The 109,643-nt window shown below is 58.7% G+C and carries 117 protein-coding genes and 1 riboswitch (2 of these 118 cut by a window edge); of the genes, 76 read left to right on the top strand and 41 right to left on the bottom strand.

The window, feature by feature from the left end:
- A protein-coding gene (locus PVA19_RS19455) for a diguanylate cyclase domain-containing protein (protein ID WP_113179310.1) crosses the window boundary here: on the top strand, positions 1-1,443 show its 3' portion. 45 nt of this gene lie to the left of the window's left edge; 1,443 of the gene's 1,488 nt are visible here — the last part of the coding sequence; its start codon lies off the left edge, out of view; its stop codon occupies positions 1,441-1,443.
- A 36-nt stretch (positions 1,444-1,479) separates the two neighbouring features.
- Here the strand turns inward: PVA19_RS19455 and PVA19_RS19450 are convergent, their stop codons facing one another.
- The gene (locus tag PVA19_RS19450; RefSeq protein ID WP_062425830.1) at positions 1,480-1,986 is read right to left on the bottom strand and encodes a MarR family winged helix-turn-helix transcriptional regulator; all 507 of its coding nucleotides are present in this window, start codon (positions 1,984-1,986) and stop codon (positions 1,480-1,482) included.
- Positions 1,987-2,096: 110 nt separating this feature from the next.
- On the opposite strand from PVA19_RS19450, the gene PVA19_RS19445 reads away from it, so the two are divergent.
- A complete protein-coding gene (locus tag PVA19_RS19445) occupies positions 2,097-3,617 on the top strand; it encodes an MDR family MFS transporter (protein WP_113179311.1) in 1,521 nt (506 codons plus the stop codon).
- Here PVA19_RS19445 and PVA19_RS19440 read toward each other — a convergent pair.
- On the bottom strand, positions 3,586-4,416 hold the full coding sequence (locus tag PVA19_RS19440; RefSeq protein ID WP_113179312.1) for a GGDEF domain-containing protein: 831 nt from the start codon (positions 4,414-4,416) through the stop codon (positions 3,586-3,588). The two genes, PVA19_RS19445 and PVA19_RS19440, sit on opposite strands and share 32 nt — an antisense overlap.
- A 139-nt stretch (positions 4,417-4,555) precedes the next feature.
- Between PVA19_RS19440 and PVA19_RS19435 the strand changes: the two genes are divergently transcribed.
- The 5 genes from PVA19_RS19435 (at position 4,556) to PVA19_RS19415 (ending at position 10,144) form a co-directional block, all read left to right on the top strand.
- The gene (locus tag PVA19_RS19435; protein WP_062599502.1) at positions 4,556-5,566 is read left to right on the top strand and encodes a ligase-associated DNA damage response exonuclease; all 1,011 of its coding nucleotides are present in this window, start codon (positions 4,556-4,558) and stop codon (positions 5,564-5,566) included.
- 2 nt (positions 5,567-5,568) lie between these two features.
- Entirely contained in the window at positions 5,569-7,194 is a 1,626-nt protein-coding gene (locus PVA19_RS19430; RefSeq protein WP_113179772.1) for a cisplatin damage response ATP-dependent DNA ligase, read from the top strand.
- Positions 7,195-7,286: 92 nt separating this feature from the next.
- The gene (locus PVA19_RS19425) at positions 7,287-8,225 is read left to right on the top strand and encodes an alpha/beta hydrolase family protein (RefSeq protein WP_062425826.1); all 939 of its coding nucleotides are present in this window, start codon (positions 7,287-7,289) and stop codon (positions 8,223-8,225) included.
- A 102-nt stretch (positions 8,226-8,327) separates the two neighbouring features.
- Complete coding sequence (locus tag PVA19_RS19420) at positions 8,328-9,212, top strand: L,D-transpeptidase (protein WP_113179313.1); 885 nt, start codon at positions 8,328-8,330, stop codon at positions 9,210-9,212.
- Between the two features lie 194 nt (positions 9,213-9,406).
- Positions 9,407-10,144: a L,D-transpeptidase gene (locus PVA19_RS19415; RefSeq protein WP_111847614.1), complete on the top strand. Its 738-nt coding sequence runs from the start codon at positions 9,407-9,409 to the stop codon at positions 10,142-10,144.
- A 144-nt stretch (positions 10,145-10,288) separates the two neighbouring features.
- Here PVA19_RS19415 and PVA19_RS19410 read toward each other — a convergent pair whose 3' ends face one another.
- Positions 10,289-10,735, bottom strand: a complete 447-nt coding sequence (locus tag PVA19_RS19410; RefSeq protein ID WP_062425824.1) for a MarR family winged helix-turn-helix transcriptional regulator — start codon at positions 10,733-10,735, stop codon at positions 10,289-10,291.
- Positions 10,736-11,085: 350 nt separating this feature from the next.
- Between PVA19_RS19410 and PVA19_RS19405 the strand changes: the two genes are divergently transcribed.
- The 3 genes from PVA19_RS19405 to PVA19_RS19395 all read left to right on the top strand — a co-directional run bounded on the left by PVA19_RS19405 (position 11,086) and on the right by PVA19_RS19395 (position 12,736).
- Complete coding sequence (locus PVA19_RS19405; RefSeq protein ID WP_062425823.1) at positions 11,086-11,511, top strand: organic hydroperoxide resistance protein; 426 nt, start codon at positions 11,086-11,088, stop codon at positions 11,509-11,511.
- 120 nt (positions 11,512-11,631) lie between these two features.
- A complete protein-coding gene (locus tag PVA19_RS19400; RefSeq protein ID WP_113176293.1) occupies positions 11,632-12,012 on the top strand; it encodes an MbcA/ParS/Xre antitoxin family protein in 381 nt (126 codons plus the stop codon).
- The gene (locus tag PVA19_RS19395) at positions 11,972-12,736 is read left to right on the top strand and encodes an RES family NAD+ phosphorylase (RefSeq protein ID WP_274103889.1); all 765 of its coding nucleotides are present in this window, start codon (positions 11,972-11,974) and stop codon (positions 12,734-12,736) included. The genes PVA19_RS19400 and PVA19_RS19395 overlap by 41 nt, the downstream gene beginning before the upstream one ends.
- Before the next feature lie 22 nt (positions 12,737-12,758).
- On the opposite strand, the gene PVA19_RS19390 is transcribed toward PVA19_RS19395, so the two are convergent.
- Both PVA19_RS19390 and PVA19_RS19385 read right to left on the bottom strand, forming a co-directional pair.
- A complete protein-coding gene (locus tag PVA19_RS19390; protein WP_274103888.1) occupies positions 12,759-13,325 on the bottom strand; it encodes a GNAT family N-acetyltransferase in 567 nt (188 codons plus the stop codon).
- Positions 13,326-13,535: 210 nt separating this feature from the next.
- Positions 13,536-15,101, bottom strand: a complete 1,566-nt coding sequence (locus PVA19_RS19385; protein ID WP_274103887.1) for a helicase HerA-like C-terminal domain-containing protein — start codon at positions 15,099-15,101, stop codon at positions 13,536-13,538.
- Positions 15,102-15,314: 213 nt separating this feature from the next.
- On the opposite strand from PVA19_RS19385, the gene PVA19_RS19380 reads away from it, so the two are divergent.
- Entirely contained in the window at positions 15,315-15,707 is a 393-nt protein-coding gene (locus tag PVA19_RS19380; protein WP_062425818.1) for a DUF937 domain-containing protein, read from the top strand.
- A gap of 56 nt (positions 15,708-15,763) precedes the next feature.
- Here PVA19_RS19380 and PVA19_RS19375 read toward each other — a convergent pair whose 3' ends face one another.
- The gene (locus PVA19_RS19375) at positions 15,764-16,189 is read right to left on the bottom strand and encodes a winged helix-turn-helix transcriptional regulator (protein ID WP_062425817.1); all 426 of its coding nucleotides are present in this window, start codon (positions 16,187-16,189) and stop codon (positions 15,764-15,766) included.
- A 103-nt stretch (positions 16,190-16,292) separates the two neighbouring features.
- On the opposite strand from PVA19_RS19375, the gene PVA19_RS19370 reads away from it, so the two are divergent.
- The 3 genes from PVA19_RS19370 (at position 16,293) to PVA19_RS19360 (ending at position 18,589) form a co-directional block, all read left to right on the top strand.
- Positions 16,293-17,051: an SDR family oxidoreductase gene (locus PVA19_RS19370; protein ID WP_062425816.1), complete on the top strand. Its 759-nt coding sequence runs from the start codon at positions 16,293-16,295 to the stop codon at positions 17,049-17,051.
- A 49-nt stretch (positions 17,052-17,100) separates the two neighbouring features.
- Positions 17,101-17,901, top strand: a complete 801-nt coding sequence (locus tag PVA19_RS19365) for an AraC family transcriptional regulator (RefSeq protein WP_274103886.1) — start codon at positions 17,101-17,103, stop codon at positions 17,899-17,901.
- Positions 17,902-17,977: 76 nt separating this feature from the next.
- Positions 17,978-18,589: a LysE family translocator gene (locus PVA19_RS19360; protein ID WP_274103885.1), complete on the top strand. Its 612-nt coding sequence runs from the start codon at positions 17,978-17,980 to the stop codon at positions 18,587-18,589.
- Between the two features lie 101 nt (positions 18,590-18,690).
- Here PVA19_RS19360 and PVA19_RS19355 read toward each other — a convergent pair whose 3' ends face one another.
- The gene (locus PVA19_RS19355; RefSeq protein ID WP_113179320.1) at positions 18,691-19,518 is read right to left on the bottom strand and encodes an aldo/keto reductase; all 828 of its coding nucleotides are present in this window, start codon (positions 19,516-19,518) and stop codon (positions 18,691-18,693) included.
- Positions 19,519-19,604: 86 nt separating this feature from the next.
- Positions 19,605-20,786 (bottom strand): MFS transporter, encoded by a 1,182-nt coding sequence (locus PVA19_RS19350; RefSeq protein ID WP_112952228.1) that lies wholly within the window; start codon positions 20,784-20,786, stop codon positions 19,605-19,607.
- 136 nt (positions 20,787-20,922) lie between these two features.
- On the opposite strand from PVA19_RS19350, the gene PVA19_RS19345 reads away from it, so the two are divergent.
- Entirely contained in the window at positions 20,923-21,822 is a 900-nt protein-coding gene (locus tag PVA19_RS19345) for a LysR family transcriptional regulator (RefSeq protein ID WP_062599515.1), read from the top strand.
- Here PVA19_RS19345 and PVA19_RS19340 read toward each other — a convergent pair whose 3' ends face one another.
- Positions 21,823-23,103 carry a TadE/TadG family type IV pilus assembly protein gene (locus tag PVA19_RS19340; protein ID WP_062599516.1) on the bottom strand — a complete coding sequence of 427 codons (1,281 nt, stop codon included), beginning with the start codon at positions 23,101-23,103 and terminating at the stop codon, positions 21,823-21,825.
- Between the two features lie 163 nt (positions 23,104-23,266).
- Between PVA19_RS19340 and PVA19_RS19335 the strand changes: the two genes are divergently transcribed.
- Together PVA19_RS19335 and PVA19_RS19330 are read left to right on the top strand one after the other, a co-directional pair.
- Positions 23,267-23,971, top strand: coding sequence for a helix-turn-helix transcriptional regulator (locus tag PVA19_RS19335; protein WP_274103884.1), 705 nt, complete (start codon positions 23,267-23,269; stop codon positions 23,969-23,971).
- A gap of 45 nt (positions 23,972-24,016) precedes the next feature.
- A complete protein-coding gene (locus PVA19_RS19330; RefSeq protein ID WP_274103883.1) occupies positions 24,017-24,385 on the top strand; it encodes a VOC family protein in 369 nt (122 codons plus the stop codon).
- 52 nt (positions 24,386-24,437) lie between these two features.
- Here PVA19_RS19330 and tam read toward each other — a convergent pair whose 3' ends face one another.
- Positions 24,438-25,208 (bottom strand): trans-aconitate 2-methyltransferase, encoded by a 771-nt coding sequence (tam, locus tag PVA19_RS19325; protein ID WP_274103882.1) that lies wholly within the window; start codon positions 25,206-25,208, stop codon positions 24,438-24,440.
- 235 nt (positions 25,209-25,443) lie between these two features.
- Here tam and PVA19_RS19320 point away from each other — a divergent pair, with 235 nt between their 5' ends.
- On the top strand, positions 25,444-26,328 hold the full coding sequence (locus tag PVA19_RS19320) for a branched-chain amino acid aminotransferase (protein WP_274103881.1): 885 nt from the start codon (positions 25,444-25,446) through the stop codon (positions 26,326-26,328).
- A 57-nt stretch (positions 26,329-26,385) separates the two neighbouring features.
- Here PVA19_RS19320 and PVA19_RS19315 read toward each other — a convergent pair whose 3' ends face one another.
- Positions 26,386-27,294 carry a LysR family transcriptional regulator ArgP gene (locus tag PVA19_RS19315; protein ID WP_274103880.1) on the bottom strand — a complete coding sequence of 303 codons (909 nt, stop codon included), beginning with the start codon at positions 27,292-27,294 and terminating at the stop codon, positions 26,386-26,388.
- Between the two features lie 91 nt (positions 27,295-27,385).
- Here PVA19_RS19315 and PVA19_RS19310 point away from each other — a divergent pair, with 91 nt between their 5' ends.
- Positions 27,386-27,994 carry a LysE/ArgO family amino acid transporter gene (locus PVA19_RS19310; protein ID WP_274103879.1) on the top strand — a complete coding sequence of 203 codons (609 nt, stop codon included), beginning with the start codon at positions 27,386-27,388 and terminating at the stop codon, positions 27,992-27,994.
- On the opposite strand, the gene PVA19_RS19305 is transcribed toward PVA19_RS19310, so the two are convergent.
- Entirely contained in the window at positions 27,981-28,853 is an 873-nt protein-coding gene (locus PVA19_RS19305; protein WP_274103878.1) for a LysR family transcriptional regulator, read from the bottom strand. The two genes, PVA19_RS19310 and PVA19_RS19305, sit on opposite strands and share 14 nt — an antisense overlap.
- 103 nt (positions 28,854-28,956) lie before the next feature.
- Here PVA19_RS19305 and PVA19_RS19300 point away from each other — a divergent pair, with 103 nt between their 5' ends.
- Positions 28,957-29,505, top strand: coding sequence for a GNAT family N-acetyltransferase (locus PVA19_RS19300; protein WP_274103877.1), 549 nt, complete (start codon positions 28,957-28,959; stop codon positions 29,503-29,505).
- 105 nt (positions 29,506-29,610) lie between these two features.
- Here PVA19_RS19300 and PVA19_RS19295 read toward each other — a convergent pair whose 3' ends face one another.
- Positions 29,611-29,916: a hypothetical protein gene (locus PVA19_RS19295; RefSeq protein WP_274103876.1), complete on the bottom strand. Its 306-nt coding sequence runs from the start codon at positions 29,914-29,916 to the stop codon at positions 29,611-29,613.
- Positions 29,917-30,168: 252 nt separating this feature from the next.
- Here PVA19_RS19295 and PVA19_RS19290 point away from each other — a divergent pair, with 252 nt between their 5' ends.
- From PVA19_RS19290 to PVA19_RS19255, 8 genes are all read left to right on the top strand, one after another.
- Positions 30,169-30,771 carry a superoxide dismutase gene (locus tag PVA19_RS19290; RefSeq protein ID WP_062425801.1) on the top strand — a complete coding sequence of 201 codons (603 nt, stop codon included), beginning with the start codon at positions 30,169-30,171 and terminating at the stop codon, positions 30,769-30,771.
- A gap of 126 nt (positions 30,772-30,897) precedes the next feature.
- Positions 30,898-31,746: a metallophosphoesterase gene (locus PVA19_RS19285; protein WP_274103875.1), complete on the top strand. Its 849-nt coding sequence runs from the start codon at positions 30,898-30,900 to the stop codon at positions 31,744-31,746.
- A gap of 12 nt (positions 31,747-31,758) precedes the next feature.
- Positions 31,759-31,890 carry a hypothetical protein gene (locus PVA19_RS19280; RefSeq protein ID WP_274103874.1) on the top strand — a complete coding sequence of 44 codons (132 nt, stop codon included), beginning with the start codon at positions 31,759-31,761 and terminating at the stop codon, positions 31,888-31,890.
- 144 nt (positions 31,891-32,034) lie between these two features.
- Positions 32,035-32,466, top strand: coding sequence for a c-type cytochrome (locus PVA19_RS19275; protein ID WP_062438183.1), 432 nt, complete (start codon positions 32,035-32,037; stop codon positions 32,464-32,466).
- Positions 32,467-32,542: 76 nt separating this feature from the next.
- Positions 32,543-33,460: a cytochrome c gene (locus PVA19_RS19270; protein ID WP_274103873.1), complete on the top strand. Its 918-nt coding sequence runs from the start codon at positions 32,543-32,545 to the stop codon at positions 33,458-33,460.
- Between the two features lie 56 nt (positions 33,461-33,516).
- Positions 33,517-33,724, top strand: a riboswitch (cobalamin riboswitch).
- A 144-nt stretch (positions 33,725-33,868) separates the two neighbouring features.
- Positions 33,869-34,051 (top strand): CbtB domain-containing protein, encoded by a 183-nt coding sequence (locus PVA19_RS19265; protein ID WP_082447245.1) that lies wholly within the window; start codon positions 33,869-33,871, stop codon positions 34,049-34,051.
- Positions 34,052-34,062: 11 nt separating this feature from the next.
- Positions 34,063-34,770, top strand: coding sequence for a CbtA family protein (locus PVA19_RS19260; protein ID WP_274103872.1), 708 nt, complete (start codon positions 34,063-34,065; stop codon positions 34,768-34,770).
- A gap of 4 nt (positions 34,771-34,774) precedes the next feature.
- Positions 34,775-35,092, top strand: coding sequence for a hypothetical protein (locus PVA19_RS19255; RefSeq protein ID WP_274103871.1), 318 nt, complete (start codon positions 34,775-34,777; stop codon positions 35,090-35,092).
- Here PVA19_RS19255 and PVA19_RS19250 read toward each other — a convergent pair.
- A complete protein-coding gene (locus PVA19_RS19250; protein ID WP_274103870.1) occupies positions 35,089-35,661 on the bottom strand; it encodes a type 1 glutamine amidotransferase family protein in 573 nt (190 codons plus the stop codon). The two genes, PVA19_RS19255 and PVA19_RS19250, sit on opposite strands and share 4 nt — an antisense overlap.
- Positions 35,662-35,685: 24 nt before the next feature.
- Entirely contained in the window at positions 35,686-36,174 is a 489-nt protein-coding gene (locus tag PVA19_RS19245; protein ID WP_062425795.1) for a GNAT family N-acetyltransferase, read from the bottom strand.
- Positions 36,175-36,516: 342 nt separating this feature from the next.
- On the opposite strand from PVA19_RS19245, the gene PVA19_RS19240 reads away from it, so the two are divergent.
- Together PVA19_RS19240 and PVA19_RS19235 are read left to right on the top strand one after the other, a co-directional pair.
- Positions 36,517-37,332: a helix-turn-helix transcriptional regulator gene (locus tag PVA19_RS19240; RefSeq protein WP_130977758.1), complete on the top strand. Its 816-nt coding sequence runs from the start codon at positions 36,517-36,519 to the stop codon at positions 37,330-37,332.
- Positions 37,333-37,430: 98 nt separating this feature from the next.
- Complete coding sequence (locus PVA19_RS19235; protein ID WP_113272277.1) at positions 37,431-37,979, top strand: YbhB/YbcL family Raf kinase inhibitor-like protein; 549 nt, start codon at positions 37,431-37,433, stop codon at positions 37,977-37,979.
- Between the two features lie 57 nt (positions 37,980-38,036).
- Here the strand turns inward: PVA19_RS19235 and PVA19_RS19230 are convergent, their stop codons facing one another.
- Positions 38,037-38,450, bottom strand: a complete 414-nt coding sequence (locus PVA19_RS19230) for a MerR family transcriptional regulator (protein WP_062425793.1) — start codon at positions 38,448-38,450, stop codon at positions 38,037-38,039.
- 167 nt (positions 38,451-38,617) lie between these two features.
- On the opposite strand from PVA19_RS19230, the gene PVA19_RS19225 reads away from it, so the two are divergent.
- From PVA19_RS19225 to dmeF, 3 genes are all read left to right on the top strand, one after another.
- Positions 38,618-39,382 carry a sulfite exporter TauE/SafE family protein gene (locus PVA19_RS19225; RefSeq protein WP_274103869.1) on the top strand — a complete coding sequence of 255 codons (765 nt, stop codon included), beginning with the start codon at positions 38,618-38,620 and terminating at the stop codon, positions 39,380-39,382.
- A 105-nt stretch (positions 39,383-39,487) separates the two neighbouring features.
- A complete protein-coding gene (gene dmeR, locus PVA19_RS19220; RefSeq protein ID WP_113272125.1) occupies positions 39,488-39,760 on the top strand; it encodes a Ni(II)/Co(II)-sensing transcriptional repressor DmeR in 273 nt (90 codons plus the stop codon).
- Between the two features lie 7 nt (positions 39,761-39,767).
- Complete coding sequence (dmeF, locus tag PVA19_RS19215; RefSeq protein ID WP_274103868.1) at positions 39,768-40,808, top strand: CDF family Co(II)/Ni(II) efflux transporter DmeF; 1,041 nt, start codon at positions 39,768-39,770, stop codon at positions 40,806-40,808.
- Between the two features lie 94 nt (positions 40,809-40,902).
- Here the strand turns inward: dmeF and PVA19_RS19210 are convergent, their stop codons facing one another.
- A complete protein-coding gene (locus tag PVA19_RS19210) occupies positions 40,903-41,187 on the bottom strand; it encodes a hypothetical protein (RefSeq protein WP_111847686.1) in 285 nt (94 codons plus the stop codon).
- 282 nt (positions 41,188-41,469) lie between these two features.
- Complete coding sequence (locus PVA19_RS19205) at positions 41,470-43,569, bottom strand: S9 family peptidase (RefSeq protein ID WP_274103867.1); 2,100 nt, start codon at positions 43,567-43,569, stop codon at positions 41,470-41,472.
- 233 nt (positions 43,570-43,802) lie between these two features.
- Here PVA19_RS19205 and PVA19_RS19200 point away from each other — a divergent pair, with 233 nt between their 5' ends.
- Positions 43,803-44,204, top strand: a complete 402-nt coding sequence (locus tag PVA19_RS19200; protein ID WP_274103866.1) for a DUF930 domain-containing protein — start codon at positions 43,803-43,805, stop codon at positions 44,202-44,204.
- 33 nt (positions 44,205-44,237) lie between these two features.
- Here the strand turns inward: PVA19_RS19200 and PVA19_RS19195 are convergent, their stop codons facing one another.
- Positions 44,238-44,654 (bottom strand): SufE family protein, encoded by a 417-nt coding sequence (locus PVA19_RS19195; protein WP_062425787.1) that lies wholly within the window; start codon positions 44,652-44,654, stop codon positions 44,238-44,240.
- A gap of 211 nt (positions 44,655-44,865) precedes the next feature.
- Positions 44,866-45,276 carry a DUF5330 domain-containing protein gene (locus PVA19_RS19190; protein WP_274103865.1) on the bottom strand — a complete coding sequence of 137 codons (411 nt, stop codon included), beginning with the start codon at positions 45,274-45,276 and terminating at the stop codon, positions 44,866-44,868.
- 487 nt (positions 45,277-45,763) lie between these two features.
- On the opposite strand from PVA19_RS19190, the gene PVA19_RS19185 reads away from it, so the two are divergent.
- The 3 genes from PVA19_RS19185 to PVA19_RS19175 all read left to right on the top strand — a co-directional run bounded on the left by PVA19_RS19185 (position 45,764) and on the right by PVA19_RS19175 (position 48,756).
- On the top strand, positions 45,764-47,284 hold the full coding sequence (locus PVA19_RS19185; RefSeq protein WP_111847979.1) for a sensor histidine kinase: 1,521 nt from the start codon (positions 45,764-45,766) through the stop codon (positions 47,282-47,284).
- Complete coding sequence (locus PVA19_RS19180) at positions 47,256-48,215, top strand: peptidoglycan-binding domain-containing protein (protein WP_274103864.1); 960 nt, start codon at positions 47,256-47,258, stop codon at positions 48,213-48,215. Before PVA19_RS19185 ends, PVA19_RS19180 begins: the two co-directional genes overlap by 29 nt.
- Positions 48,216-48,414: 199 nt before the next feature.
- Positions 48,415-48,756, top strand: coding sequence for a DUF1491 family protein (locus tag PVA19_RS19175; protein ID WP_112359472.1), 342 nt, complete (start codon positions 48,415-48,417; stop codon positions 48,754-48,756).
- 36 nt (positions 48,757-48,792) lie between these two features.
- On the opposite strand, the gene PVA19_RS19170 is transcribed toward PVA19_RS19175, so the two are convergent.
- Positions 48,793-49,710 (bottom strand): DUF2336 domain-containing protein, encoded by a 918-nt coding sequence (locus PVA19_RS19170; RefSeq protein ID WP_274103929.1) that lies wholly within the window; start codon positions 49,708-49,710, stop codon positions 48,793-48,795.
- 637 nt (positions 49,711-50,347) lie between these two features.
- Here PVA19_RS19170 and PVA19_RS19165 point away from each other — a divergent pair.
- Positions 50,348-50,548 carry a hypothetical protein gene (locus PVA19_RS19165; protein WP_130977749.1) on the top strand — a complete coding sequence of 67 codons (201 nt, stop codon included), beginning with the start codon at positions 50,348-50,350 and terminating at the stop codon, positions 50,546-50,548.
- Between the two features lie 30 nt (positions 50,549-50,578).
- On the opposite strand, the gene PVA19_RS19160 is transcribed toward PVA19_RS19165, so the two are convergent.
- The 3 genes from PVA19_RS19160 to PVA19_RS19150 form a co-directional block, all read right to left on the bottom strand.
- Positions 50,579-51,130 carry a DUF1254 domain-containing protein gene (locus PVA19_RS19160; RefSeq protein WP_130977748.1) on the bottom strand — a complete coding sequence of 184 codons (552 nt, stop codon included), beginning with the start codon at positions 51,128-51,130 and terminating at the stop codon, positions 50,579-50,581.
- Entirely contained in the window at positions 51,123-51,710 is a 588-nt protein-coding gene (locus PVA19_RS19155) for a DUF1214 domain-containing protein (protein WP_062438163.1), read from the bottom strand. The genes PVA19_RS19160 and PVA19_RS19155 overlap by 8 nt, the downstream gene beginning before the upstream one ends.
- 399 nt (positions 51,711-52,109) lie before the next feature.
- A complete protein-coding gene (locus PVA19_RS19150) occupies positions 52,110-52,445 on the bottom strand; it encodes a hypothetical protein (protein ID WP_144621057.1) in 336 nt (111 codons plus the stop codon).
- Between the two features lie 243 nt (positions 52,446-52,688).
- Between PVA19_RS19150 and PVA19_RS19145 the strand changes: the two genes are divergently transcribed.
- Positions 52,689-53,138 carry a DUF1801 domain-containing protein gene (locus tag PVA19_RS19145; protein ID WP_112952245.1) on the top strand — a complete coding sequence of 150 codons (450 nt, stop codon included), beginning with the start codon at positions 52,689-52,691 and terminating at the stop codon, positions 53,136-53,138.
- Positions 53,139-53,191: 53 nt separating this feature from the next.
- Here PVA19_RS19145 and PVA19_RS19140 read toward each other — a convergent pair whose 3' ends face one another.
- On the bottom strand, positions 53,192-54,685 hold the full coding sequence (locus PVA19_RS19140) for a PQQ-dependent sugar dehydrogenase (protein WP_274103863.1): 1,494 nt from the start codon (positions 54,683-54,685) through the stop codon (positions 53,192-53,194).
- Between the two features lie 2 nt (positions 54,686-54,687).
- Positions 54,688-55,119, bottom strand: a complete 432-nt coding sequence (locus PVA19_RS19135; RefSeq protein WP_111847695.1) for a DUF2231 domain-containing protein — start codon at positions 55,117-55,119, stop codon at positions 54,688-54,690.
- A 248-nt stretch (positions 55,120-55,367) separates the two neighbouring features.
- On the opposite strand from PVA19_RS19135, the gene PVA19_RS19130 reads away from it, so the two are divergent.
- Complete coding sequence (locus tag PVA19_RS19130) at positions 55,368-55,862, top strand: DUF805 domain-containing protein (protein ID WP_274103862.1); 495 nt, start codon at positions 55,368-55,370, stop codon at positions 55,860-55,862.
- Between the two features lie 228 nt (positions 55,863-56,090).
- Here PVA19_RS19130 and PVA19_RS19125 read toward each other — a convergent pair whose 3' ends face one another.
- On the bottom strand, positions 56,091-58,256 hold the full coding sequence (locus PVA19_RS19125) for a transglycosylase domain-containing protein (RefSeq protein WP_274103861.1): 2,166 nt from the start codon (positions 58,254-58,256) through the stop codon (positions 56,091-56,093).
- A 183-nt stretch (positions 58,257-58,439) separates the two neighbouring features.
- Between PVA19_RS19125 and PVA19_RS19120 the strand changes: the two genes are divergently transcribed.
- From PVA19_RS19120 to PVA19_RS19095, 6 genes are all read left to right on the top strand, one after another.
- Complete coding sequence (locus PVA19_RS19120) at positions 58,440-58,919, top strand: YcgN family cysteine cluster protein (protein ID WP_274103860.1); 480 nt, start codon at positions 58,440-58,442, stop codon at positions 58,917-58,919.
- A 243-nt stretch (positions 58,920-59,162) separates the two neighbouring features.
- Positions 59,163-59,978, top strand: coding sequence for a class D beta-lactamase (gene blaOXA, locus PVA19_RS19115; protein WP_443111650.1), 816 nt, complete (start codon positions 59,163-59,165; stop codon positions 59,976-59,978).
- 8 nt (positions 59,979-59,986) lie between these two features.
- A complete protein-coding gene (locus PVA19_RS19110; RefSeq protein ID WP_274103858.1) occupies positions 59,987-60,598 on the top strand; it encodes a class I SAM-dependent methyltransferase in 612 nt (203 codons plus the stop codon).
- A 184-nt stretch (positions 60,599-60,782) separates the two neighbouring features.
- Complete coding sequence (locus PVA19_RS19105) at positions 60,783-63,311, top strand: heavy metal translocating P-type ATPase (RefSeq protein ID WP_274103857.1); 2,529 nt, start codon at positions 60,783-60,785, stop codon at positions 63,309-63,311.
- Entirely contained in the window at positions 63,308-63,697 is a 390-nt protein-coding gene (gene cueR, locus PVA19_RS19100) for a Cu(I)-responsive transcriptional regulator (protein ID WP_274103856.1), read from the top strand. The genes PVA19_RS19105 and cueR overlap by 4 nt, the downstream gene beginning before the upstream one ends.
- 32 nt (positions 63,698-63,729) lie before the next feature.
- A complete protein-coding gene (locus PVA19_RS19095) occupies positions 63,730-63,930 on the top strand; it encodes a heavy-metal-associated domain-containing protein (RefSeq protein ID WP_274103855.1) in 201 nt (66 codons plus the stop codon).
- Positions 63,931-63,972: 42 nt separating this feature from the next.
- On the opposite strand, the gene PVA19_RS19090 is transcribed toward PVA19_RS19095, so the two are convergent.
- From PVA19_RS19090 to PVA19_RS19080, 3 genes are all read right to left on the bottom strand, one after another.
- On the bottom strand, positions 63,973-64,221 hold the full coding sequence (locus PVA19_RS19090) for a hypothetical protein (protein ID WP_062599547.1): 249 nt from the start codon (positions 64,219-64,221) through the stop codon (positions 63,973-63,975).
- A gap of 29 nt (positions 64,222-64,250) precedes the next feature.
- Positions 64,251-64,421, bottom strand: coding sequence for a hypothetical protein (locus PVA19_RS19085; protein ID WP_165456988.1), 171 nt, complete (start codon positions 64,419-64,421; stop codon positions 64,251-64,253).
- 65 nt (positions 64,422-64,486) lie between these two features.
- Positions 64,487-66,202, bottom strand: coding sequence for a GH32 C-terminal domain-containing protein (locus PVA19_RS19080; protein ID WP_274103854.1), 1,716 nt, complete (start codon positions 66,200-66,202; stop codon positions 64,487-64,489).
- A 212-nt stretch (positions 66,203-66,414) separates the two neighbouring features.
- Between PVA19_RS19080 and PVA19_RS19075 the strand changes: the two genes are divergently transcribed.
- The 3 genes from PVA19_RS19075 to PVA19_RS19065 all read left to right on the top strand — a co-directional run bounded on the left by PVA19_RS19075 (position 66,415) and on the right by PVA19_RS19065 (position 69,712).
- Positions 66,415-67,875 (top strand): protein adenylyltransferase SelO, encoded by a 1,461-nt coding sequence (locus tag PVA19_RS19075; RefSeq protein ID WP_274103927.1) that lies wholly within the window; start codon positions 66,415-66,417, stop codon positions 67,873-67,875.
- A gap of 121 nt (positions 67,876-67,996) precedes the next feature.
- Entirely contained in the window at positions 67,997-68,917 is a 921-nt protein-coding gene (locus PVA19_RS19070) for a dihydrodipicolinate synthase family protein (RefSeq protein ID WP_274103853.1), read from the top strand.
- Positions 68,918-68,974: 57 nt separating this feature from the next.
- Positions 68,975-69,712, top strand: coding sequence for a polysaccharide deacetylase family protein (locus PVA19_RS19065; protein WP_274103852.1), 738 nt, complete (start codon positions 68,975-68,977; stop codon positions 69,710-69,712).
- Positions 69,713-69,730: 18 nt separating this feature from the next.
- On the opposite strand, the gene PVA19_RS19060 is transcribed toward PVA19_RS19065, so the two are convergent.
- Together PVA19_RS19060 and PVA19_RS19055 are read right to left on the bottom strand one after the other, a co-directional pair.
- Positions 69,731-70,900 (bottom strand): AI-2E family transporter, encoded by a 1,170-nt coding sequence (locus PVA19_RS19060; protein ID WP_062425762.1) that lies wholly within the window; start codon positions 70,898-70,900, stop codon positions 69,731-69,733.
- A 151-nt stretch (positions 70,901-71,051) separates the two neighbouring features.
- Positions 71,052-71,912 (bottom strand): VOC family protein, encoded by an 861-nt coding sequence (locus PVA19_RS19055; RefSeq protein WP_274103851.1) that lies wholly within the window; start codon positions 71,910-71,912, stop codon positions 71,052-71,054.
- 220 nt (positions 71,913-72,132) lie between these two features.
- Here PVA19_RS19055 and PVA19_RS19050 point away from each other — a divergent pair, with 220 nt between their 5' ends.
- The 3 genes from PVA19_RS19050 to PVA19_RS19040 all read left to right on the top strand — a co-directional run bounded on the left by PVA19_RS19050 (position 72,133) and on the right by PVA19_RS19040 (position 73,929).
- On the top strand, positions 72,133-72,543 hold the full coding sequence (locus PVA19_RS19050) for a universal stress protein (RefSeq protein WP_062438135.1): 411 nt from the start codon (positions 72,133-72,135) through the stop codon (positions 72,541-72,543).
- 116 nt (positions 72,544-72,659) lie between these two features.
- On the top strand, positions 72,660-73,331 hold the full coding sequence (gene trhA / locus PVA19_RS19045; RefSeq protein WP_062438134.1) for a PAQR family membrane homeostasis protein TrhA: 672 nt from the start codon (positions 72,660-72,662) through the stop codon (positions 73,329-73,331).
- 97 nt (positions 73,332-73,428) lie between these two features.
- Positions 73,429-73,929, top strand: coding sequence for a GNAT family N-acetyltransferase (locus PVA19_RS19040; protein ID WP_274103850.1), 501 nt, complete (start codon positions 73,429-73,431; stop codon positions 73,927-73,929).
- A 58-nt stretch (positions 73,930-73,987) separates the two neighbouring features.
- On the opposite strand, the gene ftrA is transcribed toward PVA19_RS19040, so the two are convergent.
- Positions 73,988-75,016 (bottom strand): transcriptional regulator FtrA, encoded by a 1,029-nt coding sequence (gene ftrA, locus PVA19_RS19035; protein WP_274103849.1) that lies wholly within the window; start codon positions 75,014-75,016, stop codon positions 73,988-73,990.
- A gap of 90 nt (positions 75,017-75,106) precedes the next feature.
- Here ftrA and PVA19_RS19030 point away from each other — a divergent pair, with 90 nt between their 5' ends.
- Positions 75,107-75,502: a rhodanese-like domain-containing protein gene (locus PVA19_RS19030; RefSeq protein WP_274103848.1), complete on the top strand. Its 396-nt coding sequence runs from the start codon at positions 75,107-75,109 to the stop codon at positions 75,500-75,502.
- 44 nt (positions 75,503-75,546) lie between these two features.
- On the opposite strand, the gene bioB is transcribed toward PVA19_RS19030, so the two are convergent.
- From bioB to msrB, 3 genes are all read right to left on the bottom strand, one after another.
- Positions 75,547-76,542 (bottom strand): biotin synthase BioB, encoded by a 996-nt coding sequence (gene bioB / locus PVA19_RS19025; protein WP_274103847.1) that lies wholly within the window; start codon positions 76,540-76,542, stop codon positions 75,547-75,549.
- Positions 76,535-77,110, bottom strand: coding sequence for a biotin transporter BioY (locus tag PVA19_RS19020; RefSeq protein WP_113179354.1), 576 nt, complete (start codon positions 77,108-77,110; stop codon positions 76,535-76,537). The genes bioB and PVA19_RS19020 overlap by 8 nt, the downstream gene beginning before the upstream one ends.
- A 428-nt stretch (positions 77,111-77,538) precedes the next feature.
- Positions 77,539-77,949 carry a peptide-methionine (R)-S-oxide reductase MsrB gene (gene msrB / locus PVA19_RS19015; RefSeq protein WP_062425754.1) on the bottom strand — a complete coding sequence of 137 codons (411 nt, stop codon included), beginning with the start codon at positions 77,947-77,949 and terminating at the stop codon, positions 77,539-77,541.
- A 176-nt stretch (positions 77,950-78,125) separates the two neighbouring features.
- Between msrB and PVA19_RS19010 the strand changes: the two genes are divergently transcribed.
- The 8 genes from PVA19_RS19010 (at position 78,126) to PVA19_RS18975 (ending at position 84,954) form a co-directional block, all read left to right on the top strand.
- A complete protein-coding gene (locus PVA19_RS19010) occupies positions 78,126-80,510 on the top strand; it encodes a putative monovalent cation/H+ antiporter subunit A (protein WP_274103846.1) in 2,385 nt (794 codons plus the stop codon).
- The gene (locus PVA19_RS19005; RefSeq protein ID WP_062425752.1) at positions 80,507-80,926 is read left to right on the top strand and encodes a Na(+)/H(+) antiporter subunit B; all 420 of its coding nucleotides are present in this window, start codon (positions 80,507-80,509) and stop codon (positions 80,924-80,926) included. Before PVA19_RS19010 ends, PVA19_RS19005 begins: the two co-directional genes overlap by 4 nt.
- Positions 80,926-81,303: a Na+/H+ antiporter subunit C gene (locus PVA19_RS19000; protein WP_112359495.1), complete on the top strand. Its 378-nt coding sequence runs from the start codon at positions 80,926-80,928 to the stop codon at positions 81,301-81,303. The genes PVA19_RS19005 and PVA19_RS19000 overlap by 1 nt, the downstream gene beginning before the upstream one ends.
- Positions 81,304-82,887 (top strand): Na+/H+ antiporter subunit D, encoded by a 1,584-nt coding sequence (locus PVA19_RS18995; RefSeq protein ID WP_274103845.1) that lies wholly within the window; start codon positions 81,304-81,306, stop codon positions 82,885-82,887. It begins immediately after the preceding gene.
- On the top strand, positions 82,884-83,363 hold the full coding sequence (locus tag PVA19_RS18990; RefSeq protein WP_274103844.1) for a Na+/H+ antiporter subunit E: 480 nt from the start codon (positions 82,884-82,886) through the stop codon (positions 83,361-83,363). The genes PVA19_RS18995 and PVA19_RS18990 overlap by 4 nt, the downstream gene beginning before the upstream one ends.
- Positions 83,360-83,776, top strand: coding sequence for a cation:proton antiporter (locus PVA19_RS18985; protein WP_274103843.1), 417 nt, complete (start codon positions 83,360-83,362; stop codon positions 83,774-83,776). Before PVA19_RS18990 ends, PVA19_RS18985 begins: the two co-directional genes overlap by 4 nt.
- Positions 83,773-84,114 (top strand): monovalent cation/H(+) antiporter subunit G, encoded by a 342-nt coding sequence (gene mnhG, locus PVA19_RS18980; RefSeq protein ID WP_112952269.1) that lies wholly within the window; start codon positions 83,773-83,775, stop codon positions 84,112-84,114. Before PVA19_RS18985 ends, mnhG begins: the two co-directional genes overlap by 4 nt.
- 411 nt (positions 84,115-84,525) lie before the next feature.
- Positions 84,526-84,954 carry a MucR family transcriptional regulator gene (locus tag PVA19_RS18975; RefSeq protein WP_062425746.1) on the top strand — a complete coding sequence of 143 codons (429 nt, stop codon included), beginning with the start codon at positions 84,526-84,528 and terminating at the stop codon, positions 84,952-84,954.
- A gap of 179 nt (positions 84,955-85,133) precedes the next feature.
- Here PVA19_RS18975 and PVA19_RS18970 read toward each other — a convergent pair whose 3' ends face one another.
- Positions 85,134-86,234 (bottom strand): saccharopine dehydrogenase family protein, encoded by a 1,101-nt coding sequence (locus tag PVA19_RS18970; RefSeq protein ID WP_274103842.1) that lies wholly within the window; start codon positions 86,232-86,234, stop codon positions 85,134-85,136.
- A gap of 122 nt (positions 86,235-86,356) precedes the next feature.
- Between PVA19_RS18970 and PVA19_RS18965 the strand changes: the two genes are divergently transcribed.
- The gene (locus PVA19_RS18965; RefSeq protein WP_062425744.1) at positions 86,357-86,788 is read left to right on the top strand and encodes an Lrp/AsnC family transcriptional regulator; all 432 of its coding nucleotides are present in this window, start codon (positions 86,357-86,359) and stop codon (positions 86,786-86,788) included.
- A gap of 42 nt (positions 86,789-86,830) precedes the next feature.
- Here the strand turns inward: PVA19_RS18965 and PVA19_RS18960 are convergent, their stop codons facing one another.
- A complete protein-coding gene (locus tag PVA19_RS18960; protein WP_274103841.1) occupies positions 86,831-88,492 on the bottom strand; it encodes an alpha/beta hydrolase in 1,662 nt (553 codons plus the stop codon).
- Between the two features lie 747 nt (positions 88,493-89,239).
- Between PVA19_RS18960 and PVA19_RS18955 the strand changes: the two genes are divergently transcribed.
- The 14 genes from PVA19_RS18955 to PVA19_RS18890 all read left to right on the top strand — a co-directional run bounded on the left by PVA19_RS18955 (position 89,240) and on the right by PVA19_RS18890 (position 105,723).
- Complete coding sequence (locus PVA19_RS18955; RefSeq protein ID WP_062598356.1) at positions 89,240-89,548, top strand: Dabb family protein; 309 nt, start codon at positions 89,240-89,242, stop codon at positions 89,546-89,548.
- A 418-nt stretch (positions 89,549-89,966) separates the two neighbouring features.
- Positions 89,967-90,236: a hypothetical protein gene (locus tag PVA19_RS18950; protein WP_062438111.1), complete on the top strand. Its 270-nt coding sequence runs from the start codon at positions 89,967-89,969 to the stop codon at positions 90,234-90,236.
- A gap of 89 nt (positions 90,237-90,325) precedes the next feature.
- Positions 90,326-90,997 carry a response regulator transcription factor gene (locus PVA19_RS18945; protein WP_062425741.1) on the top strand — a complete coding sequence of 224 codons (672 nt, stop codon included), beginning with the start codon at positions 90,326-90,328 and terminating at the stop codon, positions 90,995-90,997.
- Positions 90,987-92,387: an ATP-binding protein gene (locus tag PVA19_RS18940; protein WP_274103840.1), complete on the top strand. Its 1,401-nt coding sequence runs from the start codon at positions 90,987-90,989 to the stop codon at positions 92,385-92,387. Before PVA19_RS18945 ends, PVA19_RS18940 begins: the two co-directional genes overlap by 11 nt.
- 123 nt (positions 92,388-92,510) lie before the next feature.
- The gene (locus PVA19_RS18935) at positions 92,511-92,975 is read left to right on the top strand and encodes a hypothetical protein (protein WP_440598471.1); all 465 of its coding nucleotides are present in this window, start codon (positions 92,511-92,513) and stop codon (positions 92,973-92,975) included.
- A gap of 238 nt (positions 92,976-93,213) precedes the next feature.
- Positions 93,214-94,359, top strand: coding sequence for a c-type cytochrome biogenesis protein CcmI (ccmI, locus tag PVA19_RS18930; protein ID WP_274103839.1), 1,146 nt, complete (start codon positions 93,214-93,216; stop codon positions 94,357-94,359).
- Positions 94,356-94,823, top strand: a complete 468-nt coding sequence (gene ccmE, locus PVA19_RS18925) for a cytochrome c maturation protein CcmE (protein ID WP_062425737.1) — start codon at positions 94,356-94,358, stop codon at positions 94,821-94,823. Before ccmI ends, ccmE begins: the two co-directional genes overlap by 4 nt.
- Entirely contained in the window at positions 94,820-96,811 is a 1,992-nt protein-coding gene (locus PVA19_RS18920; protein ID WP_274103838.1) for a heme lyase CcmF/NrfE family subunit, read from the top strand. Before ccmE ends, PVA19_RS18920 begins: the two co-directional genes overlap by 4 nt.
- Positions 96,808-97,272, top strand: a complete 465-nt coding sequence (locus PVA19_RS18915; protein WP_274103837.1) for a cytochrome c-type biogenesis protein — start codon at positions 96,808-96,810, stop codon at positions 97,270-97,272. The genes PVA19_RS18920 and PVA19_RS18915 overlap by 4 nt, the downstream gene beginning before the upstream one ends.
- A gap of 156 nt (positions 97,273-97,428) precedes the next feature.
- Positions 97,429-98,979, top strand: a complete 1,551-nt coding sequence (locus PVA19_RS18910) for a Do family serine endopeptidase (RefSeq protein WP_274103836.1) — start codon at positions 97,429-97,431, stop codon at positions 98,977-98,979.
- Between the two features lie 205 nt (positions 98,980-99,184).
- On the top strand, positions 99,185-99,967 hold the full coding sequence (locus tag PVA19_RS18905) for a response regulator transcription factor (protein ID WP_274103835.1): 783 nt from the start codon (positions 99,185-99,187) through the stop codon (positions 99,965-99,967).
- A gap of 3 nt (positions 99,968-99,970) precedes the next feature.
- Positions 99,971-101,383: a sensor histidine kinase gene (locus PVA19_RS18900; protein WP_113225312.1), complete on the top strand. Its 1,413-nt coding sequence runs from the start codon at positions 99,971-99,973 to the stop codon at positions 101,381-101,383.
- Positions 101,384-101,476: 93 nt separating this feature from the next.
- Positions 101,477-104,452: a bifunctional [glutamine synthetase] adenylyltransferase/[glutamine synthetase]-adenylyl-L-tyrosine phosphorylase gene (locus PVA19_RS18895; protein ID WP_274103834.1), complete on the top strand. Its 2,976-nt coding sequence runs from the start codon at positions 101,477-101,479 to the stop codon at positions 104,450-104,452.
- 155 nt (positions 104,453-104,607) lie between these two features.
- The gene (locus PVA19_RS18890; protein WP_274103925.1) at positions 104,608-105,723 is read left to right on the top strand and encodes a metallophosphoesterase; all 1,116 of its coding nucleotides are present in this window, start codon (positions 104,608-104,610) and stop codon (positions 105,721-105,723) included.
- Between the two features lie 45 nt (positions 105,724-105,768).
- Here PVA19_RS18890 and PVA19_RS18885 read toward each other — a convergent pair whose 3' ends face one another.
- The 3 genes from PVA19_RS18885 to pepN form a co-directional block, all read right to left on the bottom strand.
- Positions 105,769-108,165, bottom strand: coding sequence for a PAS domain-containing sensor histidine kinase (locus tag PVA19_RS18885; protein ID WP_274103833.1), 2,397 nt, complete (start codon positions 108,163-108,165; stop codon positions 105,769-105,771).
- 175 nt (positions 108,166-108,340) lie between these two features.
- Complete coding sequence (locus PVA19_RS18880; RefSeq protein ID WP_062425731.1) at positions 108,341-108,649, bottom strand: carboxymuconolactone decarboxylase family protein; 309 nt, start codon at positions 108,647-108,649, stop codon at positions 108,341-108,343.
- 120 nt (positions 108,650-108,769) lie between these two features.
- Positions 108,770-109,643, bottom strand: the end of a protein-coding gene (gene pepN / locus PVA19_RS18875; protein ID WP_274103832.1) for an aminopeptidase N. It continues 1,775 nt past the right edge of the window; 874 of the gene's 2,649 nt are visible here — the last part of the coding sequence; the start codon falls outside the window, past its right edge; it ends in the stop codon at positions 108,770-108,772.

Here is a 109,643-nt window from a genome sequence, read left to right as displayed (position 1 = left end):
ACATCATCGGCGCCATCTCTCCAAATCCCGATGTCTTACATCCACCGGCACGGTCTGACTTTCTTGCTCGATAACGTACCCGAAATGGTTTTCATCAAGGATTGCGAAGGCCGGTACGAGTATATGAACGCTGCCGCCCTTGCCTCGCTGGGCCACGAGCGGGATTACCTGGACGGGCGCACATTGACGATCTTCGACCTCGCGCCGAAGCAAGTCGCTGATTGTATCGATCGCCTGGATCGCCGCATCCTTTCCAACAATACCAATGTCTACGATGCCGAAGAGCCGATCGCCGCAGACGACGGAACAACACGCTGGTACTCCGGCACACGCATCATTCTACGCAATGAAGAGGGTACGCCGGTAGGGCTTGCCGGCGTTTCACGCGAGATCACCCTGACCAAGCGTCAAGAAACCATGCGCAAAAGCCATGCTGCTCTCCTGGAAATGATCGTCAAGGGAAAGCCTCTCAAGGATATCCTCGCCGCCGTGGTGCGCGAGGTCGAAAGCCTGCTGGACCATGTCTGCGGTTCCGTCCTGTTGCTGGACGAGAAGACCGCCCTGCTGCACAATGGCGCGGCACCGTCGCTACCGAAAGAATATGTGTCGAAAGTGGATGGTGTTCCCGTCGGGCCGACCAACGGCTCCTGTGGCACGGCCGCCTTCCGCAGAGAGCCTGTCTATGTCAGCGACACGCTGGAAAATCCGCTCTGGGCCAATTATGTCGAAGCGGTCAAACCCCATGGCCTTCGCTCCTGCTGGTCCACGCCTGTCATAGGCAACAACAACGTTCTGCTCGGAACATTCGCGCTCTACTCCAAAGCGGTTCGCATGCCGACTGAGACGGAAAAAGAAATCATCGACATGGCAACCAATATTGCCGGGATCGCGATCGACCGCCGCCGCGCCGAAGAATGTGTGCATTACATGGCCCACCACGATCCGCTGACCGGTCTGTCGAACCGCAATCTCTTCTGGGGCCAGTTCCGCCGAGCTCTTCACGAGGCGAAGCGGGAGGGTCGTCTGGTGGCAATCACCTATCTCGATGTCGATAAGTTCAAGCAGATCAACGATCTTCACGGACACGCAGCAGGGGACGATGTTCTTCGTGCCATCGCCGAACGTATCACCAAAAACGTTCGTGCTTCGGATATTGCGGTGCGCCTTGGTGGTGACGAGTTCGCCATCATCTTCAGCAATCCCAAACGAGATGAAGCCGGGGTGATGACGCGGCTTGAAGCCATTCGCCAAGCGGTGCAGGAGCCGATCGCAATTTCAACAGGCGCGATTACGGTGACCTGCTCGATGGGAACGGCGTTCTATCCGACCGATGGAACGACGCCGGAGAACCTTTTGGCCCGCGCTGATACCGCCATGTACGAGGCGAAGAGGGCTGGTCGAGACGCTGCGAAAGCCGGGCCAGAGGTTGGAAACGCCGCATAACGCGAAAGACGTATCAGGCCTTGGACGGCCAGCGCTCTAGGGGCGCGCATCCGGAGCAAGGCGCGTCTCGAAGCGTCCGATGAAGCGGTCGAAAAGTGCGGCGAAAGCGGCCACATCCTCCTGCGGCCAGTCACTGACCACATCTTGGATGATTGCGATCTTGGCGTCGCGCATATCTTCGAGAATACTGCGGCCCAGTGCCGTGACAACAATCACGCTGCGCCTGCCGTCTTCCTGCGACACATCCCGTTGCAGCAATCCCCTGCCAACCATATCTGCGACCAGACGGCTTCCACGTGATGGATCAAGCCGCATGCCTTCGGCAATCGACCCGACTGTCGCGTCACCTTGTGTCCGATGCACCACATCCAGAACATCAAGATGCGAAAGATCGAGCCCTGGTGCTAACTTCGCAATCGCCGTACGACCGATGACACGCCGGCCGATCATGATGCGCATGCGTGTCATCGTGTGGCTGATAGCCAGCACGTCGTCTTGAACGGACACGCTCCTATCGGCGCGCTTGAGGATCTGATTGTTCATGTGATGCCCTCGCTCCTAACCGAATACAACATACAATAATCCTTCGAAAGATGCCATTGACATATATATGCCATAAGCACATAAATTGACGCCTAACGCGAGGCCTTTCCATGGATATGTCGGTGAACTCTGCGGCTCCACTCGTGACGGAGCCCCGTCGCAGACTTGTTGTCTTTCTATTCCTGATGCTGGCTATGTTCATGGCGACGCTGGATAACCAGATCGTCTCCACCGCCTTGCCGACCATCGTGGGCGAGTTCGGCGCGCTTGAACGCTTCGGTTGGGTCGGTTCCGCTTATCTCCTGGCCACCAGCGCCGTCATGCCGGTTTATGGCAAGCTCGGCGACCTCTTTGGCCGCAAATATGTGATGATCTTTGCCGTCGTCCTCTTTACCATCGGTTCGCTTGCCTGCGGCCTGGCCTGGTCGATGGATTCGCTGATCGCTGCCCGTGTTCTTCAGGGCCTTGGCGGCGGCGGTATCATGGTGTCGATCTTCTCCGTCAATGCCGATCTGTTTGCCCCGCGTGAACGCGCCCGCTACCAGAGCTATTCGAGCCTCGTGATCATGGCATCCGGCAGTGTCGGACCGATCCTGGGCGGCACGATGAGCGATCTCTTCGGCTGGCGCTCCATCTTTCTCATCAACCTGCCCATCGGCATTGTCGTGCTGCTGGGTCTTGCCTTTCTCCTGCCGTATCGTCGACCCGACCGTCAGCCGAAAATCGATTACATCGGTGCGGTTCTTCTCGCCGCCGCAATTTCGAGCGTAGTGCTTTGGGCTGACAGTGCTGAACTCTTCGGCTCGCTGATTGCCTGGCAGAGCCTTGCGATCATTGCCTTCGCCATTGTCTGCGCCACTCTTTGGGTACAGGTGGAGAAGCGCGCGCCTGAGCCGATCGTGCCGCTGCGCTTGTTCAAGGATTCGACCTTTCCATTGCTAATGATCATTTCGATCGTCAGCGGTGGTCTCGGCATCGGCATGGTCAATTACTACGCCCTCTTCCTGCAGACGACGACCGGGCTTTCGCCTTCTGAAGCCGGACTCTTCTTCATCGCCGTCACTGGTGGCATCGTCATGGGATCGCTGACGGCAGGCCGGCTGATTTCGAAGACGGGAAGCTACAAGCCGTTTTCGATCATCAGCCTGTCGATTGCCGTGGTTGCGATGCTGTCGCTCTCGCAGGTCCACGTTGGTACACCCCTGGCGATCATCGCTGCACTGTTGTTGCTGCAGGGACTTGGTGTCGGCCTCGGCCAGCAGGCGCCGATCATCGGCGTGCAGAATTCCGCGGCCAAAGCCGATATCGGTGCGGCAAGCGGGGCCGTTACCCTGACGCGCATGGGCGGTGCGGCACTTGCCATCTCCATCTACGGTGCGGTCATATCCTCAAGTCTCAAGGGGACCAGCGCCGATATTCAAGGGGTTGGCAACATTCAGGAACTGACACCCAAAATGCTGGCGCAATTGCCTGCCGCCTCGCAGCACGCCGTGGCCGATCTTTATGCCGCCGCTTTCACCCCGCTTTTCCTCGTCGCGGCTGCAACGGCGGTGATCGGTCTGGTCGCTGCGGTAATGCTGAAGAATGTCCGGCTGCCGATCAGCATGGAACAGAAGGTGCCGCAAGACTGAAATCTGGCGGCATCGGTATCGATATGTCCCGACCTATGACGGCCCGGTTGCGACCGTCTCGTTTGGCCTCATACATGCGCAAGTCGGCCTCCTTGAGGAGGACCTCCGCATCGCAAAGCGCGGAAAAACTCGCTGTCCCAATGCTGATGCTGAGCTCTACGATCGCGCCGGACTCCGTCAGAAGTGGTGTCGAGGACACCGATTTCAGGAACACGGTGGCCATGCGGTCAATCTCCGCCGGCGAAGTGACGCCATCGAGGAAGATGACGAATTCCTCGCCGCCGATCCGACCCAGAAAGTCTTCTGGTCTCAGACCTTTTCGCAGCGCCTTGGCAATCGTCTGCAAGGCTTGATCCCCGGTCCGATGGCCGAAACGGTCGTTGATGGACTTGAAGTGGTCCGCGTCAATGAAGAGCACGGTGCCTTCGGTGCTAGCACATTCGCTCATGCGCTGCATGAAGCCGATACGATTATAGGCCCCGGTCATGGGATCGCGCAGGGACGCCTCTATGGCGGCAGCATGGGCGGCAACCAGATCGCGATGCAGACTATCGAGTTCCAGATGAGAGCGGGTGAGGGCGGCGCGGGCCTGTTTCAAACGCTCCAGCTGATAGAACTGAACGCCGCTGGCTGGTCCGGCAATGGCGATCGGGCAGATGACTGCCATCAAGAGACCGACACCTTCCACGGTGCCACCCATCTGCGGAACGAGGACTGAAACGATCACTAGGGACGCCGCCAGAGATCCGACAGCTGCGAGCGTGGCGCGAAAGATGATGCGTGACCAGAATCCCTTCATTGCGCCGATACCCCTTTTGTCGGCAAAACCGCTTCCCCCGCCAAACCGTTTCGCACAGAATGAACCTTATTCCGCACGGTTCGTTTTGTCTTGCGCAAGAAGTTTTGAAGCATCGTAAATTTCGGTCGATCCCGACGCCATGAAACCAGAAAAACTGCTCAGCCCGACACCGAAGGGGCTTTATTGCCCGGTGGGTGACTTTTACATCGACCCGGTGAAGCCGGTGCCGAAGGCGTTGATCACCCATGGTCACTCGGATCACGCGCGGGCGGGGCACGAGAAGGTGCTGGCGACGCGCCAGACGCTCGACATCATGCGCTTGCGGTATGGCGAGGATTTTACCGTCAGCGAACAGGCCATCGACTTCGGAGAGACCGCGCAAGTCAATGGCGTGACCGTCGGGTTCCATCCGGCCGGACACGTACTCGGCTCCGCCCAGATCTCCATCGAATATGACGGTCTGCGCATCGTCGCGTCGGGGGACTACAAGCGCGGCGTTGATCCCACCTGTGCACCCTTCGAGCCGGTTCCCTGCGACGTCTTCATCACAGAGGCCACCTTCGCGCTCCCGGTGTTTCATCACCCGGCGCCAGCCCGCGAGATTGCCAAGCTTCTGACGTCTATTCGCCAGTTCCCGGAGCGTACGCATCTCGTCGGCGCCTATTCGCTCGGCAAGGCGCAGCGCGTGCTGCGACTGCTACGCGACAACGGCTATTCCGGGCCGGTTTATATTCACGGCGCGCTGGCAAAGCTCTGCGACTACTACGTCTCCCAAGGCATCGATCTAGGCGACATCCGCCCTGCCACATTGGAGAAGAGCAACCCGGCGCAGTTCAAGGGTGCGATCGTCGTCGGACCGCCCTCGGCGTTCCAGGAACGTTGGGCGCGTCGTTTCAACGAACCGCTCATTGCCTTTGCCTCGGGTTGGATGATGGTGCGCCAGCGCGCCAAACAGGGCGGTGTCGAATTGCCGCTGGTCATTTCCGATCACTGCGACTGGCCCGAACTCTTGGAAACTATCAAGGAAGTCGCGCCATCGGAAGTGTGGGTCACGCATGGCCGTGAGGAAGCACTTGTGCGCTGGTGCGAACTTCAGGGCATTCCGGCCCGTCCGCTGCATCTCGTCGGCTATGAAGATGAGGGGGATTGAGCGTGAAAGCTTTTGCGACCCTTCTCGACCGTCTTGTCCTCACACCATCCAGAAACGGCAAACTGACGCTTTTGACGGATTACTTCCGTGATACGCCCGATCCTGATCGCGGATACGGGCTCGCAGCGATTGCAGGCACCCTCGACCTGAAAAGCGTCAAACCGGCCTTGCTTCGCGAACTGGTTCTGGAGCGCATGGACGAGGTGCTGTTCCGCTACTCCTACGACTATGTCGGCGATCTGGCCGAAACGATCTCGCTCGTCTGGGATACCAGTCAGAACGCCGATCTGCCCCAGGCAAACGATCCGAGCCTCGGCGAAGTCGTGCGCAAGATCAACGCGCTCGGCAAGACGGAAGTGCGCGGCGCAGTGCGAGAGCTTCTGGATCGGCTGGATACATCCTCGCGCTTCGCCTTCCTGAAGCTCGTCACCGGCGGTTTGCGCATCGGGGTGTCCGCGCGTCTTGCCCGGCAGGCTCTTGCGGACTTCGCCGGCAAGGACATTACCGAGATCGAAACGCTCTGGCATGGTCTGGAGCCGCCTTATGAACCGCTCTTCGCCTGGCTTGAGGGAAAGACCGGCAGGCCACTTCTGGCAACGCCTGCCATCTTTCATTCCGTCATGCTGTCCACACCGGTCGGCGATAATGATCTTGCCAATCTCCATCCGCAGGATTTCGCGGCGGAGTGGAAATGGGATGGGATCCGCGTCCAACTCTCCCGTGCTGGCGACACCCGCAAGCTCTACTCGCGATCCGGCGACGACATTTCAGGCGCCTTCCCGGATATTCTCGAAGCTGCGAATTTTGACGGCGTGATCGACGGCGAACTTCTGATCGGTGGAACGGCGCGCTCCAACAGCGCCACGCGAACCTTCTCAGACCTTCAGCAGCGGCTGAACCGCAAGACGGTGACCGGCCGGATGATGGAGGAGTATCCCGCCTTCATCCGCGCCTATGATCTGCTGTTCAAAGGCGAGGAGGACATTCGCGGCGAGACCTATCTCGACCGACGCCAGCACCTGACCGATCTCATCGAAACCGCCCCTCACGACCGCTTCGATCTCTCACCATTGGTACCCTTCACCAACTGGCAGGAACTTGACGATCTGCGCAAAGCGCCACCCGATCTGGTGATCGAAGGCGTGATGATCAAGCGAAAGGACAGCGTCTATCAGGCGGGACGCGCCAAGGGTCCGTGGTTCAAATGGAAGCGTGACCCCTTCAATATCGATGCGGTGATGATGTATGCGCAGCGCGGCCACGGAAAGCGCTCAAGCTACTATTCCGATTTCACCTTCGGCGTCTGGGCAGATGGTGAAGATGGCGAACAACTCGTGCCGGTCGGCAAAGCCTATTTCGGCTTCACCGATGCGGAGCTTGAGATTCTCGACAAGTTCGTCCGCGACAACACCGTCGAACGCTTTGGTCCGGTACGCGCCGTGCGCGCCACGCCATCCTTCGGTTTCGTGCTGGAAGTTGCGTTTGAGGGCATCAATCGCTCGGCTCGCCATAAATCCGGCGTGGCGATGCGCTTTCCACGAATCGCACGGTTACGTGCAGACAAACTTCCCTCCGAAGCCGATCGGTTGGTCACTCTGATGGCGATGGTCGATGAACGGGAGGCTTGAATGCAGATGACGGTATTAAAGAGAAACATTAAGTAGACAATTGGACATTCCGGTGCTGAAATTGTGCTGTGCAACGCTGATCGGATTCCCACATGACAGACAAGCGCATGGATAAGATTTTTCCTTTTTCCCCCACACGCCGCGCCCTGCTGGCGGGTACATTCGGGTTGGGTGCAGCGGCTCTGATGCCGAAAGGCGCGCATTCTGAAGTGGATCTGCCGCCAGTTCTGCCACTGGAAAATGAGGACTACGCCAGGGCGCGCGAAAGATTTCAAACGCATCTCCTGCGTAAGATGTCTGCACCTGAAAAATCCGAGCCGCTCGGCACACCACCCGGTGCACGGCGCGTCACCTATCCCGGTGGCCCGAACGGCTCCATCGAGCTTGTTGCCTGGTTGTCCGAATATGTTCCGGAGAAGAAGCTCAAGCCCGCCGTTCTTTTCCTCCATGGAGGCAACGCGACTGGCGATGGTCACTGGGCATTGATGAAGCCCTATTGGGAGGCAGGCTTTGTGGTGATGCTCCCATCCTTCCGCGGCGAAAACGGCCAGAAGGGATATTACTCCGGCTTCTATGACGAGACCTCAGATGCGCTATCCGCTGCCGAGTTTCTCGAGAACCTGCCTGGCATCGACAAGGATCGCTTCTTCTTGGCCGGTCACTCCAATGGCGGCACGCTCTCCTTGCTCGCGGCGATGACGCGGAAATTCCGCGCAGCCGTACCGGTCTCGGCGGGTGTCAACTCCTGGCGCTACTTCAACCGCTATACGGATGAACTGTGTTTCGACGAGAGCAATCAGCAGGAGTTCATCATGCGCTCCTCGGTCTGTTTCGGTCATAGCCTCAAATGCCCGACCCTGTTGCTGCGCGGCACAGAGGAGCGACCGTTCGACGCTGATCATAAGCTTCTCGTTGAACGCGCAACGGCCGTGGGTGCCAAAATCAGCCACAGGCTGCTGCCCGGCACGCATAATGGCGTCGTGCCGCATGCGGTGGACGAAAGCATCCGCTTCTTCAACAACTTCGTCTGAAGTCCTGCGCGGTTAGCGCGACGCCGTCATCACCCATCTATCCAGCCTCGCGCCAGCCGCGCGAGTCATTGTGCCGCCAGTGATCTATCTTGAAGCGGTTCGATGATTGTATTTGCCCTGAAGACCCTCCGCCGATTTGCCTGCGCGTTGATGACAGCGCCGCTCCTGAGCGGCTGCTTGTTCATCACCGACACCAGCCGCATGAACGCCGATGTCTTCGTGAAGGAGACGGCACCCGTCTTCAATTACAACAATGTCGGTTCGATCCCGCGCGAGCCGCTGCCGCAGACGCCAGGCTCGATCAACAGCCGACCGCCGGATCTCTTCCGATCCCAGTTCCAGCAGCTTTATGGCCCGCCAACGACGGCACGGCCTGGACCGGCGCTGTCGCCTGCCTATCGCGACAGGACGATGGGGTACGGCCTGCCGGTCTCCAATCCGCTTCACCGCGCCATGTACGACGTGCTGTCGGATGACGGCCATACACTGCCCGCCATTCCCTATAGTCGCATCGACCCGCGGTTTCTGCGTCAGGAGGTCAGCTACCAGACGGCGGAAGCGCCGGGCACCATCGTCGTCGATACGAGACAGCATTTCCTGTATCTGGTGCAGCCGGGCGGCAAGGCGGTTCGCTACGGTGTCGGGCTTGGGCGATCGGGCTATGCCTGGTCAGGGCGAGGTGCCATCCAGTGGAAGGCCAAGTGGCCGCGCTGGACGCCACCCGATGAAATGGTACAGCGACAACCGGAGCTCGCGTCGATCTCGGCGGCGCGCGGCGGCATGGTTCCTGGTCTGAACAACCCGCTCGGTGCGCGGGCTCTTTACATTTTCAAGGACGGCAAGGACACGCTTTACCGTGTGCATGGAACGCCGGACTGGCAATCGGTCGGCAAGGCGACCTCGTCCGGTTGCGTCAGAATGCTCAATCAGGATGTGATCGATCTTTACGATCGCGTGCCGCAGGGCGCACCGATTGTGGTGATGTGAACACGACCACCGGTAAAAGCATCCCGCCGGTGCGAATGTTGCAAGGCTGCAACTGGTTTTCAGTATGTCTTAACCACTATAGCAATAGCTGATGTATCGTGGAACAAACGACGTACGGCGAGATTGAAACGCAGGCTCTGCACGCTTCGGTACAGTGCCTCCCTCTTCGCCTCCGATGTGAGAAAACCGGACTTATGATGAGCACCGACAGAGATCTTTCAAGACGGACTTTCCTTTCCCTTCTGGGCCTTTCTTCCGCGTCGCTGTTGGCGGGTTGTGCATCATCCGGTGTCGGCCCCTATGACAGCACGCAGCCGCTCGGTTTCGCCGGTGGCGTTGCCAATGATTTCCGCCAAATGTTCTCCTCCGGTATTTCGGACGCTGAGCTGGCGGTGATGTATGGCACGGTTGAGGATGGCGGTTTCGTTATCCCGGCAGTGCCGTATCAGAAAATCGATCGCCGCTATTACCGCCAGCGGGTCGTGGACCCGACAGGCGAGCGTCCGGGAACGGTCGTCGTCGATACGCGCTCGCGCTTCCTCTATGTGGTGGAGCCAGGCGGGACGGCGATGCGTTATGGCGTCGGCATCGGTCGCGAAGGCTTTGCCTGGTCGGGCGAGGGCGTCATTCAGTGGCGTCAGAAATGGCCGAAGTGGACGCCGCCGGATGAGATGGTGGCGCGACAGCCGGAACTGGTGAAATATTCCGCAAGGAATGGCGGCATGGAGCCTGGCCTGAAAAACCCACTCGGTGCGCGTGCGCTCTACATCTTCCAGAACGGCAAGGACACGCTCTATCGTCTGCATGGCTCGCCGGAGTGGAACTCCATTGGTAAGGCCGTGTCGTCTGGCTGCGTTCGCCTGATGAACCAGGACATTATCGACCTTTATGACCGCGTTCCAAACAAGGCGCGTGTGGTCGTCTGGCAGTAAGCAGACTCGTTTCGATCATCCACCACCCTCATGCTTCGGCTTTGAGGGTGGTGCATACATTTCCTGCAACAGCACAGGCCTGTTCCCGTCTTCGCCAGCTTGAATGGCGAAAAGGTGCTGCGACGAAGGGCGACGCGATCGATATTAGGCTCGCGCCAGATTGTCCTTCAGAGAATTCAACCGGTCCCGAATTTGCCCGAGCTCTTCCAGGCTGCATCCTGTCGCTTCGCCGATGGAGCGCATGACGTGCACTGCCTTCTTCTTCATGTCGGCGCCCTCCGGCGTCAGGCTGATCACGACCTGGCGCTCGTCCTGCTTGCCACGCTTGCGGGTGATGAGACCTGCCTGCTCCAGCCTTTTCAGGAGAGGGGAGAGGGTGCCTGAATCGAGGCCGAGCATTTCGCCAAGTGCCTTCACCGTGGCGTTGTCTTCCTCCCACAGCGCCATCATCACCAGATATTGCGGGTATGTGAGGCCAAGCGGCTCCAGCAATGGCTTGTAAGCCCGCGTAAACGCATGGGCTGCGCCGTAAAGCGCGAAACATATCTGCACGTCCAGCCTTAAAAGGCCTTCCATTGTCCCGTCGTCCATTCGTGTGAGCTCCAAAATGCGCTGTTGAAGCGCTCTCTTGCTGCTCGGACAGCTTTCATCGGAAAGAGTTTCACCAGAATAGAAGCATCTTGGCGTCCATCTCTTGGAGATCGACTGCCCATGTTTTTCCATTCTGCGAAATTCCGTTCCGGCGAGGCAATTCCGCGCGGCAGGGAAGCGCTCTAGGGAACATTTTATCCCGTCACTCGGTTCCTGCTGCATGCGAAGGCCGAGCAATCTTATTAACCTTATCGCAGAGACAAGAAAATTTTTCAATGCGCAAAATTGTATTGCGCGCAATTGAATAACGCGCTACAAGATACCCAACGCAAACCAAGGGAGTACATGACATGCCAATTCTTTACACAACCAAGGCGACCGCAACCGGTGGCGGACGCGAAGGCAATTCCAAGACCGAAGACGGTGTTCTGGACGTAACCTTGACGGTTCCAAAGGAACTCGGTGGTAACGGTGCTCACGGCACGAACCCAGAGCAGCTTTTCGCAACCGGTTACTCTGCCTGCTTCCTCGGCGCTCTGCGCGTTGTCGCTGGCAAGGAAAAGGTAAAGCTGCCCGATGATACGGCCGTGACGGCAAGCGTTGGCGTCGGCCCACGCGAAGATGGTGGCGGTTTCGGCATCGACGTGTCGCTCAAGGTCAACATCCCAGGCCTCGACAAGGCAACCGCGGAAGATCTCGTGAAGAAGGCACACATCGTCTGCCCATATTCGCACGCTCTGCGCACCTCCACGGAAGTGCCGGTTTCGGTTGAATAAAGGTTTTGACTGCCACCGTTCAGCTGGTGGTGTCTACTCGAGCGGCCGGTTGCCCCCAACCGCCCGTTCTTGTTTTCTGAAAGAGATCCGTTATATTCTTTCTCAGGAAAGGATTTTGCGATGAACATTCAGCTCAAGCCGACGGCGGCCTCCCAAGAGGGAAGGGTCATCACGAAAGCCGCTCTTGCGGCGTCGGAGCGACTTGGCCTGACCGCAGCACGCCTTTCCGATATTCTCGGCATTTCCGCGCCCACTGTATCGAGGATGAAGAGGCAGGATTTTTGTTTGGAGCCTGGCAGCAAGCCGTTCGAACTTGCCGTGCTTCTGATCCGTGTTTTCCGCTCGCTCGATGCCATCGTCGGCGGGGATGACATAGTCTCGCGTGCCTGGCTTCAAAACCACAATGACGCGCTCGCGGGTGTGCCTGCCGAAAAACTCACCTCGATCACCGGATTGCTCGATGTCCTCTCCTACCTGGACGCCAGACGCGCTCCTCTCTGAAAGCCGCCCGTCATCAGGACGCTGGTGGCGCCTCGTCGAGGCGCAGCACCGTGTTTCCACTATGAAGCTCGTCGATACCGTCGATGAGCAATCTCTGCTTGAAGATATTCTGGAAAGCAGCAAGCGGCGCTTTCCGCCGGAATGCGCAGGTCTCGATTATCTGCTGGCGACACCCTTCCGCTATGATTCTGCCTATCCCTACGGCTCCCGCTTCCGTCGAGCTGGCTTTACCAAAGGCGTCTTTTACGCCGCCAAGAGAATAGAGACAGCGCTGGCCGAAATGGCTTTCTACCGCTTGCTGTTCTATTTTGAGTCACCTGCAACGCCCATGCCCGTCAATGCGGCGGAGTATACCGCCTTTGCCGCCGACATTCAGACAGATGCGGCAATCGATTTGACCAGGCCTGCGCTATCGCGCGATGCTTCTCTCTGGACCGACCTCAACGATTACGCACCATGCCAGGCTTTGGCAGATGCGGCGCGCGAGGCGGACCTTCAGGCAATCCTCTATCGCTCGGTGCGCGATCCTGGAAAAGGCAAGAACATCGCTCTGTTAACGCCACTCGGCTTCAACTCGAAGCGTCCAGTGGCTCGCTCCAGCTGGCGCATTCGCCTGTCGAAAATGGGCATACAGGCGCTGTGCGAGCAGCCGGTCCAGCGTATCGGCTTTTCCTTGAACGATTTCTCCGCCGATCCGCGAATTGCTAGACTTCTGAAGGTCTGACCCGCAACGAGGACCGCTTCAATCATCTCGACGCAAGCCCATTCCATTCCGATTTGAGAATGGCGTAGATGAACTCGTCGCCCCACGCCCCGTTGAAGCGGTCATTCTGAATGAGGTGGGCCTCTTTGCGCATCTTCAACCGCTCGACAATGCCGATTGAGCCTTGGTTCTGTGCATCCAGTCTCGCGAAAATCCGGTGATAGCCGAGGTCCGCAAAGCCGAGGTCGATCATGGCACGCACCGCTTCCGTCGCGTAACCTTTGCCCGCATAAGCCGGGTTGAAGATATAGCCGACCTCTGCCTGCAACGCCTCCGTGCTGGCGATCTTCAGAAGAACTTCACCGAGGAGCGCGCCATCGTCGCGGCGCGTCACAGCCAGCCGCAGAACATCGCCGTCCTTACCGAACGGGGCCGAGAGGACGGTATCGAATTGCGTCCTTAGCGCATCGCCGCTTGGCGCGTCTGCATAGAGAAACCGATAGACCTCAGAACGGCTGTGATAATCGGCATAGGCGCTGAAATCGGCAGGTATGAAACGGCGAAGAACAAGGCGCTCGGTTTCCATTGGAAGCAAGATGGACGTGATCATGCGTCTCCCTGGAGCATGGTCCGCGCAAACCGTGCGCCGGTTTTGCGATAAGGACATGCGACAAAAACAAACTGAAGTGTAAGGCGCGAATCTGAAAGATCGCGACCCGCTTGGAAGCAATAAAGGCCTTGGCCTATCTGGTGGCCGGGGCGAGCTTAGACAAGCGGACCCCGGCGTTTCCTCACATGTCGGTGGAAGGGAAGCGCGAAATCAGCGGCGCAGGCTTCCCAGAATGCCGCGAACCAAGGCGCGTCCGACGGATGTCGCGACGGAGCGAGCGGCACTCTTCATCGCGGCCTCGATCACCGTTTCGCGCTGGTAACCGCTGGTGCGTCTGCTGCCGCCGGTCGTCGATGCCTGCTTCGGCTCCTCGTCGCCAAAGCCCGGCAGTTTCCAGCGTCCCGCGGCACTGTCGGGCTGCCCGCTTGCCTGCTCTTCTGCCGCACGCTTGGCAGCTTCCGCCTCGGCGGCTTTGCGGGCGCGTTCGCCCAGAATTTCGAAAGCGGATTCGCGGTCGATATCCTGGTCGTAAAGACCGGCCACCGGGCTGGAGGCCATGAGGCTACGGCGCTCATCGTCGGTCACGGGGCCGACTCGACCGGATGGCGGACGCACCAGCGTGCGTTCCACGATAGAGGGTGCACCCTTATCCTGAAGGGTGGAGACCAGCGCCTCGCCGGTACCGAGTGTGGTGATCGCTTCAGCAGTGCTGAAGGCCGGATTCTGGCGGAATGTGTCGGCGGCTGTCTTTACTGCCTTCTGCTCACGCGGCGTGTAAGCGCGAAGCGCATGCTGTACGCGGTTGCCGAGCTGTGCGAGAACCGTTTCCGGCACATCGAGCGGGTTCTGCGTCACGAAATAGACGCCAACGCCCTTGGAGCGGATAAGGCGGACCACCTGTTCAACACGCTCGATCAGCACGCGCGGCGCATCGTTGAAGAGAAGATGCGCCTCATCGAAGAAGAAGACGAGCTTCGGCTTGGCGGGATCGCCCACTTCCGGCAGCTCTTCGAAGAGTTCGGAAAGCATCCACAACAGGAAGGTGCCGTAGAGGCGCGGGTTCATCATCAATTTATCGGCGGCGAGAACCGAAATCACCCCACGCCCGTCGCTAGTGGTGCGCATGATGTCGGCAATTTTCAGCGCCGGCTCTCCGAAGAAGTGTTCTGCGCCTTGCTGTTCGAGCACCAGCAGACCGCGCTGCAGAGAACCGACGGAGGACTTTGAAATCAGACCGAACTGGCTCGAGAGCTCGCTTGCGTGCTCGCCCATGTAATTCAGCAGCGATTGCAAATCCTTTAGATCGAGCAGCGGCAAGCCGCCCTGGTCGGCGATCTTGAAGGCGATGTTGAGAACGCCTTCCTGCGCTTCCGAGGCATCCATCAACCGGGCAAGAAGGAGAGGGCCCATCTCGGCGATGGTGGCGCGGACACGGTGGCCCTTTTCGCCATAGAGATCCCAGAAGATGACGGGAAACTGCTCGAAGGAGAGGTCGGAAAAGCCGATCTGTTCAGCCCGTTTCGTCACCCAGTCCTTGGCTTCGCCGGGCTTGGCAATGCCGGAAAGATCGCCCTTGATATCGGCGCAGAAAACCGGAACGCCGGCTTTGGCGAAACCTTCCGCCAGCACCTGCAGGGAAACGGTCTTGCCCGTGCCCGTGGCGCCCGTGATCAGCCCATGGCGATTGCCGAAGCGGAGGTCGAGATACTCGCCCTTGTTGAGGCTGTCGTCCGGGTTGCGGCTTGTGCCGATATAAAGCTTTCCGTCCTGCAGCATATGGCGATCCTTCCCAACGATCCGGGCAGCGGCGCCCTGTTTTTAATTTCCGCACTATACTTATAGGAACTGTTTTGGCCCTCAACAACTGTTTGATAAGGTTGAAAAGAGCGGATCGAAAAACCTTTGTTGCAAGGGGCTGCGCGGTCTTGAGTCTGTGTTTCAATTATTTTACGTTGACGTGAACGTAATTTCGCATTCAGGAGGAAGTTTATGAGCGAAATCGTAACCCAGGTTGCAGATAGAGTGGGCATTGCGCCGGATAAGGCGGAAAAGGCTCTCGGCATGATGCTGGGTTTCCTCCAGCGCGAAGCCGATGACGCGGCCGTTGCCAAGATGATCGAATCGATCCCCGGCGGGCCGGATCTCGTCGCTCGCTTCAATGGCGAAGGCCAGGGCGGCGGTGGCCTGCTCGGCGGCCTGATGAGCGCCATTGGTGGCGGTGGCATCATGGGTCTTGGCCAGCAGCTTATGAGCCAGGGCCTCGGCATGGGTGAAATCTCGGCACTTGCCAAGACCACCATTTCGATTGCGCGCCAGCATGCCGGCGACGAGGTCGTGGACAAGGTGATCGCGTCCGTACCGGGCCTCAGCCAGTTCGCCTGATCGGCCAGACAATTTGAAGCGCTCCCATGGGAAGCGCTTCCATTATTTCAGGCCCATTATTTGAGGCGTGGGGATTGCTCTTCAAAGGCTTTCCGCGCCTTTTCTATTTCCGCGTGATGCGTCTCGGCCCATATCCACACGCCGCAAAAGGCGCTGCCCAGCGTCTTGCCAAGATGCGTCAGGCCGTAATCCACATGTGGCGGGATGACCGGGTGCACGGTGCGTTTCACCAGCCCATCGCACTCCATCTGCCTCAGCGTCTTGGTCAACATCTTCTGACTGATATCGCCGACGACCTTGCCGATTTGCGTAAAGCGCATCGTCCCGTGCTCCTCCAGAGCCTCAAGGATCAACATCGTCCACTTGTCCGCCACCTTGGCGATGATGTCCTGAACCAGCGCCTCAATGACGGGATCGGTCTCTTCCGGCGGCGGGTGAACGCGCTTCTCTTCGATGACGGGATCTGCCAGATGCCTTTTCATTCCGACACTCTCCTTTGGGTAAGTATAAATCTTTCGGGTGCCTACTTTCGATTGGAGAGTATCGTAGTTAACTTGGTTTCATCCAACAAGAGAGGATAACCAGATGAAGATGACAGGAAACACAGTACTCATCACCGGTGGTGGTTCCGGTATCGGCCGCGCGCTTGCCGAAGCCTTCCATGCACTTGGCAACAAGGTCATCATTTCCGGTAGACGCCAGTCCGCGCTGGACGAAGTGACCAGCGCCAACCCCGGCATGGTATCGGCCGTGCTCGATGCGACAAAGGCGGAGAACATTCGGACCTTTGCCGAAACGCTGACGCGCGATTATCCGGATCTCAATGTCGTCATCAACAACGCCGGCATCATGAAGAACGAGGACATCACCGCGGCCCCGGACTATCTGGAGATCGCGGAGGAAACGATTGCCACCAATCTGCTTGCCCCGATCCGATTGACCGCGGCCCTGCTTCCGCATTTTCTCAAAAAAGAAAATGCTGCCGTCCTCACCGTGTCATCCGGCCTTGCTTTCGTGCCCATGGTAGCAACGCCGACCTACAGCGCTACCAAGTCCGCCATTCACGCCTATTCGATGGCGCTGCGCGAGCAGTTGAAGGACACCTCTGTCGAGGTGATCGAGATTGCGCCGCCCTATGTGCAGACAACGCTTCAGGGTGAAAAGCAGGCGAAGGACGAGCGCGCCATGCCACTGGATGCCTTCATCACGGAAGTCATGGATATCCTGACCAACAGACCCGATGCAACGGAAGTGATCGTGGAGCGCTGCAAGCCATTGCGATTTGCCGCCGAGAACGGCAATTTCGATCAGGTCTTCGGCATGGTGAACAGCCTGCATTCCTGAACCGGATCGACCGTGATAGGCTTGCGCTCCTGATAGGGGCGCAGGGTCTATGGGCAAACACCAGTTCACGATGCCGAAAACGACGATGCCGGGCGTGGCTGCGGTGATTGCTGACAGCGACCGCAGCTTTCCCCGTCACATGCATGATCAATTCGGCATTGGCGTTATCGAACGTGGCGCGCAGAAATCGGCGAGCGGACGTGGCATCGTGGAGGCCGGGGCAGGGCGCGTCATCACCGTTAATCCGGGTGAGGCGCATGACGGTATAGCGCTTGGCGAAAGCGGGCGGGCCTGGACGATGCTCTATTTCGATCCCGAAGTCGTGCATGCCGCATTGTCGGATATTCGCGAACGCGATAGCCGCGATTTCGAGTTCGTCTATCCCGTCGATCCGAGACCGCTCGCCGATCGCTTTCGCGCACTCTTTCAAGCCATCACATCGCAACGGGCGGCTTTGCCGGGGGAGGAAGCCCTTCTTCTGCTGTTGTCGCAAACGCTGGAGCGCCCCCGCGCTGTGCGTCATCAGGCCGCATCCACCGCTGGTCTGTATCGCGTCAGGCAGATGATGGACGAGGCACCACAGACGCCCCTCGGTCTCGCCGAACTCTCGGCAGAAGCGGGAATGAGCCGCTTCCGCTTTCTGCGTGCTTTCTCCTCGGTTACGGGGCTGACGCCGCACAGCTATCTGATGCAGCGCCGCCTGCATCTGGCGCGGCAAGCATTGGCAAAAGGCATTCCCGCCGCCGAAGCGGCCTACGCGTCTGGCTTTTGCGATCAAAGCCACTTAAACCGTGTGTTTGTAAGGCACTTCGGCACGACACCCGCCCTCTACAGCCGCGCGCTCTCCTGATCGAAACGTGCAATTTCGTCCAAGACCGATCCGTCCAATCGCAGCAGAGTGACGCCTTCTTTCAAGGAAGGCCCTCATGACACTCGAATTTCTCCTCACATCGGCCATCGTCGTGGCATCTCCTGGCACAGGCGTGGTCTACACGCTGGCAGCCGGTCTGACGCAGGGCGCGCGCGCAAGCTTGATCGCCGCCTTTGGCTGCACACTCGGCATCGTCCCGCATCTGCTGGCAGCGATCACAGGGCTTGCTGCAATCCTTCATGCGAGTGCGACGGCATTCACCCTCATCAAATATGCCGGGGTGGCCTATCTGCTGTACATGGCTTGGAACACACTGAAAGAAAATGGCGCTCTGCGCGTCGACGAGACGCAGCCTGCAAGAACGGCTGGCCGCATTGTGATCGAGGCTGTCCTCATCAACCTGTTGAATCCAAAGCTGTCGATCTTCTTCTTTGCCTTCCTGCCGCAGTTCGTTGCGGCAGACTCCTCATCATCGACCCGCGAAATGACCGCTCTCGGTCTCGTCTTCATGGCGATGACATTTGTAGTTTTTGCGGTCTATGGCTGCTTTGCCGCTTCTGTCAGGCGCGAGATCGTGTCGCGGCCTTCCGTACTTGTCTGGCTGCGGCGCAGTTTTGCCGCAGCCTTTGTTGCACTTGGCCTGAAACTGGCCTTCGTGCAGCGCTGAGTGGCTTGCAGCATCGGCCCAAAAACCGGACTCGATTTTCAGCCGATGCGTCGATTCAGAAAGGGTGCGTCCCTTGTGCGTCCACTAGGACGCCCGGCGCTTTAATCATCCCATTCCGGCGCCAGATGGCCGGGATTGACGATGCGTCCATCCTTCTTTGCCAACGCGAAGATCGCCTTCATCTCCTCGTCGGACAGGTCGAAGTCGAAGATATCGAAGTTCTCGGGAAGGCGGCTCTCCGTCGCCGTCTTGGACAAGGCGATCACGTCCGGCTGCTGCACGGCCCAGCGAAGCGCGACCTGGGCAGCGGTCTTGCCGTGCTTGGCGCCGATATCACGAAGCACCTCATCCTTCGGCACTTTGCCATCTGCCATCAGATAGTAGGCGGTGATCGAAATGCCGTGCTTGCGGGCAGCCTCGATCACCTTCGTCTGGTCGAGATAGGGGTGGTACTCGATCTGGTTGTTGGCAATCGGAGCGTCGGAGAGTCGGACCGATTCATCCATCAGCGCCACGTTGAAGTTGGAGATGCCGATGTTGCGCACCTTGCCCGCCTTGTGCAGTTCGTTCAGCGCGCCAATCCGCTCCGCCAGCGGCACATCGCTTTTCGGCCAGTGCAGAAGAAGCAGATCGACATAGTCCGTCTTCAGCTTCGTCAGGCTCTCATCCACGGAGCGGATGAAGTCATCATGCTTGTACTGATCGACCCACACCTTGGTGGTGAGAAAGATGTCGCCGCGCGAGACGCCGGACTTTGCGATAGCATCGCCGACTGCCGCCTCGTTCTTATAGACCTGCGCCGTGTCCACATGGCGGAACCCCAGCTTCAGCGCCTGCGGCAGGATGCGGTGGACGTCCTCTTCCGGCATGCGGAATGTGCCGAAGCCGAGAGCAGGAATGTTTGCGCCATTGGCGTTGACTGTTTGCATCGTGTTTGTCTCCATTGCGGATGATAGCCCCGCAAGTCCGCGGGGCAGAACGGTCCTCACCCTAAGTGCTGAGGACGTGATTTGGTTCACACGGTCTGGGCAAGATCTGCCTGGCGGCGGTCGAGACTGCTGCTGACCAGCGTCAGAACCAGTGCTCCCGAAACCAGCAGCGCCCCGACCCATGGTGTTGCACCAAGACCGAGCGGCGAGGCGACGACCAGACCGCCAATCCAGGCGCCGACGGCGATGCCAAGATTGAAGGCGGCAATGTTGAGCGCCGAGGCGACATCGATCGCGTTTGGCCTGAAGCGCTTTGCAAGCTGCACCACGTAAAGCTGGAGGCCCGGTACATTGGCGAAGGACAGAAAGCCGAGTGCAACGAGCGTTACCAGAGCAGCCGGGGCGGACGGAGCGGTGAAGGTGAAGATCACCAGAACGAGCGCCTGGAGCCCGAAAAGCCAACCGAGAGCCTTCGCTGGATTGCGGTCGGCAATCCGTCCTCCGGCGAGGTTGCCGGCAGCGATCGCCAGACCATAGAGGACCAGAACAAGGCTGACGGTGCTTTCAGCAAAGCCGGTCAGATCCTGCAGGATCGAGGCGAGAAAGGTGAAGGTCACGAAGGTGCCACCATAACCGAGCGCCGTCATGCCAAAGGCCAGCAGAAGACGGCCGGAGCCGAGAACACGAACCTGCTCCATGAGACCGGCGGCCGGCGCCTTTTGAAGCGTCGCTGGCAGCAGTGCTGCAATGCCGATGAAGGCAATGACCCCGAGTGCGGCGACAGCGAAGAAGGTGGCGCGCCAGCCGAAAATCTGACCGATGAGCGTGCCGAGCGGAACGCCGGTGACGATAGCAACCGTCAGTCCCATGAACATCATGGCAATGGCCGAAGCTCTGCGATCCTCTGCCACCAGACCCGCGGCAATGGTTGCGCCGACTGAGAAGAACACGCCGTGGGCAAAGGCGGAAATAACCCGCGCGACCAGCAGCATCTCGTAACCGGGGCTGAGCGCTGCGGCGCTATTGCCAAGGATGAAGAGACCCATCAGGCCGAGCATGAGCGGCTTGCGCTCGATGCGGCCCGTCAGTGCGGTAAGGATGGGCGCACCGAAGGTAACGCCGAGTGCGTAGACGGACACGATGAGGCCGGCAAGCGGCAGCGTGATGTGAAGATCGTTGGCGACGGTGGGCAAAAGACCCACGATGACGAATTCCGTGGTGCCGATTGCATAGGCTGCAATCGTCAAGGCAAAGAGAGCAAGGGGCATGGTTGTGCCTTTCCGGCCACTCTAATGGCCGTCCCGAAGGTGTTGATGTTTCGAGCCTGAATATCGGCACCTGGCACTTGTTTGATAATCCCGATTAATCGATAATCATCTTTGAATTGAAGTCATAGGTGACGTTATGAACAATCGCGCCGGCGAAATGGAAGTCTTCGTTCTGGCCGCCGAGTTGAAAAGCTTTTCCGCGGCAGGACGACGCTTGAAGCTGTCGCCCTCCGCTGTCAGCAAGCTTGTCTCGAGAGTGGAGGAGAGGCTTGGTACGCGGCTGCTGGTGCGCTCGACGCGAACACTGGAACTCACGCCCGAAGGTGACATCTATCTTCGTCGCGCCCGCCGTATTCTCAAAGAGATCGACGAGACGGAAGAACTGGTCGCCGGCGGCCGGGAGGAGGCAAGGGGGTTGCTTCGTGTCAACTCCTCGGTCGGCTTTGGCGAGCGGTGCATCCTGCCGCTGCTGGGGGAGTTCGCCGAACGTCATCCCAAGGTGCGGCTCGATCTGACACTGACGGACGGCGTGATCGACCTCATTGGGGAGCGTACCGATATCGCAATCCGCGTCGGACCGATGCGGGATTCTTCACTGATGGCGAGGCGCCTGTTTTCCAGTCGCCGCGTCATCGTCGCCTCGCCTGACTACCTGAAGAAGCATGGAACGCCGAAGACTCCGGAAGACCTCGACCAGCACAACTGCATCGGCTTTAACTTCCGGCGAAGCCTCGACGAATGGCCGTTTCGCGATCCCGGGAACGACAGTGTCTATATCAAGGCCATTACCGGCAACATTCAGGTATCGAGCGGCTCGATCAAACGGCAACTCTGCCTGCTGGGAGTCGGCATCGGTCGGATTGGGGAATTTCATGTCCGCCCCGATATCGAGGCGGGCCAGCTTGTCCCGATCCTGGAGGATTATAACGGCGGCGACACAGAACTCGTCCATGCGGTTTACGCCGGACACGAGCATCTAGCTGCCCGCATCCGCGCCTTTATCGATTTCCTCGTTGAAAGAATCGAACCGAGTTGATCAGCTCGACAGGCGAGGAGAGGAAACCACCCGCTTGAACAGTGCCGACATGGCATCGCTGATGCCTTGCGTCGGGCTCACCTCGAAGAACAGCCCTTGGGAAGCGCAATCTTGCATACGGGTGGAGATTTCAGACTGGAAGGGGCGGATCCAGTCATTATACCAACCGTTTGTCGGAAGTGGCAGATAAGTCGTATAAAGGACGGCGATACGGTAGCCCTGGCTCTTCAAGGCGGTACACAGCCGGGTGTCGATCGGCTCCTGACAGCGGCCATTCGTGGTTTTTTTGGTACAGCTTGTCGGTTTGTAGCTGTCGCCAACACCATCGGATACGAAATAGAGAACCTTTTCCGGCGTGGCGGAGCTGTTGCCGTTCCCCTGCGGGCCCATTTTCAAGGCGATCTGCGTCAAGGCGCGGTCGATATCCGTCTGCTGGTCGTTATCGTAGCCTTGATACGGAATGGACATGAGGTCGATCTTGTTCGACCTGTTTTTTACGTCGGAGAGATTGGACGTGAGTGGTACAACTTCGAGAAGTTTTGTGTCCTCGGCTTTTTCACCAAAGGTATAGACTGCCATTCTAAATTGGTCTGAGACGGTCTGGGTGCCCGCTGCAGTGTCCATGAGGGAGGCCGTTGCTTTCCCCACCACATTGATGCGCGTGGTCACTTTCAGTTTTTTCGCAAGCTCGTAGTAACTATTTTTGCCACTCTGAACATCGTGACACGCGAAGGCACATTGATCGCGTGTATTCGCCACCATGGTTGCGACATCCTGGGGCGTTGCACCCACACCCATGGATGGTGTGTTATCCAGCAACAGATAGAAGTTCATGTACTTCTCTGTTTGATATCGACCCGTGGATTTAATGCTTACGGTAAAGAAGTCCTTACCCAAAATCGCTGAGAGCGTGGTATTGACCGTGGCCTTCAATTCCAAGGACGATTCAACGATATTCCCGGTCTTCTTGACAAGCAGGGTGGCGTTCTCGATCTCGAAGTCGTTTTTCTTGCCGTCCCCCTTCTTGCCGAAATCCAATCCGGAATGACCAGGAACGGTGATAGGGCCATCTCCGCTCATCTTGCGCGCCTCCGCCACATATGGTGAATCTTTGGAGACGGCGCCGAGTGCGGTGGCGTCCGCCGTTTGCTGCAGATCTTCCTTGACGGCGAGCGCCTGGCTGAAGTCTAAGGCCAGGCCTGCCGCTCCAAACAGCGGTACGGCCAAGAGTGCAGTCAGAATGGCAAAATTGCCGCCTTTGTCTCGCCAAAAATTAAGCATTGGTGCCTCTGAAAAATCTTATGAAGCTTTGTCGCGACCTGATATCGAGAATAGATGGCTTAAAATGAATAATAACAGGTGGCTTTAATCGCTAAGGTTTTACGCAACACGTATAAATAGATGATTAAAACTCATAGGGCGGGCCTATTGCCTGGGGAAATGCATGTCACGCGCGCAACGCCTGCTTGATTTGCTTCAATTGTTACGAAGCTATCGCAATCCGGTGGGTGGCGCAGAACTGGCTGCCGCGACAGGTGTTAGTCTGCGCACCCTCTACCGCGACATCGCGACCCTCCAGGCGCAAGGCGCCAATATCGAAGGCGAGGCCGGCGTCGGCTATGTGCTGCGACCGGGTTATCTTCTGCCGCCTCTGATGTTTTCCGAAGCGGAAATCGAGGCTTTGGTTCTGGGCTCCCGCTGGGTGGCGGGCAGGGCGGATGGCGCGTTGGCCGATGCCGCGCGCGCCGGGCTTGCGAAGATCGCCGCAGTGCTTCCGAAGGCGCTGGCGGAGGAACTGGACAACTCCACTCTTCTCGTGGGGCCTGGGAAGGTGATCGATATGCCGAACATCGATCTTAGCAATATTCGCAGTGCCATCAGACATCAGGAAAAAATCGAGATCGACTATGCCGACGAGCAGGGGCGCGACACTCGCCGAATCGTCTGGCCCTTCGCGCTGGCCTTCTTCGATCAGGTCCGTGTGCTGCTGGCTTGGTGCGAGTTGAGACAGGATTACCGCAGCTTTCGCGCCGATCGCATCTCCTCCTTCATGCTCCTTGGCGCGCGCTATCCCAAACGCCGCGAAGTCCTGCTGAAAGGTTGGCGGCAGATGATGAAGGCACGCCAGGAGACTGCTGACAGAAACTGACACTACGCCTGGCTAAGGTCTCCTCATCAACAAAAGGAGACCAACATGAACCACCCGAACTTCGTCATTCTCTTTGTCAACGACCCGCGCCATAGCGCTGCATTCTATAGCGATTTGCTCGGCGCAGAGCCTGTCGAACTCTCCGACACCTTCGCTCTGTTCAATTTGCAAAGCGGCATGCGCCTTGGTCTCTGGTTCCGCCACTCCGTTCAGCCGCCACTGTCTTCCGACGGCAACGCCGCCGAAATCGCCTTCATCAAAGAGACGGACAGTGAGGTCGATGCCTGCCATCGCGCGTGGACCGACAAGGGCCTGCCGATCCTGCAGGAGCCAACCGTCATGGACTTCGGCCGCACCTTCCTGGCGGCAGATCCGGATGGTTACCGGCTGCGCGTCTACGCCTTTCACGGCTGACGTCTCACTGTGTTGAAGGGGCAGGCATCGAGCCATGCCTGTCCCTTCACGATCAGCCGCGCACTGCGACGATGAACAGTCGTGGGAATCGCAAAAGGCGCCGTCCATCTGCAAGTCGCGGATATGCGGCGTCGATGCGCTGTCGGTAATCCTCCAGAAAAGCCTCTTGGTGTTCAGCGCCAGCAACTGCCAGATAAGGACGAAGACCGGTGCCCTTCACCCACTCCACGATCGCCCCGGCATCCGCCATGGGGTGATTGTAAATGCTGTGCCACACATCGACGCGTAGCGCTTTCGGCGACAGGCGATCGATGTACTCAGCCGGGGAGGGCAGCGGCTTGCGACGCAGTTGTCGCCCTTCGAAGTTCTGGCGCCATGGACCGGAGCGGCTCGTTTCCTCCATCAACAGATGACCCGGCTCATTGAGGTTGTCCGGCATCTGGATAGCAAGGACGCCACCGGGGGTCAGATGGTCCATCAGCCTGTCGAGAAGGTCGATGTGGTTCGGCAACCATTGGAACACCGCATTGGCATATAACAGATCGGCAGGCGCATCCGGTATCCAGGATGACAGATCGGCTTGCACGAATTCGGTGGTCGGCAACCTGAGTGCTGCTTCTTCCAGCATATTTTCGTCGCTATCGACGCCGGTAATGACGTTGACACCATAGCGCTCCGTCAGAAGCTCGGTGGAATTGCCGGGACCACAGCCAAGGTCGAAGCCTGTCATCACTTTCTCCAGCGGGACTTGCGCCAGGAGGTCACGCGCCGGCCGCGTCCGCTCGTCCTCGAATTTCAGATATTGCTGTGCCGACCATGCCATTTCGGGCCTCCCTGCGCTTATGTCTTACTGAAGATGCCACAGCGTCCTCACGACTGCCAGATCACCTCGATTGGCGTAGCAACGCGGGGGCCATATTCTTGGCTGCACGCAATAAATGCGCTTTTCACGGCAATCCTCGGGCAATATTCCTTCCTTTTGATCGCAGCGGGGAATTTCATCTTGACCTCATGGCCGAGCGGGCATTCATTCCGACGCATTCAAGAAGGAGAATGCCATGTCCGTCGATACCGCACCCCGTTCCACAACCTGGACCTATGTCGATGGTCAATGGCTTCCCGGCAATCCTCCCTTGATCGGCCCCACCTCCCACGCCATGTGGCTCGCGTCGACCGTCTTCGATGGCGCGCGCTGGTTCGATGGCCTGGCACCCGATCTCGATCTGCACTGCCAGCGCGTCAACCGTTCCGCCGTCAACATGGGCATGAAGCCGACCATGACGCCGGAGGATATCGAGCAACTGGCGTTGGAAGGCGTGAAGAAGTTCGATGGCACTATGGCGATCTACATCAAGCCGATGTACTGGGCCGAGCATGGCATGCGTGGCTCCGTCGTCGCTCCGGACGCGGAGTCCACCCGCTTCGCGCTTTGCCTGTTCGAGGCACCGATGGATGCTGGCGTGCCACTGACGCTGACCGTCTCGCCGCTGCGCCGTCCATCGCCGGAAACGGCCATGACCGATGCCAAGGCTGGTAGCCTCTATCCCAATAGCGGTCGTGCCATCATTGAAGCCCGCTCGCGCGGCTTCGACAACGCGCTGATGCGCGACATGAACGGCAATGTGGCCGAGTCCGCATCCTCCAATGTCTTCATGGTCAAGGAGGGCATCGTCTATACACCGATGCCGAACCGCACCTTTCTGGCAGGCATCACCCGCTCTCGCGTCATGATGCTGCTGCGCCAGGCAGGTTTCGATGTGCGTGAGGCAACGCTATCCGTCGAAGACTTCCGCAACGCCGACGAAATCTTCTGCTCCGGAAACTATTCCAAGGTTTCCCCGGTCATCAAGCTCGACGACCGCGAACTCCAGGCCGGCCCTGTGGCGCGCAAGGCGCTAGACCTTTACATGGAATGGGCAAAATCGGCGACGTCGGCTGAGTAAAAGGACGGCATTGGAACTCCTTGTGGATGTCGCGTGATCACGGTGTCCCATGGAGTTCTATTCGCTCTTGATTTGCACCAACTCTCGACGCGCCACCTCTACCACCGCATCCGTCAGCGACTTTAGCCGATCGGCGGCCAGCCGGTTGACCTGCCAGAACAGCGGGATGTCGAACGGCGTTCCCGCCACAAGCTCCACCAATCGCCCCTCCGCCAGATGATTGCGCACCAGAAGCGCCGGGTTCATGCCCCAGCCCATGCCAAGGAGCGCGGCATCCACGAAGCTTTGGGTGGATGGTAGCCAATGGGTCGGGTGGACGATGGACGCGCCGAAAACCTGGCTGATCCATTGCTGCTGGAGCCGGTCTTTCTGGTTGAAGGTGAGGGCAGGAGCTTGCGCGAGTTCGGTTTCGGTCACACCCTTGGGAAAGTATCGGTCGATAAAAGCCGGGCTTGCTGTGGCGTGATAGCGCAGAAAGCCGAGCGGCGTGACACGGCAGCCCTGGACCGGCTTTTCAAGACTGGTCACCGCCGCGAGGACGCGTCCGCGCTGCAGCCACTCCGCCGTATGATCCTGATCGTCCACCGCCACATTCAGGAGAAAGCCCGACTGATGGGTGAAAGTGGAAACTGCCTTTAGGAACCATGTGCCGAGACTGTCGGCATTGGTGGCGATGTGCAGCGTCACGCGGCTGCTGACCTCGTCGGAAGACAGAAGAGCGGGTAGCTGGCTGAAAAGCTCTGACTCCAGCATGCCCACATGCTCCATGTGGCGGCAGACCCATTCGCCTTTTTCCGTCGCCGTACAGGGATTTCCACGCAGTATGAGAACGGCACCCAGCCGTTCCTCGAGTTGTTTGACCCGTTGAGAGATGGCCGACGGTGTGACGTGTAGCGCCAGTGCCGCCTTTTCAAAACTGCCGGTCTGCACCACCATCGCTACCGCGCGAAGCCCTGCGTAATCCATAGAGTTAGCCCTGCTTAATCAAGATAAGTATCTTTAACTGGATTAAACCGTTGCCGCCACCTATTCGGTGCCAGGACTTAAGGGGCATCGTATGGAATTTTCGGTATATCTTACAGGCTTCACCATGGGGCTGACGCTTATCATGGCCATCGGCGCGCAAAATGCGTTCGTATTGCGCCAGGGTCTTCGCGGCGATCATGTCTTCGCCGTTTGCCTGGCCTGCGCGCTTTCGGATGCGATCCTGATCACCATCGGCGTGACTGCCTTCCGGCAGATAGCCATGGTCATGCCGGCGATCGAACCCGCCATGCGCTATGCGGGTGCCGCGTTTTTGGTGTGGTATGGCGCAAAGAGCCTGCAGTCGGCACTTCGGTCCTCAGAGGCCTTGGCCGCTGCATCCGGCACGGTCACGCCCTTTGCTCCCACACTTCTTACCTGTCTGGCGCTGACATGGCTGAACCCGCATGTCTATCTCGACACCGTCGTTTTGATCGGCACGATCTCGACGCAGTTTCCGGGCAAGGAAGCGGTCTTCGGTGCAGGTGCGACCACGGCGTCATGTGTCTTCTTCTTCTCGCTTGGCTATGGAGCCCGCTGGTTGCGCCCCGTCTTCGCCAATCCGGCGGCGTGGCGCATCCTGGAAGGCGTCATTGCGCTTGTCATGTGGCTAATCGCACTCACACTTCTCACTGGCGGTTAAGGGCAGCGACAAGTGCGCGCAGCGGCGCCGTCATGTGCTTGTCGCGCCTCATTGCCAGCACCAGATGACGTTCCAGTTTCGGCATGAGCGAGCGCGTTTGTAGCCCTTTCGAAGCCGCGTCACGAACGGCCATCGCGGGTACAATGGCGACACCAAGGCCTGACTCGACCAATGTCTTCAGCGCCTCCACGCTGCCAAGCTCCATGACGGGCTGGACTCGTCTGCTGCTGTCTTTCAGCCACCCGTCGACAAGCTTTCGGGTATTGCCGCCCTGATAGAGAAGCAAGGGCTGGCCGCAGAGATAATCGGCGTCAATGTTGTCTGGGATGGCAGACACGTCTGGTGGGAAGACCGCGACCAGTTCTTCGCGATGAAGTTCGCGCAGATCGAGGCTGCGCCCGGTGACGGGAAGCGTGACGATCGCGGCATCGATCTCGTTGTTTTCCAGGAGGCGGACGATATCCGGCGTGTTGCCGGTCTCCACACGAATTTCGATACCGGGCATCAACCGACGGATTTCTCGCAATATCGTCGGCAGAAAGTAGATGAGGGCTGTCGCACCGGTACCGATGCGCAAGCGTCCGCTCTGGCCGCTTCGATGCGGCGCGACGGTCTCGATAGCCTGAGACACTTCGTCGGCAATACGCCGTGCATGCACCAGAAGATCGCGTCCTGCGGGCGTTGGCTGCGCCCGTCGCCCTACGCGCTCGATGAGCCGAACGCCAAGCTGCTTTTCAAGCAACCGAATGTGGAGGCTGATGGCGGGCTGTGTCAGCCCAACCTTCTCCGCCGCCGCGGAGAAACTACCGAGATCCGCGACATCAATGAAGCTCTTCAACTGTCGGAGGTCGAAATCCATATCAAAGAATCCCTTATGCTCTGCATAAGATCTATAATCTTTATTTTGATATGTCTCTGGTGCAGATTGCAGCGACCCGCATACCCCTTCAGGACTTTCCGCAATGACCTCCGCCACAAAAACCGCCATGATCATCCGCCCCTGCGAAGAGGGGGATATCCCTGCGATCGTTGAAATCTACCGTGACGCCGTCCTTTATGGCAGCGCCAGCTTCGAAATCGAGCCGCCGACGGCTGATGCTATGCGGGAGCGCCGGAGAACACTCCTCGCCGGCGGCTTCCCCTATATCGTTGCGGAAATGGAAGGCGCTGTTGTCGGCTACGCCTATGCCGGACCCCACCGCGCCCGCCCGGCCTATGGCGCAACGGTAGAGGACTCCATCTACGTCGATCCCAACAGAAAGGGCTTAGGGATCGGCAAGACCCTGCTGCTGGCACTGATCGAAGAGGCGGCCGCAAGGGGTTTTCGCCAGATGGTGGCGGTTGTCGGCGATTCCGACAACGCCGCTTCTATCGGCGTTCACCGCGCCACGGGGTTTGAGATGGTGGGGACCCTGAAATCCATCGGCTGGAAGCACGGCCGCTGGCTGGACATCGTTCTCATGCAGCGACCATTAGGCGAGGCGGACAGAACGCCGAGAGCTCAAATCTGACGATCTATCCAATAATCGCCATTACTTACGTGCTTTACGTAAGCAGCGCTCTGCTTCTTGAATTCACTCTGTTCGTTAGACGAGCGAATAGTCTTGAACAGGCTGTCAGGGCTTGGTGGAGCCAGGAAGCCCGACCTTGACGGAATCGGCCGACAACTCGCTGCCGAGTTCCACAGCCTTGGTCTTCTTGTCGTAAACGCAGATGTGACTAACGGTTGCATCTGCTCCTTTCGCCTTTCCGGTCAGGATCGCCAAACCGTAATTCTCGCTTCCTGTCGGATCGACGACGGCCTTCGCGTCATCCATCAGCCTTGCCCCCGCATCGAGGCATTTTGCCTGCACGTCGGCAACGAACGCTTCCCAGGCATTATCGGACGATGCGGCTGCGGGGAGCGCCACAAGGGATGTCATGATCAAAACCAAAGCCTGTCGTTTCACTGCCATGTCCTTTCGATAGTCTCTCATCGGATCAGCCGAACGGATCGCTCGGAATCGGTACGGCAAACTGGGTCGCAATCATGTTTTTGAAGAGGCGTGAGAGGAATTTTCTCTTTTGCTGGAACATTTTGACAATTCACAGGTTGCCTGAATTGACGGCTGATCCTATGGTCCGCGCACAAGGTTTCGAGGAGCGGCCCAGCCGCTGCAACAAGGAGTAAAACCATGGCCTTTGAACTTCCCGAACTCCCATACGACTACGACGCGCTTGCGCCTTACATGTCGCGCGAAACGCTGGAGTTTCACCACGACAAGCACCACAAGGCCTATGTGGACAACGGCAACAAGCTGGCTGCAGAAGCCGGTCTTTCCGACCTGTCGCTCGAAGAAGTCGTGAAGAAGTCCTTCGGCACCAATGCTGGTCTCTTCAACAACGCTGCCCAGCATTACAACCACGTCCATTTCTGGAAGTGGATGAAGAAGGACGGCGGCGGCAACAAGCTGCCCGGAAAGCTCGAGCAGGCGATCGCTTCCGATCTCGGCGGTTACGACAAGTTCAAGGCTGACTTCATCGCAGCCGGCACCACGCAGTTCGGCTCCGGCTGGGCCTGGCTTTCGGTCAAGAACGGCAAGCTTGAAATCTCCAAGACCCCGAACGGTGAAAACCCGCTGGTCCACGGCGCAGAGCCGATCCTCGGCGTCGACGTGTGGGAACACTCCTACTACATCGACTATCGCAACCTGCGTCCGAAGTACCTCGAAGCTTTCGTCGATAATCTCATCAACTGGGATTACGTTCTGGAGCGCTACGAAGCCGCTTCCAAGTAATTTTTCCGCCCGATCGGATAAGCAGCACCCGGCCTTTGCGCCGGGTGTTTTGCTTTGCGGCGTCTTCCGATCCTTGCAGGCGGTTGTCACACCTCTGTCATGCGGCGCTTCTAAGCGGTAGCGATCATGACAGCCACATCCTCCACACCTCTATTTTCCTTCGGCATCGTCGCTGACCCGCAATATGCCGACATCCCAGCCCGACCGGAGATGAATCGCTTTTACGCGGAGAGCACGAAAAAGCTGACGGCTGCGATCGACGCCTTCAACCAGGAGAATCTGGCGTTCGTCGTCACCCTCGGCGATCTGATCGACCGCAGTTGGGAGAGCTTCGACGCGATCCTTGGCTGTTACGATCACCTCAGGCATCGCTCCATTCTGCTACCCGGAAACCACGACTTCGCTGTCGAGCCGGAGCATTTGCCAAAGGTCCACGATCGGCTCGGCATGCCGGCAGAGTGGTATGACTTCAGTCTCGGCGAATTCCGTTTCATCGTGCTGGACGGCAATGATGTCAGCACCTTCGCGCCTGCGCTTGGCGATCCGCGCCGCGAGCTTGCCACGGCCCGTCTGGAGGCGCTACGCGAGGCCGGAGACCTGAACGCACAGGACTGGAACGGTTCTTTCAGCAATGAGCAACTGTCCTGGCTACGGGCAACGCTTGCCAAGGCCGATGCCATGCAGGAGCAGGTCGTCCTCTTCTGCCACTATCCTCTCTATCCGGCGAACGCGCATAATATGTGGGACGCGCCAGAGGTGCTGAAACTGCTGGCCGCTCATCACAGCGTCAGGGCGTGGTTCTGCGGGCACAATCACGATGGCAATTACGGCGTGATCGGCAATACTCATTTCGTCAACGTCAAAGGCATGGTGGACACGCCGGACCAGAACGCCTTTGCCATCGCCGATGTTTATCCGGACCGCATCGCCCTGCGTGGCTTTGGCCGGGAGACAAACCGCGTTCTGATGTTTTGAGGTCAGGACCGTGTGGCCGCCCCCATCATTGTCGAAGATCTGTCGGCTCCGTACTGGCAGCCTTTTTCGCCGCTTGCCATGGGCGCAAAGGAAACTGAAAAAGCCAAGTTTAGGTATCTGATTTTCCTCTGGAAAATCACCTGAATGTGACTTCTTTTTGCCATGTGAAGCCTGCATCTTCATTTCTGTTCGACTCGGTGTGCCGCCCGGCACGCATTCGCGCGTCGTGAAGTCGATGCGGAACGGCGAATAACCACCTCCGGTGCCACCGGAACAAGGAGAGAGAGCATGAAATTCAAGACGATTGCCGCATCCATTCTCATAGGCTGTCTTTGCGCCGGAGCGGTTTCCGCGGCCGGCGAGGTAGAAAAGCGTGAAGGCTTGATGAAACAGATCGGCGGCGCCATGGGCGCACTCGGTGCGATCGCCAAGGGCGAAAAGCCCTATGACGCCGAGACCGTGAAGACAGCTGTCACCACCATCAGCACCAACGCCAAGGCATTCCCGGATCAGTTCCCGGCAGGTTCTGAAGGCGGCGCTGCGTCGCCTGCCATCTGGCAGAACTTTGCGGACTTCAAGGCGAAGTCGGAAAAGCTCGGCGCGGATGCCGATGCCGTTCTAGCACAGCTGCCGACCGATCAGGCGAGCACAGGTGCTGCCCTCAAGACGCTCGGCGCCGATTGCAGTTCCTGCCATCAGGCCTATCGTGTGAAGAAGTAAGCGACCGAAGAAGAGCCCGCCGGTTCAGCGGCGGGCTATTTCCTTCAATGATATTTTATCGATAGCGGAGAGGCGGATGGCATCCATCTGGGGAAAGCTGGCAGGCGGTATTGCGGTCGCAGGTCTCGCCGGCTTCGGCATTTTCATGTGGGTGACAGCACCTGAGCGCCAGCCGCCAAGCCACTGGGCCAATCTGGGTGAACCCGATCTTGCCAATGGTGAAACGCTGTTTTGGGCAGGCGGATGCGCAAGCTGTCATGCTGCTCCGAGTGCCAGCGGCGATGCCTTGAAGACGCTGTCCGGCGGCCAGGCCTTGCCAACCCCCTTCGGCACTTTCCATGTTCCCAATATTTCACCTGATCCGCAGCATGGTCTCGGAAGCTGGACGGTGGCCGAGTTCGGCGATGCCATGACCCGAGGGGTCGGAAAGAACGGCGAGCATCTCTATCCGTCCTTCCCCTATACGTCCTATGCCCGTATGACAGCGCAGGATATCAATGATCTCTTCGGCTACCTGAAGACGCTGCCCGCCAGCACCAACGACGCGCCTCCTCACGATTTGCCATTCCCGCTCGACATGCGATTGGCTCTCGGCGGCTGGAAATTCCTCTATTTCGACAAGGGCGCGCCACGGGTGCAGCTTGCCAATGCCAGCGCCGATGTGGCGCGCGGCCAATATCTGGTGGAAGGCCCAGGCCATTGCGGCGAGTGCCACACACCACGCACGGCACTTGGCGGCCTGGTCAATGACAAGTGGCTGGCGGGCGGCCCGAACCCGGAGGGTGAGGGGACGATCCCTGACATCACGCCGGGCTCGCAAGCCATCGGTTCCTGGACGGTCGCCGATATCGCCAGCTATCTCGAAACTGGCTTCACCCCGGATTTCGACAGCGTCGGCGGATCCATGGTCAAGGTGCAGCAGAATATGGCGAAGCTATCGGCCGAAGATCGCAACGCGATCGCTTCTTATCTTAAGGCCATTCCAGCGCGTTGACATCTGTGAATACGGGAGGCTCAAGCTTCTCGCATTGACTCTCCACAACCCCTGACCGATAACAGAGGCGTGATGGTCTTTCCGGTTTTGCCGGAAAGTGAAAAGGGAACACGATAGGAGCCTCGCTCTCATTCGTGGCTGCCCCCGCAACTGTGAGCGGTGAGCCGGAAAACAACAGCCACTGATGCTAAATCTGGCATCGGGAAGGTGTTTTCAAGGCTACGACCCGCGAGCCAGGAGACCTGCCATCACGAAGTGTCGTCAATGCCGGCGGGGTGTCCGGAAGAGCACGGTTTTCGGGTTGGCACCATCCGTCCGAAAAGCCCTGTTTGTCTTTCCCCGTGGTGAAGGTTGAACGCGTGCGTCCGGCTGCCTGAAAGCAGCGCGCCGCTGAAGAAGAGGGTCACCATGTCTATCCAACAGAATACGGCGTCGAGCGCCGTGTCCTCGACCACATCGAAACTCTTGCAGGCGCTGAGTGCCGTTGCACTTGGCCTGTTCATTGTCGGTTTCGTTGGCTTCTCGCATGTCGAGGCCATGCACAATGCGGCGCATGATACGCGCCACGCCAATGCTTTCCCCTGCCATTGAGGGGAGATGAGATGCCGTTTTTCAGAAACATCGTCTTTACCGCGGTCCTCGTCGGCCTGATTGCGGGTCTTGCCGTCAGCGCCATGCAGGCTGTCGGCACCACGCCGTTGATCCTGCAGGCGGAAACCTTCGAGAGTGCGGGTGGCGAAGCGGGTCATTCACATGATGCCGCCACGCCCGCGGATCATCACCATGACGCGGAAGCCTGGGCACCTGCGGATGGCTTCGAGCGCAACGCCTACACCGTCGCCGCCAATGTCCTGACGGCCATCGGCTATGCGCTGGTGCTCACAGGTCTGATCTCGCTTCGCGGCTCTCAGGGCGGCTGGCGCGAAGGTCTGTTCTGGGGGCTCGCCGGTTTCGCGGCCGTCATGCTGGCGCCTATGATCGGCCTGCCGCCGGAACTGCCGGGCAGCCCCGCTGCCGATCTTGGTGCGCGTCAGGTCTGGTGGATCGCGACCGCTGCGGCGACTGCCGGAGGCATCGCGCTCCTCGCCTTCCGCCGCTCGGAACCGTGGGCGGTGATCCTTGCCGTCGTGTTGATCGTTGCGCCGCATGTCGTCGGCGCGCCATTGCCGCCTGCGGGTGAACATGCGCTGGCGCCGCTGCCGCTCGAACGCCGCTTCGTTGTGCTTGCCACTGTCACGAGCTTCGTTTTCTGGCTGATCCTTGGCTCGCTCAGCGGCCTGGTCCTCAAGCGCTTCGACGCTGTAAAGTGACACGATGACGGAGGAGAACGCAGTCGATTGGAGCGATGACCTCGATTGCCTGCGTTTTTCCGTCCCCGGTCATGGCGCGCCCTGCGCCATGCATCGGCTTGCTTTCAAGGTGTTGATCAATGATGCGCTGACAGAAGAGACCTGTCGCGCATACTTTCTGGCGAACCGCGACGCATTTCTCGCGGCGGCCACCGACAAGATCAAGCGGCTGAGTATTCCCTTCGAGCGCAGTCTCCATATCAACAGCCGCGATCTTCGCCGAGCCATGACAGCAGACGACGCGCAAGGACCGGCGCGCCTCTGCCGTGTGCTGGATCGTTAACTCGGCACGTGTTCCGCGGAAAATACCGATAGTTCGGCTTCGGCTTCCGGTCCCCACAGACCGAGGCCGTTCAACACCTCTTTCGCGAAGCTGACCGGTGAATTGCCTGGTGCTGTGACAACACCCTGATCGCTGACGGCTTGTGGCTGATCGCGGTAGAGCGTTGCCCCGTCATAGCCGCCGTATTTTTGATGCGACGCCAGGGCGTTGCCCGTATGGGCCACACTGTTCAAGATGCCGGTGCCGGCGAGCGCGCTGGCCGCAGCACAGATGCCTGCAACCACGCGGCCTTTTGTCCGAAAGCGATGGACCAGATCGCCAAAATCGGGCGCAGTGCCTTTTTCCCAACTCAAGCCGCCCGGGATAACCAGCGCGTCGATCGTCTCCGGGTCGAGGGCGTCATGGGACGTGTCCGGCATCACCTTGAATCCGCCCATCGACGTCACAGGCTGGCCGTCGGGTGAAGCGGTGACGATCTCGACACCGAGATAGCTGCGGGCCGCAGCGGCAAGCAGTGCAGGCTCCCAGTCGGCAAAGTCTTGCGTCAGCGCAATGGCAATACGAGTCATGTCATCCTCCAGAAGCGAAGAAGCTCAGGCGATCGCTTGCATGAAGCGCATGCCGGTGACGGGACGCGGAACGAAATCCATGTTTTCGTAGAATTTGTGTGCGGCGAAGTTGCCGGTCGCAGCGCCGACCGATAGGAAGTCGCAGCCGCAGCGTTTTGCAACGTCGCGCGCGCGCGCCACCAGGTGCTGACCGGTGCCGTGACCGCGATGGCCGTCCCGCACGAAGAGATGGTGCAACTCCATGCCGCGTCGGCCTTCCTGGGCGCGGTAGAGCGGCACGAGAATGGCGTAACCGATAAGCTCACCTGCAGCTTCCGCCACCAGTGCGGTGATCCAGGGGACCTGGCCGAACAGATCGCGCTCAAGCTTCTCCGGCGTGATCGCGGCGGCATCACCATGATGGGCGGCGAGCAGGGTGATCATCTCGTTGAGTTCAGGCAGATCGGCTGCGCGCGCACCACGAATGGTGACGACGGGCGGTCTTGGCAGTGTCAGGAGGCTATCTTCGGTCATGGGTCTGGTCCTTCGGTTGTCTGGTTTTTTGCCGTCAGGACGCTTGGAAAACAACAAAGCCGCCTGACGGCGGCTTGTTGACAAAGTGATCTGTCGAGCCGCCTTTTACAGGTAGGCCCAAAAATACGTGCAGGAGATGGGTGCGCGTTCATTGATCATGCGCGACTCAATGCGCTTGAATTGGAAAGCTGTCAAGGGGAGGCTTCGGCATTTTGGATGGGTCCGTCTCGATACCTGCCACGAGGGCAAGCGGCGCATTGACATCGGTCGTCCTCAGTCCGCTATGTGTCTGCGCGGCGTGCTCTTGCGCTCGATAAGTCAATGGCAGGGACAAAAGCATCGATGACGGCGCAATCCGCAGAGCAAGTGGGTTTTCAGGGCACGGGCGTCTCGATTTTTCCCATTACCCAAGCCACGGCCGCGACATTTACGGATCTGTTCATCGGCGTGACCTTCCTGTGCTTCATCTGCGCCGGGAGCAAAAGGGTCGTCTGTCCTGTGAATGGCGAGTTCGTGGGCGAGGCGGGTGACCTCCTGATTTTCCCCTCCGGTTCTATCGTCACCTTGGAAAACCGTCCTGTCAGCGCTGCGAATTATCGGGCGACAGGCATCTATTTCGATCATGAACTGATTGATGCGGTCTTCGCCGGTCCACCGCGGGCGTCAGGCTCGCCTGGTGTCCAGATCGTTCGCGAGGCAGCAAGCGCTGACTATGATGTGGTGGAGGTCACGCGGCAGGCTTTGCATGATGACACTCTACCCTTGTCGGTCAAGCGCCATCGGGTTCTGGAGCCGTTGGTCTGGCTCCGCCATCACGGTATCCATCTGCCGCGGCGAGGGGAAGATCAACCCTTGAACAAGGTGCGGCGGCTGATAGAGACCGACATCAGCCAGCCTTGGCGGGTGGAAGACGTCGCGCGTCATTTTGCCATGAGTGAAGCCAGTTTTCGGCGGTGGCTGGCGAAATCCGGTCCGGGATTTTCGCAGATCCTGTTGAACACGAGGCTGGAGAAGGGGCTAGGGATGCTGCAATCAACGGATACGCCGATCTCCAGTATCGCGTTGGAGTGCGGCTTCAAGACGCCCTCGCATTTCTCCGAGGCCTTCCGCAAGAGATTCGGTCTTAAGCCACGCTCTATCCGCACAGCCGAATTCTGATCGTTTTTCGATAGTCTTTGATCGCGAGCCGGAAGCTCGAAATTCCTGGCAGGTCTATGTCTTTGAGCATGATCAACGTCTGGAAAGGACACCTCATCATGCTGAAAAAGAACGTTGCGACCGGCGTCATTATGGCGCTTCTGACCGCCACGACAGCAAGCGCCGCGGACTTCAAACTGTCGAGCACTTCGATTGCCGAGGGGCAGCAACTTACGTCTAACTTCGTGTTCAAGGGCTTCGGCTGCGAGGGCGGAAATCAGTCGCCGCAGCTATCCTGGTCTGGCGCGCCGGCTGGCACGAAGAGCTTTGCCATCACGGCCTACGATCCGGATGCGCCGACAGGCTCGGGCTGGTGGCACTGGACTGTGGTGAATATCCACGCAGCGCAAACGTCGCTCGAACTTGGTGCAAGCGGCGACAAGAAGCTGCCCGCAGGAGCCTTGGAAATCCGCAATGATTATGGTGTAGCCGGTTTTGGCGGGGCATGCCCGCCGCCCGGTGAAGTCCACCGCTACATCTTCACCGTCCATGCGCTTGGCACGGAGCATCTGGACCTTCCGGACAATGCCAGCAACGCGCTTGCGGGGTTCATGATTGGCGCCAACACCCTTGCCACGGCAAAGATCACAGCGGTCTATAACCGCTAAGGGCGCAGCAGAGGATAGTCGCTGGCGCTGGTGACTATCCTCTCCCGGCATGACGTCTCAATGATCGTGATCGCACAGACCATGATCCGACAGCGCCCGGATGACATAGCAATCTTCGATCGAGTGTCCGTCGCAGTGGGAGACGATCCGCTCCAGCTCGTGCTCCAGCTTCTTCAGCTTGGCGATCTTTTCCCGCACTGTCGCGAGATGATCGGCGGCAATGCGGTCCGCACCCGCGCACGGCATTTCGCGGTGCTGGCTGAGCGCGATCAATTCACGGATCGCGTCGATGTTGAGACCGAGATCGCGGGCGTGCCGCACGAAAGCGAGACGTTCCAGATCGGTCTTTTCATACCGGCGCTGATTGCCCTCGGAGCGATCGGCTTCGTTAAGCAGCCCCATTTGCTCGTAGTAGCGAATGGTCGGGACTTTCACGCCTGTCCGTTTCGATAAATCGCCGATGGAATACATGGCCTCATCCTCATAGCTATAGCTTGTAGAGATATAGGTTTCAGACAGTGGGAACGCAATTGTTTTGCCGTCTCCGCCGTCAGGCATTCGAGAAAAGCAGTTGGCTATTGACGGGCGCTGATGGAGTATGACGCAAACGACAACGCCTCCCTTTAATGATCACCGTCATGCCCAGTATCTTATCGACCGATCTTTCCATTTCCGCCCTGGCATTTCTGGTGCTCGTCGCTTTGAGCGCAGGCCTCGCGCGCGGTTTTTCCGGCTTCGGCGCGGCGCTGATCTTCGTGCCGCTCGCCAGTTCGGTTATGGGCCCGCAGATTGCCGTTCCGCTTCTCCTTGTGGTCGATGGGGTGATGACGCTCGGCATGATACCGGGGGCAGTCCGTCGGGCGGATCGACGCGACGTCCTCACCATGGCGGTCGGCGCCATCATCGGCGTACCAATTGGCGTCCACCTCCTGATGACACTCGATCCCGTCACCATCCGTTGGGCCATCGTCGCCATCGTTGTTGTGCTCTTGTCGCTTCTGATGTCCGGTTGGCGCTATAGGGACCGGCCAAAGGCAATTCTGACGGCGGTCGTCGGACTGATCGCAGGCGTGTTTTCCGGCGTGGCGCAGATCGGCGGGCCGCCGGTCGTCGCCTATTGGTTGGGTGGGGCTGTGCCGGCGGTCATCGTTCGGGCCAATATCATTCTCTACTTTGCGATCTCCACGGTGCTCAATGCCACGGCCTATCTGTGGAATGATCTCATCACGGTGAAGCTCTTGGGGTTAGCGGTTCTGGTCGCCCCGGTCTACGGCCTTGGTGTGTGGCTCGGCAGTCGAATGTTCGGCCTTGCCGAAGAGAAGACCTTTCGCCGCATCTGCTATGGGATGATTGCAACCGCAGCCCTCATCAGCATGCCGCTCTTTGATGCGCTGAAAGGCTGATCGAACGCTCTGCCACCATCTGCATCTTCTCAAGCAGCATAGGGACTTGCCGTTTGCCCAAAGAGAGAATAGTATACCCCCCTATACTATCGGGAGAACGAGCAGATGTCCCATACGATCCGCGACAAGGATAAGCTTTTGGCGCGTATACGGCGCATGAAGGGTCAGATGGAAGCGGTGGAACGGGCGCTGGAGGGCGGCAAGCCCTGTGGCGATGTTCTGCAACTCCTCGCCTCTGTTCGCGGCGCGCTCTCTGGCCTGACGGGCGAAGTGATGCAGGAGCATCTGCACGAGCATGTGCTGCATGCGGAAAATGACGAGGAACGCGCCAAGGCTGCAGAAGAGCTGGCGCAGGTTCTCAAAACCTACATTCGATAAGGTGACGATGATGGCAACGATGGAACATAGCCACGCGGATGGCACGCATAGCCACGTTTTCTTAGGGACCGATCACGAGCGCAACGAACGACGCGTCTGGATGGTCATTGCTCTGACTACTGTCATGATGGTTGTGGAGATCGCAGCAGGTCACTGGTTCGGCTCCATGGCGCTGACAGCCGATGGCTGGCATATGTCGACCCATGCGGGCGCGATGCTGATTTCGGCGCTTGCCTATCTTTATGCCCGCAAGCACGCGCATGATCCGCGCTTCACCTTCGGTACGGGAAAGTTTGGTGATCTCGCCGGTTTTGCCAGTGCCGTCGTACTGGGCGTCGTCGCGCTGCTGATTGCCTGGGAGAGCGCTCTGCGCTTCGTCTCGCCGGTGGAGATCGACTTCAACCAGGCGATCATCGTTGCGGTGATCGGTCTGGTCGTCAACATCGTCAGCGCCTTGCTCCTCAAGGACGATCACCATCACCATGGACATCACCATGGACATCATCACTGGCATTATCACGATGATCCCGAGGATCATGACCATCCGCATGAAAGCCACGCCCACCATCATGGCACCCACGCTCATCACTCGGATTCCCATGGATCGCACGCGCACCATGGGAGCCGCGACAACAACCTGCGCGCCGCCTATCTGCACGTGGTGGCAGATGCCTTGACCTCGGTGCTGGCCATCGTGGCTCTTGTTCTCGGCAAATGGAACGGCTGGACCTTCCTCGATCCGGCCATGGGCATTGTCGGCGGTATCGTCATTGCCCGCTGGTCCTGGGGGCTGCTTCGCAGCACGGGTGCAGTGTTGGTGGATGCGATGCCGCAGCAGCGCTCACTCGTGGCGAAAATTCGCGGCGTGGTCGAAACGGGCGAAGAAAGCATTACCGACTTACATGTCTGGCAAGTCGGCCCAGGCCATCACGCGGCCATCGTGTCCTTGTCCACGAGAGGCGAGACACCAGCTGCAGCCTATCGGGAAAAGCTTTTAGAGATTGAAGAATTGTCTCATGTGACCGTCGAGATCAACGCAGCTGCGTGATCGACGCGCGAAACGCGCTCTTGCAATGGCTCGGGGCTTCGCCTGAAGTCGCGACAGCCCGTAGAGTGAGCGCCGCCGGAAGCGTCCGGCGGTTTCAGTGTTCCGTGTAGGCCTGATAGACCCATGCTGCATCAGCGGCTTCTGAAGGTCCCTGTGACACGGTCGATGGCGCCGCCGCAGCCTCTTTCACCGCGTCGCGGTTGACGGTCCAGAGCACGCTTGCCAGCGCGCCCGCTTGCAGGGCGTTGACGAAGGAAATCGTGCTGCCGGAAAAGGCAGGCGAAGAAACCTCTGAGACAGCGGCGTCTGTTTGCACTTTCTCAATAGGTTGTGAGCGACTTTGATAGGGCGCTCCGCCAATGTTGTTGTCGATGTTCATCGTTAGCCTCACCAAGCTGTTAACGGTTTTTTAACCGCTGAAGCTTGCGCGAAGCTTGCTGCGCGTTGTTCGAATGCGTTGACGGCGCTTGACAGGGGGCAAACCCCTGCTTCGTTTTTGCACTTTAGGGGCTTGCAAAATAACAAAAACCCCGCAAATGCCGATTCTTTGACGATCAGACGCCGTTCGAACCTGCATTACGCGGGGAATCACTTTGAGAATGGGCAGAATCAGCGGTGCGCCCAAGCGCACCGCCTATCTCTCTAAAATGGCTGAATGGCCTTAGACTTGGTCCTTGCCAGCGACTTTCAGCGCGAAGGCATATTCGAAGGCGATCTCCTCAAGCCGTTGGAAGCGGCCGGACTTGCCGCCATGACCTGCGGCCATATTCGTCTTGAGCAGGATTGGCGCGTCGCCGGTGGTCTTCTCACGCAGCTTTGCCACCCACTTTGTCGGCTCCCAATAGGTCACCCGCGGGTCCGTCAGGCCGGAGATCGCAAGGAGAGGCGGGTATGGCTTGGCACCGACATTGTCATAGGGCGAGTAAGCAGCAATCCACTGATACTCTTCTTCGGACTCCAGCGGATTGCCCCATTCCGGCCATTCCGGCGGCGTCAGCGGCAACGTGTCGTCGAGCATCGTGGTCAGCACGTCGACGAAGGGAACGGCGGCAATGATGCCGGCGAATTTCTCCGGCGCCATATTCGCGACAGCTCCCATCAGCATGCCGCCGGCAGATCCGCCTTCGGCGATAATGCTGCTATAGGACGTGAAGCCCTCCTTCACCAGATGGTCTGCGGCAGCGATGAAGTCCTTGAAGGTGTTTTGCTTGTGCTCCATCTTGCCGGTTTCATACCACTCGAACCCCTTGTCCTTGCCGCCGCGTATATGCGCGACCGCATAGATGAAGCCGCGATCGGCAAGCGACAGGTTGTTGGTGCTGAAGGAGGCCGGAATGGTGATGCCATAGGCGCCGTAACCATAGAGCAGGCAAGGCGCGGAACCGTCGAGTGGCGTGTCCTTGCGGTAAAGCAGCGACACCGGCACCAGTGCACCGTCATGCGAAGGCGCCATGACGCGCCGTGTCACATAGTCGTCCGGGTTATGGCCGGATGGAACCTCCTGGGTTTTCAGAAGCGTGCGCTCGCGCGTCACCATATTGTAGTCGAACAACTGGCTTGGCGTCGTCATGGATGAATAGCTGAAGCGGATGACGTCGGTGTCATATTCGGCAGCGCCATGCAGCCCGAGCGAATAGGCTTCCTCTGCGAAGGCGATCGCATGTTCTTCACCGGTGGAGCGATCGCGAATGACGATACGCGGCAGGCCGTCCCGGCGCTCCAGCCAGAGCAGATGGCGGGCATAGGCATCGACGGAGAGAATGAGCCGGCCCGGCTCATGCGGCACGACCTCTTTCCAGTTTTCCTTGCCCGGCGCTTCCACCGGGGCTTCGACAATCCGAAAATCCTTGGCGTCTCCATCATTGGTAAGAATGAAGAAGACATTGCCGCCTTCCGCCATCGAATATTCGATGCCTTCCTCGCGCTCGGCCACGATCTGCGGCTCCGCCATCAGATACTTGGTGGAAAGGATGCGGTACTCGCTGGTCTCGTGATCGTGGATATCGATGAAAATGAAGTCATCGAGAACCGAGGCGCCGACGCCCATGAAGAAGCCCGGATCCTTTTCTTCGTAAACCAGCCTGTCGGACGATTGCGGCTGTCCGACAATGTGGTGGAAGACCTTGGACGGGCGGTGGTTTTCATCCTGAAGTGTGTAGAAGAAGCTCTTGCCGTCAGGTGCCCAGGCACCGCCGCCGCCGGTGTTTTCAACGACATCATCGAGATCGACGCCGGTCGCAAGATCGCGGATGCGCAGCGTGTAAAATTCGGAGCCCTTGTCGTCATAGCTCCAGATACCGCGGCTGTGATCGGAAGATTGATCGAGTCCGCCGAGACGGAAATAGTCCTTGCCTTCCGCTTCCTTGTCGCCGTCGAGCAGGACATGCTTCTCGCCGCCATCGCGCGGGGTGCGGAAGTAATGCGGCTGCTCACCGCCGGTCACGAACAGCGTGCCGTAGGCATAGGGCCCGTCATTGACCGGAACCGAGGAATCGTCCTGCTTGATGCGGCCCTTCATTTCTTCGAAGAGCTTTTCCTGAAGCGGCTTCGTATCCGCCATCGCGGCTTCCATATAGGCGTTTTCCGCTTCCAGATGGGTGCGGATGGCGGGGTCGAGCAGGGAAGGGTCCTTGAACATCGCCTGCCAGTTATCTGCCCGCAACCAGGCGTAATCATCCGTGCGCGTGATGCCGTGATGCGTATCGGTCACCGGCTTCTTCTGTGCATGGGGCGGGGTGGGCAGGTTCTTGAAAATGGTCAAGACAAACTCGCTTTCATAGGAAAATCACTCTGCGTTTTCATGATGTAAAGTGCCCCTGCGGCGCTATCAAGTTTCATTGTCCCCGACGGAATATCAGCAGGGCACATTTTCGTCGGGTTTCGATCACATTCTGGCGGTAGACGACGCCATCGCCTGCTGCTTCGAGGAGATGCGGCAGGCGTTTCCCCGCCCGAAGAATGCCAAGAAGACTTGAGAAAGCCTCATTAAATCCGATGCAAAAGCCTCTATTGATCGCCCTTTTGACCGCCTCTTCCGTCCTCTCGTTCTCGCTTCCGTCCTACGCCATCGATGCAAATGTCATAAGACAGTTGAACCAGCTTGCGCCTGAGGAGCGCCTGGAACAACGGTGCGATATCGAAGCGATGGAGCGCATTGCCAAGGAGCAGAAAGGCATGAAGCCCGACAAGGTGATTGCCTATGCCTTTGGCGATCCCGACGTCGCCAAGGATTCGATCAAGGCTCCCGGCGCGGTCTTCCGCAGTGGTGGCGAATGGTACCGCCTCAGATACAAATGCCAGGTAGCGCCGACCACACTCGGCATCCGCAACTTCGATTACAAGGTGGGCGACAAGGTGCCGGAATCGCAGTGGGCGAAGCACTATCTCTACGATTGAGAACAATGAGAGCGGCGGCTTTGCCCGCCGCGATCAGGCGGCCAGCAGCCGCGCTTCCTCGCGGATGCGATTGACCATCGAACGAAGGCCGTTGGCGCGCTGAGAGGAGAGATGTTCGACCAGACCGATCTTGCCAAACACTTCGATGGCGTCGAGGGCGGCAATTTCCGAGGCCTTTTTGCCTGAATAGGTGGCGAGCACGATAGCCACCAGCCCGCGCACGATGTGCGCGTCCGAATCGCCCTCGAAGGTCAATATCGGGTCAGGTCCGCCATCGCTGTGGCTTACGACCCAGACCTGGCTGGCGCAGCCCTGGACCTTGTTCTCTGCGGTCTTCTTCTCGTCCGCCAGATCCGGCAGTTCCTTTCCCAGTTCGATCACGTAGCGGTAGCGATCCTCCCAATCGTCCAGGAAGGAGAAGTCGTCCATGATCTTGTCGAGAGAAGCCATTTGCCTGCCATCCATGTTGCTGCCCCGATATAGGGCAATGGCGAAGGGAATTGAACCGCCACCCCAAGAAAAAAGCCCTGCGGCGAAGCATGGGCTTCGGGCAGGGCATCAGGAGTCGGGCAGTCAGGCGGCTCATCTATAGCGGGATGAGCCACAAGGGGTTGTGAGAGGATCTCTCGAATTCGTTAGGCTTGATCGGTTCTCTCTATCGTCAGAGCGCGGGCCGCTTCTGCGGCAGGGGAATGGTGTTCTCGGCCTTGATGGTTCCGGTCTTGATATCGTCGCTGACTGCGACGGTCTCGGCCTTGGCGACAGCCTCGCCAGCGGGGGCGACCTTGGGTTCATCGGCCGCGTTCAGATGGGAGTCGATCAACTCATAGGCGACCTTGGCGCCTTCGCGCGCCCGCTCACCCAGAGCATGGAAGGTTTCCGCACCCTTGACGCAGACGTCCGGCTTTTCGACGCAGATGGCACTGACATAACGGTAGGCTTCGCTGGCAGCGGAAACCGCGCCGGCGACGTTCATTTGCGAGTTCTGGCTATCGGTGTTGTTGCCGCCAAAATAGGACAGTGCGACCAGCACCAGCGAAAACCAGATTGTTCCTTTGATCAGAAACCACATTGCAAGACTACCCTGTTTGACCGGCGCCCTTTTCGGATCATCCGCTGTTGCCCTGTTGTCCGGGCTTGCAAACACCCTAAAGCCAAGAGACCACCACCCCTTTGCAAAAAACCGCGTGATTTAATTCAAATTTTAGCGACTTGTTCCCGCCGCTGGTGACGATTGTGATTTGGATCGGATTTTAGCGTCCGATGTTAAGCATAATTGCGGCGGGCGCGCGCAATCGCAGGCGTTAGCGGCGATAACGCCCGCCACAAATCTTAACGGTACCGAAAAAATACAAGGAAATCCTCTGCTTACCCGTCATTAACCATAACGGACAAAGTGCTTCTGATTTGCCTCGAAATGGGACTTGATGGCGCTGGAGGCGGCTTTGGCGCGCCTGCTTTTATCCATTCCTTAAGCCGCGGAGCCCTATTGTCGGGCATGTTTCAAGGCAGGTTCGAGCCTGCTGCTTTTAGAATGCGGTGTACTGGTATTGCGTAACATAGCGGAAAAAGCGATTGCGTTGGTCGATCATGTCGCGGGCATGTGGCTATCGCGCATGGAAGACGATGCCAGCGAAAGCTTGGCGGTCATCGCCGTTCTGCGCCGCCTCGTTGCTTTCTCTCTTGTGGCGCTCTTCATCGTTCCCGCCATCATCTGCTTTGTCCTGCCGGCATCCGTGGCGCTGCCGCTCGGTGCAGCCCTCGTCGTTGCCCTGTTTCTGGCATCCTGCGCCGTGCTCCTGACGGTCTATAAGCCCGCGCGCGAGGCTCAGGACGCTGTTATCGACCGTGAGCAGCTTGCATCGCAGGTGCCAGGTCTCCTGCTGTTCTTCAACGAGCAGGGCATCGTTCACGCGGTATCAGGCCGCGACCTGCGGCAGTTTCCGCTTCAGCTGCAGAACTGCGCCGGCCATATCCTCGCCGAGATGGTCCATGTTTCCGATCGCATCGCCTTGATGCAGGCTTTCGATACGCTGCGCCAGGGTGAGGATCACGCCAGCGTCGATCTGCGTTTCGAGACCGGCTCCGTCAATCGGCAGATTCAGTTCGTCTATGCCCGCATGGATATGACCGCAGAGCGTGACCAGTTCGGTCGGCTGGTGCGCGTCGTCGGTCAGCTTATCGACGTCAGCGAGATGGAAGCCTTGCGCCGGGAAGCGGCCCGCAGGACGATCGAGGCAGAGACGGCGACGGAGGCGAAGTCGCGTTTTCTCGCCGCTGTCAGCCACGAACTGCGCACACCTTTGAATGCTATTCTGGGCTTCTCCGATATTCTTGCCGGCGAATATTTCGGCAAACTGGAGAATGATCGCCAGCGCGAATATGTCAAACTCATTCGTCAGTCGGGTGGTCACCTGCTGTCGGTCGTCAACACCATGCTGGATATGAGCAAGCTTGAGGCCGGTCGCTACGAATTGATGATGGAGCCTTTCCGCATCGGCGACGTTATCGCGTCCTGCGAAGGCATGCTGGGTCTTCAGGCGAAGCAGAAGGGCTTGACGCTGACAAGCCGCATCCAGCGCGATCTGACGGAAGTCGTTGCCGATCAGCGCGCCATCCAGCAGGTTCTGATCAACCTTGCCAGCAACGCCATCAAGTTTACCGAATCCGGTGGTGTGGTGGTGATCGATGCGGCTCTGCAGGGCGAGATGCTCAAGCTGACGGTCAGCGATACCGGCATCGGTATTGCCGCCGACAAGATCGAACTTCTGGGCCGCCCGTTCATGCAGGTTCAGAATGATTATACCCGTCGCTATGAGGGCACGGGGCTTGGACTGTCGCTCGTCAAAGGACTTGTGGAATTGCATGGCGGAAGCCTTGTCATCACCAGCAAGCCGGGCGAGGGAACGGTCGTCACCATATTGATGCCGGCTGATGGCTCCGGCCAGCCGCTGAGCAGCTGTGAAGACGCCGATGCGCCGGTGGAATTTCCGCCGCGCCTGAAAGACACGGCGGGTGGCGCCGACATGATGAAGAGGAAGGACACTGCGGATGGCCGCGCCAAAGCGAAAATCGCCTAGGAAAAAGACGGTCCGGAAGGAGCCGGGTTTGCTGTCCGTGGCCCTACGCGCCCTCGGCCAGCAGATTGTCAGCCATCCCAAACTGGTCGGCGGCTCGACCGCGTTCCTTGTCGTTTTCGGTTTCGTCGCTGCCAATGCTCTCTGGTATCAACCCGGCCACCATCCATCCCCGTTCCTGCGTACCCGTGACGAGGAAGATCCAAACGGCATTGCCGGGTATCGCATGACGTCGACGCTTGGCCAGCACGGCAATGTCACGACGTTCCGCATAGAGCGCCAGACGGATGTTCCAGAACCCACGCAGCAGACTGCGGCTCAGCCTCCGGCAGGGCAGGGCGGGGCAGCGGCACCCCCAGCCCAGGCGCAGCCGGCCGGCACCCATCCGCCGTCCGAACTCGTCGCAGAAATCCAGCGCGAACTCGCGCGCCGTGGCCTCTACGATGGTCCGGCCGATGGTCTGACGGGACCACGCACGACCGCTGCCATCCTCTTCTTCGAAGAGACGGTCGGCATGGAACAGACAGGTGAGCCGACCAGCCGCATTCTCTCGGCCTTGAAGATCGACAGCGCGACAACCGTTGCCGCCATTCCCAAAGCCCTGCCGAAGGATCGACCCGCAGCAGCCAATGGGGGCGGGGTGGCGATCGATCCCGTCGCAGCCGCCATTCGCAATGCGGAGGTTCATCCTCCAAAAGCGCAGAATGTGTCTCTTACGTCCGACAGTGGTGCAAAGCCGGTCGGCAAGGATCTGGTTTCCAAGATCCAGCAAGGCCTCGTCAATATCGCCTATGCCGATGTGAAAGTGGATGGCGTTGCCGGCGAACAGACCCGTCAGGCCATTCGCAATTTCGAAAAGCATTATCGCCTGCCGGAAACAGGCGAGCCGAGCGAAGCGGTGCTGAAAAAGCTGAAATCTATCGGGGCCTTGTGAGCCTCAGTTGAATCTCTGACTGAGCCTCTTGGTGATTTGCCGTCCTTTTGCGATTCAAAGGACGAGCGCTTGACGCCAAAATACTCAATTCATTGGGACTTTCACCCTTCCCTCCACGGTTCGGTACCTGGCGACCATGACCAGTCTCGCTGCTTAGAAAAGCATGGCCCCATTGTCCCTGAGGTCCTATAGTTCTCCCATGCGCCTCAAATCCGAAATCTTCGTTTCCGCCCTCACGCGCCGCGTCTTCGCTGCAGGTGATTTCGCCGCTATCGAACGAAAGGGGGCCGATGAGGCCGGCGCGATCTTCATCCGCCAACGCCTGCGTGATGGGCGCGAAAATCTTTATGGTCCTGCACCCCAGAGCTTCGCCGAAGACGAGGAGGTGAGGGCCGAACGGCGCTTCGAACGGCGTCTCACTGAAGCGCAAGCCCAGGAGGTGGAGACGCTACTGGAAAAGGAGCGTCGCTTCGACGCCGATCTCTGGGTGGTCGAACTTGAAACCGACAACGTCGGCGACCTGTTCACCATCGTTGGGTGACAGGCCCGTACCTTCTGCCGCAACCGGCGAGCAACCTTAACGGCGCACCACAAGCTTGTGGGCTGGAGTGGGCTCTTCACGACGCTCGTCGGCATCGCTGCCGGAGCTCGTGGTGTAGCGATCTGCCCGTCGCCAGCTTTCGATCCGCTCCTCACACTCGGCCGTCTCCAACGACTCCAGCATGGATTCCGCACGGCTGATATCGCCAACGAGCTGGCGCATATGCGGGTAGAAGCATTCCAGGATAAAGATGGCGTCGTCGGTATCCATGCCGATGCCGACGAGCGTTGTTGCCAGTTGCCGACCGGAAATATCGAGCAGGATGCGCTCCGACAGCCAGTGGCTCGCAGACAGCGAGTCCGAGAGCGTGGCGGCGAAACGGCTTGCATCGCGCTCACGTGCAAACCGCACAAGCAGGGCTTCCTGTACTTCGGTCAGGCGGCGAACGCCAAGCGTGTCGCCCACGGGGCGGTGCATCTGTCGCGCCATGGTGCGCAGTTGCCTGCGCAGCTTCTCTTCCCGCTCGGCACGCGCCTCGCTTTCGGTCAGCGCCGCTTGAGACGTAGAGGTTTGAAGACTTTCGTGCGTTGAGCCGTTCGCGTGGCGGGAGTGACGTAAGCCCACCAGGGCATCGACGACAGTGGGGGAGAGGTCTTCGCGCCGGACGATCGTACGAGCGTGCGCAGCCCCTTGCGTTCGTGCAATCGCAATCAGCGTCTCGTCATCCAGCGCCTTCGAGGAGACGAGAAACGGTGCGGACAGCGAAATCGGCTGGCTGGCGATGAAGAACGCGACGGCCGAGGGCACGTTCGGGTTCTGCGACAACGCCGCAATCGCTTCTCTCTTCGCTTCGGCGGTGGACGCGGAAAACAGCGGCATGAACAGTTCTGCGAACTGTCGCAATTCTGATTTCGACGGGTAAGGCAAGCCTTCGAAACTCGAGACGGTTGCCATCAATACCACGTCCTTCTTCCTCTCGGCCCTTGGCCGTTCCAGTTCTCGAAAACGGTCTGTCAACGCAATACCCAACCAGACGCAAAACTACAGGAGCGCTCAAACTATAACGAATGCGTTGACGCCCTGTTAACCACGGGCGTCGGCAAGAGGATTTTTCGGCTTATTCACAGCTGTTTTGTTAACGGAAGGATTTTTCGACCCGCTGGAACCGCGAGCCAACTTTGGCGTTTCTCTCGCGTGAACCGGATTGGGGCGCAATGAACCTCAACATTGGAGTGAAGGCTGCAAGCCGCATTTTATTATTAACCTTTGCTTAACCTCCCGATGATTCTAATGTCGTGGGCAAGTCCGAGATTCGGTGCTAAAGTTCTGACATGAGCTCGCTTATGAGGGACGGACGAATGTCCAAGCCTCAGTTAATGCCCAGTCCGTGGACTGGTGATGCCCGATGAAGTGGTACTGGCATTCCATATCGGCTTGATGCCGCCGTCCTGAAGACTCCGGCACGCAGATCAAAAAGAAATTTTTGCTGAAAAGCTCGATATGGCGCTTCCACATACTGGATCGTCGGATGGAAAGTCATGCATCGCGATCCGGTCAACAACATCCGTCGTGCCTGTGAAAGGAGATGGCAATGGCAGACATTATTTCGATTTCGACGGCGACGCGGCGTCCTCACAAAACGGCTGACGCGAACGCAATCGCTGCCGGCCCAGCGCAGCTGCTGTTTTTTACCGGTGTGCGCTACGAGCGTTATGACTTCGCCGAGAAAACCAAGACGCGAAAGCGTAAGGGCAATGCGGCGGCTTCTTCCGAAACGGCTCTCAACGCCTGACCGATCTTTTTATGATGCTCTGAAGTGCGCCTACTTCAGCGGTGCGGGCTCGCATGTAGCCTCTCCGAGAAACCGCTCTGCTTCTTCCAGGAAGCTTGCCTGCGGTACCATCGTTCGCAAAACGGCATAGCCCTCGTTGCGATTTGCTTCCACCAAAATCGATTTCGATAGCGCTTGGACTTCCGCCTTGCGAATGGCCCCGCTTTGCTCCGGGGTGGAAATCAGAATATCCAGTTCACCCCCCGCCGATGTGCGGTCGTTCATGCTGAAGATTTCATTGGATGCACTGTCGAAAATTGCGATCGACCAGAACGGCACGGCACCGAAGGCCGACAGCCTGACCGGCTTCTCTTCGACATTATAGGTACACACGGCAACCCGCATGAAAGGGTCTTCGCTGCTCAGACCACCCTTGCGGTGACCATCCTTGTCGACCAGATGAAAACGATTTGGCACAGCCTGAAATTCCGCGCGCGTATAGGCATCGCGGTTGGAAAAATGCGGGATCGAGAAGAGGATGACGAGGTGGAGGACAGCTGCACCCACCAGGCCCGTGAAAATTGCCAAAGTGAGCCTAAGCATTGCCGCAATCCGTTTTATTGATCGTCGGCATGGTAATGTCGATCAGTCCCGCACTTCCGGCAATCGGGGTATCGAGCAGCGTCAGGACCAGCTTGAAATCGCCGTTTGTCGGCACCGCAAGCCAGTTGAACGGCGTTGCCGTCGACGCAAGCGTAATGGAAACACCACCTTCAGGGCCGTGCAGAAGGTTGCGTGAATTCAGGGCGATCGGCCGTCCAGATCCATCATCCAAAAGATTGCCCTGTTGATCGGCAACATAGATGGTCCAGAAGCGAGCAGGCGGCAGGTTGCCGGTAAGCGTATAGCGGCACTGGCCGGTCAAGCGCTGGCCGCTGCTGTCATTCGCCGCGGTAAAGGCCAAACCTTCGGCCGTTCCATAGAGAAGCTTGCCTGCATCCGCCCGGTGCGCCTTGGCGTAAGGGTCCGCTTCGATCGTCTGCGATTCGGGAAACGCGTTCCACGCACCGATCTTGATCGACCCGAAACCGGATGTGGCTTCCAGCGCCACAAGCGTGGAAACGATGCCACCGCCGAAGGCAATGACGAGCGAGATGGCGACAAGAAACGGAACTCGAAACACACTGCTTTCCCGATTTGGAGCAGTGTCACGGTTAGCATTGATTCCGACTCGGGGAAATGCCCTGGATGAGGGATGGGCAAACCTGTACTGGAATATTCTGGTTCTGAAATATGTGCGGCGTTGGGAAACTCCGGTGGAGGAGGGTCGAAGTGTCGCCCTCTTGGCTGCGTAAAAGAGCCAGGCGTGCATCTGCGCCGGCTTTGAAGCGCGTGTCTCGGAAAGTTCTGCAAGCGACACCCTAAATCGGTCTTCGTTCCCAGGGCGCGTAGGTCCCTTTGGACGCGAAACGGACGTGTCTCGCTCTTTGGATCGACAGGTAGCGCCCCCAAATTGTTCTCGATTTTTGGGCTGATTCCGTAGGGCACTGATCGATAAGGCCAGCGCCCTCCGAGCCGTCGCTTACTCGTGAATCGTGTAAGAACCGAGCTTGCAGAGATCCTGTCTGTCTTCCGTCGTGTCGAGGCCGGAGCCTTCTTCGAACTCGAAACGCATGTCGTAGCGACAGACCGTGCGGCCGTCGGCAATGGTGATGTCGATGCTTTCGCCTGGTTCGAGAACCTGCTCGCCGAAAACGTCGTCTTCCCATTCATTGACGCCAACCGGCGATGTGTAAAAGCGCGTCAGGACGGACTTGGTACCGTTCTTCAGCGTAAAGGTCAGGTCGTCGGCCTGTGCCATTGCGGATGTACAGACGAACACTGCCAGAGCGGCGAGCACTGGATTGAGTTTCTTCATAATAGTTCCCCCTAGATGAGATGTCCCTCGCGAGCAATTGCGCACCTTCGATGGGGATATTCAAGCTGCGCACCCCTGCCGCTGTTGTCTTTCGCGTTGGAAGGTAAAGACTTTTTTTGGCTTTGAAGGACCCGCAATATTTTGCAGCCTTCTGTGCGCTTGTCGTGTTTTTCAGTTTTCTAAAGTTCAAATCAAGGTTGCAGTGATAGGATGTGCTACCTAATACTGATGGTGGAGAAGAGCATGAATAAGGACGCCGCCGACCTTGTGAGCATCGCTCCGACAGAGGATGAGGAAGGCTCTCCGGCTTCCCGGCTGATCGACGGACGGATTGCCGAGTTGACGGACTGGCGTGGGCAGGTGCTGTCGCGCATCAGATCTATTATTCGCAGTGCGGATCCACGTGTGGAGGAAGACTGGAAATGGCGTGGCGTGCCCGTTTGGGCCTGCAACGGCATCATCTGTACCGGGGAGACCTATCGCTCCACCGTAAAAATGACCTTCCCTCACGGTGCGGCGCTGGAGGATCCGTTTGGTCTGTTCAACGCTTCGCTTGACGGAGGGACACGCCGTGCGATCGACCTTCGCGAAGGTGATGACATTGATGACGGTGCGCTCTCGGCGCTGATCCGGTCCGCGATTGCATTCAACGACGCCAAGGTGCGCGGGCGTAAGGCCGCGCGGACGTCATAAAAAGGGCCGGCCACCCGATCAGGTGGCCGGCCATTCCTCATCATCGATATTTCTCAATTCGCAGGGGCGGGCGGTGCCGGCGCTGCGGGCTGTGCAGGTGCGGGTGCCGCAGGCTGGGCGGGAGCAGCGGGTGCTGCCGGTTGTCCCGCTTGGGCAGGGCCCGACGATGTGCCGGAAACATCATCGGTCGCAATCGACGCCGGTGTGACAGCGCCATCTGCGGCTGCGACACGCCACACCGTATTGCCCGCATCATCTGCTACCAGCAACGCGCCGGTGCCATCGATGCCGACGCCGACGGGACGGCCTCTGGCCTTGTCGCCCTGAATGAAGCCCGTCACAACGTCCTGCGTCTTGCCGACCGGCTTGCCGTTTTCGAACGGCACGAAGGTCACGCGGTAGCCGTTGAAGGCCGTCCTGTTCCAGCTTCCATGTTCGCCGATGAAGGCACCGTTCTGGTAGGGGGCAGGCAGCGCGGATTTCAACGAGAAGGTGAGGCCAAGCGCAGCAACATGGCTGGACAGCGCGTAATCCGGCTTGATTGCCTTTTCCACCATATCCGGTCGGAGGGGATGCACGCGGTCGTCCACATGGTTGCCGAAATAGCTCCACGGCCAGCCGTAGAAGCCGCCTTCCTTCACCGAGGTCATGTAGTCGGGCACAAGGTTCGGGCCGAGCTCATCGCGCTCGTTAATCACGGCCCACAACTCCTTGCTTTCGGGGTTGAAGGCAAGACCGTTCGGATTGCGCAAGCCGGACGCAAAGAGTTTCCACGCACCCGTCTGGCGGTCGACCTGCAGGATAGCGGCGCGGTTCTTTTCGGCCTCAAGCCCGTTTTCGGTGATGTTCGAATTCGATCCGACGGAGGCATAGAGGAACTTGCCATCGGGGCTCAGCGCCAGATCCTTTGTCCAGTGGTGATTGATCGGGCCACCCGGAAGCTTGGTCAGCATGCGCGGTTCGGCGGTGATTTCGGTCTGACCCGGTTGATAGGGGTAGGCGAGGATTTCATTGGACGTTGCGACATAAAGCGTGTTGTCGGCAAAGGCGACGCCAAACGGCGAGTCGAGCTTCTTCAGAAGATCGTGGCGCTCATCCACAATGCCGTCTCGGTTCGTGTCCCGAAGCAGCGTAATGATGTTGCTTTCCTTCGGCGGTCCACCGGTTTCGCCATGGGCAATCGACATGATGAAGCCGCGGATGATGTCCTTGGGACGCGACGATGATTGCCCACCCTCCGGTGCCCGCGACTGCACGACCAGAACGTCGCCATTCGGCAACGTATGCACGGTGCGCGGATTGACGAGGTCCTTCTGGTAGACGGAAATCTTCAGGCCTTCCGGCACCGTCGGCATTTCACCGTCCTTCCAGCCCACCACCTCTGCGACCTTCAGGTCGGGGATAAGGCTCATGGAGGGCTCGGGAAGGACAGGGTCGGGGCCGATCTGCTGGGAAATATCGAAATTATCGTTCTGGTCGCTGCAGGCCGGCAGAATGAGTGCAACGCCTGCAAGCAGCAGTGCGGGGGCGAAAATGCGGGAAACCATGATCATACTCTCCAGGCCAGACGGGCATATTTGCGGGAGGAGGCGGAAACAGCCATCAACGACACCACGAAGGTGATAGCCGAAAGCAAGAGCCCGTAAGGCACCACAGCCGTCCAACCGTCACCGGCGTGAACGAGACTGTTGATAAAGGCGAGGATCAGCATCACGATAAAAAGAATAATGGAGACGAAGGACGGACGCATCGGCCGTGTGCGCCGACGCAGCAGATCTATGAGACCGGCAAGAATTGCCAGACCGCCAGCGACCAGCCCCGCGAAAAGAAGCCAGGCCGAAAAATTCGACCACATCAGGTTGGCGGTGCGCCAATAGGCAATGTCCGTCGCAAGCGTCAGCGAAAAGCAGACAAAGGGAAAAGGCACGAACAGCAACTGAAAAGGATAGGCGGAAGCTTCCCCGTGGGATGCATCACTCATGTCTTGGCTCCAACCGGTATTGAGGGGAGCGCCCAAGTCCCGATGGGCGCTTTTGTGCTCTTGCAAACGGTTGGAGGTGCGATTTGGTTGCAAGAGTTTGGGAGTTAGAAGCGGAAGCAGGTCACGTCATTTAGGTTAGGTGTGGAAAAGGTTTAATCCAGATGCACGCGGAGGAAATATTGTTTTGTTTAGCGCCTGAACAGCCGTAGGTCGTAATCGGGGTTTCTCAGTTACATCCGGGGGTTTGAATGGGTAGTTTTTCTCTTTGGCACTGGTTGATATTGCTTGGCATTTTCGCACCTATCCCGCTCTTCTTCGTGTTTAGGCGCGCGCCTGCGGGCCCTAACCGATTTGCGGGGCTGCCATACGCTATGAGCTTCGGAGAAGCGATATCGAGTTTCTTCAAAAATTATGTGAACTTTTCATCAAGAGCGAGCCGATCAGAGTTTTGGTATTCAATGCTCTTCATATTCCTGACGTCGATTGTGGCCGACCTAATCGATCGATCGGACATTCTCGGCACCATATGGTACCTAGCAACGTTATTGCCGATAATCGCGGTCAACACGCGTCGGCTACACGACCTTAATCGAAGCGGATGGCTTCAGCTTTTTTGGTTTCTCTTTCCCATCGGCTGGCTGATTTTGATTATATGGTACTGCTTCCCGGCTGCCGACGGACCCGCATTGAAAAGAGGGACAGGCCCGCAACTCGGTAAGGATCCAGCTGAAACTTTCCGGTAATCACAGGGTCACCTTCAATGCGCTTATCCTCCAACGCCGAAGCGGCTACGCTTCGGCTGGAGAAGTCTCTTCATTTTCAAAAACTGCTTAAGCTATGCAATAGCGATGGACTTCCGGAAAGAGTTCGAGGGCGAGAATTGCGTTCTAAGTATATCCCCGAGCCGTCAACAGTGAGACAGGGCTTATCGGTCTTGACAATCGAAATGTGGTGACCGGGTGCTCTGCGCGTCAGTTTCCAACATCCGCCACCTTCTGCGGCGACAAGGTCGGCGCAGACGCCTCCTTCAACTGCTGGCCGACTGCGCGAAGAACGCGTGTGGCTTCTGCCGAAAGAGAGCGAGGGCGGGTGAGAGCCGGAAGCGCATTGGCGTCAGCTGAGGCCACCTGAGCGCCATTGGCGGCAGGTTGCGGGCGCGAGCCGGTTGGCAGCGGGTTCTGGATGCCTGGAATAGGACGCAGTTCCATGCCTTGATGGGCATAGTCCATCAGCCGCTTGAAGGTCATAGCGGGAAGGGCGCCGCCGGTCATGTTGTTCATCGAGGTGAAGTCGTCGTTACCGAACCATACCGCCGTTGTGTAGTTACCGGTGAAGCCCACATACCAGGCGTCGCGATAGGCCTGTGACGTTCCCGTCTTGCCGCCGGAAACGATGCCATTGTCCAGCGCTCCACGCCGTGCGGTACCTTCCACCGGGATAGTGACCAGCATGCGGTTCATCTTGGACGTCGCTTCTTCCGAAAGCACGCGATGCGCCGGCGGTTCGTCGCGATCGAAGTCGTAGAGCACCTTGCCTTCGTAATCGAGAACCTGCTCGATGCCGTGGCGTCGCGATTGCATGCCATTCGCCGGGAAGACGGCATAGCCCGTTGCCTGATCGAGCACCGTCAACTCAGAAGTGCCGAGCGGAATGGTCTTGTCGCTGCGAAGCGGCGTGGCAACGCCCATGGCTTTTGCGGTGTCGACGATGATCTGCGTGCCGAGCACATCCTTTGCAAGCCGCACCGGCACAGTGTTATAGGATTTCGCCAGCGCGGTCTGCAGCGTCACCTTGCCGGCATAGGAGCGGCCGTAATTCTGCGGCGACCAGCCCCGCCATGTGACAGGCGCGTCGGAAATCAGCGTTTCCGGCTTGTAGCCTTTTTCCATCGCGGCAGAATAGGTGTAGACCTTGAAGGAGGAACCCGGCTGGCGAAGGGCCGCCGTTGCGCGGTTGAACTGGCTCTCACCATAGTCGCGACCGCCGACCATGGCGCGGATACCGCCGCCATTCTCGATCATTACCATCGCGCCTTGCTTGACCTTGTAGCCTTCGCCGAATTCACGAAGGCTGCCTTCCATGGCCTGCTCTGCGGCCTGTTGCAGGCCGGTGTCGATGGTGGTGCGCACCACCACAGTATGATCCTTGATCTTGCCGTCCCTGGCCAGGCGCTGCACTTCGTCGAACGCCCAGTCGAGAAAGTAATCGGGTGCCTGGACCTCTTCGCGGTCGATGACCGTCGCCGGGTTGCGACGTGCACCGACCACCTGGCCTTCGGTCATCAAGCCGCCTTGGACGAGGTTGGAAAGAACCGTGTTGGCGCGCGCACGCGCGGCCGGCAGGTTTACATGCGGCGCGTATTTCGCCGGAGCCTTGAACAGGCCGGCAAGGATGGCGGATTCCGCCAGGGTGACGTCCGTCAGATTCTTGCCGAAATAGAATTGCGCCGCCGCCGCCGCACCGAAGGTGCCGCCGCCCATATAGGCGCGGTCAAGATAGAGCGCGAGGATTTCCTTCTTTGACATATTGGCTTCCAGCCACAATGCCAGGAAGGCTTCCTTGATCTTGCGCTCCAGCGAGCGCTCATTGGTCAGAAACAGGTTCTTGGCAAGCTGCTGCGTCAGCGTCGACCCGCCTTGGACAACGCCACCGGCACGCGCATTCTCGCTCATGGCGCGGGCAAGGCCGATGAAATCGATGCCGAAATGGTCGAAGAAGCGCCGGTCTTCCGTTGCCAGAACCGCCTTAATGAAGTGATCCGGCATCTGGTCGATTGGAACGGAATCTTCGTGAATGATGCCGCGATGGCCGATCGTGTTGCCGTAGCGATCGAGGAAAGTCACGGCAAAGTCGCCGCGATAGCGCCAGTCCTTCTTGGTTTCCTCGAAGGCGGGCAGCGCCAGCGCCAGCATGACGACGGAGCCGGCCGTGCCGACCGTCAGCGCATTGCAGGTCATGTTGACGAGAAATTTCTTCCAGCCGCGCACATGCAGCTTGCGAGAGGCGATCGTCACCTCTTCCCAGAAATCGAACACACGGGATGCGGCTGTCCACAGGCTCGAATCGATCCAGGAATCGATGCGAAGCAGAATATGGCGTTTACGGCGCGCCGGTTTCTTGTTGTTGTCTTCCTGCACCTGAAACGTATTCCTGTTCGATGTGGTGAGTGAACGCTTGACGCGATAAGCTTGCGCGGGTCATTCCTCACCACCACTCCGCCGGATTTAAGAATTATCTTATAATCCAGCCTATGGCGATACGACAAAACGGGCTTTCCTATTTGATGCCCGAAGATGCAAAATGAAACGGAAATCTTAACGATGAGTGACGCGCCGTTCTGGAAAACCAAATCGCTGGCGCAAATGAGTAACAGCGAATGGGAGAGCCTATGCGATGGCTGTGGCCTCTGCTGTCTCAACAAGCTGGAAGACTGGGATACGGGCGAGGTGGTGTTTACCTCCGTCGCCTGCCAGCTACTGGATGGCACGAGCTGTCGCTGTTCCGATTATGAAAACCGCCGTGCCACCGTGCCCGATTGCATCCAGCTCGATCTGAAGCTGGTCGATGAGATCGGCTGGTTGCCGCCGACATGCGCCTATGCGCTGGTGCGGGACGGGCAGGATCTCTACTGGTGGCACCATCTGGTGTCGGGTGATCCCGAAACCGTTCACCTTGCGGGCATTTCCGCGCGTGGTCGCACGGTCAATGAGAATGACGTCGATGTGGATGACTTTGAGGACTATGTGGTGGACTGGCCGTTGACGGTGGGAGAGCGGCCGGAGGCGCAAAAACCGCGTTGAGTACAAACCTGTGCGCTCTCGTCAGCCCGTGCAAAATCCCGTCCTATTCCTGCCGCATGACCTCTGTATCTCGCTACCTTGCTTTTCTTAGGCCCGTTCCCGGCTATGATAATCGGCCGGACAATCAAGGACCCCGCATGCGCCAAAGTCAAAAGCATGGCCAGCGCAAAAACGTGACCCGGTTTTGCGACGACGTCATGCGACAAAACCAGGAGCTCAAGCGTGAAGAGCGCATCTGAAAGACTGCGGCGTGGTTTAACGCTTGTTGCGCCGATCTGCCTTCTTGTAGCCGGTGTCGGGCCCGCGCGCGCTCAGGCCGTGCAGCCTTTTGAATGCACGCTGGTCACATCGGTGGAAACCGGTGCCGTCATTAACCAGCAGGGCGCCTGCGACAGGCGCGTCTCGCCAGCCTCTACCTTCAAGGTGCCGCTTGCGCTGATCGGTTATGACGCCGGAATTCTGCAGGACGAGTTCAATCCGGCCTGGGACTGGCAAAAGGGCATGGATGCCGCGCCGCAGGAGCGCAAGACAGTCGATCCGACAACGTGGCAGAAAGAGTCGATCCGCTGGTATTCGCGCGAAATCACCAGACGTCTCGGCAAGGAGAAATTTGTCTCCTATGTCCGGCGCCTCGGTTTCGGCAATGGTGACGTGGCCGGAGAGCCGGGCAAGGACAATGGGCTGACCGACTCCTGGGTGAACACCTCGCTGGAAATTTCTCCGGTCGAGCAGGTGGGGTTCATGCGCCGATTGCTGGCCAACAACCTGCCTTTTTCTCGTGATGCGCAGAACAAGACCAAGGCCATCGTTCCGGTGTTTGATGGTGCGGAAGCCTGGAGTGCTCATGGCATGACCGGGACCGGCACCGTGAAAGGGCCGGATGGTAAGCCAGATCCCAATCGGCCCTTCGGTTGGTTCGTCGGCTGGGCCGAACGCGAAGGTCAGCACATCGTCTTCGTTCGCCTGCGCGTGGGCGACAAGCCCTCGGAGCAGCCAATGGGCGAGGTGGTGCGCGGCGAATTCCTGCGCGATATTCAGCGTTACGCCACCCATCGGTAGAAGCGGCCATGTCTGCTGATGCGGCAAGCAATATCATCGCGCTGTACCAGACATATGCTGAGGATTTTGATCGGTCGCGCAGCCGCGCGCTGATGGAGAAGCATTGGCTGGACAGGTTTCTCGTATATCTGCCGCCGAAGGCTTCGATACTGGACATTGGCTGCGGAGCCGGGGAGCCCATCGCACGCTACTGCATCGAAAACGGTCACGAGGTGACTGGCATCGATGCTTCGCCAGCGTTGATTTCGCTTTGTCGTGCGCGCTTTCCCGGCCATCAATGGCTGGTCCGAGATATGCGCGATATGAGATTGGACAGCCGCTTTGATGGCCTGATCGCCTGGCACAGCCTCTTTCACCTGACGCCGGACGACCAGCAAATTGTCCTTGAAACATGCATGCGCCTGGCAGCGGAAGAGGCCGTCTTGATGTTTACGGCGGGGCCAGACCGTCGGGAAACGCTTGGACGTTTCCGTGGCCAGCCGCTTTATCACGCCAGCCTGGCATTTGAGGAATATCGGGTGATCCTCGCTGGCGGTGGCTTTCAGATCATCGCACATGCGATCGACGACCAGAGCTGTGGTGGGGCGACGGTCTATTTGGCAAAACGTAGCGGCGGTTAGCTTTTCGCGAAGAGCGTGCGTCTGGATCGCGGCTGCCTGTTGGCGAACATGCCATGAAACGCAATTTCCTCCCTTGACCTTCCCATGATGGGAAGCCCTACATTGGTGTTGTTTCACGTCGGAACTATTTTGAAGTTCCGCCCGTCATAATCATGACAGTGACAGACCTCGAAAGGGGAGAGCGATGAACGAGATGGTCAGACCCAAACAATTGCAGGAGCCTTTGTCGATTCCCGTCGAAGGCATGACCTGTGCGTCCTGCGTTCGTCGCGTGGAAACGGCGGCAGCGAAGGTTCCGGGTGTCGCCTCCAGCTCCGTCAACTTTGCGACGAAAAAGCTGACGGTGGAGCCTGCAGAAGGCTTTTCTGCCAAGACCTTGGCGGCAGCGGTCAAGAAGATCGGCTATGAGATCGAGCCAACGCGAACCGAGTTCTCCGTCGATGGCGTGAAAGGTGAGGCGGACGCCTCACGGTTGAAGGGCGTGCTTGAGGCCGTCGCAACGGTCGTCAGCGCAAAGGTCGAGGCTGACGGCAAGGTCGTTGTCGAGGGCATGGGCGGCTTGCGCCAGCGCGAGATGGTGATCGAAACGGCGAAAGCCGCTGGCTTCCCACCTGCCGCGGCAAAGGCCACGCAGCATGACCACTCTGCACATCAACATCACGGCGCACATGATCACGCCCACCATATGGGTGACGAAGCGACGTTAAAGCGCGATGTAATCATCGCAGCCGTGCTGACCGCGCCGCTCTTCGTGTTGGAGATGGGTGGGCATATCTATGCGCCGATGCACCACTGGTTGATGGGCGTGATCGATACCCAGAACCTTTACTACGTCTATTTCCTGTTGGCGACGGCGGTGATTTTTGGACCGGGACGGCGCTTCCTGAAGAGCGGCTTTCCTGCCCTTTTGCATGGGGCGCCGGAGATGAATTCACTCGTGGCGCTCGGTGTCAGCGCAGCCTATCTCTATTCCCTGGTCACGACCTTCGCGCCGGGTGTCCTGCCGGAAAATGCACGGCATGTCTATTACGAAGCGGCCACCGTTATTGTCACGCTCATCCTCATCGGCCGGCTGCTTGAGGCCCGCGCCAGCGGCAAAACGGGCGATGCGATCCGAAAGCTTGCGAGCCTTCAGGCCAAGACCGCTCGCGTCGAGCGTAACAGTGAGATTGTCGATTTGGCCGTGGAAGAGGTCAGGGCAGGCGACGTTGTCGTCATTCGTCCCGGCGAGCGGTTGCCGGTCGATGGAGAGGTGGTCGACGGTCATTCCTATGTGGACGAATCGATGATCTCGGGAGAGCCTGTTCCGGTGGAAAAGACCGTGGGCACTGGGGTTGTGGGCGGCACGATCAACAAGACCGGCGCATTCAAATATCGGGCGACGAAGGTCGGCGCGGATATGATGCTGTCGCAGATCATCAGTCTGGTGGAGCAGGCACAAGGCTCGAAGCTTCCCATTCAGCTGGTGGTCGACAGGGTCACCGCGCTGTTCGTCCCGGTCGTTATCGGCATCGCGCTCTTGACCTTCATCGTCTGGGCGGTCTTCGGTCCCGATCCAGCCTACACATTTGCATTGATCAACGCCGTTGCCGTGCTCATCATTGCCTGCCCCTGCGCCATGGGGCTCGCAACACCGACGTCCATCATGGTCGGTACCGGCCGTGCCGCAGAACTCGGCGTACTTTTCCGCAAAGGCGAAGCGCTACAGCAGCTGCGCAGTGCCGAGGTCGTCGTGGTCGACAAGACCGGCACGGTAACCAAAGGCCGGCCGGAACTGACTGACCTGATCGTCGCGGATGGCTTTGAACAGGACGATCTTCTGCGTCTGGTCGCTGCGGTCGAAGCGCGCTCGGAGCATCCGATCGCAGAGGCCATCACCCGTGCGGCACGGGAAAAAATGGCAGCCTCTGCAGGACTTGAAGCTATCCATGTCGAGAACTTCGAAAGCATCACCGGTTATGGTATCCGGGCAGTCGTTGATGGCCGCCACGTCGATGTCGGTGCGGATCGATATATGGAGAGGCTCGGCCTCTCGGTCGCATCTTTCGCCGACGCCGCAAAGCGCTTGGGTCGTCAAGGCAAGACTCCGATTTATGCCGCGATCGATGGTGTGCTTGCCTCCGTCATCGCGGTTGCCGATCCTTTGAAACCCTCGAGCGTCGAGGCGATCAGAACGCTTCGCAGCATGGGCATCGAGGTGGTGATGGTGACCGGCGACAATGAGGCAACGGCGCGTGCGATTGCTGATGAGGTCGGCATCGACAGGGTCATCGCCGGCGTTCTGCCGGAAGGCAAGGTGGACGCCATCCACGACCTGCGCCAGGGCGGGAAAATCCTTGCCTTCATCGGCGATGGCATCAATGACGCGCCGGCGCTTGCCGAAGCCGATATCGGCATCGCCATCGGGACGGGCACGGATGTCGCGATTGAAAGTGCGGATGTGGTGCTGGTCGGCGGTGATCTGATCGGTGCCGTCCACGCAATCGAAATGAGCCGCGCAACGATGCGCAACATTCGCCAGAACCTGTTCTGGGCGTTCGGCTATAACGTCGCGCTAATCCCACTCGCCGCCGGCGCGCTTTACCCGGCTTTTGGCATCACGCTGTCACCAATGATCGGAGCAGGTGCCATGGCGCTGTCCTCTGTTTTCGTCGTGGGCAATGCGCTGCGTCTCAAGACCCTAGCCGTCACGGGTGGAAAGGTGACCTCATGAATATCGGCGAAGCCTCAGAGGCCTCCGGCGTCTCTGCGAAGATGATCCGCTATTACGAGCAGATCGGCCTGATCTCTCCCGCAACACGGGCGGAAAACAATTACCGGCTCTATGGCGATCAGGAGGTCCATAATCTCCGCTTCATCAAGCGCGCCCGAACCCTTGGTTTTTCACTGGAGGAAACTGAAGCTCTGCTGAAACTCTGGCAGGACAAGGCGCGAGAAAGCTCGGCGGTGAAAGCAATTGCTCTCACCCATATTGCCGACCTGGAGCGAAAGATCGACGATATGAGGAGCATGGTGAAAACGCTGTCGCACCTTGCCCATTGCTGCGGAGGCGACCACAGACCGGATTGCCCGATCCTGGACGACCTCGCCGGAAGCTGAACCATCAAAACTGATAAAAGAAGGGAAAGACAATGACTGAGACTACATTCACCGTGCCGGACATGACGTGCGGGCACTGCGAGAAAACCATCCGCAATGCGCTGAACGAGGCACTGCCGGGTGCTAAGGTGAGTGTCGATCTATCATCGCACAAGGTCGTGGTAGACGGCGACGCGGAGACGGCGATGGCGGCCATGCAGGAGGTGGGTTACACGCCTGAGCGAGCCCCATAAGTCAGCTCGCTCAGGCACGCAGTTGGCTGCAACGGCTATCCGTTAGACCTCGTCGAAAGCGCCGCCTTCGCGCGATGGATTGCGGTCGATAACGCGCTCCTCTTCATCGTCCGGAAGGGCCTCGTCGCTCTCCTGGTAAGGGTCGTCTTCCGTCTCGAGTTCGTCTTCCTCGATTTCGTGCTCCAGCTCCTGCGGGATTTCGCCCTTCGCCGGGAGTTCTTCTACATCCAGGTCTGAAACTGCCTGATCGAGTGCGTCTTCACTTTCCAGAAGTGGTTCGCGCGGGTCCATGGGTTTTCCTCTTCGATATGGGGCTTGATTTAGGATTGGGTCGAGGCAATCAGGATCGCCGCCATGTAGATGACAAAGGCCAGGATGCCGATGCCTGCGATCACCAGCACGATGCCTTTGCCAGCCTTGCGTTTCTCGCCTTTGTTCTCATTCGCCTGCGTGGGAAAATGGACCGGATCGGTTTCTCTAATCTGTGTCATCTGATCGCCCTTTTTTAAATTCTCGTCATTCAGGAAAGGCGCCAAAGCAGCAAAGGTTCCTATATTTACTGTTTGAGACTCCAGATTGTCGCATGCGCGACGGCCCCCTCAACAGTTTTCAGGTGGGCTGCGCGCACCGGCTTGAAGCTGGCGATGCGTTTGGTGCCGACGTAGCGTCCCCGGTCGGCAAACACCTCTATCGATCCGTAATCGACAAAGATGCGCAGGCGATAGGGGCGTGCCCCTTCGGAGACATAACGCGGCGATGGACCGTCGCGACCGTCCTCGTGGCGAATCCAGAGACCGGTTTCGTCGCAGACGACACCGAGCCTGACATCCGGGTGGTCGAGTTCCAGATCGAAAGGCAGGCCTGGCTTGTTGAGTTCGAACAGCAACTCCACCGCACCCGTGGAGAGATCGACCCGGTCGCCAGCCGCCAGTCTCGTGCGGTCCAGAATGCGATGCCGCAGGCTTTCCGCCGCCCCGATCGGCGGTGTGAGAAGTGCGCCGTTGGAAAAATGCAGCCGCCGCGGGAGGGTCATGGAGGTCGGGAAGTCGATCTCGGGTGTCGCATCCGCCCAATTCGCCAGCCAGCCAATGCCGACGATGCTGTCGCCATCGAGAAACGCCTGGAAGGCATAATTGTCGGTGCCGAAATCGAGCTCCTGGCCGAATTCCTTGACGAACTTCTTCCCGTCGAACCAGCCGACATCGGCCATCGTCAGGTTCTTCCGTCCCGTGGCCGGATCTTCCGAATGCATCAGGCCATAGGTCAGAACCCAGCGCGTGGAACGGGCATTGGCCGGTCCATCGAGCGGAAGCAGGCAGGGGCATTCAATCGCCGTGGTCTTGTAGCGGGTCTCTACCCAAAGCTTACCCACATAGGTCCAGCCGGAAGCCGCTGTCGGGTCCTGCGTTTCATAAAGCAGGATGACGCCGCCGCTGTCGCTCTGGCTGCCGAGCAGCATCTTCCAGAGGCCATCGGGGCCGCGCACCACATAAGGGTCGCGAAAGTCCGGCGTCAGCCCTTGCCCATCGGGCCGGTGGCCGAGAATGACCTCCGCCTGGCCCGCCATGATCAGATCGGAGGAGGTGGCGGTGAGCTGGATCTGTTGCTCAGGCACACGGTCCTGCACCTGTTCGGTGAAGAAGACGCGAATGCCGGTTCCTTCCACAAGCGGGATCGTCGATCCGGAATAGGCACCGCCGCGCTTGTCCGGCCGCGTCGTGAGATCTTCCGACGGGAAGAGGAAGATTGGCAGGTGTCGCCAGCGCAGATAATCCGACGAGATCGCATGGCCCCAATGCATCGTGTTCCAGCGAAGCCCGTGCGAATAATGCTGGTAGAAAAGATGCGGGTGTCCCTCGAACCGTCCAAACCCGTTTGGGTCATTCATCCAGCCGAAGGGTGGGCGAAAGTGATAGCTGTCCGGCAGATCCGGTGGGGCATTGTCCGGCTTGGTGTGGACGACGGTAATGCCGGTCTCCAGCACATCGGAGGCGGTGAACCAATATATCACCGAGACGGCGGTCGTCATCGTGTCATAGGCGATATCGACGCGCCCGCCGCCAAACACCTGATAGATGCGAAAACTGTACTCTTCCAGATTGGAGGTGGAGACTTCCCCGAACTTGCCATTGGCGTTTGAAAACGAGACAGCACCTGCAACATCTGGTTTCTTCGCCTTCAGCCAGACATGGAATGTGGCATTGACGGGAAGATCGGTGTGAATGGTGCGGATCGCGCTTTCGCTCTCGGTTGGCGCAGCGATGTCATTCATTCCACTATCCTTTCTTTGCAAACCAGGCTCAGAATAGGAATGAAAATGGCAGGTTAAAGTTCATCCTCAAAAACGGCCGGGCAGTATTCCCGCGTGGTGAAGACCAATCCATAGGTGCCGCTGGCTGACCTGTTCGGATATTGGTATCATCTTGAACACTGGCAAAGCCGGGCTCCAGACCCAATATAGGGGCAAAAGGGAGCAAGCCCGTGATCCGTTTCGATAATTCCTATACCCGCCTGCCGGAGCGCTTTACCGCTGCCGTTCTTCCTACGCCGGTCAAGGCACCGCAACTCATCGCCTTCAATCGGCCCTTGGCCGAAGAGCTTGGTCTTGACGTGGAGGGCATGGACGACGAGCGGCTGGCGGCGATCTTCTCCGGCAACGCCGTACCCCAGGGGGCCGAACCTTTGGCGATGGCCTATGCCGGACATCAGTTCGGTAATTTCGTCCCCCAGCTCGGGGACGGCCGCGCCATTCTTTTAGGTGAGGTGATCGACGCCAAGGGCAGGCGGCGCGACATTCAATTGAAAGGTTCTGGTCCGACGCGCTTCTCCCGCAGGGGAGACGGCCGTGCGGCGCTAGGACCGGTCCTTCGCGAATATATCGTTTCCGAGGCAATGTTCGCGCTCGGCATTCCCGCGACCCGCGCTCTGGCAGCAGTGACGACAGGTGAGCGCGTTCAGCGCGAAATTGGCCTGCCAGGCGGCGTCTTTACCCGCGTTGCAGCGAGCCACATCCGCGTCGGCACCTTCCAGTTTTTTGCCGCGCGCGAAGATACCGAAGCGTTGAAGGCGCTATCCGACTACGTCATCGATCGGCACTATCCAGAGGCCCGACAATCGGAAACCCCCTATCTCGCCATGCTGCAGGCCATTGCCGAGAGGCAATGCGACCTGATCTGCCGCTGGCTGATGGTGGGCTTCATCCATGGGGTTATGAACACCGACAATATGGCCGTATCCGGTGAAACCATCGACTTCGGCCCATGCGCCTTCATGGATGAGTACCATCCAAACAAAGTGTTTTCTTCCATCGATGCCCAGGGCCGTTACGCCTATAACAACCAGCCCGGCATCGCCCAATGGAATATCGCAAGGCTTGCCGAATGCCTGATCCCGCTTCTGGATGAGGATCAGGACAAGGCCGTCGATATGGCCAATGGCGTCCTGGCGGATTTCGCCAAGACGTTTCCGAAACGCTGGATTTCCGGCATGCGCACCAAACTCGGGCTTCAGACTAAGGCAGAGGGTGACGAGCAGTTGGTGCAGGATCTCCTGGCGCTGATGCAGCGGTCGGAGGTGGACTACACCCTGATCTTCCGCAGGCTCTGTGATGCCGCAAGCGATAACGCCGAGCCGTTCCGCGGCATGTTCATCGACCTCACTGCTGCTGACGAATGGTTGGAGCGCTGGAGGGGCCGCGCGGCGCAGGAGAGCCGTTCAGGCCAGGAGCGTGCAGACGCCATGCGCGCCGTCAACCCTGCCATCATTCCGCGAAACCACAGGATCGAGGACGTGATTGCCGCGGCTGTTGAGGATAATGATTTTGCGCCTTTCCACGAGATGATAAAGGCAACCGCCCGTCCTTTCGAAGAACTGCCGGAATTCTCCGTCTACATGCAGGCGCCGATGAACCATGAGAGAGTCTTCAGAACCTTTTGCGGAACCTGAGAAAGCCCACGGGATAGTAGTTGCTTATCTGCAACCATATCTCAATGATTTCATATCGTTATTGTCGTTCCGTCATTTGCCCCGTAATCCTTCTCGAAGAGGGATTTCGGGGTGACGTCGCATGAGCAGCAGGTTTCATGGCCTTTCGGCATTTCCGCTGACGCCAGCGGACGAGGATGGCCGCGTTGATGTGGAAGCGCTGTCTCGCCTGATCGAAAGGCTGGATGCGGCAGGCGTCGATTCCATCGGACTTCTCGGCAGTACCGGCAGCTATGCTTATCTCAGCCGCGAAGAGCGCCTACGTGCCGTTCAGGCAGCCGTCGAGTGTCTGAAAGGCAAAAGAACACTCATCGTCGGGGCAGGGGCGCTGCGCACGGATGAGGCTTTTGCACTGGCGCAGGATGCGGAAAAGGCGGGCGCCGATGCGCTTTTGCTGGCACCTGTCTCCTACACGCCTCTCACCCAGGAAGAGGCGTATCATCACTTCGCCGCGGTCGCTGGCTCCACGGCGCTGCCGCTCTGCATCTACAACAACCCGTCCACCACCCATTTCACCTTTGGTGAAGAGCTGCTGGTTCGGCTTGCCTATATTCCCCATATCCTCTCGGTGAAAATGCCGCTGCCTTCGGACATGCAGTTCAAGGCGGAACTGGAACGACTACGTCCACGTCTCGGAGAGGGTTTTGCCATTGGCTATAGCGGAGACTGGGGCTGCGCCGACGCGCTGCTTCAGGGGGCGGATAGCTGGTACAGCGTGATTGCCGGGCTTCTGCCCGTTCCGGCGCAGCGTCTCTTCACCGCTGCCAAGGCGGGCAACAAGGCGGAGGTGCAGCGCTTGCAGACGTTCTTTGAACCGCTCTGGGCGCTCTTCAAGACCTTTGGCAGCTACCGCGTGATATACACGGCTGCAAATCTCCTCTCTCTCACCCACCGCCAGCCGCCACTGCCCATCATGCCGCTTGGTGTTAGCGACACGCAGCGCGTGGAGGAAGCGCTGGCGAAGCTCGCCGAACTGGACGCGCTGCCGGCAGCAACGCCATAATTCCGGCGTTTTGAGAGCCGCATTGCCAAGTGAAATTTGATTGAAAGCCCGTCTGATATGTTGAAGCCTATTGCCCTTGCCGCTCTGTTTGCGACCCTCGCCATGCCAGCCTTTGCGGGAACGGGGCTTCTTGAACCGAGCCTCAAAATGCCTGTTTCGAAGGCGCAAGCAAAGGGTGCGTCGGTGCGCGTCGCCATCACGCTGGATGCCTGCATGGGCAAGACCGATTTTCGCATTCTCAACACGCTGGTGCAGGAAAAAATTCCGGCGACCATCTTCGTTACGGCCCGCTGGCTGAAACACAATAGCGATGCCCTTGCGATCCTGATGGCCCACCCGGATCTTTTCGAACTGGAAAACCACGGCGAAAATCATATCCCGGCGGTGGACAAGCCGGTGTCGATCTATGGCATTGCAGCGGCCGGTTCCGAGCAGGCCGTCGTTCAGGAGGTCGAGGGCGGAAGGCAGGCCATTCTTGCTGCGACCGGCAGGCAGCCGCAATGGTTTCGCGGTGCCACGGCAAAATATACCAACACCTCCATGACCACGATCAACCAACTCGGCGAGCGCGTGGCCGGCTACTCCATCAATGGAGACGGCGGATCGCTTCTGGGAAGTTCGATGACGGCAAAGCATATTGCCTCGGCGAAGGATGGCGATGTGGTGATCTCGCACATCAACCAGCCGACCCATGAGGCAGGCGAGGGTGTGGTGAAAGGTCTGCTGGCTCTGAAAGCGCGCGGCGTGACCTTCGTGCGACTGGACGATCCCGCCTTCAATCCACCTTCAAACTGACCAAGTAGGCCCGACGGATCAGTCTGGCAGGTTTGGTACGACCCGACGCGAGGGGAAGAGTTCGCGCGCAATCGTCATGCCGATGAGCGACAGCGGCAGTGCGAGCATCGCGCCCGCTGCGCCCCACATCCATGTCCAGAAGATGATGGCAACGAAGACGAGGAACGGGTTGATCTCCATGTTCTTGCCGACGACCGCGGGGAAGACCAGGTTTTCCATCAGCAAATGGATGGTGAAGAAGACGATGGAGGGAAGCAGCGCGAGAAACAGATTGTCATGCGTGATGATACCCGCAATCGCCAGTGCCAGCGTCATCGCCGTGATGCCGATAAACGGGACGAAGCTGGAGAGAAACGCGAAGAGCCCCCAGAGAAACGGCATGGCCAGACCACCGAGGAACGCGATCACCACCATGGAAACGCCAAGAGCTGCATAGAGCAGCGATGCGGTGGCGAAGTAGGAGCCCAGAACGTTTTCGATGGAGGCAATGGTACGGATGGTTCTAAGCCGCTGATGGCGCTGCGGAAAGGCCATGATGACCGCTTTACGCAGTCGTAGACGGCTGTAGAGAAAAAGCAGCAACGCCGCGAAGAACATCAGGCCCTGCACGATAGCGGGCGTCAGGTTGGCACCCACCACCGATATGATTTCACCGCTGCGCGAGATCAGCGATTCCATCGAAATGTTGCCGAGGTTGAATGTAGCTGAGGAAATGTTCACCCATCGCCAGCCCTGCAGATAGGGCAGGAAGCGATCAAGCGTCCGTTCAAGCAGCGCCGGACCTTCGTTTGCAAGCGCCGATAGCGGCTCGACCAACGAGTTGATGACGAGAAACAGAACGAGCGCGACCGCCGATGACAGAATGAGGGCGACCGCGAAACCTGGGATGCCGTAGGAACCGAGCTTTTCCGCTGCGACACCGAGGATCATGCCGACCACGATCGCCATAACGATGGGGATGAGGACGAGAGAAAGCGCGTGGATCACGCTCATCAGAACGATGACGAAGAGGCCGACGACCGACCATGCGACGGCCACATCGAGCGCTTCACGCCCCAGCGGCTGCTGGCTGCGGGCATCGTCCTGCGCCGTGGCGAGCGCGCTTTTGAGAACCGGGTCGCGATTTTGCTCGATGGGAAGCGCTTCGGCTTTCTTCTTTTTCTTCCGGCTGAAAACGTGGTTGTTCATCTTTTTCCCGACCCCTCATGGAGAGCTATAACTCTCCGTGCGGGTCGCAGTTCCAGAACCGCTAAAATAAGGAAAGAGCACGCGATTTATGCCCTTTTCCAGCGGTCAGAGCGCGTCGCGATCTTTCCAATTCGCTTCACGTGGCCATGCGTCAGGCAGACAGCTTCAAACCGATGCCCCATGGATCTTTTACGGCGATCCCGTCGCTCTGACGCTCGGTTGGAATTTCCAATCGGTCCAGTGCGGAAAGCGCCGTGGCGAGGGTCTCTTTCTCGTTGTATCTCAAAGAGTAGCCCGACAGTCCTGTCATGTTCTCTTCGCGCGTTTCGGCGCCCCTGCTGTTCCAGATATTGGCTGCCACATGGTGGTGGTAGGCGCCGTAGCCGAAGAAACTGGCACCGGGATAACGTGCCATGATCTTCAATCCGAGAACATCCTGATAAAACGCATCCGCTTGCGGCAGTGCGCCGACCTGAAGATGAATATGGCCGATTGCCGTGCCTTCGGCGGCCTGTCGGAATGGGTTTTTGCCGGCGCTCTCATAGAGTGCCTGGAGATCAAGCCTCTTCGTTGCCATCTCCACCGTTCCGTCGGGTTGGTAGTTCCACTCATCCGGTTGCCGGTCGCGATAGACCTCGATGCCGTTTCCTTCCGGATCGGACAGATAGATCGCCTCGCTGACGAGGTGATCCGACGCACCCTCAAGCCGAATATTGTTATGCGCCACATGCGCTAGCCAGTCCGCCAAGGCATTGCGGCTTGGGAGGAGGAAGGCGGTATGGAAAAGGCCGGCTGCGGTGGCAGGCGCTTTCGCGGCATCGTTGGACGTTGTCAGCGTCAAGAGCGGCAGATCATCGACGCCAAGAATCTCACCGCTGGCACTCTTGTCGATAACCGAAAGGCCGATGACGTCCTGATAGAAGCGGGAGACCTGACCGAGATCTTTCACCACCAGATGCGCCTGTCCCACATAGCCGGGGCGGGTGAAGGCAAACTGCTTTTCAGTGTCCATTGGAACATCTCCATTTCGTTCGCTAGGCCGCGAAGTTGTTGACCTCAATATGGAGACAGTCGATCGTTCCGAGAAGCTCATCATTCGGCGATAAACTGTCTAATAATCGTTGACAGCAACGCGTTCGGACTTGACGTCCGTTATGGCGAAATTTTCCTGGAGAGACCATAATTGCAGGCAGGAAGCATCAGAACTGCTTCCAAACCAAAGGGAGCATGCAATGTACGGAAAAATCCTGGTACCTGTCGATCTCAGCAACGCCAACAAGGCAGAGCGCGCGGTTAAAAAGGCCGAGGCGCTTCTCGATCAAGGCGGCCAGATCGTGCTGATGAATGTGGTGGAAGATCTGCCGGGCTATTTGGCAATCGATGTGCCGATGGACATCATCGAAAATGCGGTGAAGGACGCCAAGAGCCAGCTCGCTGTTTTGAAGGCGAAGTCGCCGCATATTTCTTCCACGGAAATTCGAAGCGGTGCTCCAGCCCGTGAAATTCTGGCGTTCGCGGAAGAGATCGGTGTGGATCTCATCATCATCTCCTCGCACACACCGGATTTCACCAACTATTTCATTGGCTCCACGGCAGATCGCGTGGTGCGTCATGCCAAGTGCTCCGTACTGGTAGACCGTTAAACCCGTCTCCGGTTTTGCAACAGGCAGGAACGGAAAGTGAAGTCTGACGCCGCCGGTCGTCTTGTTCCCGTCTCATAATGGCGTCATGATGTGGCGACGACAGACGGGAAAACGAAATGAGCGAGCTTTGGCCTTTTGGCCGCCGGTATGACCTTCATGAAATTGTAGCCGATGGCATCGTGCATGGCGTCGGCATTGCCTTTGCTCTTGTGGGGGCAACCGCGCTCATTTTCTACGTAACCCTTTGGGGCAGCCTCAGCGCGATTGCTGCGGCTTGGATCTACGCGCTCGGGCTTATTCTCTGTCTCTCCATTTCCTTCACCTATAACATCTGGCCGCATTCGCGGGCGAAGTGGCTGCTTCGCAGGCTCGATCATTCGGCAATTTTCATCTTGATTGCCGCCACTTACACCCCGTTTCTCCAGCGCGGCATCGAAGATCCTCTGATTGCGCTGACGCTCGCCGGAATCTGGATGGCGGCTCTCGGCGGTATTTTCCTTAAATGCTTCTACCCCGGACGATATGACCGGCTGGCCATCTTGCTCTATCTCGGGATGGGATGGAGCGGGGTAATGGTGGCAGAGCCTCTGTCGAACCATCTGGCACCGATCACCATGTGGCTGATCGTCATTGGCGGCATGATCTACTCAATGGGCGTGATCTTCCACGTGTGGGAACGCCTGCGGTTTCAGAATGCCATCTGGCATGGCTTCGTGGTGGTGGCCGCTGCGGTCCATTACTCCGCGGTGATGACGAGCTTTAGCCTCACGCCGGTGATCGGCTCCTGATCCTGTCATTCGCTTGAAGCCTTCCGAAAATCGCTTCACACACTCTGCCTTGATCCCTATGGTCGGGGTAGACATTGATACGAAGCGGATATCGAGAATGAGCATTCAACTGCGCGACGCCACCGTCGAAGACCTCGCCGGCATCATGGAAATTTACAATGATGCCGTTGAGAACACGACCGCCATCTGGAACGAAATCCTGGTGGATCTCGATAACCGCAAGGAATGGTTCAAGCTGCGCAAGGAGCGCGGCTTTCCAGTAATCGTGGCGATCAAGGATGGCGCTGTCCTAGGTTACGCCTCGTTTGGCGACTGGCGCGCATTTGACGGTTACCGCCACACGCGCGAACATTCGGTCTATGTGCATAAGGATGCACGCGGCCACGGTATTGGCAGGCTGCTGATGCTGTCACTCATCGAACACGCCAAGGCCAGCGGCGTGCATGTGCTGATCGGGGCCATCGAGTCCGAAAACGTCGCTTCCATTCGTCTTCACGAAAAGCTCGGCTTCCACATTGCAGGTCAATATTCGGAAGTCGGCAAGAAATTCGGCAGATGGCTGGACCTCACCACGATGGAACTCAGGGTGCCCTCATAAGCGGCTAAAGCGCCGTGCGTCCTAACGGACGCACAAAGGACGCTTTCCCTTTTTGAATCTACGCCTCGTGCTTTTCGAAAATCGTGTCCGATTTTCGGGCCGATGCTGTGGAGCTGAACCTGCCGCGATAGGCGGCAGGCGTGGTGGAAAACTGTTCGCGGAAGTGGTGACGCAGATTGGCGGTGGAGCCAAGCCCGCAGCTTTCGGCAATTGCCGCGATCGTCAGCCCCGATGTTTCCAGCAGATCCTTGGCCTTTGAAAGTCGCTGCAGCAAAAGCCACTTTGCCGGCGTGGTGCCTGTTGCCGCCTCGAAGCGGCGCAGCAGAGTCCGCGCACTCATCCCTGCCATATCTGCGAGTTGGGCAACCGTAAAACTCTTGCTGAGATCGGCCTGCATCGCATCGAGCAGTGGCCCAAGCCTTGCCTTTTCATGAAGCTCCGGCACGGCCTTATCGATGAACTGCGCCTGTCCGCCGTCACGATGCGGCGGCACCACCAGGCGACGTGCCACCATATTGGCAGCCTTCGTACCAAAGTCACGACGGATCAGATGCAGGCAGAGATCGATGCCTGCCGCACTTCCGGCGGAGGTTAGCACCGTGCCTTCATCGACATAGAGCACATCCGGCAGAACCGTGATGGCCGGATAACGCTCCTTCAGTGCCTCGGTGTAACGCCAATGGGTGGTCGCGCGTTTAACGTCGAGCAACCCGCTTGCCGCCAGAACGAAGACGCCGGAACAGATGGAAAGCAGCCGCGCGCCCTTCGCATGAGCCCTCTGCAACGCCGCGCAAAGTGCGTCCGGAACGGGCGCATCCATTCCGCGCCAGCCTGGCACAATGATAGTGCCCGCCTGTTCGACAAGCTCCAAGCCGCCATCGGCCGTAAAGCGCACCCCACCTGTCGCGCGCATTTCTCCGTCATCCACCGCGGCCACCGCAAAGCGATACCAGTCGCCTCCCATTTCGGGACGAGCAAGACCGAAGACTTCGACGGCAACGCCGAATTCGAAGGTGCAAAGCCCGTCATAGGCAAGCGCCACGACGAGCCGGTTCGGATTGCTGCTGGTGGTTGGATGGTTTGTCATGATCTTTACGATATATGGCAATCCTGCCATCTGCCAAGGAGGAAAAACACGATCTAAACTTGGGGACGCTTGATAAGAAGGAGACGAACCTTGAGCTATGTCACTGAAATACTAGCGGCTCCCGCTGAGATCGTTATCGACCATTTCTCGAAGCGGCTTTCGGTCGAGACCGATTGCTGGGATGTCTTTGCATCCATGGAGAAGGGCGAACAGGATTTCGTCCTTCTGCATGTCGTCGGTTCGCCGGCGGTATTTGCAAAGCGTCACCTGCCGGGCGCCATCCATCTTCGCCATGTGGATATGACGGCAGAACGCATGCGGGCATGGCCGCAGGACACGCTCTTCGTCGTCTACTGTGCCGGCCCGCATTGCAATGGCGCGGATCGGGCGGCTCTGAACCTCGCCCGGCTCGGGCGCAAGGTGAAGATCATGATCGGTGGAATGACCGGCTGGGCAGATGAAGGTTTTGCCTTCATGACCGCCTGAAGAAGACGGGCAGCAAAAAGGGCTGCCCGTCTCAAATGCTTTGGCTAAGCGGCGGATGCTCGTTCCGCATCATCACTGACCGGCCCGATAGCGGCGAGCAATTCGGCATCCTCACCAATGCCGGCATTCGGCGTCGTCAGCAGCGTATCGCCATAGAAGATCGAGTTGGCGCCCGCCATGAGGCAGAGGATTTGTGCCTCTTGGGTCAGGCTGGAGCGACCGGCCGACAGGCGCACGGTGGATTGCGGCATGACGAGGCGCGCGGTTGCCACCATGCGCACCAGTTCCAGCGGATCGATGCGTTCTCGCTTGGCAAGCGGCGTGCCTTCGACGGGGACCAGCGCGTTGATGGGCACGCTTTCCGGGTGAGGTGCGAAGCCCGCCAGAACCTGCAGCATCGCGGCGCGATCGCGAATGCCTTCGCCCATGCCGATAATCCCGCCGCTACACAGTTCGACGCCTGTGGCGCGAACGGTGGAAAGCGTCTCCAGGCGATCCTGATAGGTTCGGGTGGTGATGATGCGGCTATAAAATTCCGGGCTGGTATCGAGATTGTGGTTATAGGCGGTCAAACCCGCCTTGGCCAGGCGCTCGGCTTGGTGCGGTTTCAGCATGCCGAGCGTGACGCAGGCTTCCATGTCGAGGCGGCGCACGCCTTCCACCATTTCGATGACAGCATCGAACTCCTTGCCGTCACGCACCTGCCGCCAGGCAGCCCCCATACAGAAGCGCTCCGCACCCGCAGCTTTGGCCGTTGCTGCCATCGCCAGCACCTTTTGAGGCTCCATCAGCAGGTCGCGGGTCAGATCCACCTCGCGATGATGGGCCGATTGCGGGCAGTAGGCGCAGTTTTCCGGACAGCCACCCGTCTTGATCGACAGGAGGCTCGCCTTCTGCACCCGGTTCGGGTCGTGATACTGCCGGTGAACCCCATTGGCGCGGCCCACGAGTTCCAGAAGCGGAAGCCGATAGAGCACGGCAATCTCGTCGACGCTCCAGTCGTGCCGGATGACGCCGTCCTGTTTCGCGCCCTCAGTCATTGGCGGCTTTCTCCAATCCCTTGACCTTGGGAAGAAGCATAGAAGCAGCCGCGACAACGCCGATCTTGACGAGGTCGCCAAGGATGAATGGCGCAACGCCGACGGATAGCACCTTTGCGGCAGGAACGAAGGCCAGCAGCCATGCCATGCCGAAGGCATAGACCACGACAAGTCCCGCCAGCATGGCAAACACACGCCGCAATAATGTCCCGTTCTGGGCAAGCCATCCCGTCAGCAAGGATGCCACGAGGAAGCCGGCAAGATATCCGCCGGTCGGCCCGATCATATAGGCAAGGCCGATACCGCGTTCGGGGGAGCCTGAGAAGACCGGCAGTCCTACAGCACCCGTTGCCAGATAGGCGATGAAGATCGCGCAGGCCATGCGAGGCCCAAATGCAACGGCAAAGCCCATCACCGCCAGAGTATGAAGGGTAATCGGCACCGGCCAAAAGGGAACCTGCGTCTTCGCCGCGAGCGTCATTAGCGCCACGCCCGCGACGATCATAAGAGCTTGGCGAGGCAAGCTGCGTGTTGCGGGAAGGGAGGAAGATATATCAGTTCTGATCATGGCACTCTCAAATTATAGATAATTAATCGATGGAATTTAGCTTAATGAGAGTCTCGAAAGAGTCAAGGCGCTAAGAAATGGCTGAAAATGCAAAATTATCTATAAAATTTGATTGACCGAAGAGGTGTGCATTTGAACGGAGACAGAAGGTCCGATCCAGGAGCGTGGCGAACGGAGCTGGGAGTGCTTGAATACGGGAAGAGCAGGATGCCGAGGCGAATACGTCTCGCGGATTGAACGCGAGAGCTCGGCAACTTTCGTTGGGAGACGTCGTCCAAATGGTTTTGATTAAAGCGACGGTGCGCCCCGGAGGAGCATCGGCGACAGAAGTGCGCCTTTTTTGAAGGGATTCCTGTTTGCCTGAAGGCTGGACATTCCCGAGAAAAAGTAAAAGGCCGGCGCTCGCACGCCGGCCCTCACAATCATTCTTACGCTTGTGGCTCGAACACCATGGAGTGGCCGTTGATGCAATAACGCAGGCCGGTCGGTGGTGGGCCGTCAGGGAAGACGTGGCCCAGGTGACCGCCGCAGTTGGCGCAGCGGATTTCCGTGCGCACCATGCCATGGCTGATATCGCGATGCTCTGTGACCGCATCCGGCTTGACGGGCTCGAAATAGCTTGGCCAACCGCAACCGGCATCGAACTTGGTGTCGGAGATGAACAGCGCTTCGTCACAGGCAGCGCAACGGTACAGGCCTTTTTCAGTGCTGTTCCAATAGGGGCCAGTAAAGGCGCGTTCGGTGCCGTGTTCGCGCAGGATTCGATACTGTTCCGGCGTGAGTTGTTCGCGCCATTCGGCATCGGTCTTGGTAATTTTCGGAGATTTGAGATCGCTCATCAGAGGCCCCTTTCTGTTGCCGAAGATATAGGGATGCTGCTTTGCTATTAAAAGAGGGACAAATCGGCGTGTAGTCTGTCGTTTTCGCTACTCAACGGCTTGAGAGGTCTCGACCTTTCCCATAATTCAGTCTGTTCTGATAGAGAGTCAGCTTTTGGCTCTTAAGGGGAGGCCAGATGGCATTCGGTGTCACGTCGCTGACATTCATCGCACTTTTTTCGCCATTCCTGGCGGCGCTGCTCGCGCCCCCGCTGGTTGGAAAACTTGGCGTCAAGGCCGCCTGGCTGCTGGCGCTCATTCCCGCATTTGCCTTTGTCCATTTCTTAGGCTTCCTTCCTGAGATCGCGGCAGGCGAGGTGGTGACCGGTGGTTACGTCTGGGTGCCGAGCTTCAATCTCAGTTTCTCCTGGTTCATCGACGGTCTGTCCCTGACCTTTGCGCTGCTGATCACCGGCATCGGCACTTTGATCGTGCTCTATGCTGGCGGCTACATGGCCGGGCATCCGCAGCAGGGGCGCTTCCTTGCCTTTCTCTTTCTCTTCATGGGAGCGATGCTTGGCATCGTCGTCTCCGACAGCCTGATGATGCTGTTCGTCTATTGGGAACTGACCTCTATCACCTCTTTCCTGCTGATGGGCTTCGATCATGAGAGAGAAGCGTCACGCCGGGCGGCACTTCAGGCGCTCGTCGTTACCGGTGGTGGTGGCCTGGCGCTTCTGGCGGGCCTCATCTTCATCTGGAACATGAGCGGCACGACCCAGCTTTCGCTGCTCGTTCATGGCGGCGATGTCCTGCGCCAAAGCCCGTTCTACTTTGCGGCACTGCTATTGGTCCTCGGCGGCGCCTTCACGAAATCCGCGCAGTTTCCCTTTCACTTCTGGCTCCCCAACGCCATGGAAGCGCCGACACCGGTGTCGGCCTATCTGCATTCCGCCACCATGGTGAAGGCGGGTGTCTATCTCCTGATGCGGCTCAATCCTGTTCTCGGCGACACGGCGGCCTGGCAAATTCTGCTGCCCTTCTTCGGTGGGCTGACAATGCTGATCGGTGCGCTGATGGCCATCCGCCAGACCGACCTCAAGCTGATGCTCGCCTATACGACGGTATCCTCGCTTGGCCTTCTGGTCATGCTGATCGGTTTTGGATCGGAGCATGCCCTCGAAGCGGCGGTGCTTTACCTCGTGGCGCATTCTTTGTTCAAGGGTGCGCTCTTCATGGTCGCTGGCATCATCGATCACGAGACCGGAACCCGGGATGTGCGCCAACTTGGCGGCTTGCGAAAGGCGATGCCGATCACCTTTGTCGCGGCTCTTGCCGCAGCGCTCTCCATGGCCGGACTGCCACCCTTCTTGGGCTTTCTGGCAAAGGAGGAAATCTATTATGCCTTGGCGCATGCCAATCCGCGGGCCATCCTCTTCACCGGCGTAGCGGTCATCGGCAATGCTCTGATGTTGGCGATCGCTCTTGCGGTCGGCCTCAAACCCTTTATCGGCATCACGCCGCGGACACCGAAGATGGCACACGAGGCGCCGGTCCTTCTGTGGCTCGGACCGGCTGTGTTGGCCCTCTCCGGACTTCTCGCGGCGGTGTTTTCCAGTTCGTTTCACTCTGCCGTCTCCACGCCGATGGCAACGGCCATCGCCGACGAGCCACGCATGGTGGACATATCGCTGGTGCCGCATATCGGTATCCCGCTGGCGCTGTCACTCTTCACCATCGGCCTTGGGATCATGATCTTCACGATGCTGGGCACGGCACGCTCTCTGATGGATCGCACCCTGCGGGCCATCGGCCCTGGACCGGACAAGGGGTTCGACGCTTTCATCTCCGCGCTCGTCCGCATCTCTTTCGTCTTGACCCGCGTGCTTCAACCCGGCCGACTGGAATTTTACATCACTGCCACCTGCGCCATGATCGCCGTGGCACTGCTGGTACCACTTTTCGTCTATGGCGAACTGCCTGCAATGCCCACATGGCCACAGGATGCGCAAATCCATGAACTGACCTTCATCGCCATCGCCGTGATAGGCCTCATTGCGGTGCTGATGGCAGCCAGCCGTTTAACGGCGATCATCGCGCTCGGCATCCAGGGCTTCGCAGTTGCCGTTCTTTTCTTGCTGTTTGGTGCTCCGGACCTCTCCTTCACCCAGTTTATGGTGGAGACACTGTCGGTGGTGATCCTGACGCTCGTTATGACGCGGTTGCGTCTATCGCCATCCGATCACCGTGGACTTGGCCAGAAGCTTCTCGATGGAACGATCGCGATTGCATGCGGCACGGGTTTTGCTCTGATGCTGTTGAAATCCACCGAGCAGAGCTTCGACAACAGCCTGACGGCTTTCTTCAACGCCTATTCCAAGATCATCGCGCATGGAAACAATGTCGTGAACGTCATCATCGTCGACTTTCGCGGAACAGATACCCTCGGCGAAATCGCAGTGGTGATGATCACCGCACTTGCCGTTCTGGCGCTGATCCGTATTCGTCCGGGAGCGCCGTTGCGCCCTCGCGACAACAATCCGGATGATGAGTATGAACGCGCCGGGAAGGGCAGGGCATGAACACGCTGATCTTCAGAACCGCAGCGCCCGTGATCACCAGCCTGATGACGCTATTTTCCATCTTCGTTCTGCTTCGCGGCCATAACGCGCCAGGCGGTGGCTTCATCGGCGGATTGATCGCAGTCTCGGCACTGGCGATCTACGGTATTGCCTTTGGCGTCGAAACCGTGCGGCGCGCGATCATCTTCCATCCGCTGTCGATTGCCGGTTTTGGCCTGCTGATCGCAACACTTTCCGGTATGATATCCCTCGTCGTCGACGTTCCCTTTATGACCGGCCTTTGGATCTATCCGAGCCTCTTCGGTGTCGAAGTGCCGCTCGCGACCGTCATCTCCTTCGATATCGGCGTCTACCTCGTCGTGGTCGGCGGCTTCACCTCCATCGCACTTGCGCTGGAAGAAAAGGATCGCGACTGATGGAAGCGATATTCTCTATCCTCGTCGGCATCTTCTTCTCGACCGCGATCTATCTCATGCTGTCGCGTCACAGTGTACGCCTTCTGCTTGGCATCGCGATCCTCGGCAACGCCGTCAATCTTCTGCTCTTCACTGCCGGGCGCCTGCATCGCGAGGTGCCACCCATCATTCCCGCTGGCCTTGACGCATTGCCACCGGATACGGCCAATCCATTGCCACAGGCGCTCATCCTGACGGCGATCGTCATCTCCTTCTGCTTCTTCTGTTTCCTGCTGGTGCTGGTCTGGCGGGCCTTCCAGGAGTTGAAGACGGACGACACGGACGAGATGCGCGCAGCCGAACCGCAAACCGAACCGCTTCCGCCGGTGGGGTACTGAATGCCCGCACAATTGCTTCTCACCGCATCCGGCCCAACAGCGAGTGTGGATCTCTCGGCTGCACTCGTCATGCAGCCGACCACTTTTGCCGATTGGCTGATCGTGCTGCCAGTCGCGCTTTGCATCGGTCTTGGTGCGGTGCTGATGATGATCCGCCACCAAACCCGCCTCCACGCACCGATCGCAATTGCAGGACTTGCCATCCTCGTCGGGCTGGATGCCGCACTGGCCTGGCGTGTCGCTTTGAATGGCCCCTTCACCATGGTCATGGGGCGCTGGCTCCCGCCCTTCGGCATCGCCTTTACCGCGGATCTGACGGGAGCATTGTTCGCGTTGGCCGGAGGGATCGTGGCGCTGGTTTGCGCCATTCACGCGGCGCGCGATATTGAAGAATCGGGGAGGCGGTACGGCTTCTACCCATTCCTGATGCTGTTGATGGCGGGTGTTACCGGAGCCTTTCTCACCGGCGACATCTTCAACCTCTATGTCTGGTTTGAGGTGCTGCTCGTCTCCTCCTTCGGCCTCATCGTGCTTGGCTCCACGCGCGAACAGATCGATGGTGCGCTCAAATATGCCATCCTCAATCTTATCGGCACGACGCTGTTCCTGATCGCGGTTGGTTATCTCTATGCCATCTTCGGCACGCTCAACATGGCCGACATCGCCATGAAGTCCACAGCAGTCGGCGAGACCGCGCCGCTGATCACTCTGGCTTCGTTGTTCACGCTGGCCTTCGCCATGAAGGCGGCTGCCTTTCCGGTCAATTTTTGGCTACCCGCGTCCTACCACACGCCGAAAATTGTGGTTTCCGCACTCTTTGGCGGCCTGCTGACGAAGGTCGGCATCTATGCCCTGTTGCGTGTCATGGTCATGCTGTTTCCGGTCCAGCGGGAGGAGCTGAGTTTTGTCATTGCCATCTCAGCTGCCTTGACGATGATCCTCGGCGCCATGGGCGCTCTTGCCCAGAACGATCTGCGTCGCGTGCTCGGCTACATTGTCATTTCCGGCATCGGCTACATGATGGCGGGTATTGCGATCGGCACTCAGGCGGCACTCAGCGGCGTGGTGTTCTATGCGCTGAACTCGATCGTGCTGATGACCGCGCTCTACCTCGCTATCGGCCACACCGCGCGGCTTGGCGGTGCCTGGACACTGTCCGGCCTCGGCGGGCTTTACGCCAGGGCCCCCTGGTTCTCGGCCATGGTGCTGGTACTCTTCTTCGCCGGTGCGGGCTTGCCGCCCTTTTCCGGTTTCTGGCCAAAAGCCATGCTGACGAAATCCGCCATCGATATCGGTGCATGGTGGCTTGCTGCCGCCATTCTCGTCGCAGGCTTCATCTCCACCATCGCCTTGGCAAGGGCGTTTCTTCTCTGTTTCTGGAGACCATCAACAGGCAACGCGCCAGGTGCCGTCGCGGATATGAAAGGGCCGTCCCTGATGCCCGTCGCAGTTCTGACGGGGCTGATCATCGCCGTCGGGCTTTTCCCGGAACCCCTGATGAAACTCAGCGAAGATGCCGCTGCGACAATTGGCGATCCATCCGCCTATATCCGCTCTGTCTTTCCGGAAGGGGCGCTTCGATGAATCTCTTTCTCACAGGCGCGCTTTTTGTCATCATCTGGCTTGCGATTTCGGGCAGCTACACGCTTCCCAATATGCTTCTTGGCGCTGTCATTGCGGCCCTGTCGCTCGGCCTTGTCCGCCATCAGTTGGTCAGGAGCGATAGCAGACGGGTCCATCTCATTCCGCTTCTGGGGCTGATCGTGCTGTTCATCAAAGAACTGGCGCTGTCCGCATGGACCGTCGCGAAGCTGGTCGTTCAGCCAAGGATGGAATTGAAGCCCGGCATCTTTGCCTATCCGCTCGCCGTTCAGGGTGATTTCGAAATCGCTCTTCTGGCTAATCTCATTACCTTAACGCCCGGGACGCTGTCGGTTGATGTGAGTGGGGATCGCAAGGTGCTCTATGTCCACGCGCTCGACTGCAGCGATGTTGAGGCGACGAGAAGGTCGATTGCCGACGGGTTCGAGCGCAAGATCATGGAGGCCTTTACGAGATGACGCCGGAACTCCTCGTCTCCTACGCTTCTTTTGCGGCTCTCCTGATACTGTGCGTCGCTTTCTTGCTCACCGTGTACAGGGTGACTATTGGCCCGACACTGCCGGATCGCGTTGTCGCTCTCGATATGCTGGTGGGAATCGCCATCGGTTTCATTGCAGTCATCGCGATTCGCACCGGCTTCAACCTTTATGTCGACATCGCGGTCGCACTTTGCCTGGTCGGTTTTCTGGCGACAGTGGCTTTTGCACGCTTCATTTTGTCGCGCCAACCTGAAAATGGGCTGAGGAAAAGACAAATTCTCGACGGCACGGACGTTCTTGCAGCGCCTCCGGCACTGCGAAATGTAACGGGTAAAGTCCAAAAGCGGTCGGTCAAAAGTCGAAAAAAAATGACGAAAGGCAAGACGAGATGAATTGGGTAATCGCTTTAGTTGTAGCTGTGCTGTGTATTGGCGGTGCCCTGTTTTCGCTCACCGCCGCGATCGGCCTTAACCGCCTTCCGGATTTCTATACTCGCATGCACGCTGCCTCAAAAGCAGGCACCGTGGGCTCCGGTCTGCTTCTTTTGGCAGTTGGCCTTTATTCCCAAGAGCTTGCGGTATTTGGATGCGCTTTCGTCGGCTTCCTGTTTGTTGTTTTGACTGCTCCAATATCGGCACATTTGCTTGCTAAATCCGCGCATCTCGCTGGATATAAATTGTCTTTTCACGCTGTCAAAGACGACCTGGAAGCAGATCGAAAGTCCAACTAGAAAAACATCTTCGCCCTAAACTTGTATGCTTTTCTTCTACTGAAAAATTTTGTTACCCGTTATTTTTTATATATGAGTTTCTGTGAAACTTGCCTGAGTTGTTCCAAAATAATATCTGGACTTTTTTTGGTTTGGTGCTATCCACGGTACGCAAAGTTGCTGATGTTGATTTGCTTTTCGTTATTGGCGTTCCCCCGTTGCCTACATTGGACTGGAAAGTCTTGCTGGGCGATTTGCCGGAAATACAGTCACGGATGACGTAAATCGCGTCAGTATATTCCATCTTTTCTGCATGAGGCTCGGGGCTGGCTTCGTGTCACAGACACAAGTGCAGTTTCGCTGGCCTACTTTGCTTTACTGGCGCATGTGGCTTTGCCCGTCGCTACGCGTGACATGAACAGGAGACATTAAATGACGGAAACTACATATGGCGGAGCGCAGAATCTGCTCGTTGAGCTGACTGCGGACATTGTTGCCGCATATGTTAGCCACCACGTCGTTCCGGTTGCGGAACTTCCAAGCCTGATTTCCGACGTCCACAACGCGCTGAACGGCACGTCTGCCCCGGCAGTGGCATCGGTCAGCGTCGAAAAGCAGAAGCCTGCGGTTTCTGTTCGCAAGTCGGTGCAGGATGATCAGATCATCTGCCTGGAATGTGGCGGTTCTTTCAAGTCGCTCAAGCGTCATCTGACGACGCATCACAACATCACGCCGGAAGAATACCGCGAAAAGTGGGATCTTGCTGTGGATTATCCAATGGTTGCTCCGGCCTATGCAGAAGCGCGTTCGCGTCTGGCAAAGGAAATGGGCCTCGGCCAGCGCCGCAAGTCCGGCCGCTGATCATTTTTGCAATCAGCATTGGCGAAAACACAAAGCCGACCTCAGGGTCGGCTTTTTGCGTTTCTGGAGCGAGTTTCCGAGTGCGTTCATACGCAATCAAAAAGGCTGGAGCGAAGTTTCGATCGCGCCAGCCTCGGAAATTTGTTCTAACTTTCTACTGAGAGAGGCGAGGATACCTGTCAGCCGACCTTTGCCAGACCTTCTCGCGGCACATAATACTGGCCGAAGCGGTTGGCGAGGAAAGCATCGAGAGCCACATCCTCCTGCTTCACGAAGCCGCGCAGCGGCAGCTTGTCTCCAGCAAGAAGATCGAGAACAGTGCAAATGCCTGCGGCAGTGGTGATCTGGATCGCGCTCATCATGCGCCCGGAGACGGGACCGGCATAGATCTTGTTAGCGTAGGTCTCCTGCATGAAGCGACCGTTCTTGGTGCCGCAGACAGTGACGAACACGATGACCACATCCTGCATAGTGGCGGGAAGGGCATTTTCGAAGAGGTCTTTCAGCACGTCACGACGGTTGCGCAGGTTAAAGTCGTTGAGAAGCGCCTTCATGATCGAAACGTGGCCGGGATAGCGGATCGTCCGATAGTTCATGGTCCGCACTTTGCCTTCCAGCGTGGCGGCGAGCGTGCCGAGCCCGCCGGATGTGTTGAAGGCTTCGTAGGTCATGCCGTCGAGGGAGAACTCCTCGCGCTCTTCCAAGGCCGGAACGGCCGTCAGGCGCCCTTCGACGATCGCCTCGCATGGCTCGATGTATTCGTTGATCAGGCCGTCCGTGCTCCAGGTGAGATTGTAGTTCAAGGCGTTGGACGGGTACTGCGGCAGAGCGCCAACGCGCATGCGCACACTATCCAGATTGTCGAAGCGCGATGCCAGATCGGCAGCGACAATGGAAATGAAGCCCGGTGCCAGGCCGCATTGGGGAATGAGAGCTACCTCCGACGTTTCGGCAAGCTTCTTGACCTTGCGGGTGGATTCCACGTCTTCGGTGAGGTCGAGATAGTGGGTGCCGACCGCAACGGCTGCCTCGGCAATTCCCGCAGTAAGATGATAGGGAGCGGCTGAAAGAACCGCGAACTTGTCCTTCAACAAGGCCTGAAGGCTCAGTCGGTCGGTGATATCCACCACCTCGGTGTCAATCCGCTCATGGGATGGGACATTGGCCAGTTGATCGACCGCGCGGTCGGCAACGGTAATGCGGTAGTCGCCGGTAACCGCAAGCATCCAGGAAATAGCCGAGCCGATATTGCCAGCACCAACGACAGCGATATGTTTCATGATCCGTCCCCTCAAGACATGTGTTGAGGTAACAGAATGCCGCTTCCACGAGACGATTCGTAGCTTCACTTTGTTCACATGGCCGTATAAATTTGTGCATACCGCCAAAGGGAATGCGCATAATGACAATCACCGATAAAGACCGCGCCTTGCTGTCGCTGCTTGGAAGCGATGCCCGCATGCCCGTTGCCGAACTGGCGCGTAAGCTTGGCCTGTCGCGAACAACGGTCCAGGCCCGCATCGAGCGGCTGGAGGCAGAAGGCGTCATCGCCGGCTACGGCCTGAGACTGTCGGAGAACTACTTGTCCGGGCTGGTGCGCGCCCATGTGCTGATCACGATCGGCCCCAAGGCATTGGCAACCGTCACCGTCGCACTGTCCGCCATCAAGGAAGTCACGACACTTCACTCCGTCAGCGGCAGTTTCGACCTGATTGCGATCCTTGCCGCTCCCTCGATCTCCGATCTGGATGGGCTGATCGACAAGATCGGCGCGCTTGATGGAGTGGAACGCACGCTCTCATCGATTATCCTGTCGACGCGCATCTCCCGCTGAGGCGCTACTCCAAGCTGTCTAAAGCCGTTGTTCTCCAAGGTCTTATGCCTCGTCGAGGCTTCCACGGCGCGCCTTGAAGAACACCTTCAGTCGCTGAAGATCGTCTGCGCTCCAGCCTTGCGGTGCTGTCACCTCCATCCATGCATCGATGTAGTGTTCGGGAGCGTAGACATGGCCGTAGCCCATGGGCGCGGTGGTTGCGGCAGCCACGTCCAGCGTCAATTGCAAAAAGGTGACGAGTGGGAACCAGCGGAACGAGGAGGAGACATCACGGCCGCGGGGCTGGTTCATCCATTCGGGTCGCCGATAAACCGATGAGGTTTGAAAGAAGGTGATTGGGTCGCTTGCATATTGCAGATAGACGATCCGCATCGGCCCCCAGGCAACGTTCGGCATCGTCGCTGTTTGATACTGGTCTGCAAATCGGATGACGGACGAATCGCGAAACTTCGGCAACCATTCCGGCGTGCCGGGCACCCGCCCATTGGTCGCCATCCGCCATGTGGGGCTTGCGAAGGGCGGTCCACTCCACAACGCGCCTTGAAACGGATCGGCCAGCACGTCGAAGAGGTCGGACGACTTCTGGCTGTTCAGCGCGCCGAGGCTAAGCCCGTGAAGATAGAGCTTCGGTCTCGTCTCTTTCGGCAGCGTCGTCCAATAGCCGTAGATTTCCTCGAAAAGCGCGCGCGCCGTTTCGACCCCGTAATCCGGTTCGGTCAGAAGAGCGATCCAACTGGAGAGATAGGAATACTGCACCGAAACGCTGGCGATATCGCCATTGTGGAGATACTCGACGGTATCCAGGGCCTCGGGATCGATCCAGCCTGTGCCGGTCGGCACGACGACCAGCAGAGCGTGGCGCTCGAAGCCGCCTGTGCGTTTCAACTCTTCGAGCGCAAGTTTCGCCCGTGCAGCCGGCGTATCGGCGGAATTGAGCCCGGCATAGACACGGATCGGCTCAAGCGCGGCTTTGCCGGTGAAGCTCGAAATCTGCTGCGCTGTAGGGCCCGTCGCCACAAATTCCCGTCCGCGCCGCCCGAGCGATTGCCACGTCATCAGGGACGTGTCGCTGCCGGTCTTCAATTGGTCCGTCGGTTGCGGAACGTCCGGCTCGATCAGGCTATCCACCTGTTTCAGCGAACTGTCAGCAAATCGCAGGCCGATGTCGAAGATCAGCCCGTTCAGTGCCATCCACGCGAGCGCGATCGCCGCAACGGCACTCACGACGTTCGCCAGCCGACGCGGCAGAAAGCGACGACTGCGCAAGGCCAACAGGCGACGAACGAGTTGGAAGAGGCGCCCGAAACCAATCAGGATTGCTGCAACGGCGATTGCGATCGCCCCTGTCCTGAACGGGTGGCTGCTATCGAGCGGGCTCATCTCCATCAAGATTCGGATGGAGTTCTGCCAGGTGGCCGCCTGCCAGAGAAAGCCGACCGCAGCGATGGCGGCGGCAAGCGACAGGACGAAGCGGACACCGCGCCGATCATGCCGGGAAAGCTGCGGCAGCTCCAAATAGAGGTAGACCTCCTTCACCATCACGCCGATGAGGTACCCGATGGCAAAGGAAAAGCCACAGAGAACGCCTTGCATGACGAAGGTGCGCGGGAGAAGCGAGGGCGTCAGCGACGCACAAAACAGCGATGTCCCGAAGACGATGCCGGTGCTGGACAACGGTCCGATAAAGCGCCTGATCCATCGCAATAGTGTGTTCCTCCAAGGAGCTGTGCGCCAAGGGCGAGCGGCCCCAACCGACCGCGTGATTTGCGGTCTAGGCGCCAGTTTAATACGAGCTTTGCGACGGTGGAAAGAATCGGACGCAACAAAAAGCCCGCGACAGACGATCATCATGTCGCGGGCTATTTCCATCTCCCGGAGCACACCCTAAGGCGTGCAAGCGGCGATCACTTTTTTGGAGACTGCGAAGGCTTTGGCTGGCTGCCACCTTCGCGCATCTGCCGCCATTCGCTCTCGAGGCGGTCGTAAATGTTCTGGGGAATTGTCGCTGTCATGGCATTCCTCCTGACTGGGTTGATGCAGCTCCATTTGCGGGCTCTGAAACCAAGTAAGAGGGTGAGAGGTTCCCAGATTCAAGCAATAATTTTCTCTTAAATCGGTTCGCAGATATTAAAATCGATTAAGAAATTTTCAAATCGATTTAACTGGCGCTGCCAGCATGTGGAAAATCCGCAACTTGCCGAAAGTCGCTTTTCCAAAACTCGATCCGCTTATCCGTTGACCCTGATTCCCTTTCATCACAAGCCGTTTTGCCAGCTTCAAACCCGCTCCGAAAAAGGGGACAGTCGCTGGCCTTCTTCGTGTTGAACAGGCCGGTTCAGAAAGGGCGCCGCGTGTCCTCAACCCTGTAAGCTGGATTGAACCCGTTGCGACAGGATGATAGGCGATTGCTCCGGTGTTCTGCCGCGACGTTCAATTGACAGGTGCATGCCCATGATCCGCCACATCGTTTTCTTCACCGTTCCGGAAGCCAATCGAGACGCCGTGCGCAAGGGGCTTTCAGGCCTGACGGCCATTCCCCACGCTTCGAAGCTCGAGATCGGCGAGAACGTCAAGAAGGACCAGTGGGGCAACTCGGTCGACTTCATCGTCTACGGCGAGTTCGAGAGCCAAGAGGCGCTCGCCGCCTATAAGGCTGACCCGGCCTATGATCTATCCACCAGAACCGTAAAGCCTCTCCGCGATACGCGAATTGCAGCGGACTTCGATGCCGATAAAGCGGTGACCTCTCCGATCAGATAAGCCTTGTCTCTGCGAGGTCAACCGCAGGGAATGCTATCTGCCAAGGTCTTAAGTAATTGAGAGATATCGCATTTTTGAGAAAGCATTCCGTCGCTTGGGGTTTTGCTCAACTGGTTTCTCAACGAGGAGATTCAGTCTGTTAAGTCCTGGTCGCAAGTGATTCAGAAGACTCAACGAAATGGCAAAGGAAAGCCGCCGCGGGCTCATGGCTGCCGCGATAAGAACTCTCTTCATTCTACGCGGCAATGGTTACATATCTCTGAAAGGATGATGGTGCCGCAGCTTCGGTCGGGTTGCTATCCCCAGCTTGAACGGACGCAAAAGCCCACATTCATTTGCCATTCAGACGCTTTGGGCTAAATATTGCCTCAACAAACTATTTCGACGTGCATCCGACTTTTTGTGGAAGTTTTTGCAAATGGCATCACCTCTAATCATCGCGACGCTTGCAGCCGGAATGTCCGGCTTCCCCGCGCCGCAGGCTGATTTGCGGGCCGGTGCCGTCGAGGCGCCGATTGTTCGCATTGCGAGCGACTGCACCGGCGCCGTCTCCCGCGTCGTTCGCGAAACCGGTGGACAGCTTCTATCCGTCTATCCGTCCGGCGACGGTCAATCCTGCGTCGTCACAGTTCTGGTGCAGGGCAATGGCGAGCGCCCCCGCAAGGTCACGATGCGCGTGCCGATGTAGTTGAACCTTAATCGAAATCTCCATACATCTGCGATAGACAAGTATCGAATGCCGGCTCTGCTGCCGGTTGGACTGAAAAGGGGCAGACGATGCGCATTCTCGTGGTCGAGGACGATACCAACCTCAACCGACAACTGACCGACGCGCTGAAAGAAGCGGGTTATGTGGTCGATCAGGCGTTCGACGGCGAGGAAGGCCACTACCTCGGCGATACCGAGCCTTATGACGCGATCGTGCTGGATATCGGCCTGCCGCAGATGGATGGTATTACCGTTGTCGAGAAATGGCGCTCTGCCGGCAAGTCCATGCCCGTTTTGATTCTCACGGCACGTGATCGCTGGAGCGACAAGGTGGCCGGTATCGACGCTGGTGCCGACGATTACGTGACAAAGCCCTTCCATGTGGAAGAAGTGCTTGCGCGTGTGCGTGCGCTTATCCGCCGCGCCGCAGGCCACGCGTCCTCCGAGATCGTCTGTGGTCCTGTCAGGCTCGACACCAAGTCATCCAAGGCAACCGTCAACGGCGTGACCTTGAAGCTGACCTCGCACGAATTTCGGCTGCTCTCCTATCTCATGCATCACATGGGTGAGGTCGTTTCGCGCACCGAGCTGGTCGAGCACATGTACGATCAGGATTTCGACCGCGATTCCAACACGATCGAAGTTTTCGTTGGACGCTTGCGCAAGAAGCTGGGTGTTGACCTCATCGAGACCATTCGTGGTCTTGGCTATCGGATGCAAGCGCCGCAAGATGCGAAGTAATTCACTCACCGCCCGCGTTCTGCTATTAGCCTCGGCATGGTCTGTGCTGGCGCTGGTGGTGATCGCGGTGGTGATTTCGACGCTCTACCGCCAGGGTGTCGAGCGCAGCTTTACCGATCTGTTGCGTGCCCAGCTTTACAACGTCATCAATTCCGTGGCGATTTCCAATGAGAACACGCTGGCCGGCAGTCCGCAGCTCGGAGATTTGCGTTTCTCCCAGCCGGATACGGGATGGTACTGGCTCGTGGAGCCGCTCGGCAACTTCCAGACTGCACCGCTGGTCTCCTCATCACTTGGCGCCTCCAAGCTTGCCGTTCCCAGCATTCTCGATGTGCCCTTCGACAACCGCTATGAACGTTATTACACGCTGACCGATCAGGCCGGAAACCGCATTCAGGTGGCCGAGACCGAAGTCGTGCTGGATGGTGAGGGCAGGGCGGCACGGTTTCGTGTGACCGGCAACTTGAACGTTGTCGAGGACGATGTGCGCGATTTTTCCAACAGCCTCTATCTGGCGCTCGCGGTCTTCGGCGTCGGTAGTCTCGTGGTCAACGGTCTTGCCATCCTCTACAGTCTTCGTCCGCTGGACCATGCCCGCGTGGCGCTTGGCAAGATACGCGGCGGCGAAGCCGAGCGGCTGGAGGGTGAATTCCCGCGCGAAATCCAGCCGTTGGCGCATGAGATCAATGCGCTGATTGAAAGCAACCGCCGCATCGTCGAACGCGCGCGCATGCAGGTTGGCAACTTGGCCCACTCGCTGAAGACACCGATCGCAGTGCTGTTGAACGAGGCGCGCACGCTGGACAATCAGCACGGCGATCTGGTGCGATCCCAGGTGGATGCCATGCAGGCGCAGGTCCAGTCCTATCTGTCGCGCGCCCGCATCGCCGCCCAGCGCGGCTCGATCCTGGCGCGAGCCGAAGCCGAACCGGCGCTAGAGCGTCTGATCCGGGTGATGCGCCGCCTCAACCCCGACAAGGCCTTCGAACTGGATCTTCACCAGCCGGGCACGCTGCTGGCCATGGAGCAGCAGGATCTGGAGGAGGTCGTCGGCAACCTTCTCGAGAATGCCGCCCGCTTTGCGGACAAGCGTATCGTCGTTCGCATGACGACCGGCAGCCATCCGTCCTCCGATCCCGATATCACCCGCCGTGCCTGGATCGAATTGACGGTGGAGGATGATGGGCCTGGTCTAGAGCCCGACCAGATCACCGAGGCGCTGAAGCGTGGGCGACGGCTGGATGAAAGCCGGCCTGGCACAGGTCTTGGACTGTCGATCGTCAGCGAAGTGGTTTCCGAGTATCACGGAAAATTCACCCTGTCGCGTAGCGAACTCGGTGGATTGAAGGCCACATTGCTTTTGCCGGGCCTGTCGAAAGAGCTTGCTTAAGACAAGCGAAAAGGCAATTAATTCAAGCCAGAAGAGTGATGACGATGTGCCTGTTGATGCGCGGCATTGCGGCGTTGTTCAGCAGGACTCAGTGGTTAGACGTTGGCAAGGAGTAGTATTTTGATGGAAGCGATGTGCAGTGCAGGTGTGAGAGCAACAGGGTCTCGCTTGGCGCGACCTGCCGTTCTGTCCCTGATTGTCGTTTCCGTTTTAAGCTCCTGCACGACATCCAACACGCGCGGACCTGCAAGCAGCGGAGGCCTTTTCAGCGGTCGCGGATCGTCTTCCGTATCCTATATCGCCAACCTCCAGGGCGGAATCGTGTCGCGCAGCGGCATTCAGTTGAGCCGCGGCGACTACAACAAGGCACTGGAAGCCGAGTATCGCGCGCTCGAGACCGCGCCCGGCGGACAGGCGGTGACTTGGAGCGGCAGTGCAAATGGTGAAGTCATCGCCAACGCGCCCTATCAAGTCGGCAACCAGAATTGCCGTCAATATTCCCACACCATCAACGACAATGGCCGCGAGGCGAAGGTGCGCGGGGCGGCCTGCCGCAACGCTGATGGAACCTGGACGCCGCTTACCTGACATCTGCCCCGCAGAATCATTCCGATAGCGAGCGCTCTCGGGTTTTCGCCTTGCTGTCGGCGCTCGCGACAGGGTGCTGCGTCATCGTCCTGGCGAAAGGGAATTCTTCCATTTGACTTGTGTCAAGGAAGTCGTACGTCTTCCTGTGAGAGAACGTCGCGCGGCCGATGGCCTCAAATTCGTGTCATCCCGTTGCGGCTTGTTTCAAAGCAGCGCGGATTCGAGTAGTTGAGTGGGAATGTTCTGGATTCTCGTTGCCATATTGACGGCGGCTGTCGCCATTATTCTCACCCATCCTCTGATGCGCAGCAAGCAATCTGCCATTGTCGATGGAGAAGGAGAGGTTGCCGTCTATCGCGATCAGCTGGCAGAACTTGAGCGCGAACGCGCATCCGGCCTGATCGGGGAAACGGAGGCGGAATATGCGCGCGCCGAGATCGGGCGACGCCTTCTTGCTGCGGCGTCGGGAAAGAGTGAGCAAGATACTGCCCTGACCGCTCGCCGACATAGTGTGATCGCAAGCCTTGTGACGGCGGCTTTACCGATCACGGGGCTCTGTCTGTACTTATTCATGGGTAGCCCCAATCATCCGGACATGCCGCTGGCAGCACGTCTGGAAAATCCCGGCAGCGATATGAACCTTTTGATCGCCAAGGCGGAACGCCATCTGGCGCAAAACCCTGCGGACGGCGCGGGATGGGATGTGCTGGCGCCGATCTACTTCAAGACGATGCGCTTCGGCGATGCCGAAATGGCTTACCGAAACGCCATCCGCTTGCTGGGCGATAACCCCGAGCGCTTGACCGGATTGGCCGAAACACTTGTCACAGCCAATCAGGGCATCGTCACGCAGGAAGCTCAATCCGCCTTCGCCGATGCGGAGAAATTGCGGCCCGGCAATCCGCGAGCGCGGTTCTATCTGGCGCTTGCGCTGGAGCAAGCTGGCAAGAAGGATGAGGCGCGCGACGCATTCGCGGCGATCTTGAAGGCGTCTCCAGCCGGCGCGCCCTGGATACCGCTCGTTCAGGCCCATCTTGAGGCAACCGGCGGCGATGCGGCAGTTGCTGCCGTGCCGAAGCCCGAAGCACCGGGCAATCCGACGGCTGAGGATATAGAGGCTGCCAACGCCATGGCACCAGAGGATCGCCAGGCGATGATTGCCGGTATGGTCGAAAGTCTGGATGGCAAGCTTCGCGAGCAACCCAACAATTTTGAGGGCTGGATGCGGCTCCTACGCTCCTATGCCATGCTGAACAATGACGGCAAGGCGAAGGAAGCACTGCAAAACGGGCTGAAGGCCTTTCCGCCGGACGGCGAGCAGGGCAAGAAACTGCTGGCCCTGGCGCAGCAACTTGGAATTCCCGCCGACGGAGTGACGCAATGACGCGCAAACAGAAGCGATTGGCGATCATCGGCGGTGGCGTGAGTTTCATCATGCTGGCTGTCTTTCTGGTGATGTTCGCCTTCGGCCAGTCCATCGCTTACTTCTATATGCCGGTTGATCTCGAAAAGACCTCCGTTGCCCCAGGCACGCGCATCCGCCTCGGCGGCCTGGTGGCCGAAGGATCGGTCAAGCGTGGCGAAGGCCGCACCGTCAGCTTCACCGTGACGGACGGCTCTGGAAGCGTTCCAGTCAGCTACACCGGCATCCTGCCGGATCTGTTTCGCGAGGGCCAAGGCGTGGTGACGGAAGGCGTGTTCGATGCTGCGACCCATGCCTTCATGGCAGACAGCGTGCTCGCCAAGCATGACGAGAACTACATGCCGAAGGAAGTGGCCGACCGGTTGAAAGACAAGGGTCTTTGGCAGCAGACACAGGATGGCAACAAGACCGGGGCGACCAAATGATCAGTGAAATCGGTCACTACTGTCTCATCCTCGCGCTCGCAGTTTCCGTCGTCGTCTCCATCCTGCCGGTTATCGGCGTTCGTCGTCACGACCGGGGGCTGATGGATGTCGCGTCCACCGGTTCGCTTCTGATGTTTCTTCTCGTTGGTCTGAGCTTCGGTGCGCTGACGCACGCCTATGCGGTGTCCGACTTCTCGTTGAAAAACGTCTTCGAGAACTCGCACTCCTTGATGCCGATGATCTACAAATTGACCGGTGTCTGGGGCAACCATGAAGGCTCCATGCTTTTGTGGCTGCTGATCCTGGTGTTCTTCAGTGCGCTGGTCTCCGTCTATGGCCGCAATCTGCCCGATACGTTGAAAGCCAATGTGCTCTCGGTCCAGGCCTGGATCAGCACGGCCTTCCTCCTGTTCATCTTGTTAACCTCCAATCCGTTTCTGCGGCTCGACCCTGTGCCGGCTGAGGGACAGGATTTGAATCCTATTCTGCAGGACTTCGGTCTCGCCATTCATCCGCCCCTGCTTTACCTCGGCTATGTGGGCTTTTCCGTCTGTTTTTCCTTCGCCGTAGCCGCCCTCATGGAAGGCCGCATCGATGCCGCCTGGGCGCGCTGGGTGCGTCCATGGACACTGGCTGCCTGGACCTTCCTGACGGCGGGCATCTCTATGGGCTCTTACTGGGCCTATTACGAACTTGGCTGGGGAGGCTGGTGGTTCTGGGACCCGGTCGAAAATGCCTCCTTCATGCCCTGGCTTGCGGGAACGGCGCTTCTGCATTCGGCGCTCGTCATGGAAAAGCGCGAGGCACTGAAGATCTGGACCGTGCTTTTAGCGATCATGACCTTCTCGCTGTCCTTGCTCGGCACTTTCCTTGTCCGCTCCGGCGTGCTGACGTCAGTGCACGCCTTCGCCACCGATCCGAGCCGCGGTATTTTCATTCTCTGCATTCTGATGGTCTTCATCGGCGGCGCCTTTTCGCTCTTTGCATGGCGAGCTCCGACACTGAAGGCGGGCGGACTTTTTGCGCCGATTTCGCGCGAAGGTGCACTGGTTCTCAACAATCTGATCCTGACGGTATCCACCGCCACGGTGTTGATCGGCACGCTCTATCCGCTGGTTCTTGAAACCCTGACAGGCGAGAAGATTTCCGTTGGTGCGCCCTTCTTCAACATTACCTTCGGCCTGTTGATGATCCCGATCCTGATCGTCACCCCCTTCGGGCCGATGCTTGCCTGGAAGCGTGGGGATCTTCTAGGGGCCTTCCAGCGGCTATATGTGGCCGCGGCTCTTGCGGCTCTCGCAGGACTGGCGCTCTGGTACATCCAAAATGGCGGGCCGGTATTGGCAGCGCTTGGCATAGCTGCAGGCTTCTGGCTGATATTCGGCGCGCTTGCCGATCTCTGGTACCGCGCCAATTTCGGCAAGTTGACGCTTGGCGTCGCGTTCCGCCGCCTGAAAGGTCTGCCTCGCTCGGCCTTCGGCACGGCGCTTGCGCATATCGGCCTCGGCATCACGGTGCTTGGCATCGTCACCGTCACCACATTCGAGACGGAAACCGTGGTCGAGATGAAGCAGGGCATGGTGGTGGACGCGGGCGGCTATAGCCTGACCTTTGACGGCATCCGCCATCACGTCGGCCCGAATTACACCGAGGATCGCGGCCACTTCACCGCCCGCAAGGCGGGTGTGGAGGTGGGCGATGTCTGGTCCTCAAAGCGCCTCTATACCGCGCGCCGCATGCCGACGACAGAAGCCGGCATCATGACCTTCGGCCTCTCACAACTCTATGTGTCCCTCGGCGATCCGATGCAGGATGGCGGTATCGTCGTGCGCATCTGGTGGAAGCCCTTCATCCTTTGCATCTGGGGCGGTACGCTGTTCATGATGCTGGGCGGCTTTATCTCGCTCTCCGACCGTCGCCTGCGTGTCGGCGCGCCGAGCCGCAAGTCAAAGCCTGCGAAAGCGCCATGCCTGGAGCCGGCGGAATGAGAGCGATGCTCGCAAGATTATCGTTGCTTATCATTCTGTCGCTCAGCGCCTTTCCCGCCTTCGCTTTCAATCCGGACGAGGTGCTTTCCGATCCTGCGCTGGAAGCACGGGCGCGCAACCTTACTGCCCAATTGCGCTGCATGGTCTGCCAGAACCAGTCGATCGATGACAGCAATGCGGAGCTTGCGCGCGATCTGCGTCTTCTGGTGCGCGATCGTTTGGTCAAGGGCGACAGCGATGATGCGGTAATCAACTATGTCGTCTCGCGCTATGGCGAGTTCGTGCTGTTGAAACCGCGCTTCAGCGCAAGGACTCTGGCTCTATGGGGGGCGCCGATCGGTCTTCTTCTGATCGGCGGACTGGCGGTCTTCGTCTTTTCCCGTCGCCGTGCCGCGCTCTCGGAAGGCCAGAAATTGACGGCGGATGAAGAAGCCAGGATCCGCGACTTGCTGGAACGCTGAAGTTTGCGCCGCCATATCGCTCAATGCGGCAATATTACTAATTTTTCATAAGGCAGACACTTCGCTGTAAGGTGGGAGTTCCTATATCTTTTGTCATCCACCGCTGCTCCGATCCTCCTCGGAGGCTCCAGTCAGATGAAGAAAGAAGGAAATCAAATGTCTCAAATGCAAAACGGACGCTCTTCGTTGAAGACAGTTCTGAAGTCTTCGGCCGTCGGCGGTCTTGCCGCGCTGATGCTGACCACCGGCGCCGCTGGCCCAATCGCCCGTTCCTTTGCAGCACCTGTCGAGGTGAACGCACCCCAGGTACCGAGCTTTGCCAGTGTCGTTGATGCCGTGTCTCCCGCAGTCGTTTCGGTCCGCGTCAAATCCAATGTCGAGCCGGTTTCTGACGACAGCAGCGGTTTTTCCTTCGGCGGTCGCGGTCTGGATCAGCTTCCTGACGATCATCCGCTCAAGCGCTTCTTCAAGGAATTCGGTGGTCCCGGCGCAAACGAAGACAAGCGTGGCCCCAATCGCCACCGCGAAGGTAAAGGCCCGTTGCGCCCTGTCGCTCAGGGCTCCGGCTTCTTCATCTCGGAAGACGGCTACATCGTCACCAACAATCACGTCGTCGATGATGGCTCCGCCTACACGGTGGTGCTCAACGATGGCACCGAATACGACGCCAAGCTCATCGGCCGCGATCGGCGCACCGATCTTGCCGTGCTGAAGGTCGATGTGAATCGCAAGTTCACCTATGTGCAATTCGCCGATGACAGCAAAATCCGCGTCGGTGACTGGGTCGTGGCTGTCGGTAACCCCTTCGGTCTTGGCGGTACGGTCACCTCCGGTATCGTGTCTGCCCGCGGCCGTGATATCGGCTCCGGTCCTTATGACGACTACCTGCAGATCGATGCGGCCGTGAACCGTGGCAACTCCGGTGGCCCCGCCTTCAACCTCAATGGGGAAGTTGTCGGCATCAACACCGCGATCTTCTCGCCTTCCGGTGGCAACGTCGGTATCGCATTCGCGATCCCCGCATCCGTTGCCAAGGATGTCGTTCAGGATCTGATGAAGGACGGCAAGGTCGAGCGCGGCTGGCTTGGCGTACAGATCCAGCCCGTCAGCAAGGATATTGCCGAATCGCTCGGCCTATCCGAAGCCAAGGGTGCGCTCGTCGTGGCTCCGCAGCCGGGTTCTCCCGGTGACAAGGCCGGCATAAAGCAGGGTGATATCATCACCGCGGTCAATGGCGATCCGATCAAGGATGCACGCGAACTGTCCCGCCGTATTGGCGCGCTGGCACCCAACACCAAGGTCGAACTGTCTCTCTGGCGCGATGGCAAGTCGCAGTCGGTCAGCGTCACCTTGGGTGATTTGGCAAATGATGACGCGTCCGCAGGTGCCCAGGGTCAAAACGACAACGAACGCGGCGGGCAGTCCTCCAGCGAGAAGGCTCTTTCGAGCCTCGGCCTGACGGTTGCTCCTGCTGAAGATGGCAAGGGTCTTGCCATCACTGATGTCGATCCGGACTCCGACGCCGCAACCCGCGGGCTCAAGACGGGCGAAAAAATCACTTCGGTCAACAACCAGCAGGTCACATCCGCTGCCGATGTCGAGAAGGTGATCAATCAGGCCAAGAAGGACGGTCGCACCAAGGCCCTGTTCCAGATCGAAACCGAGCAGGGCAGCCGCTTCATCGCCCTCGACATCGATCAGGGTTGATAGGGAAGAGATACGAGAGGGGCGCTTTGCCCCTCTCTTTTTTTAAGCCGTAGAACAGCAAGGAAGCCGCGGATATCTGCGGCGGCTTCTTATTTTACGATCGACAATCCGGTGGCCGGCTCTCGGCCATCCAAGGCCGAAGTCACCTGGAGCGGCACGCCGCTTATTGCAAAGGTGGCAGGCCAGGCAGACAGGAGATATCATCATGGCAGAACTCAGAAGCCAATCCGTGGAAAGTCATCTGCATAATGCTGCGGGCGAACCTCTTTCCAGTTGTGCGCTGGATGATATCGACGTTAATGTTCCCCACATGAAAATACTTGTTATTGAAGATGATTTGGAAGCCGCCGCCTATATGACGAAGGCATTCCGTGAAGCTGGTATTGTTGTCGACCACGCCAGTGATGGCGAAAGCGGCCTGTTTATGGGCTGCGAAAATGTTTACGACGTGATGGTCGTCGACCGCATGTTGCCACGTCGCGACGGCCTTTCCGTTATTTCAGAATTGCGCAGGAAGGGTGTCGAGACGCCCGTGCTTATTCTCTCGGCGCTTGGTCAGGTGGATGACCGCGTAACCGGCCTTCGCGCCGGTGGCGACGATTATCTTCCCAAGCCCTATGCCTTCAACGAGCTTCTTGCCCGGATCGAGGTGCTTGGTCGCCGCAAGGGCAAGCCCGAGCAGGACATGATCTATCGCGTCGGCGATCTCGAGCTCGACCGGCTTTCGCACGACGTGCGCCGTAATGGCAAGGAAATCCTGCTGCAGCCGCGTGAGTTCCGCCTGCTGGAATATCTGATGAAGAATGCCGGCCAAGTGGTGACCCGCACCATGCTCTTGGAAAATGTCTGGGATTATCACTTCGATCCCCAGACCAATGTCATTGACGTTCACGTCTCGCGCTTGCGCTCCAAGATCGAAAAGGATTTCGACAAGCCTTTGCTGAAGACAATCCGCGGTGCTGGCTATATGATGAAGGACGAAGGCTAAACGATGCCTTCGCGCTTGCGCCTTCTTTTCAGCTCCACTGCTGTCCGTCTTTCCGCGCTCTACATTCTGCTGTTTGCGCTTTGCGCGGCGTTTCTCGTCTTCTACGTCACCGCACTTTCGGAACGTCTGCTGAACCAGCAAACGCGCGATGCCGTGCTGCAGGAGGTCAACGATGTTCAGCGCGTCTATGAGCGTGGCGGGATCAATCCGCTTTTGCGGATGATGGAACGACGCGCCCGCCAGCCGGGCGCAAGCCTCTACGTCATCGCCGGACCGAATGGTGAGATCCTCGGCGGCAACGTTGCCTCGGTACAGCCCGGCGTGTTTGACAACGAAGGCTGGACCGAATTTCCTTTCACCTATGAGCGCTACTCCGAAAGCGGCGACAGCGTAAAACACCTTGCCACTGCCAATATCTTCGTCCTCGACAATGGGCTGCGCATTCTCGTCGGACGCGATTTGGGGGAGCCGACGAAGTTCCGGCTGCTGGTGCGCAGCGCGCTGATGGTGGCGCTGGCGATCATGGGCGGCGGTGCGCTCATTATCTGGTTTGCCATCGGGCAAAATGCGCTGAAGCGACTCGATCGCATGTCGGCCGCAACGAAGAAAATCATGGCGGGCGATCTCTCGCAACGGCTTCCAGAGGGCAGGTCCGGCGACGAATTCGATCGGCTTTCCGGTTCGCTGAATGCCATGCTCGGCCGCATCGAAAAGCTGAACGAAGGCCTACGTCAGGTCTCCGACAACATTGCCCATGACCTGAAGACACCGCTGACGCGACTGCGCAACAGGGCCGCTGATGCGCTTGATGATCCCGACGACAACAAGCGGCGAGCGGCGCTGGAAGGCATCATCGCCGAATCCGACCAATTGATCCGCACCTTCAATGCGCTTTTGATGATCTCGCGCGTCGAGGCTGGCTCGATTGCCGCGGAGATGACCGACGTGGACATCTCTGCCATTGCCGAAGACAGCGCCGAACTTTACGAACCCGTGGCCGACGAGGAAGGGTTGACGCTGACTGCGGCCATCGAGCCTGGACTGGTCGTACAGGGCAATCGCGAGCTGATCGGTCAGGCACTGACCAATCTCATCGACAATGCCATCAAATATTCAGCAGGGCATGACGGTGAAAAGCGGCTCGTCGTAAAGCTTGGTCGAAGCGAGGAAGGCATCATCCTTTCAGTTGCCGATACCGGCCCGGGCGTTCCAGCTGAAAAGCGCGCCGAGGTGATCAAACGCTTCGTGCGACTGGATGAAAGCCGTTCCAAGCCCGGAACGGGCCTCGGTCTCTCGCTGGTGGAGGCGGTGATGGAGCTTCACAGCGGTGAACTGCGTCTCTCGGATACCGATCCGGGCAATCCAGCGTCGCCTGGTCTCACCGTGTCCATGGTCTTTCCGGCGTCCAAGCCGTAAGGTTATGTCTCTTTCCCTGAAGCCTGTGGCGTGCACAGTGGTGCAGGGAGAGAAAAAGCCCGTCCAACAGGGTGACATGCAGGAGGAGAGACCATGACAGGTGCGGCATTCGCGGCAACACGGCTTGATGAAGTGCAACCAGGAACGATCCGTGCACTCACCCAAACCGAACTGAAATCCGTTCTCTCGTCTCTGAAAGACATTGCCAAGCGCGAACCCGCAATTGCCGAAATGATGGCGGGCGACAGCCCGCTCAAGGATTTCGTCGCCAACGCCTTCACCTTGTCTCCCCACCTGCGGGATGCGGCGAGCGCCGACGAGGGGCTGCTGACGCTTGCCGTTTCGGAACCGGTCGAGGCATCGCTCGGCAGACTGGTCGAGGAAGCTCGCAATTGCTGGCAACCGGGTGAGGATGGCGCCATTCCGACGGAGGCGGAGGTGATGACGACGCTGCGCGTCGCCAAACGCCGCCTGTCCTTCATTGCAGCCTTGGCCGATCTCGGCCGCATCTTTACCGCCCGCGACACGACGCGATGGCTGAGCGACATGGCCGACGCAGCGCTGTCGGCCGCAATCGATCATCTGCTTCTCGCCAACCATAATAGCGGCAAGCTTACGCTCAAAGATCCGCAAGCACCGAGCGAAGGCTCGGGTCTCATTGTGCTCGGCATGGGCAAGCTCGGCGCGCGCGAGCTCAATTACTCCTCCGACATCGACGCTGTCGTGTTCTTCGAGCCCATGGCTGGCATAGTGCCCGATCCGCTGGATGCGCTGGAAATCTTTGGGCGAATGATGCGGCGGCTGATCCGCATCATGCAGGAGCGTACCGCCGACGGCTATGTGTTCCGAACCGACCTTCGTCTTCGCCCCGACCCCGGCTCAACGCCGCTTGCCATACCGGTCGATGCGGCGCTGCTTTACTATGAGGGCAGGGGGCAGAACTGGGAGCGGGCGGCCTATATCAAGGCGCGACCTGTGGCAGGCGATATCAAGGCGGGCGCGGGCTTCCTGCGCGAACTGACGCCCTTCGTCTTCCGCAAATATCTCGATTACGCTGCAATTGCCGATATCCATTCCATCAAGCGACAAATTCATGCGCATAAGGGCCACGGGGCGATCGCGGTGAAGGGGCATAACGTCAAGCTTGGACGCGGCGGCATTCGTGAGATCGAATTCTTTGCCCAGACGCAGCAATTGATCGCAGGCGGGCGCATGGCTCCCTTGCGTGTCCGCTCAACCGAAGAAGCGCTTGCGGCGCTGACGGATGCCAAATGGATCGACGCGGAGACGCGGGACAGTCTGACCGAAGCCTATTGGTTCCTGCGCGAGGTCGAGCATCGCATCCAGATGGTTCGCGACGAGCAGACGCATATCCTGCCGGATACGGAAACCGAATTGAAGCGCATCGCCTTCATGCTCGGCTTTGCCGACACCAAAGCATTTTCCGAGAAACTGGAGGACGTGCTGCGTCTGGTAGAGCGCCAGTATTCCGCTCTCTTCGAGCAGGAAACGAAGCTGTCCGGCGAGAGCGGCAACCTTGTCTTCACTGGACAGAAGGATGACCCCGACACATTGAAGACGCTGGAGCGGCTCGGCTTTGAACGTCCTGAAGACATGTCACGGGTGATCCGCACCTGGCACAATGGCCGCTACCGCGCCACACAATCGGTCGAGGCGCGCGAAAGGCTGACCGAGTTGACGCCGGACCTGCTGAAGGCCTTCGGTAAGAGCAAACGCGCCGACGAGGCGCTGCTCCGCTTCGACAACTTCCTTTCCGGGCTGCCGGCGGGCATCCAGCTCTTCTCCCTCCTCGGTAACAATCCGGCGCTCCTGTCGCTGCTGGTCACGATCATGTCGTCTGCCCCGAGACTGGCCGAAATCATCGCGGCACGACCGCATGTCTTCGACGGCATGCTCGACCCGGCGCTGATGACCGAGATCCCGACTCGTGATTATCTTTCCCAGCGCATGAAGGGCTTCCTCTTGCCTGCGCGCCACTACGAGGACATTCTCGACCGGCTGCGCATTTTCGCTGCCGAGCAGCGCTTCCTGATCGGCGTTCGGCTCTTGACCGGTGCGATCACCGGCGAGGTGGCGGGCCGCGCCTTTACCCACCTTGCCGATCTCGTGATCGAAGCCGCTTTGAATGCCGTCCTGGTCGAAATGGCGACGACGCATGGCGCCTATCCGGGCGGGCGCGTCGCCGTCATCGGCATGGGCAAGCTCGGCTCCTTCGAGCTGACCGCCGGCTCCGACGTCGATCTCATTCTGCTTTATGATTACGACGACGGGGGTGCCGAATCCGACGGCCCCAAGCCGCTCGATGCGGTGCGCTACTTCACTCGGGTCACCCAGCGACTGATCGCGGCTCTTTCCGCCCCGACAGCCGAAGGCGTGCTCTATGAGGTCGACATGCGCCTAAGACCTTCCGGCAACAAAGGACCGGTGGCGACCCGCATCTCGACCTTCGAAAAATACCAGCGCGAAGAAGCCTGGACGTGGGAGCATCTCGCGCTCTCCAGAGCCCGACTGATCTGCGGTGACGCAACCTTGATCGCCGATGCCGATCGGATCATTGCCTCGGTGCTGTCGCAAAAGCGAGACGTCGCCAAGGTCGCCGCCGACGCTCGCGAGATGCGCCAGTTGATCGACAAGGAAAAGCCTGCCGAAAGCCTCTGGGATTTCAAGCTCATCCCCGGCGGACTGGTCGATCTGGAATTCATCGCGCAATATCTGACACTGGTTGCGCCGGCAAAGGGTCTGCCTCTGCATGAGCCGGGAGAGAGCACGTCCGATGCGCTCAAACGCATGGCCTCAGAAGCGATAGAGCGCCAGACACATGACGATTGCATCGAAGCAATGCGGCTCTTCACCGAACTATCGCAGATCATAAGGCTTTGCATCGATACGGATTTCGATCCAAAACAGGCGCCTGCGGGTTTGATCGATCTCGTGTGCAGGGCAGGGGATTGCCCCGATATCGCGACGCTGGAGGGCGAGATAAAGCGTCTGTCGAAAGCCGTCCGCAAGGCTTTCCTGTCATTGGTGTCCTCAAAAGGGGATTCGTGAAGCCAGCGCATGATCGATAGGCGCAAGGAGATAATCCGTTCTTTGTGCTTCAAAAGAATGCGGGAGCGCTCAAGGCGGTGGAACGGATTTTGCCGGGCTGGATTGATGAAGGCGGCATCCCCACCTATGGCGAAAGCCAAAACGAAAGCGTCTTGATGTTTCACCTTATTTTCGGAATTCCATGGCTAGTGGTCGCTGTCCGCTTCATTCAGCCACTGCCCTGGGTTTGGCCGTTGAAGCTCGCCCTTGCGCTGCTGCTTCTCGCCGCTTCGCAATATCACCTTTTCAGTCGCCTCTCGTCCGGTTCGGTGTTCTCGCCTGAATTTCCAAGACCGCTGATCATCTGCTTTAACCTGCTTTTCGGCTTCATGCTGCTGCTTGCCGTCTTCCAGATTGCGCTGGATGTGGTGTCTTTGGTCTCGATGCTGTTCAAGGGGCACTTCCCGCTGGTACCTGCCGGTGTCCGCTATGGAATGGCCGCTGTTGCTCTGGCTCTCTCCGCCTTTGCCGTTAGCCAGGCGATCCGTGTGCCGCCGCTGAAGGACATCGAGATTGCCGTTCCGGGTCTCGATCCGGCTTTCGACGGCTATCAGATCGTGCAGCTGACGGACCTGCATATCAGTCGCCTCTTTCCAGCCTCCTGGACCCGGGCTGTGGTCGAAAAGACCAACGCGCTGAATGCCGACCTGATCGTTATCACTGGTGATCTCATCGACGGCAAGGTTGAAGCGAGAAGCAGCGACATTGCGTCCTTGGCAGAGCTGAAGGCTCGCGATGGCGTCTACACCATTCCCGGAAACCACGAATACTTCTTCGGCTACAAGGAGTGGATGGCCTATTACCAGAGCCTCAACATGACGACACTTGCCAACAGCAACGCGGTCATCGAGCGCGGCGACGCCAAGCTTGTAATCGCTGGCGTCACCGATCTTTCATCGACGAGAACGGCGTTTCCAGCGCATGACACGGCGGCAGCGCTCATAGGCGCGCCTGCCGGTGCACCTGTGATCCTGCTCGATCACCAGCCCGGTCAGGCGGCAGCTAATGCGGCACTGGGTGTCGCGGTTCAGCTTTCCGGGCATACGCATGGGGGCATGGTCGTTGGGCTTGATCGCGTGGTGGCACGGCCCAATAACGGCTTCGTCTCCGGTTTCTACGATGTCGGGGGCATGAAGCTTTACGTTAACAACGGAACAGCACTCTGGCCAGGCTTCGCGCTGCGGCTCGGCATTCCCTCCGAACTGACCAGGATAACCTTGCGGTCGCGCTAAGCCGTTCGGCGGCTTTACGAACCCAACTGGGTTAAGCGAAAGCCGTTAGTTCAGCTTATGCGAGCGCAGGAGCTCCAGCTTGTTTCTCGCCTGATAAGCGAGATAGGGCATATCCTTGGCAACATGCACATGCGGAATGAGAATGGTGACCACCGTTCCCTTCCCCTCGCAGGAGCGGATCTTCATTTTCCCGCCGTGGAGCCTGACCAGCGAGCGGGAAATGGCAAGACCAAGGCCCGAGCCGCCTTTGCTCTTGGCATACTGGCTCTGCACCTGCTCGAAAGGCTGACCGATCTTGTTGATCGCCGCTGTCGGAATACCGATGCCGGTATCGGCAATCGTCATCATCAAGCCGTTCTCGTGCACATGGGTGCGAAGCTCGACGCGGCCACCTTCGTCGGTGAACTTGACGGCGTTGGACAGCAGGTTGAGCATGATTTGCTTCATGGCACGGCGGTCGCCGCTCATATACATATTCCTGCATAGCCGCTGCTGGATGGTGATGTTCTTCTGCGCTGCCTGAATGGCAGTCAGGCGCAGTGTCTCTTCCACCAACGGCGCAAGATCGACCTTCTCGCGGTTGATGCGCATATGGCCTGCCTCGATCTTCGACATATCAAGAATGTCGTTGATGACGTTCAGCAGATGCTGGCCGCTATCATGGATGTCGCGGGCATATTCGCTGTATTTCGGCGAGCCGACCGGGCCGAACATCTCGGCGACCAGAATTTCGGAAAAACCGAGAATGGCGTTGAGCGGCGTGCGCAACTCGTGGCTCATATTGGCAAGGAATTCGGACTTCGCCTTGTTGGCGGCTTCCGCGCGTTCCTTTTCCGCCTGATAGAGTGCGTTCGCATCCGAAAGTTCGGTCTTCTGCCGCTCGAGCTTGTGGCGGGAGGCGGAGAGATCGCCGATCGTTGCCATCAGGCGGCGCTCGGATTCGCGCAGGCGATCCTGATGGCGCTTCAGAAGCGTAATGTCCGTACCGACAGAGACCAGACCGCCGTCGCGGGTGCGGCGTTCGGTGATCTGCAGCCAGCGCTCATCGGCGAGCTGCACTTCCGTGGTGCGCGACAGTCCAGATTGATCGGAGTCCGCCACGCGGCGCTCGACGATCGGGCGGGCTGCAGCACTATAGACGACGGAGCGTTCCGTGCCGGGCACCAGCGCGCTGTCGGGAAGACCATAGGCCTGCTGGAAGTGCGTGTTGCACATCACGAGGCGGTCGTTCTTGTCCCACAGGACAAAGGCTTCGGACGTGCATTCGATGGCGTCGGCAAGGCGCTGATCGGCCTCGGCATAACGCTGTGCCAAACGGTGCTGCTCGGTCACGTCCATGGCGATGCCGATGACGCGCGGGCCGTTTGCCGTGTGGATCACCTGCGCACGGGCGCGCAGCCAGACATAATGGCCATGGGTGTGGCGCATGCGGAAAATCTGATCGATCTGGCGCAGATCACCGCAGCCGACCGAGCGTGCCAACTCATAGAGGTTTCCGTCTTCGGAATGCATCATGCGCGCCGCATCGCTGAAGGAGAGCGGTTCGGTACGCGGCGGAAGACCGAGGATTTCGTAAAGCGAGGTGGACCAGAACATGCGGCGCGTGGAAAGATCGAAGTCCCACAGGCCGCAACGGCCGCGAGACAGGGCCGTCTCGACGCGAAGGTTGGATTCGACAAAAACCTCGTCGGCGGTGCGCGCCCGCTTCACCTGCATGTAGTAGGCATAGAGAATGACGAGCAGGATGGAGGAGATGCCGGCGAAGAGTGTGACATTCATCGCCACTTCGCTGCGCCAGAACGCGCGCATCGGCTCCAAAGACCGCGCCGTGATGATCATGCCGCCATCGGAACCAAGCGGCAGCATCGTGGCGTAATGCGGGGTGTTGTCAATATTCGTCTCGATCGTTCCTGGCGCACCGGGGAATCTGCGAACGATCGCGATTTCAGGAAGGAGGGCAGTCAGCGACGTGCCGACATAGGATGCGGCATGCAGGCCGACGCCACCGAAGACGCGGCCATTTATGCCGGCCACCAACACCACGGTGTCGTCATCCATGCTGCCGACGGGAAAGGATTGATTGAGGCGACGCTCGACGGCTGCCCGGTCCTGCGTGGCTGCCAGGGTCTCGACGCCGGAAAGGGCTGCACGCGCGGTCAGCGCGGAAAGCGCCGTCGTCTGCCGGGCGGCATTCTCCATGCGGCCATATTCCGCGGTAATGCCGAACATGCGCGATGCTGCGATGACGACCAGAAATGCCAGAATGAGAATGGGAATGAGACGCTTGAGCAGTGTCTCAAGCCTGCGGACCTGCCACAGCCTTGCGAGCAGATTTCCGGCTGAAGAGAAGCTCTCCGCCGTTCTGTGAACCAACGCCGCCATTTCAGCAAATCTGGCATACGGTCGCTCATCGCCCGCAGTCGCCCGCCGCACGTTCGTCATTGTCCCGCCTTGATGTCCCTCGTGTAAATTCGAAGCGCCGCTGCTCGAATCTGCGTCTAATGAATCAAAGCTGATTCGCCTTGTCCAGAGCTGAAAGTTAAAAGATTTTTAACCCTTTGAACCGACTCGCGCTTTTTTTCGAACCTCCAAAAAGACGGTTTTGACTGCCCTTACGTCAGTTGTCGTCGAAGGCGTCAAGCGCGATGGGCAGGGCTTGCACAACGCAGTTTCCGACAGCCGGGAGGCCGGCAAGAACGGCGCTGATAATCTCGTCTCGCGAGGCGCCATGCACCTTGGCTTCCTGAACGTGGAAGGCAAGGCCGCTCTCCAGCCGCGCGGCTGCGAGAATGCCAATATAGACGAGACTCTGGGTTTTGTCGTCGAGGGCTGACGCGGTGCCAAGCCCGGCGACGGCCTGTAGCCAGGCTGCGTGGTGGACGGGCGCTTGCCTGGCAAAACTCTGAAATGCTGGGCTGATGGTCATGTCGCGTCTCCTCTATGCCGATCGATCAGGCAAATCTACGAGAAGAGGGCGATTCCGTTCTTGATCTAAAACAAGAAAAGGCCGGACGTCCGGCCTTTTCACATAGAGGAGGGGAGGCTTTCAACCCTTCAGCATGCGCTCGACAATGTCGCGAACATCGGTAGAGAGCCCAGCGCTGCGCTCGATCGTGGTGAGGGCCTCGCGCGCGTGATCGGCGCGCACTGCCTCAAGTGACCGCCAGGAGCGCATGGATGTCAAAATGCGCGCTGCCAGTTGCGGATTGCGCTTGTCGATGGCGATGATCTGCTCGGCCAGGAAGTCGTAGGCCTTGCCATCCGCACGATTGAAGCCGGTGGGGTTGCCGAAGGCAAAGGTGCCGATCAGCGAACGCACACGGTTCGGGTTGGTGGCGATGAAGTGCTTGGACGCCATCAAAGACGTGATGCGTGCCAATGCTCCGTCACCTGGGATGGCAGCCTGAAGCGTAAACCACTTGTCCATCACCAGCGCATTATCGGCAAAGCGCGTCTCGAATGTCGCCAGCGCGTCGGACGCCTCGGCAGAGTCGGGGAAACGCTGTGTCAGGACACTGAGCGAATAGGCCATGTCTGTCATGTTGGAGGCGTTGGCAAAGGCCTGTGCAGCGCGCTCGGGTGTCTCTTCCGCATAGGACAGATAGCTCATGGCAATATTGCGCAGCGAACGGCGTCCGGCACTTGCCGCATCCGGCGAATAGTCGTCGTTCTCTTCGAAGCTTGAGAAGAGGCTCTTGAAGGTTTCGATACCGGCTTTGGCGACCGCACGCATGACGGCATTGCGCGCTTTGTGGATGGCGTCTGGATCATTGTCCTTGCCCATCTCGCGCGCGACGTCCGCCTCGCTCGGCAGAGTCAGCGCCTGGGCGCGGAAGGCCGGCTCGAACTCATCATTGCCAGCGATCTCGATCAGGGTCGAGATGAAGGCTGGATCGACGCTCAGCTCGTTGCCCGACCGC

Origin of the sequence: Agrobacterium sp. CNPSo 3708 (assembly GCF_028674915.1) — a bacterium.
Taxonomy (GTDB): domain Bacteria; phylum Pseudomonadota; class Alphaproteobacteria; order Rhizobiales; family Rhizobiaceae; genus Agrobacterium; species Agrobacterium cavarae.
Note: the sequence above shows the minus strand (reverse complement) of the source record. Positions and strands in the feature narration are given on the sequence as shown.

Excerpts from the sequence above, each read along its gene's own strand:
- PVA19_RS19055 (WP_274103851.1), bottom strand. The coding sequence starts at position 71,912 with ATGGACACTGAAAAGCAGTTTGCCTTCACCCGCCCCGGCTATGTGGGA.
- PVA19_RS19345 (WP_062599515.1), top strand. The coding sequence starts at position 20,923 with ATGAACAATCGCGCCGGCGAAATGGAAGTCTTCGTTCTGGCCGCCGAG.
- PVA19_RS18885 (WP_274103833.1), bottom strand. The coding sequence starts at position 108,165 with ATGACGAACGTGCGGCGGGCGACTGCGGGCGATGAGCGACCGTATGCC.
- PVA19_RS19390 (WP_274103888.1), bottom strand. The coding sequence starts at position 13,325 with ATGATCACGTCCATCTTGCTTCCAATGGAAACCGAGCGCCTTGTTCTT.
- PVA19_RS19360 (WP_274103885.1), top strand. The coding sequence starts at position 17,978 with ATGACACTCGAATTTCTCCTCACATCGGCCATCGTCGTGGCATCTCCT.
- PVA19_RS19450 (WP_062425830.1), bottom strand. The coding sequence starts at position 1,986 with ATGAACAATCAGATCCTCAAGCGCGCCGATAGGAGCGTGTCCGTTCAA.
- PVA19_RS19400 (WP_113176293.1), top strand. The coding sequence starts at position 11,632 with ATGAACATTCAGCTCAAGCCGACGGCGGCCTCCCAAGAGGGAAGGGTC.
- PVA19_RS19290 (WP_062425801.1), top strand. The coding sequence starts at position 30,169 with ATGGCCTTTGAACTTCCCGAACTCCCATACGACTACGACGCGCTTGCG.
- PVA19_RS19265 (WP_082447245.1), top strand. The coding sequence starts at position 33,869 with ATGTCTATCCAACAGAATACGGCGTCGAGCGCCGTGTCCTCGACCACA.
- PVA19_RS19145 (WP_112952245.1), top strand. The coding sequence starts at position 52,689 with ATGAATAAGGACGCCGCCGACCTTGTGAGCATCGCTCCGACAGAGGAT.
- PVA19_RS19435 (WP_062599502.1), top strand. The coding sequence starts at position 4,556 with ATGAAACCAGAAAAACTGCTCAGCCCGACACCGAAGGGGCTTTATTGC.
- PVA19_RS18895 (WP_274103834.1), top strand. The coding sequence starts at position 101,477 with ATGACAGGTGCGGCATTCGCGGCAACACGGCTTGATGAAGTGCAACCA.
- PVA19_RS19365 (WP_274103886.1), top strand. The coding sequence starts at position 17,101 with ATGGGCAAACACCAGTTCACGATGCCGAAAACGACGATGCCGGGCGTG.
- PVA19_RS19010 (WP_274103846.1), top strand. The coding sequence starts at position 78,126 with ATGGCATTCGGTGTCACGTCGCTGACATTCATCGCACTTTTTTCGCCA.
- PVA19_RS19095 (WP_274103855.1), top strand. The coding sequence starts at position 63,730 with ATGACTGAGACTACATTCACCGTGCCGGACATGACGTGCGGGCACTGC.
- PVA19_RS19300 (WP_274103877.1), top strand. The coding sequence starts at position 28,957 with ATGACCTCCGCCACAAAAACCGCCATGATCATCCGCCCCTGCGAAGAG.
- ftrA (WP_274103849.1), bottom strand. The coding sequence starts at position 75,016 with ATGACAAACCATCCAACCACCAGCAGCAATCCGAACCGGCTCGTCGTG.
- PVA19_RS19240 (WP_130977758.1), top strand. The coding sequence starts at position 36,517 with ATGACGGCGCAATCCGCAGAGCAAGTGGGTTTTCAGGGCACGGGCGTC.
- PVA19_RS19070 (WP_274103853.1), top strand. The coding sequence starts at position 67,997 with ATGAGCAGCAGGTTTCATGGCCTTTCGGCATTTCCGCTGACGCCAGCG.
- PVA19_RS19415 (WP_111847614.1), top strand. The coding sequence starts at position 9,407 with ATGATGAGCACCGACAGAGATCTTTCAAGACGGACTTTCCTTTCCCTT.
- PVA19_RS18880 (WP_062425731.1), bottom strand. The coding sequence starts at position 108,649 with ATGACCATCAGCCCAGCATTTCAGAGTTTTGCCAGGCAAGCGCCCGTC.
- PVA19_RS19355 (WP_113179320.1), bottom strand. The coding sequence starts at position 19,518 with ATGCAAACAGTCAACGCCAATGGCGCAAACATTCCTGCTCTCGGCTTC.
- PVA19_RS18890 (WP_274103925.1), top strand. The coding sequence starts at position 104,608 with ATGTTTCACCTTATTTTCGGAATTCCATGGCTAGTGGTCGCTGTCCGC.
- PVA19_RS18935 (WP_440598471.1), top strand. The coding sequence starts at position 92,511 with ATGGAAGCGATGTGCAGTGCAGGTGTGAGAGCAACAGGGTCTCGCTTG.
- PVA19_RS19255 (WP_274103871.1), top strand. The coding sequence starts at position 34,775 with ATGACGGAGGAGAACGCAGTCGATTGGAGCGATGACCTCGATTGCCTG.
- PVA19_RS19245 (WP_062425795.1), bottom strand. The coding sequence starts at position 36,174 with ATGACCGAAGATAGCCTCCTGACACTGCCAAGACCGCCCGTCGTCACC.
- PVA19_RS19335 (WP_274103884.1), top strand. The coding sequence starts at position 23,267 with ATGTCACGCGCGCAACGCCTGCTTGATTTGCTTCAATTGTTACGAAGC.
- PVA19_RS19135 (WP_111847695.1), bottom strand. The coding sequence starts at position 55,119 with ATGAGTGATGCATCCCACGGGGAAGCTTCCGCCTATCCTTTTCAGTTG.
- PVA19_RS18920 (WP_274103838.1), top strand. The coding sequence starts at position 94,820 with ATGATCAGTGAAATCGGTCACTACTGTCTCATCCTCGCGCTCGCAGTT.
- PVA19_RS19315 (WP_274103880.1), bottom strand. The coding sequence starts at position 27,294 with ATGGATTACGCAGGGCTTCGCGCGGTAGCGATGGTGGTGCAGACCGGC.
- cueR (WP_274103856.1), top strand. The coding sequence starts at position 63,308 with ATGAATATCGGCGAAGCCTCAGAGGCCTCCGGCGTCTCTGCGAAGATG.
- PVA19_RS19275 (WP_062438183.1), top strand. The coding sequence starts at position 32,035 with ATGAAATTCAAGACGATTGCCGCATCCATTCTCATAGGCTGTCTTTGC.
- msrB (WP_062425754.1), bottom strand. The coding sequence starts at position 77,949 with ATGAGCGATCTCAAATCTCCGAAAATTACCAAGACCGATGCCGAATGG.
- PVA19_RS19000 (WP_112359495.1), top strand. The coding sequence starts at position 80,926 with ATGGAAGCGATATTCTCTATCCTCGTCGGCATCTTCTTCTCGACCGCG.
- PVA19_RS19225 (WP_274103869.1), top strand. The coding sequence starts at position 38,618 with ATGCCCAGTATCTTATCGACCGATCTTTCCATTTCCGCCCTGGCATTT.
- PVA19_RS18900 (WP_113225312.1), top strand. The coding sequence starts at position 99,971 with ATGCCTTCGCGCTTGCGCCTTCTTTTCAGCTCCACTGCTGTCCGTCTT.
- PVA19_RS18945 (WP_062425741.1), top strand. The coding sequence starts at position 90,326 with ATGCGCATTCTCGTGGTCGAGGACGATACCAACCTCAACCGACAACTG.
- PVA19_RS18975 (WP_062425746.1), top strand. The coding sequence starts at position 84,526 with ATGACGGAAACTACATATGGCGGAGCGCAGAATCTGCTCGTTGAGCTG.
- ccmE (WP_062425737.1), top strand. The coding sequence starts at position 94,356 with ATGACGCGCAAACAGAAGCGATTGGCGATCATCGGCGGTGGCGTGAGT.
- PVA19_RS18995 (WP_274103845.1), top strand. The coding sequence starts at position 81,304 with ATGCCCGCACAATTGCTTCTCACCGCATCCGGCCCAACAGCGAGTGTG.
- PVA19_RS18970 (WP_274103842.1), bottom strand. The coding sequence starts at position 86,234 with ATGAAACATATCGCTGTCGTTGGTGCTGGCAATATCGGCTCGGCTATT.
- PVA19_RS19425 (WP_062425826.1), top strand. The coding sequence starts at position 7,287 with ATGACAGACAAGCGCATGGATAAGATTTTTCCTTTTTCCCCCACACGC.
- PVA19_RS19190 (WP_274103865.1), bottom strand. The coding sequence starts at position 45,276 with ATGTGGTTTCTGATCAAAGGAACAATCTGGTTTTCGCTGGTGCTGGTC.
- PVA19_RS19065 (WP_274103852.1), top strand. The coding sequence starts at position 68,975 with ATGTTGAAGCCTATTGCCCTTGCCGCTCTGTTTGCGACCCTCGCCATG.
- PVA19_RS19195 (WP_062425787.1), bottom strand. The coding sequence starts at position 44,654 with ATGGCTTCTCTCGACAAGATCATGGACGACTTCTCCTTCCTGGACGAT.
- dmeF (WP_274103868.1), top strand. The coding sequence starts at position 39,768 with ATGATGGCAACGATGGAACATAGCCACGCGGATGGCACGCATAGCCAC.
- PVA19_RS19150 (WP_144621057.1), bottom strand. The coding sequence starts at position 52,445 with ATGAAGAAACTCAATCCAGTGCTCGCCGCTCTGGCAGTGTTCGTCTGT.
- PVA19_RS19110 (WP_274103858.1), top strand. The coding sequence starts at position 59,987 with ATGTCTGCTGATGCGGCAAGCAATATCATCGCGCTGTACCAGACATAT.
- PVA19_RS19080 (WP_274103854.1), bottom strand. The coding sequence starts at position 66,202 with ATGAATGACATCGCTGCGCCAACCGAGAGCGAAAGCGCGATCCGCACC.
- PVA19_RS19260 (WP_274103872.1), top strand. The coding sequence starts at position 34,063 with ATGCCGTTTTTCAGAAACATCGTCTTTACCGCGGTCCTCGTCGGCCTG.
- PVA19_RS19310 (WP_274103879.1), top strand. The coding sequence starts at position 27,386 with ATGGAATTTTCGGTATATCTTACAGGCTTCACCATGGGGCTGACGCTT.
- PVA19_RS19210 (WP_111847686.1), bottom strand. The coding sequence starts at position 41,187 with ATGAACATCGACAACAACATTGGCGGAGCGCCCTATCAAAGTCGCTCA.
- PVA19_RS19105 (WP_274103857.1), top strand. The coding sequence starts at position 60,783 with ATGAACGAGATGGTCAGACCCAAACAATTGCAGGAGCCTTTGTCGATT.
- trhA (WP_062438134.1), top strand. The coding sequence starts at position 72,660 with ATGAGCGAGCTTTGGCCTTTTGGCCGCCGGTATGACCTTCATGAAATT.
- PVA19_RS18990 (WP_274103844.1), top strand. The coding sequence starts at position 82,884 with ATGAATCTCTTTCTCACAGGCGCGCTTTTTGTCATCATCTGGCTTGCG.
- PVA19_RS19445 (WP_113179311.1), top strand. The coding sequence starts at position 2,097 with ATGGATATGTCGGTGAACTCTGCGGCTCCACTCGTGACGGAGCCCCGT.
- PVA19_RS19160 (WP_130977748.1), bottom strand. The coding sequence starts at position 51,130 with ATGCTTAGGCTCACTTTGGCAATTTTCACGGGCCTGGTGGGTGCAGCT.
- PVA19_RS19410 (WP_062425824.1), bottom strand. The coding sequence starts at position 10,735 with ATGGACGACGGGACAATGGAAGGCCTTTTAAGGCTGGACGTGCAGATA.
- PVA19_RS19305 (WP_274103878.1), bottom strand. The coding sequence starts at position 28,853 with ATGGATTTCGACCTCCGACAGTTGAAGAGCTTCATTGATGTCGCGGAT.
- PVA19_RS19040 (WP_274103850.1), top strand. The coding sequence starts at position 73,429 with ATGAGCATTCAACTGCGCGACGCCACCGTCGAAGACCTCGCCGGCATC.
- PVA19_RS19200 (WP_274103866.1), top strand. The coding sequence starts at position 43,803 with ATGCAAAAGCCTCTATTGATCGCCCTTTTGACCGCCTCTTCCGTCCTC.
- PVA19_RS19270 (WP_274103873.1), top strand. The coding sequence starts at position 32,543 with ATGGCATCCATCTGGGGAAAGCTGGCAGGCGGTATTGCGGTCGCAGGT.
- PVA19_RS19180 (WP_274103864.1), top strand. The coding sequence starts at position 47,256 with ATGGCCGCGCCAAAGCGAAAATCGCCTAGGAAAAAGACGGTCCGGAAG.
- dmeR (WP_113272125.1), top strand. The coding sequence starts at position 39,488 with ATGTCCCATACGATCCGCGACAAGGATAAGCTTTTGGCGCGTATACGG.
- PVA19_RS19405 (WP_062425823.1), top strand. The coding sequence starts at position 11,086 with ATGCCAATTCTTTACACAACCAAGGCGACCGCAACCGGTGGCGGACGC.
- PVA19_RS19330 (WP_274103883.1), top strand. The coding sequence starts at position 24,017 with ATGAACCACCCGAACTTCGTCATTCTCTTTGTCAACGACCCGCGCCAT.
- PVA19_RS18905 (WP_274103835.1), top strand. The coding sequence starts at position 99,185 with ATGGCAGAACTCAGAAGCCAATCCGTGGAAAGTCATCTGCATAATGCT.
- mnhG (WP_112952269.1), top strand. The coding sequence starts at position 83,773 with ATGAATTGGGTAATCGCTTTAGTTGTAGCTGTGCTGTGTATTGGCGGT.
- PVA19_RS18965 (WP_062425744.1), top strand. The coding sequence starts at position 86,357 with ATGACAATCACCGATAAAGACCGCGCCTTGCTGTCGCTGCTTGGAAGC.
- PVA19_RS18955 (WP_062598356.1), top strand. The coding sequence starts at position 89,240 with ATGATCCGCCACATCGTTTTCTTCACCGTTCCGGAAGCCAATCGAGAC.
- PVA19_RS19175 (WP_112359472.1), top strand. The coding sequence starts at position 48,415 with ATGCGCCTCAAATCCGAAATCTTCGTTTCCGCCCTCACGCGCCGCGTC.
- PVA19_RS19285 (WP_274103875.1), top strand. The coding sequence starts at position 30,898 with ATGACAGCCACATCCTCCACACCTCTATTTTCCTTCGGCATCGTCGCT.
- PVA19_RS19130 (WP_274103862.1), top strand. The coding sequence starts at position 55,368 with ATGGGTAGTTTTTCTCTTTGGCACTGGTTGATATTGCTTGGCATTTTC.
- tam (WP_274103882.1), bottom strand. The coding sequence starts at position 25,208 with ATGGCATGGTCGGCACAGCAATATCTGAAATTCGAGGACGAGCGGACG.
- PVA19_RS19230 (WP_062425793.1), bottom strand. The coding sequence starts at position 38,450 with ATGTATTCCATCGGCGATTTATCGAAACGGACAGGCGTGAAAGTCCCG.
- bioB (WP_274103847.1), bottom strand. The coding sequence starts at position 76,542 with ATGACTGAGGGCGCGAAACAGGACGGCGTCATCCGGCACGACTGGAGC.
- PVA19_RS18915 (WP_274103837.1), top strand. The coding sequence starts at position 96,808 with ATGAGAGCGATGCTCGCAAGATTATCGTTGCTTATCATTCTGTCGCTC.
- PVA19_RS19340 (WP_062599516.1), bottom strand. The coding sequence starts at position 23,103 with ATGCTTAATTTTTGGCGAGACAAAGGCGGCAATTTTGCCATTCTGACT.
- PVA19_RS19235 (WP_113272277.1), top strand. The coding sequence starts at position 37,431 with ATGCTGAAAAAGAACGTTGCGACCGGCGTCATTATGGCGCTTCTGACC.
- PVA19_RS19385 (WP_274103887.1), bottom strand. The coding sequence starts at position 15,101 with ATGCTGCAGGACGGAAAGCTTTATATCGGCACAAGCCGCAACCCGGAC.
- PVA19_RS19295 (WP_274103876.1), bottom strand. The coding sequence starts at position 29,916 with ATGACATCCCTTGTGGCGCTCCCCGCAGCCGCATCGTCCGATAATGCC.
- PVA19_RS18985 (WP_274103843.1), top strand. The coding sequence starts at position 83,360 with ATGACGCCGGAACTCCTCGTCTCCTACGCTTCTTTTGCGGCTCTCCTG.
- PVA19_RS19085 (WP_165456988.1), bottom strand. The coding sequence starts at position 64,421 with ATGACACAGATTAGAGAAACCGATCCGGTCCATTTTCCCACGCAGGCG.
- PVA19_RS19005 (WP_062425752.1), top strand. The coding sequence starts at position 80,507 with ATGAACACGCTGATCTTCAGAACCGCAGCGCCCGTGATCACCAGCCTG.
- PVA19_RS19060 (WP_062425762.1), bottom strand. The coding sequence starts at position 70,900 with ATGAACAACCACGTTTTCAGCCGGAAGAAAAAGAAGAAAGCCGAAGCG.
- ccmI (WP_274103839.1), top strand. The coding sequence starts at position 93,214 with ATGTTCTGGATTCTCGTTGCCATATTGACGGCGGCTGTCGCCATTATT.
- PVA19_RS19165 (WP_130977749.1), top strand. The coding sequence starts at position 50,348 with ATGGCAGACATTATTTCGATTTCGACGGCGACGCGGCGTCCTCACAAA.
- PVA19_RS19320 (WP_274103881.1), top strand. The coding sequence starts at position 25,444 with ATGTCCGTCGATACCGCACCCCGTTCCACAACCTGGACCTATGTCGAT.
- PVA19_RS18940 (WP_274103840.1), top strand. The coding sequence starts at position 90,987 with ATGCGAAGTAATTCACTCACCGCCCGCGTTCTGCTATTAGCCTCGGCA.
- PVA19_RS19420 (WP_113179313.1), top strand. The coding sequence starts at position 8,328 with ATGATTGTATTTGCCCTGAAGACCCTCCGCCGATTTGCCTGCGCGTTG.
- PVA19_RS19380 (WP_062425818.1), top strand. The coding sequence starts at position 15,315 with ATGAGCGAAATCGTAACCCAGGTTGCAGATAGAGTGGGCATTGCGCCG.
- PVA19_RS19170 (WP_274103929.1), bottom strand. The coding sequence starts at position 49,710 with ATGGCAACCGTCTCGAGTTTCGAAGGCTTGCCTTACCCGTCGAAATCA.
- PVA19_RS19250 (WP_274103870.1), bottom strand. The coding sequence starts at position 35,661 with ATGACTCGTATTGCCATTGCGCTGACGCAAGACTTTGCCGACTGGGAG.
- PVA19_RS19370 (WP_062425816.1), top strand. The coding sequence starts at position 16,293 with ATGAAGATGACAGGAAACACAGTACTCATCACCGGTGGTGGTTCCGGT.
- PVA19_RS19140 (WP_274103863.1), bottom strand. The coding sequence starts at position 54,685 with ATGGTTTCCCGCATTTTCGCCCCCGCACTGCTGCTTGCAGGCGTTGCA.
- PVA19_RS19350 (WP_112952228.1), bottom strand. The coding sequence starts at position 20,786 with ATGCCCCTTGCTCTCTTTGCCTTGACGATTGCAGCCTATGCAATCGGC.
- PVA19_RS19120 (WP_274103860.1), top strand. The coding sequence starts at position 58,440 with ATGAGTGACGCGCCGTTCTGGAAAACCAAATCGCTGGCGCAAATGAGT.
- PVA19_RS19020 (WP_113179354.1), bottom strand. The coding sequence starts at position 77,110 with ATGATCAGAACTGATATATCTTCCTCCCTTCCCGCAACACGCAGCTTG.
- PVA19_RS19375 (WP_062425817.1), bottom strand. The coding sequence starts at position 16,189 with ATGAAAAGGCATCTGGCAGATCCCGTCATCGAAGAGAAGCGCGTTCAC.
- PVA19_RS19050 (WP_062438135.1), top strand. The coding sequence starts at position 72,133 with ATGTACGGAAAAATCCTGGTACCTGTCGATCTCAGCAACGCCAACAAG.
- PVA19_RS19090 (WP_062599547.1), bottom strand. The coding sequence starts at position 64,221 with ATGGACCCGCGCGAACCACTTCTGGAAAGTGAAGACGCACTCGATCAG.
- PVA19_RS18910 (WP_274103836.1), top strand. The coding sequence starts at position 97,429 with ATGTCTCAAATGCAAAACGGACGCTCTTCGTTGAAGACAGTTCTGAAG.
- PVA19_RS18950 (WP_062438111.1), top strand. The coding sequence starts at position 89,967 with ATGGCATCACCTCTAATCATCGCGACGCTTGCAGCCGGAATGTCCGGC.
- PVA19_RS19440 (WP_113179312.1), bottom strand. The coding sequence starts at position 4,416 with ATGAAGGGATTCTGGTCACGCATCATCTTTCGCGCCACGCTCGCAGCT.
- PVA19_RS19395 (WP_274103889.1), top strand. The coding sequence starts at position 11,972 with ATGTCCTCTCCTACCTGGACGCCAGACGCGCTCCTCTCTGAAAGCCGC.